At 41.4% G+C, this 112,758-nt stretch carries 131 protein-coding genes, 2 pseudogenes and 1 other annotated feature (2 of these 134 cut by a window edge); of the genes and pseudogenes, 18 read left to right on the top strand and 115 right to left on the bottom strand.

From position 1 onward, the window contains the following. The 21 genes from ACZYRN_RS01880 to ACZYRN_RS01780 all read right to left on the bottom strand — a co-directional run. Nucleotides 1-284 carry the 5' portion of a polyprenyl synthetase family protein gene (locus ACZYRN_RS01880; protein ID WP_488909800.1) on the bottom strand. The gene continues 598 nt to the left of window position 1, outside the view, so only the first 284 of its 882 coding nucleotides appear in the window; the start codon lies at nt 282-284; the stop codon falls past the left edge of the window. Beyond that, the gene (xseB, locus tag ACZYRN_RS01875; RefSeq protein WP_488909799.1) at nt 284-514 is read right to left on the bottom strand and encodes an exodeoxyribonuclease VII small subunit; all 231 of its coding nucleotides are present in this window, start codon (nt 512-514) and stop codon (nt 284-286) included. The genes ACZYRN_RS01880 and xseB overlap by 1 nt, the downstream gene beginning before the upstream one ends. After that, the gene (gene xseA / locus ACZYRN_RS01870; protein ID WP_488909798.1) at nt 501-1,853 is read right to left on the bottom strand and encodes an exodeoxyribonuclease VII large subunit; all 1,353 of its coding nucleotides are present in this window, start codon (nt 1,851-1,853) and stop codon (nt 501-503) included. Before xseA ends, xseB begins: the two co-directional genes overlap by 14 nt. Before the next feature lie 87 nt (nt 1,854-1,940). Beyond that, nucleotides 1,941-2,795, bottom strand: a complete 855-nt coding sequence (gene folD, locus ACZYRN_RS01865; RefSeq protein ID WP_488909797.1) for a bifunctional methylenetetrahydrofolate dehydrogenase/methenyltetrahydrofolate cyclohydrolase FolD — start codon at nt 2,793-2,795, stop codon at nt 1,941-1,943. A gap of 13 nt (nt 2,796-2,808) precedes the next feature. Continuing rightward, nucleotides 2,809-3,201: a transcription antitermination factor NusB gene (gene nusB / locus ACZYRN_RS01860; protein ID WP_488909796.1), complete on the bottom strand. Its 393-nt coding sequence runs from the start codon at nt 3,199-3,201 to the stop codon at nt 2,809-2,811. A gap of 101 nt (nt 3,202-3,302) precedes the next feature. Next, the gene (locus tag ACZYRN_RS01855; RefSeq protein WP_488909795.1) at nt 3,303-3,728 is read right to left on the bottom strand and encodes an Asp23/Gls24 family envelope stress response protein; all 426 of its coding nucleotides are present in this window, start codon (nt 3,726-3,728) and stop codon (nt 3,303-3,305) included. 19 nt (nt 3,729-3,747) lie between these two features. Next, nucleotides 3,748-5,106, bottom strand: coding sequence for an acetyl-CoA carboxylase biotin carboxylase subunit (gene accC, locus ACZYRN_RS01850; RefSeq protein WP_488909794.1), 1,359 nt, complete (start codon nt 5,104-5,106; stop codon nt 3,748-3,750). A gap of 13 nt (nt 5,107-5,119) precedes the next feature. After that, complete coding sequence (gene accB, locus ACZYRN_RS01845) at nt 5,120-5,605, bottom strand: acetyl-CoA carboxylase biotin carboxyl carrier protein (RefSeq protein WP_488909793.1); 486 nt, start codon at nt 5,603-5,605, stop codon at nt 5,120-5,122. Nucleotides 5,606-5,758: 153 nt separating this feature from the next. Next, a complete protein-coding gene (locus ACZYRN_RS01840) occupies nt 5,759-6,280 on the bottom strand; it encodes a SpoIIIAH-like family protein (RefSeq protein WP_488909792.1) in 522 nt (173 codons plus the stop codon). Then, the gene (locus ACZYRN_RS01835; RefSeq protein WP_488909791.1) at nt 6,280-6,825 is read right to left on the bottom strand and encodes a stage III sporulation protein AG; all 546 of its coding nucleotides are present in this window, start codon (nt 6,823-6,825) and stop codon (nt 6,280-6,282) included. The genes ACZYRN_RS01840 and ACZYRN_RS01835 overlap by 1 nt, the downstream gene beginning before the upstream one ends. Then, on the bottom strand, nt 6,818-7,339 hold the full coding sequence (gene spoIIIAF, locus ACZYRN_RS01830) for a stage III sporulation protein AF (RefSeq protein ID WP_488909790.1): 522 nt from the start codon (nt 7,337-7,339) through the stop codon (nt 6,818-6,820). The genes ACZYRN_RS01835 and spoIIIAF overlap by 8 nt, the downstream gene beginning before the upstream one ends. 7 nt (nt 7,340-7,346) lie before the next feature. Then, a complete protein-coding gene (gene spoIIIAE / locus ACZYRN_RS01825; protein WP_488909789.1) occupies nt 7,347-8,408 on the bottom strand; it encodes a stage III sporulation protein AE in 1,062 nt (353 codons plus the stop codon). Nucleotides 8,409-8,438: 30 nt separating this feature from the next. Then, nucleotides 8,439-8,747, bottom strand: coding sequence for a SpoIIIAC/SpoIIIAD family protein (locus ACZYRN_RS01820; protein WP_488909788.1), 309 nt, complete (start codon nt 8,745-8,747; stop codon nt 8,439-8,441). A 100-nt stretch (nt 8,748-8,847) separates the two neighbouring features. Continuing rightward, nucleotides 8,848-9,051, bottom strand: coding sequence for a stage III sporulation protein AC (gene spoIIIAC, locus ACZYRN_RS01815; protein ID WP_018393894.1), 204 nt, complete (start codon nt 9,049-9,051; stop codon nt 8,848-8,850). Nucleotides 9,052-9,066: 15 nt separating this feature from the next. Further along, nucleotides 9,067-9,579 carry a hypothetical protein gene (locus ACZYRN_RS01810; protein WP_488909787.1) on the bottom strand — a complete coding sequence of 171 codons (513 nt, stop codon included), beginning with the start codon at nt 9,577-9,579 and terminating at the stop codon, nt 9,067-9,069. After that, the gene (gene spoIIIAA, locus ACZYRN_RS01805; RefSeq protein ID WP_488909786.1) at nt 9,576-10,487 is read right to left on the bottom strand and encodes a stage III sporulation protein AA; all 912 of its coding nucleotides are present in this window, start codon (nt 10,485-10,487) and stop codon (nt 9,576-9,578) included. Before spoIIIAA ends, ACZYRN_RS01810 begins: the two co-directional genes overlap by 4 nt. Nucleotides 10,488-10,680: 193 nt before the next feature. Then, the gene (locus ACZYRN_RS01800; RefSeq protein ID WP_488910520.1) at nt 10,681-11,781 is read right to left on the bottom strand and encodes an acyl-CoA dehydrogenase family protein; all 1,101 of its coding nucleotides are present in this window, start codon (nt 11,779-11,781) and stop codon (nt 10,681-10,683) included. A gap of 97 nt (nt 11,782-11,878) precedes the next feature. Next, nucleotides 11,879-12,436 carry an elongation factor P gene (gene efp, locus ACZYRN_RS01795; RefSeq protein ID WP_488909785.1) on the bottom strand — a complete coding sequence of 186 codons (558 nt, stop codon included), beginning with the start codon at nt 12,434-12,436 and terminating at the stop codon, nt 11,879-11,881. A gap of 18 nt (nt 12,437-12,454) precedes the next feature. Further along, complete coding sequence (locus tag ACZYRN_RS01790) at nt 12,455-13,516, bottom strand: M24 family metallopeptidase (RefSeq protein WP_488909784.1); 1,062 nt, start codon at nt 13,514-13,516, stop codon at nt 12,455-12,457. Between the two features lie 3 nt (nt 13,517-13,519). Further along, nucleotides 13,520-13,957 carry a type II 3-dehydroquinate dehydratase gene (gene aroQ, locus ACZYRN_RS01785; RefSeq protein ID WP_488909783.1) on the bottom strand — a complete coding sequence of 146 codons (438 nt, stop codon included), beginning with the start codon at nt 13,955-13,957 and terminating at the stop codon, nt 13,520-13,522. A gap of 61 nt (nt 13,958-14,018) precedes the next feature. Next, nucleotides 14,019-14,438 (bottom strand): YqhR family membrane protein, encoded by a 420-nt coding sequence (locus ACZYRN_RS01780; RefSeq protein ID WP_488909782.1) that lies wholly within the window; start codon nt 14,436-14,438, stop codon nt 14,019-14,021. 245 nt (nt 14,439-14,683) lie between these two features. Here ACZYRN_RS01780 and ACZYRN_RS01775 point away from each other — a divergent pair, with 245 nt between their 5' ends. After that, complete coding sequence (locus ACZYRN_RS01775; RefSeq protein WP_488909781.1) at nt 14,684-15,061, top strand: SA1362 family protein; 378 nt, start codon at nt 14,684-14,686, stop codon at nt 15,059-15,061. 94 nt (nt 15,062-15,155) lie between these two features. Here ACZYRN_RS01775 and ACZYRN_RS01770 read toward each other — a convergent pair. The 3 genes and pseudogenes from ACZYRN_RS01770 to ACZYRN_RS01760 form a co-directional block, all read right to left on the bottom strand. Continuing rightward, nucleotides 15,156-16,922, bottom strand: a pseudogene (locus ACZYRN_RS01770) (vitamin B12-dependent ribonucleotide reductase); the annotation flags it as partial. A 316-nt stretch (nt 16,923-17,238) separates the two neighbouring features. Continuing rightward, nucleotides 17,239-18,033, bottom strand: a pseudogene (locus ACZYRN_RS01765) (ribonucleotide reductase N-terminal alpha domain-containing protein); the annotation flags it as partial. Between the two features lie 249 nt (nt 18,034-18,282). Beyond that, nucleotides 18,283-19,119 (bottom strand): lipoate--protein ligase family protein, encoded by an 837-nt coding sequence (locus ACZYRN_RS01760; protein ID WP_488909780.1) that lies wholly within the window; start codon nt 19,117-19,119, stop codon nt 18,283-18,285. Nucleotides 19,120-19,337: 218 nt separating this feature from the next. Between ACZYRN_RS01760 and ACZYRN_RS01755 the strand changes: the two genes are divergently transcribed. After that, nucleotides 19,338-19,658 (top strand): rhodanese-like domain-containing protein, encoded by a 321-nt coding sequence (locus ACZYRN_RS01755; RefSeq protein ID WP_488910519.1) that lies wholly within the window; start codon nt 19,338-19,340, stop codon nt 19,656-19,658. A 34-nt stretch (nt 19,659-19,692) separates the two neighbouring features. On the opposite strand, the gene ACZYRN_RS01750 is transcribed toward ACZYRN_RS01755, so the two are convergent. After that, entirely contained in the window at nt 19,693-20,283 is a 591-nt protein-coding gene (locus tag ACZYRN_RS01750; protein WP_488909779.1) for a DUF4652 domain-containing protein, read from the bottom strand. 166 nt (nt 20,284-20,449) lie between these two features. Here ACZYRN_RS01750 and ACZYRN_RS01745 point away from each other — a divergent pair, with 166 nt between their 5' ends. Together ACZYRN_RS01745 and ACZYRN_RS01740 are read left to right on the top strand one after the other, a co-directional pair. Continuing rightward, nucleotides 20,450-22,036: a DEAD/DEAH box helicase gene (locus ACZYRN_RS01745; RefSeq protein ID WP_488909778.1), complete on the top strand. Its 1,587-nt coding sequence runs from the start codon at nt 20,450-20,452 to the stop codon at nt 22,034-22,036. Between the two features lie 7 nt (nt 22,037-22,043). Then, nucleotides 22,044-22,847, top strand: coding sequence for a YqhG family protein (locus tag ACZYRN_RS01740; RefSeq protein ID WP_488909777.1), 804 nt, complete (start codon nt 22,044-22,046; stop codon nt 22,845-22,847). Here ACZYRN_RS01740 and ACZYRN_RS01735 read toward each other — a convergent pair. The 10 genes from ACZYRN_RS01735 to ACZYRN_RS01690 form a co-directional block, all read right to left on the bottom strand. Then, nucleotides 22,822-23,151 (bottom strand): hypothetical protein, encoded by a 330-nt coding sequence (locus ACZYRN_RS01735; RefSeq protein WP_488909776.1) that lies wholly within the window; start codon nt 23,149-23,151, stop codon nt 22,822-22,824. The genes ACZYRN_RS01740 and ACZYRN_RS01735 overlap by 26 nt on opposite strands. A 28-nt stretch (nt 23,152-23,179) precedes the next feature. After that, nucleotides 23,180-23,656: a competence type IV pilus minor pilin ComGF gene (gene comGF, locus ACZYRN_RS01730; RefSeq protein WP_488909775.1), complete on the bottom strand. Its 477-nt coding sequence runs from the start codon at nt 23,654-23,656 to the stop codon at nt 23,180-23,182. Then, nucleotides 23,595-23,879 (bottom strand): hypothetical protein, encoded by a 285-nt coding sequence (locus ACZYRN_RS01725; protein WP_488909774.1) that lies wholly within the window; start codon nt 23,877-23,879, stop codon nt 23,595-23,597. The genes comGF and ACZYRN_RS01725 overlap by 62 nt, the downstream gene beginning before the upstream one ends. Nucleotides 23,880-23,892: 13 nt before the next feature. Further along, on the bottom strand, nt 23,893-24,336 hold the full coding sequence (gene comGD, locus ACZYRN_RS01720; RefSeq protein ID WP_488909773.1) for a competence type IV pilus minor pilin ComGD: 444 nt from the start codon (nt 24,334-24,336) through the stop codon (nt 23,893-23,895). After that, nucleotides 24,326-24,646, bottom strand: a complete 321-nt coding sequence (gene comGC / locus ACZYRN_RS01715) for a competence type IV pilus major pilin ComGC (protein WP_488909772.1) — start codon at nt 24,644-24,646, stop codon at nt 24,326-24,328. Before comGC ends, comGD begins: the two co-directional genes overlap by 11 nt. Nucleotides 24,647-24,661: 15 nt before the next feature. Beyond that, nucleotides 24,662-25,690 carry a competence type IV pilus assembly protein ComGB gene (gene comGB / locus ACZYRN_RS01710; RefSeq protein WP_488909771.1) on the bottom strand — a complete coding sequence of 343 codons (1,029 nt, stop codon included), beginning with the start codon at nt 25,688-25,690 and terminating at the stop codon, nt 24,662-24,664. Continuing rightward, on the bottom strand, nt 25,662-26,735 hold the full coding sequence (gene comGA / locus ACZYRN_RS01705; protein ID WP_488909770.1) for a competence type IV pilus ATPase ComGA: 1,074 nt from the start codon (nt 26,733-26,735) through the stop codon (nt 25,662-25,664). Before comGA ends, comGB begins: the two co-directional genes overlap by 29 nt. A gap of 150 nt (nt 26,736-26,885) precedes the next feature. Beyond that, nucleotides 26,886-27,110: a DUF2626 domain-containing protein gene (locus ACZYRN_RS01700; protein ID WP_018393919.1), complete on the bottom strand. Its 225-nt coding sequence runs from the start codon at nt 27,108-27,110 to the stop codon at nt 26,886-26,888. 81 nt (nt 27,111-27,191) lie between these two features. Beyond that, nucleotides 27,192-27,884, bottom strand: coding sequence for a helix-turn-helix transcriptional regulator (locus ACZYRN_RS01695; protein WP_488909769.1), 693 nt, complete (start codon nt 27,882-27,884; stop codon nt 27,192-27,194). Between the two features lie 166 nt (nt 27,885-28,050). Beyond that, on the bottom strand, nt 28,051-28,680 hold the full coding sequence (locus ACZYRN_RS01690) for an MBL fold metallo-hydrolase (RefSeq protein WP_488909768.1): 630 nt from the start codon (nt 28,678-28,680) through the stop codon (nt 28,051-28,053). Nucleotides 28,681-28,858: 178 nt separating this feature from the next. On the opposite strand from ACZYRN_RS01690, the gene ACZYRN_RS01685 reads away from it, so the two are divergent. Beyond that, on the top strand, nt 28,859-29,035 hold the full coding sequence (locus ACZYRN_RS01685) for a DUF2759 domain-containing protein (RefSeq protein WP_488909767.1): 177 nt from the start codon (nt 28,859-28,861) through the stop codon (nt 29,033-29,035). Between the two features lie 66 nt (nt 29,036-29,101). On the opposite strand, the gene ACZYRN_RS01680 is transcribed toward ACZYRN_RS01685, so the two are convergent. From ACZYRN_RS01680 to ACZYRN_RS01640, 9 genes are all read right to left on the bottom strand, one after another. Then, nucleotides 29,102-30,976 carry an LTA synthase family protein gene (locus ACZYRN_RS01680; protein WP_488909766.1) on the bottom strand — a complete coding sequence of 625 codons (1,875 nt, stop codon included), beginning with the start codon at nt 30,974-30,976 and terminating at the stop codon, nt 29,102-29,104. A 375-nt stretch (nt 30,977-31,351) separates the two neighbouring features. Then, nucleotides 31,352-32,281 (bottom strand): ROK family glucokinase, encoded by a 930-nt coding sequence (locus tag ACZYRN_RS01675; RefSeq protein WP_488909765.1) that lies wholly within the window; start codon nt 32,279-32,281, stop codon nt 31,352-31,354. Next, nucleotides 32,281-32,493 (bottom strand): YqgQ family protein, encoded by a 213-nt coding sequence (locus tag ACZYRN_RS01670; RefSeq protein WP_488909764.1) that lies wholly within the window; start codon nt 32,491-32,493, stop codon nt 32,281-32,283. The genes ACZYRN_RS01675 and ACZYRN_RS01670 overlap by 1 nt, the downstream gene beginning before the upstream one ends. A gap of 2 nt (nt 32,494-32,495) precedes the next feature. Further along, on the bottom strand, nt 32,496-34,058 hold the full coding sequence (locus ACZYRN_RS01665) for a rhomboid family intramembrane serine protease (RefSeq protein WP_488909763.1): 1,563 nt from the start codon (nt 34,056-34,058) through the stop codon (nt 32,496-32,498). Between the two features lie 51 nt (nt 34,059-34,109). Then, entirely contained in the window at nt 34,110-34,676 is a 567-nt protein-coding gene (locus tag ACZYRN_RS01660; protein ID WP_488909762.1) for a 5-formyltetrahydrofolate cyclo-ligase, read from the bottom strand. Between the two features lie 42 nt (nt 34,677-34,718). Further along, nucleotides 34,719-34,868 carry a 50S ribosomal protein L33 gene (rpmG, locus tag ACZYRN_RS01655; RefSeq protein ID WP_018393928.1) on the bottom strand — a complete coding sequence of 50 codons (150 nt, stop codon included), beginning with the start codon at nt 34,866-34,868 and terminating at the stop codon, nt 34,719-34,721. A gap of 51 nt (nt 34,869-34,919) precedes the next feature. After that, nucleotides 34,920-35,780, bottom strand: a complete 861-nt coding sequence (locus ACZYRN_RS01650; protein WP_488909761.1) for a nucleotidyltransferase family protein — start codon at nt 35,778-35,780, stop codon at nt 34,920-34,922. Continuing rightward, nucleotides 35,777-38,050, bottom strand: coding sequence for a glycosyltransferase family 4 protein (locus ACZYRN_RS01645; protein WP_488909760.1), 2,274 nt, complete (start codon nt 38,048-38,050; stop codon nt 35,777-35,779). The genes ACZYRN_RS01650 and ACZYRN_RS01645 overlap by 4 nt, the downstream gene beginning before the upstream one ends. 17 nt (nt 38,051-38,067) lie before the next feature. After that, a complete protein-coding gene (locus ACZYRN_RS01640) occupies nt 38,068-38,652 on the bottom strand; it encodes a DUF4912 domain-containing protein (protein ID WP_488909759.1) in 585 nt (194 codons plus the stop codon). A gap of 151 nt (nt 38,653-38,803) precedes the next feature. On the opposite strand from ACZYRN_RS01640, the gene ACZYRN_RS01635 reads away from it, so the two are divergent. Then, nucleotides 38,804-39,172 carry a hypothetical protein gene (locus ACZYRN_RS01635; RefSeq protein ID WP_488909758.1) on the top strand — a complete coding sequence of 123 codons (369 nt, stop codon included), beginning with the start codon at nt 38,804-38,806 and terminating at the stop codon, nt 39,170-39,172. Next, nucleotides 39,169-39,627 (top strand): endolytic transglycosylase MltG, encoded by a 459-nt coding sequence (locus ACZYRN_RS01630; RefSeq protein WP_488909757.1) that lies wholly within the window; start codon nt 39,169-39,171, stop codon nt 39,625-39,627. Before ACZYRN_RS01635 ends, ACZYRN_RS01630 begins: the two co-directional genes overlap by 4 nt. A gap of 33 nt (nt 39,628-39,660) precedes the next feature. Here ACZYRN_RS01630 and pstB read toward each other — a convergent pair whose 3' ends face one another. The 6 genes from pstB to ACZYRN_RS01600 all read right to left on the bottom strand — a co-directional run bounded on the left by pstB (nt 39,661) and on the right by ACZYRN_RS01600 (nt 46,685). Then, a complete protein-coding gene (gene pstB / locus ACZYRN_RS01625) occupies nt 39,661-40,431 on the bottom strand; it encodes a phosphate ABC transporter ATP-binding protein PstB (RefSeq protein ID WP_488910518.1) in 771 nt (256 codons plus the stop codon). An 83-nt stretch (nt 40,432-40,514) separates the two neighbouring features. Next, the gene (pstA, locus tag ACZYRN_RS01620; RefSeq protein ID WP_488909756.1) at nt 40,515-41,399 is read right to left on the bottom strand and encodes a phosphate ABC transporter permease PstA; all 885 of its coding nucleotides are present in this window, start codon (nt 41,397-41,399) and stop codon (nt 40,515-40,517) included. Then, nucleotides 41,399-42,394, bottom strand: coding sequence for a phosphate ABC transporter permease subunit PstC (gene pstC, locus ACZYRN_RS01615; protein ID WP_488909755.1), 996 nt, complete (start codon nt 42,392-42,394; stop codon nt 41,399-41,401). Before pstC ends, pstA begins: the two co-directional genes overlap by 1 nt. Before the next feature lie 52 nt (nt 42,395-42,446). Further along, a complete protein-coding gene (locus ACZYRN_RS01610) occupies nt 42,447-43,427 on the bottom strand; it encodes a PstS family phosphate ABC transporter substrate-binding protein (protein WP_488909754.1) in 981 nt (326 codons plus the stop codon). 381 nt (nt 43,428-43,808) lie between these two features. Then, a complete protein-coding gene (locus tag ACZYRN_RS01605) occupies nt 43,809-45,905 on the bottom strand; it encodes a peptidoglycan D,D-transpeptidase FtsI family protein (RefSeq protein WP_488910517.1) in 2,097 nt (698 codons plus the stop codon). A gap of 171 nt (nt 45,906-46,076) precedes the next feature. Continuing rightward, entirely contained in the window at nt 46,077-46,685 is a 609-nt protein-coding gene (locus ACZYRN_RS01600; RefSeq protein WP_063964656.1) for a superoxide dismutase, read from the bottom strand. A gap of 235 nt (nt 46,686-46,920) precedes the next feature. Between ACZYRN_RS01600 and ACZYRN_RS01595 the strand changes: the two genes are divergently transcribed. The 3 genes from ACZYRN_RS01595 to ACZYRN_RS01585 all read left to right on the top strand — a co-directional run bounded on the left by ACZYRN_RS01595 (nt 46,921) and on the right by ACZYRN_RS01585 (nt 49,249). Beyond that, nucleotides 46,921-47,457: a DUF1189 family protein gene (locus tag ACZYRN_RS01595; RefSeq protein ID WP_488909753.1), complete on the top strand. Its 537-nt coding sequence runs from the start codon at nt 46,921-46,923 to the stop codon at nt 47,455-47,457. Nucleotides 47,458-47,552: 95 nt separating this feature from the next. Then, a complete protein-coding gene (gene ispG, locus ACZYRN_RS01590) occupies nt 47,553-48,647 on the top strand; it encodes a flavodoxin-dependent (E)-4-hydroxy-3-methylbut-2-enyl-diphosphate synthase (protein WP_488910516.1) in 1,095 nt (364 codons plus the stop codon). Further along, the gene (locus ACZYRN_RS01585) at nt 48,644-49,249 is read left to right on the top strand and encodes a hypothetical protein (RefSeq protein WP_488909752.1); all 606 of its coding nucleotides are present in this window, start codon (nt 48,644-48,646) and stop codon (nt 49,247-49,249) included. The genes ispG and ACZYRN_RS01585 overlap by 4 nt, the downstream gene beginning before the upstream one ends. 26 nt (nt 49,250-49,275) lie before the next feature. Here ACZYRN_RS01585 and ACZYRN_RS01580 read toward each other — a convergent pair whose 3' ends face one another. The 3 genes from ACZYRN_RS01580 to ACZYRN_RS01570 are packed head-to-tail and all read right to left on the bottom strand — an operon-like array spanning nt 49,276 to nt 51,320. Then, complete coding sequence (locus ACZYRN_RS01580; RefSeq protein WP_488909751.1) at nt 49,276-49,692, bottom strand: Fur family transcriptional regulator; 417 nt, start codon at nt 49,690-49,692, stop codon at nt 49,276-49,278. A gap of 19 nt (nt 49,693-49,711) precedes the next feature. After that, the gene (locus ACZYRN_RS01575; RefSeq protein ID WP_488909750.1) at nt 49,712-50,542 is read right to left on the bottom strand and encodes a metal ABC transporter permease; all 831 of its coding nucleotides are present in this window, start codon (nt 50,540-50,542) and stop codon (nt 49,712-49,714) included. 13 nt (nt 50,543-50,555) lie between these two features. Continuing rightward, a complete protein-coding gene (locus tag ACZYRN_RS01570; protein WP_488909749.1) occupies nt 50,556-51,320 on the bottom strand; it encodes a metal ABC transporter ATP-binding protein in 765 nt (254 codons plus the stop codon). A gap of 80 nt (nt 51,321-51,400) precedes the next feature. On the opposite strand from ACZYRN_RS01570, the gene ACZYRN_RS01565 reads away from it, so the two are divergent. Further along, nucleotides 51,401-51,697 carry a DUF2624 family protein gene (locus ACZYRN_RS01565; RefSeq protein ID WP_488909748.1) on the top strand — a complete coding sequence of 99 codons (297 nt, stop codon included), beginning with the start codon at nt 51,401-51,403 and terminating at the stop codon, nt 51,695-51,697. On the opposite strand, the gene ACZYRN_RS01560 is transcribed toward ACZYRN_RS01565, so the two are convergent. Beyond that, complete coding sequence (locus tag ACZYRN_RS01560; RefSeq protein ID WP_488909747.1) at nt 51,687-52,586, bottom strand: deoxyribonuclease IV; 900 nt, start codon at nt 52,584-52,586, stop codon at nt 51,687-51,689. The two genes, ACZYRN_RS01565 and ACZYRN_RS01560, sit on opposite strands and share 11 nt — an antisense overlap. 15 nt (nt 52,587-52,601) lie before the next feature. Further along, nucleotides 52,602-53,912: a DEAD/DEAH box helicase gene (locus ACZYRN_RS01555; protein WP_488909746.1), complete on the bottom strand. Its 1,311-nt coding sequence runs from the start codon at nt 53,910-53,912 to the stop codon at nt 52,602-52,604. 140 nt (nt 53,913-54,052) lie between these two features. On the opposite strand from ACZYRN_RS01555, the gene vrrA reads away from it, so the two are divergent. Both vrrA and ACZYRN_RS01545 read left to right on the top strand, forming a co-directional pair. Continuing rightward, nucleotides 54,053-54,424, top strand: a complete 372-nt coding sequence (vrrA, locus tag ACZYRN_RS01550; RefSeq protein WP_488909745.1) for a VrrA/YqfQ family protein — start codon at nt 54,053-54,055, stop codon at nt 54,422-54,424. Between the two features lie 64 nt (nt 54,425-54,488). Continuing rightward, nucleotides 54,489-55,445, top strand: coding sequence for a 4-hydroxy-3-methylbut-2-enyl diphosphate reductase (locus ACZYRN_RS01545; RefSeq protein ID WP_488909744.1), 957 nt, complete (start codon nt 54,489-54,491; stop codon nt 55,443-55,445). Between the two features lie 37 nt (nt 55,446-55,482). Here ACZYRN_RS01545 and ACZYRN_RS01540 read toward each other — a convergent pair whose 3' ends face one another. The 35 genes from ACZYRN_RS01540 to gpr all read right to left on the bottom strand — a co-directional run bounded on the left by ACZYRN_RS01540 (nt 55,483) and on the right by gpr (nt 88,893). Further along, nucleotides 55,483-56,601, bottom strand: a complete 1,119-nt coding sequence (locus ACZYRN_RS01540; protein WP_488909743.1) for a Nif3-like dinuclear metal center hexameric protein — start codon at nt 56,599-56,601, stop codon at nt 55,483-55,485. Further along, on the bottom strand, nt 56,579-57,295 hold the full coding sequence (locus ACZYRN_RS01535) for a tRNA (adenine(22)-N(1))-methyltransferase (RefSeq protein WP_488909742.1): 717 nt from the start codon (nt 57,293-57,295) through the stop codon (nt 56,579-56,581). Before ACZYRN_RS01535 ends, ACZYRN_RS01540 begins: the two co-directional genes overlap by 23 nt. A gap of 94 nt (nt 57,296-57,389) precedes the next feature. After that, complete coding sequence (gene cccA, locus ACZYRN_RS01530) at nt 57,390-57,761, bottom strand: cytochrome c550 (protein WP_488909741.1); 372 nt, start codon at nt 57,759-57,761, stop codon at nt 57,390-57,392. A gap of 129 nt (nt 57,762-57,890) precedes the next feature. Then, complete coding sequence (locus tag ACZYRN_RS01525; RefSeq protein WP_488909740.1) at nt 57,891-58,415, bottom strand: hypothetical protein; 525 nt, start codon at nt 58,413-58,415, stop codon at nt 57,891-57,893. A 106-nt stretch (nt 58,416-58,521) separates the two neighbouring features. Continuing rightward, nucleotides 58,522-59,655, bottom strand: a complete 1,134-nt coding sequence (gene rpoD / locus ACZYRN_RS01520; protein ID WP_488909739.1) for an RNA polymerase sigma factor RpoD — start codon at nt 59,653-59,655, stop codon at nt 58,522-58,524. A 35-nt stretch (nt 59,656-59,690) separates the two neighbouring features. After that, nucleotides 59,691-61,511 (bottom strand): DNA primase, encoded by a 1,821-nt coding sequence (gene dnaG, locus ACZYRN_RS01515; protein ID WP_488909738.1) that lies wholly within the window; start codon nt 61,509-61,511, stop codon nt 59,691-59,693. Between the two features lie 243 nt (nt 61,512-61,754). Beyond that, nucleotides 61,755-62,564, bottom strand: a complete 810-nt coding sequence (locus tag ACZYRN_RS01510; protein ID WP_488909737.1) for a pyruvate, water dikinase regulatory protein — start codon at nt 62,562-62,564, stop codon at nt 61,755-61,757. 21 nt (nt 62,565-62,585) lie between these two features. Further along, the gene (ccpN, locus tag ACZYRN_RS01505; protein ID WP_488909736.1) at nt 62,586-63,224 is read right to left on the bottom strand and encodes a transcriptional regulator CcpN; all 639 of its coding nucleotides are present in this window, start codon (nt 63,222-63,224) and stop codon (nt 62,586-62,588) included. A gap of 89 nt (nt 63,225-63,313) precedes the next feature. Then, the gene (gene glyS, locus ACZYRN_RS01500) at nt 63,314-65,386 is read right to left on the bottom strand and encodes a glycine--tRNA ligase subunit beta (RefSeq protein ID WP_488909735.1); all 2,073 of its coding nucleotides are present in this window, start codon (nt 65,384-65,386) and stop codon (nt 63,314-63,316) included. Further along, nucleotides 65,379-66,269, bottom strand: coding sequence for a glycine--tRNA ligase subunit alpha (gene glyQ, locus ACZYRN_RS01495; RefSeq protein WP_488909734.1), 891 nt, complete (start codon nt 66,267-66,269; stop codon nt 65,379-65,381). Before glyQ ends, glyS begins: the two co-directional genes overlap by 8 nt. A 282-nt stretch (nt 66,270-66,551) precedes the next feature. Continuing rightward, entirely contained in the window at nt 66,552-67,331 is a 780-nt protein-coding gene (recO, locus tag ACZYRN_RS01490) for a DNA repair protein RecO (RefSeq protein WP_488909733.1), read from the bottom strand. 27 nt (nt 67,332-67,358) lie between these two features. Further along, nucleotides 67,359-68,267, bottom strand: coding sequence for a GTPase Era (gene era, locus ACZYRN_RS01485; RefSeq protein ID WP_488909732.1), 909 nt, complete (start codon nt 68,265-68,267; stop codon nt 67,359-67,361). Beyond that, nucleotides 68,260-68,658: a cytidine deaminase gene (locus ACZYRN_RS01480; RefSeq protein WP_488909731.1), complete on the bottom strand. Its 399-nt coding sequence runs from the start codon at nt 68,656-68,658 to the stop codon at nt 68,260-68,262. The genes era and ACZYRN_RS01480 overlap by 8 nt, the downstream gene beginning before the upstream one ends. 15 nt (nt 68,659-68,673) lie before the next feature. Then, nucleotides 68,674-69,051: a diacylglycerol kinase family protein gene (locus ACZYRN_RS01475; protein WP_488909730.1), complete on the bottom strand. Its 378-nt coding sequence runs from the start codon at nt 69,049-69,051 to the stop codon at nt 68,674-68,676. Then, on the bottom strand, nt 69,029-69,499 hold the full coding sequence (ybeY, locus tag ACZYRN_RS01470) for an rRNA maturation RNase YbeY (RefSeq protein ID WP_488910515.1): 471 nt from the start codon (nt 69,497-69,499) through the stop codon (nt 69,029-69,031). Before ybeY ends, ACZYRN_RS01475 begins: the two co-directional genes overlap by 23 nt. Further along, nucleotides 69,483-70,472 carry a PhoH family protein gene (locus ACZYRN_RS01465; protein ID WP_488909729.1) on the bottom strand — a complete coding sequence of 330 codons (990 nt, stop codon included), beginning with the start codon at nt 70,470-70,472 and terminating at the stop codon, nt 69,483-69,485. Before ACZYRN_RS01465 ends, ybeY begins: the two co-directional genes overlap by 17 nt. 24 nt (nt 70,473-70,496) lie before the next feature. Next, nucleotides 70,497-71,624, bottom strand: a complete 1,128-nt coding sequence (locus ACZYRN_RS01460) for a sporulation protein YqfD (protein ID WP_488909728.1) — start codon at nt 71,622-71,624, stop codon at nt 70,497-70,499. Then, nucleotides 71,617-71,910 carry a YabP/YqfC family sporulation protein gene (locus tag ACZYRN_RS01455; RefSeq protein WP_488909727.1) on the bottom strand — a complete coding sequence of 98 codons (294 nt, stop codon included), beginning with the start codon at nt 71,908-71,910 and terminating at the stop codon, nt 71,617-71,619. The genes ACZYRN_RS01460 and ACZYRN_RS01455 overlap by 8 nt, the downstream gene beginning before the upstream one ends. A gap of 54 nt (nt 71,911-71,964) precedes the next feature. Continuing rightward, nucleotides 71,965-72,312, bottom strand: coding sequence for a hypothetical protein (locus ACZYRN_RS01450; RefSeq protein ID WP_488909726.1), 348 nt, complete (start codon nt 72,310-72,312; stop codon nt 71,965-71,967). A gap of 14 nt (nt 72,313-72,326) precedes the next feature. After that, nucleotides 72,327-73,322 (bottom strand): flotillin-like protein FloA, encoded by a 996-nt coding sequence (gene floA, locus ACZYRN_RS01445; RefSeq protein WP_488909725.1) that lies wholly within the window; start codon nt 73,320-73,322, stop codon nt 72,327-72,329. 16 nt (nt 73,323-73,338) lie between these two features. Next, entirely contained in the window at nt 73,339-74,019 is a 681-nt protein-coding gene (locus tag ACZYRN_RS01440; protein WP_488909724.1) for an NfeD family protein, read from the bottom strand. A gap of 151 nt (nt 74,020-74,170) precedes the next feature. Further along, nucleotides 74,171-74,617 carry a GatB/YqeY domain-containing protein gene (locus tag ACZYRN_RS01435; protein WP_488909723.1) on the bottom strand — a complete coding sequence of 149 codons (447 nt, stop codon included), beginning with the start codon at nt 74,615-74,617 and terminating at the stop codon, nt 74,171-74,173. A gap of 14 nt (nt 74,618-74,631) precedes the next feature. Then, nucleotides 74,632-74,805, bottom strand: coding sequence for a 30S ribosomal protein S21 (rpsU, locus tag ACZYRN_RS01430; protein WP_018393973.1), 174 nt, complete (start codon nt 74,803-74,805; stop codon nt 74,632-74,634). A 109-nt stretch (nt 74,806-74,914) separates the two neighbouring features. Further along, nucleotides 74,915-75,598, bottom strand: coding sequence for a deoxyribose-phosphate aldolase (gene deoC, locus ACZYRN_RS01425; protein WP_488909722.1), 684 nt, complete (start codon nt 75,596-75,598; stop codon nt 74,915-74,917). Between the two features lie 103 nt (nt 75,599-75,701). Then, nucleotides 75,702-77,033 carry a tRNA (N(6)-L-threonylcarbamoyladenosine(37)-C(2))-methylthiotransferase MtaB gene (mtaB, locus tag ACZYRN_RS01420; protein ID WP_488909721.1) on the bottom strand — a complete coding sequence of 444 codons (1,332 nt, stop codon included), beginning with the start codon at nt 77,031-77,033 and terminating at the stop codon, nt 75,702-75,704. Nucleotides 77,034-77,038: 5 nt separating this feature from the next. After that, complete coding sequence (locus ACZYRN_RS01415) at nt 77,039-77,788, bottom strand: 16S rRNA (uracil(1498)-N(3))-methyltransferase (RefSeq protein ID WP_488909720.1); 750 nt, start codon at nt 77,786-77,788, stop codon at nt 77,039-77,041. Nucleotides 77,789-77,806: 18 nt separating this feature from the next. Next, nucleotides 77,807-78,751, bottom strand: a complete 945-nt coding sequence (gene prmA, locus ACZYRN_RS01410) for a 50S ribosomal protein L11 methyltransferase (RefSeq protein WP_488909719.1) — start codon at nt 78,749-78,751, stop codon at nt 77,807-77,809. A gap of 23 nt (nt 78,752-78,774) precedes the next feature. Then, nucleotides 78,775-79,899 carry a molecular chaperone DnaJ gene (gene dnaJ, locus ACZYRN_RS01405; protein WP_488909718.1) on the bottom strand — a complete coding sequence of 375 codons (1,125 nt, stop codon included), beginning with the start codon at nt 79,897-79,899 and terminating at the stop codon, nt 78,775-78,777. A 129-nt stretch (nt 79,900-80,028) separates the two neighbouring features. Continuing rightward, nucleotides 80,029-81,861 carry a molecular chaperone DnaK gene (dnaK, locus tag ACZYRN_RS01400; RefSeq protein WP_488909717.1) on the bottom strand — a complete coding sequence of 611 codons (1,833 nt, stop codon included), beginning with the start codon at nt 81,859-81,861 and terminating at the stop codon, nt 80,029-80,031. 46 nt (nt 81,862-81,907) lie between these two features. Next, the gene (grpE, locus tag ACZYRN_RS01395; protein WP_488909716.1) at nt 81,908-82,471 is read right to left on the bottom strand and encodes a nucleotide exchange factor GrpE; all 564 of its coding nucleotides are present in this window, start codon (nt 82,469-82,471) and stop codon (nt 81,908-81,910) included. A gap of 32 nt (nt 82,472-82,503) precedes the next feature. Further along, on the bottom strand, nt 82,504-83,538 hold the full coding sequence (gene hrcA / locus ACZYRN_RS01390) for a heat-inducible transcriptional repressor HrcA (protein ID WP_488909715.1): 1,035 nt from the start codon (nt 83,536-83,538) through the stop codon (nt 82,504-82,506). A gap of 90 nt (nt 83,539-83,628) precedes the next feature. Then, nucleotides 83,629-84,765: a radical SAM family heme chaperone HemW gene (hemW, locus tag ACZYRN_RS01385; protein ID WP_488909714.1), complete on the bottom strand. Its 1,137-nt coding sequence runs from the start codon at nt 84,763-84,765 to the stop codon at nt 83,629-83,631. Between the two features lie 60 nt (nt 84,766-84,825). Then, entirely contained in the window at nt 84,826-86,655 is a 1,830-nt protein-coding gene (lepA, locus tag ACZYRN_RS01380; protein ID WP_488909713.1) for a translation elongation factor 4, read from the bottom strand. Nucleotides 86,656-86,747: 92 nt separating this feature from the next. Next, nucleotides 86,748-87,935 (bottom strand): stage II sporulation protein P, encoded by a 1,188-nt coding sequence (gene spoIIP / locus ACZYRN_RS01375; RefSeq protein WP_488909712.1) that lies wholly within the window; start codon nt 87,933-87,935, stop codon nt 86,748-86,750. Further along, nucleotides 87,892-88,893: a GPR endopeptidase gene (gpr, locus tag ACZYRN_RS01370; protein WP_488909711.1), complete on the bottom strand. Its 1,002-nt coding sequence runs from the start codon at nt 88,891-88,893 to the stop codon at nt 87,892-87,894. The genes spoIIP and gpr overlap by 44 nt, the downstream gene beginning before the upstream one ends. 180 nt (nt 88,894-89,073) lie before the next feature. Between gpr and rpsT the strand changes: the two genes are divergently transcribed. Next, nucleotides 89,074-89,328, top strand: a complete 255-nt coding sequence (rpsT, locus tag ACZYRN_RS01365) for a 30S ribosomal protein S20 (RefSeq protein ID WP_488909710.1) — start codon at nt 89,074-89,076, stop codon at nt 89,326-89,328. Nucleotides 89,329-89,356: 28 nt separating this feature from the next. Here rpsT and holA read toward each other — a convergent pair whose 3' ends face one another. Then, nucleotides 89,357-90,376, bottom strand: coding sequence for a DNA polymerase III subunit delta (holA, locus tag ACZYRN_RS01360; protein WP_488909709.1), 1,020 nt, complete (start codon nt 90,374-90,376; stop codon nt 89,357-89,359). Between the two features lie 213 nt (nt 90,377-90,589). Here holA and ACZYRN_RS01355 point away from each other — a divergent pair, with 213 nt between their 5' ends. Next, nucleotides 90,590-90,721 carry a YqzM family protein gene (locus tag ACZYRN_RS01355; protein WP_488909708.1) on the top strand — a complete coding sequence of 44 codons (132 nt, stop codon included), beginning with the start codon at nt 90,590-90,592 and terminating at the stop codon, nt 90,719-90,721. Between the two features lie 39 nt (nt 90,722-90,760). Here the strand turns inward: ACZYRN_RS01355 and ACZYRN_RS01350 are convergent, their stop codons facing one another. The 3 genes from ACZYRN_RS01350 to ACZYRN_RS01340 form a co-directional block, all read right to left on the bottom strand. After that, nucleotides 90,761-93,052 carry a DNA internalization-related competence protein ComEC/Rec2 gene (locus ACZYRN_RS01350; protein ID WP_488909707.1) on the bottom strand — a complete coding sequence of 764 codons (2,292 nt, stop codon included), beginning with the start codon at nt 93,050-93,052 and terminating at the stop codon, nt 90,761-90,763. A gap of 13 nt (nt 93,053-93,065) precedes the next feature. Then, a complete protein-coding gene (locus tag ACZYRN_RS01345; RefSeq protein ID WP_488909706.1) occupies nt 93,066-93,485 on the bottom strand; it encodes a deoxycytidylate deaminase in 420 nt (139 codons plus the stop codon). A gap of 86 nt (nt 93,486-93,571) precedes the next feature. Next, nucleotides 93,572-94,192, bottom strand: a complete 621-nt coding sequence (locus ACZYRN_RS01340; protein WP_488909705.1) for a ComEA family DNA-binding protein — start codon at nt 94,190-94,192, stop codon at nt 93,572-93,574. 79 nt (nt 94,193-94,271) lie between these two features. Here ACZYRN_RS01340 and ACZYRN_RS01335 point away from each other — a divergent pair, with 79 nt between their 5' ends. After that, nucleotides 94,272-95,114 carry a pyrroline-5-carboxylate reductase dimerization domain-containing protein gene (locus ACZYRN_RS01335; protein ID WP_488909704.1) on the top strand — a complete coding sequence of 281 codons (843 nt, stop codon included), beginning with the start codon at nt 94,272-94,274 and terminating at the stop codon, nt 95,112-95,114. Nucleotides 95,115-95,166: 52 nt separating this feature from the next. On the opposite strand, the gene ACZYRN_RS01330 is transcribed toward ACZYRN_RS01335, so the two are convergent. Genes ACZYRN_RS01330 through ACZYRN_RS01295 form a run of 8 tightly spaced genes read right to left on the bottom strand, consistent with a single transcriptional unit; the run spans nt 95,167 to nt 100,133 of the window. Beyond that, entirely contained in the window at nt 95,167-95,898 is a 732-nt protein-coding gene (locus ACZYRN_RS01330; protein WP_488909703.1) for a class I SAM-dependent DNA methyltransferase, read from the bottom strand. Next, nucleotides 95,895-96,230, bottom strand: coding sequence for a ribosome silencing factor (gene rsfS / locus ACZYRN_RS01325; protein WP_488910514.1), 336 nt, complete (start codon nt 96,228-96,230; stop codon nt 95,895-95,897). The genes ACZYRN_RS01330 and rsfS overlap by 4 nt, the downstream gene beginning before the upstream one ends. A gap of 15 nt (nt 96,231-96,245) precedes the next feature. After that, on the bottom strand, nt 96,246-96,815 hold the full coding sequence (yqeK, locus tag ACZYRN_RS01320) for a bis(5'-nucleosyl)-tetraphosphatase (symmetrical) YqeK (protein WP_488909702.1): 570 nt from the start codon (nt 96,813-96,815) through the stop codon (nt 96,246-96,248). Continuing rightward, nucleotides 96,802-97,356 (bottom strand): nicotinate-nucleotide adenylyltransferase, encoded by a 555-nt coding sequence (locus ACZYRN_RS01315; RefSeq protein ID WP_488909701.1) that lies wholly within the window; start codon nt 97,354-97,356, stop codon nt 96,802-96,804. The genes yqeK and ACZYRN_RS01315 overlap by 14 nt, the downstream gene beginning before the upstream one ends. A 14-nt stretch (nt 97,357-97,370) precedes the next feature. After that, nucleotides 97,371-97,664, bottom strand: a complete 294-nt coding sequence (gene yhbY / locus ACZYRN_RS01310; RefSeq protein ID WP_488909700.1) for a ribosome assembly RNA-binding protein YhbY — start codon at nt 97,662-97,664, stop codon at nt 97,371-97,373. A 2-nt stretch (nt 97,665-97,666) separates the two neighbouring features. Continuing rightward, a complete protein-coding gene (gene aroE, locus ACZYRN_RS01305) occupies nt 97,667-98,500 on the bottom strand; it encodes a shikimate dehydrogenase (protein WP_488909699.1) in 834 nt (277 codons plus the stop codon). A 14-nt stretch (nt 98,501-98,514) separates the two neighbouring features. Next, nucleotides 98,515-99,615 carry a ribosome biogenesis GTPase YqeH gene (yqeH, locus tag ACZYRN_RS01300; RefSeq protein WP_488909698.1) on the bottom strand — a complete coding sequence of 367 codons (1,101 nt, stop codon included), beginning with the start codon at nt 99,613-99,615 and terminating at the stop codon, nt 98,515-98,517. After that, nucleotides 99,612-100,133 carry a YqeG family HAD IIIA-type phosphatase gene (locus tag ACZYRN_RS01295; RefSeq protein ID WP_488909697.1) on the bottom strand — a complete coding sequence of 174 codons (522 nt, stop codon included), beginning with the start codon at nt 100,131-100,133 and terminating at the stop codon, nt 99,612-99,614. The genes yqeH and ACZYRN_RS01295 overlap by 4 nt, the downstream gene beginning before the upstream one ends. A gap of 288 nt (nt 100,134-100,421) precedes the next feature. Here ACZYRN_RS01295 and ACZYRN_RS01290 point away from each other — a divergent pair, with 288 nt between their 5' ends. Continuing rightward, nucleotides 100,422-100,565 (top strand): sporulation histidine kinase inhibitor Sda, encoded by a 144-nt coding sequence (locus tag ACZYRN_RS01290; RefSeq protein ID WP_488909696.1) that lies wholly within the window; start codon nt 100,422-100,424, stop codon nt 100,563-100,565. 47 nt (nt 100,566-100,612) lie between these two features. After that, nucleotides 100,613-101,377 (top strand): RNA polymerase sporulation sigma factor SigK, encoded by a 765-nt coding sequence (gene sigK, locus ACZYRN_RS01285; RefSeq protein WP_488909695.1) that lies wholly within the window; start codon nt 100,613-100,615, stop codon nt 101,375-101,377. 138 nt (nt 101,378-101,515) lie between these two features. Here sigK and mtnN read toward each other — a convergent pair whose 3' ends face one another. The 13 genes from mtnN to recD2 form a co-directional block, all read right to left on the bottom strand. After that, entirely contained in the window at nt 101,516-102,217 is a 702-nt protein-coding gene (mtnN, locus tag ACZYRN_RS01280; RefSeq protein WP_488909694.1) for a 5'-methylthioadenosine/S-adenosylhomocysteine nucleosidase, read from the bottom strand. A 60-nt stretch (nt 102,218-102,277) separates the two neighbouring features. Next, nucleotides 102,278-102,907: a YrrS family protein gene (locus ACZYRN_RS01275; protein WP_488909693.1), complete on the bottom strand. Its 630-nt coding sequence runs from the start codon at nt 102,905-102,907 to the stop codon at nt 102,278-102,280. A gap of 107 nt (nt 102,908-103,014) precedes the next feature. Further along, nucleotides 103,015-103,491, bottom strand: coding sequence for a transcription elongation factor GreA (gene greA / locus ACZYRN_RS01270; RefSeq protein WP_488909692.1), 477 nt, complete (start codon nt 103,489-103,491; stop codon nt 103,015-103,017). 185 nt (nt 103,492-103,676) lie between these two features. Next, nucleotides 103,677-104,948 (bottom strand): peptidase U32 family protein, encoded by a 1,272-nt coding sequence (locus ACZYRN_RS01265; RefSeq protein WP_488909691.1) that lies wholly within the window; start codon nt 104,946-104,948, stop codon nt 103,677-103,679. Between the two features lie 12 nt (nt 104,949-104,960). After that, entirely contained in the window at nt 104,961-105,890 is a 930-nt protein-coding gene (locus tag ACZYRN_RS01260) for a peptidase U32 family protein (RefSeq protein ID WP_488909690.1), read from the bottom strand. Continuing rightward, entirely contained in the window at nt 105,887-106,534 is a 648-nt protein-coding gene (locus ACZYRN_RS01255) for an O-methyltransferase (RefSeq protein ID WP_488909689.1), read from the bottom strand. Before ACZYRN_RS01255 ends, ACZYRN_RS01260 begins: the two co-directional genes overlap by 4 nt. Before the next feature lie 110 nt (nt 106,535-106,644). Next, nucleotides 106,645-107,748, bottom strand: a complete 1,104-nt coding sequence (mltG, locus tag ACZYRN_RS01250; protein ID WP_488909688.1) for an endolytic transglycosylase MltG — start codon at nt 107,746-107,748, stop codon at nt 106,645-106,647. A 102-nt stretch (nt 107,749-107,850) separates the two neighbouring features. Further along, entirely contained in the window at nt 107,851-108,138 is a 288-nt protein-coding gene (locus tag ACZYRN_RS01245) for a DUF1292 domain-containing protein (protein ID WP_488909687.1), read from the bottom strand. A gap of 14 nt (nt 108,139-108,152) precedes the next feature. Next, complete coding sequence (ruvX, locus tag ACZYRN_RS01240) at nt 108,153-108,569, bottom strand: Holliday junction resolvase RuvX (RefSeq protein WP_488909686.1); 417 nt, start codon at nt 108,567-108,569, stop codon at nt 108,153-108,155. After that, nucleotides 108,566-108,841, bottom strand: a complete 276-nt coding sequence (locus tag ACZYRN_RS01235) for an IreB family regulatory phosphoprotein (RefSeq protein ID WP_488909685.1) — start codon at nt 108,839-108,841, stop codon at nt 108,566-108,568. Before ACZYRN_RS01235 ends, ruvX begins: the two co-directional genes overlap by 4 nt. Before the next feature lie 81 nt (nt 108,842-108,922). After that, nucleotides 108,923-111,553: an alanine--tRNA ligase gene (gene alaS, locus ACZYRN_RS01230; RefSeq protein WP_488909684.1), complete on the bottom strand. Its 2,631-nt coding sequence runs from the start codon at nt 111,551-111,553 to the stop codon at nt 108,923-108,925. 88 nt (nt 111,554-111,641) lie between these two features. Next, nucleotides 111,642-111,854 (bottom strand) — a binding site (T-box leader). A gap of 54 nt (nt 111,855-111,908) precedes the next feature. Beyond that, nucleotides 111,909-112,073: a hypothetical protein gene (locus ACZYRN_RS01225; RefSeq protein ID WP_488909683.1), complete on the bottom strand. Its 165-nt coding sequence runs from the start codon at nt 112,071-112,073 to the stop codon at nt 111,909-111,911. Between the two features lie 51 nt (nt 112,074-112,124). After that, nucleotides 112,125-112,758, bottom strand: the 3' portion of a protein-coding gene (gene recD2, locus ACZYRN_RS01220; protein ID WP_488909682.1) for an SF1B family DNA helicase RecD2. Its footprint extends 1,748 nt past the window's final position; 634 of the gene's 2,382 nt are visible here — the last part of the coding sequence; its start codon lies beyond the right edge, outside the window; the stop codon is at nt 112,125-112,127.

Below are 112,758 nucleotides of genomic sequence, written 5' to 3'. Positions count from 1 at the left end.
CGGAGTGCATCATCATCCATGGCGGGCAAATCGTCGTGAATGAGCGAATACGTATGGATCATTTCAAGTGCGCATGCTGCATCTAGTCCTTTTTCAACTTTTTGACCATACGTTTCCAGTACCGCAAATAAAAGCATCGGCCGAATTCGCTTTCCGCCTGCTTTCAATGAATACATCATTGATTTTTTTATTACTTCAGGTGCCTGCAGCATTTCCACACGTTCAAATAAATACGGTTCAAATACGAGGCACTTTTCCTCTATATACCTTTTAATGTTTATCATTAATCTTCACCATCCAATTGAAACGGCTCTTCCCCTTCTTTTGTCACAATCTTCGCTAGATCCGATTCGGCTTTTTTTAATTTATTATGACAAAGTACGGATAATTCCATACCACGCTTATATTCTTCGAGTGCTTCCTCAAGGGGTACGTCGCCTTCTTCCAGGCGCGCTGTAATTTTTTCTAACTGTTCCATTGCTTGCTCGAAGCTTAATTCTTCAGATTTCATCATCTTTCCCTCCGATTGATTGAACATCTGTGTATAGCGTGCCATCCGCCAGTCTAATACGGATTTGGTCACCCACTTTCACACCTTGTACAGATTTTACTAATGTCTCATTATGGTATGTTAAACTGTATCCTCTTTCCATCACTTTGAGTGGACTCAATGCCTGAAGAAGTGAAACAGCTCTTTCAAAACGAGCTTTTTTGTCTCCAACTACTGATTCCGTTACATAGCGGATACGCTGATTGATTTTATTTAATTCGATCTCTTCCTTTTGAAGACGCTGCTCGAGGTTCCTATGCTGCAGCCGAACTGCCGCATGATTAGCTGCTGCTTTTTTTTGTTCAAAAATGGATTGTGTGCTGCGGATCAATCGCTCTTTTAATCTGTCTGCCCGTTCAGACTGCTGTCTGTACAATGCATGCGGATTACGCATTATATAGGCATTCATTACTGCTTGATGACGATTCCGTGACGCGCGAACCATCTCAGCTGTTGCCCGGGTAAGACGGTTTTGCTTGGATAAAAGACGTTCGACTACTTCTTCCACGTGCGGAACGGCCATTTCAGCAGCTGCAGTTGGTGTTGGAGCCCGTAAGTCCGCTGCAAAATCAGCAATCGTAAAATCGGTTTCATGCCCAACGGCTGAAATCACTGGTATACGTGATGCACAAATTGCCCGGGCAACCTGCTCTTCATTAAATGCCCATAATTCTTCGATGGATCCGCCGCCCCGCCCCGCAATAATGACATCTGCCCGTTTGTCCGAATTAGCACGCTCAATCTGCGATACAATCGAAGCGGACGCTTTTTCTCCCTGGACGAGTGCAGGATAAATCAAAATTTCAACAGCCGGATATCGTCGATTCATCGTTATCATAATGTCACGAACAGCAGCGCCAGTTGGCGAGGTGATAACGGCTATACATGTTGGATATATAGGGATCGGCCGTTTTCGATCCGCACGAAATAATCCTTCTTGCTCTAATTTCTTTTTCAACTGTTCATAGGCAACATATAGATCACCGACACCATCTGGCTGCATCTTTTTGACATACATTTGATATTGTCCACTTGATTCATAAACAGTGATATCACCTGTCAATACGACTTGCATGCCGTTTTCCGGGCGAAATTTCAGTGTCCGATTAGCGGCAAGAAACATAACGGCTAAAATGCGTGCACTTTCGTCTTTCAGTGTAAAATACATATGTCCGCTTGAATGATGCTTAAAATTGGAGATCTCCCCTTTTACTGCTACGTCTTTCAAGTACGGATCCGCATCAAATTTCCGCTTTATATATTTGGTTAATGACTTTACAGTCAAACATTGATTGGCTTCCATTTCTGTTCACCTTTTTCTTCAAATAAAAAACTGTCTTTCCGATTATAGCATGATCGGAAAGACAGTTTCATGAATCGGCTGTTCGCTTTATTTTTCAGCTTTTGCTTTAGCAGATTTCACTGTATTGAACAAAAGCATGGTGATGGTCATAGGGCCAACACCGCCTGGTACTGGGGTAATCGCGCCTGCTACTTCTTTCACGTCGTTAAAGTCAACGTCTCCGCACAATCGGCCGGCATCATTGCGATTAATTCCAACATCAATTACAACAGCACCCGGTTTAATATGATCTGCTGTAACATAATTGGCAATACCGACTGCCGCAATCACAACATCTGCCTGACGTGTAATCGCTGGAAGATCTTTTGTGCGAGAATGACAAATCGTCACAGTTGCGTTGTGCATCAGTGAGAGAAGCGCTGCCGGTTTACCGACGATATTGCTTCGTCCAATCACCACTACATGTTTTCCTTCAAGTGAAATATTTTCTTTTTCCAGCATTTTGATAATGCCATACGGAGTACAGGAATAAAATGAATCTTTCCCAATTACCATTTTACCAACATTCACCGGATGGAATCCATCCACATCTTTTTCCGGTGCAATCGCATCGATTATTTTATCTTCCGAAATATGTTTTGGAAGCGGCAACTGTACAAGAATGCCATCAATACGGTCATCATTGTTCAGCTCTTCCACTTTTTGAAGCAATTTTTCTTCCGAATAGTCAGCCGGATAACGGTGAACTTCTGAATAAATGCCGATCTCTTTGCTGCTTTTTTCTTTGCTGTTGACATACGTATGGGATGCCTGGTCATCACCTACAATAATAACAGCTAACCCTGGCGTAATGCCCGACTGTTTCAGCGCCTCGATTTCTTCTTTTAATTCGGCACGAATATCCTTTGCGATTGCTTTTCCATCAATAATTGATGCTGTCATAAAAATCCCTCACTTATTCCATCGATTTATTTATTTTCGATAATACACCGTTAATAAATTTGCCGGCACGTTCATCGCTAAAATGTTTCGCCAATTCGACCGCTTCGTTGATCGCGACTTTTGCCGGTACATCTTCCGATTGTTTCATTTCGTATACAGCAAGACGCAGAATATTCCGGTCGACTTTTGCTAGGCGGTCAAATGACCATTTTTCAAGATTTTCTTTTATGATGTTGTCAATGTCTTCAAGGTTGCGTTCCACGCCTTGAACAACATCGTACAAATAACTGCTTTCGCTGTCATCTCCATTCAACACATTTTCGATCGCCTCTGATGCTTCCGCCCCGCTTAAATCCATTTGATAAAGGGCTTGGATACCCTTTTCACGCGCTGTCCGTCTATTCATTCATAATTTGCTCCTTTTAATTTAATGCCTTTATGATCATAGCATAAAATAAGTCTTGCGAAAACATGCGAAAAACGCTTCGGACATGCCGAAGCGTCATTTTATACTTCTTCTTCGTACTCCTGTTCCTGCTCGGACTGTTTCGATTCAAACTGAATACCGACAATATGAATGTTCACTTCATCTGCCTCAAGTGCTGTCATGTTTAAGAGCGTCTGCCTAATGCCTTCTTGTATAAGCTGAGCCACACGGGGGATCGAGACACCAAATTTCATGACGCAGTACACGTCCACTTTAATACCGTCTTCGGTTAAATCCACTCGAACTCCTTTGCCATGATTCTTTTTCCCAAGTCGTTCAACCACACCTGATGCAAAGCTGCCGCGCATTTTTTCAACGCCCTCCACCTCAGATGCGGCAATACCAGCAATCACTTCGATGACTTCTGGTGCGATTTCAATACGGCCGTGGCCGTTTTCACCGTTGCTCATTTCTAATACTTGATTATTTGGTTGTTGTTCTGCCATTAATGATGCACCTCCGAAATTAAGATTGGGATTTCATCACGTCATACGTTTCCAGAAACTTCGTATTGAATTCGCCGCCGATAAACACGTCATGTTCAAGCAGTTTTTGATGAAATGGAATAGTCGTATATACACCATCTACGACAAATTCAGATAATGCGCGCTTCATACGTGCAATAGCTTCTTCGCGCGTTTTTCCGTGCACAATAACCTTTGCGACCATCGAATCATAGTACGGTGGAATGATATAGCCTGGATAGACAGCTGAATCGATACGAACACCGTACCCACCTGGCGGCAAATACCCCTCTACCCGTCCTGGTGACGGCATAAAATTTTTCTCCGGATTTTCTGCGTTAATCCGGCATTCAATCGCCCAGCCATCAAACGTTACTTCCTCTTGCGTTAAAGAAAGTTCTTTACCGGATGCCACGTAAATTTGTTCTTTAATTAAATCCACACCTGTAACCATTTCTGTCACAGGATGTTCCACTTGAATACGAGTGTTCATTTCCATAAAATAAAATGTGCTTTGATTCACATCATAAATAAATTCTACCGTGCCTGCCCCTGTGTAATCAACTGCTTTAGCCGCTTTCACAGCCGCTTCCCCCATAGACGCCCTTGTTTTTTCATCAAGTGCCGGTGAAGGTGTTTCTTCCAATAGCTTTTGCATGCGGCGCTGAATCGTACAGTCACGTTCTCCAAGATGAATTACATTTCCATGTGTATCAGCAAGCACTTGAATTTCAACATGCCGGAAATCCTCAATAAACTTTTCTAAATACACACCCGGATTCCCAAAAGCAGTTGCCGCTTCCTGCTGTGTCATATTTATGCCTTTTTCAAGTTCGCCGGGATCACGGGCAACACGAATTCCTTTCCCGCCGCCCCCGGCAGTTGCTTTAATGATAACTGGGTAACCTAGTTGTTTAGCAATTTCCAAACCTTCTTCTATATCTTGAATGATACCATCTGAGCCTGGAACAATCGGGACACCCGCTTTTTCCATCGTATCACGGGCAACGTCTTTCGTCCCCATTTGTGTGATCGCTTCCGGCGTTGGACCAATAAAAATGATGTTGCATTCACGGCACAGCTCCGCAAAATCAGCATTTTCAGCAAGAAATCCATAGCCTGGATGAATCGCATCTGCTTCTGTTAATTTTGCCACACTGACGATATTCGTAAAATTTAAATAACTGTCTTTAGATGCTGTTGGTCCAATACAGTATGCTTCATCTGCTATTTGCACATGCAAAGCATCACGGTCCGCTTCAGAAAATACAGCAACTGTTTCAATATTAAGCTCCTTGCAAGCCCGAATAACACGTACTGCAATTTCGCCGCGATTAGCGATTAATACTTTTTTTATCATTGCGCCCTCCCCCTTATTCTGGTTTCACTAAAAAGAGCGGCTGTCCATACTCTACAAGTTGCCCGTCTTTTACAAGAATTTCAACAATTTCGCCTTCTACTTCTGCTTCAATTTCATTGAACAGTTTCATAGCTTCAACGATACAAACCACTGATTCAGCATTAATTTTATCACCTAATTTTACGTACACATCCGCATCCGGTGATGACGATTGATAAAAAGTCCCCACCATCGGTGATGTAATTTTATGTAAAACTGATTCGTTAATAGCTGGCTTTGGTGCTTCCGGTGCCGGCGCTTCTTGTACAATAGGTGCAGATTTTGGTGCTTCCTGAACTGGCGCATTTTGTACAATCGGTGCTTCCGGTGCTGCTGCGTATGTAGTCGTGCCTGTTGATTTCTTCATTTTCAGCTTGCTTCCTGCTGATTCAAAAACAAATTCCTCGATACCTGATTGATCCACAAGTTTGATCAACTCTCTAATTTCTTGTACTTTCATTTCCTCAACACCCCTTCAATATATATAATGTCCAGAGTATCTTCATTCACAAATGAGGAAACTCCTTTTCTCATTCTATCTTTTTTTCGTCATTTAGCAAATATAGAATAAGAATGAAAAAGGGCTCACCTATGCAAAGGCGAGCATTTATTACTACTTAAACGGCTGAAATTCAACTGAAACCGGCATTTTTTCGCCCATTTCTTCTTTCGCTAGCCGAATAATCTCATTTGCTGCTTCCGCTGAATGACTGTCTGATTTTACTGTAATTCTTACTTCGCCATCGCTTGTCCGAACGAGCGCATCATCATACCCTTTTGATTTAATAAGCGTCTCTACCATTTGTTCTTTCGACGTAAGTGCATCAAGTTCCTTCATCTCATCATACGCTTCATTTTTCGCTTCAACTGAAACGTCTGCAGATGCCACCTTGGCAGTCAGCTCCTCTTTTAAACGACTTCGCTCGTCATCTGTTTCAAGTCTAATCAATTCAAAAACCTCATCACCGGCTGTTTCTTCTACCGTCACATCCACATCTTTCGCAGCAGACTCCGGTACTGATTCTTCAAGTGTGGATGCAGGCATTAACTTATCCGGGCCAGTCACATAATACACGCCTAATACCGCCGTTAAACTCACCATTGTAAATAACCATACTGTTTGTTTTTTCGGCATTATTCCGTCTCCTCCGTTTTCCCGGGTATGACAGCTACGCGGTGTACCGGTACGCCTAGCATCCGCGTTACTGCTTCCATAATTCGTTTTTTCACATGCACATTTTCAGCACCATCCGCGACGACAAGCACCCCTTGAATATCTGGCTTACGAACTTCTAAAACAACCGGACTTTCTACATCTCCCTTGCGTACAACCGCCATCTCTTCCTCTTTTGTTTCATCATTGCTCCCTGTTGAAGATGATGTATTTTTCTCCAATACCTTCCGCTCAGATGACGCAAGATTGACAATGACAGACACGTCTCCCGTCCCCGCAATTTGAGTTAGCGCGCTTGTTAATTCCCTTTCATATTCACTTTTTACATTTTCTTCAACTGCTGCTGTCCTGTCTTTTGGCTCTTCACTTTTAGCCGCATCTTCTTTTTGCAAATCAGGAAGAGCCATTAAAGCAATTCCACCACCCAACACAATAGCGATCCATTTTAATGGCTTGTCCGCTTTGCCTTTTTTCAAAAAAGAAAACAGCCGGTTCCACTCAATCACCTCCTGAACCTCCCTTTTGAATCACCATATTCATTCGGACGGCATCTATATTCCATTTTTCAGACAACAAGTCAATTATTTTTTCTTCTGGACAGCTCTCTTCTGTTCCTTTTACCGTTAAAAGGACACGTTTGAGTTCATTTTGCTCTATATCCGCTTCTACATTTCTTATATCACAGGAAGAGAATGATTGAAGCGCTGATTCCGCCTCTACAAATAACTGCTGTTCCATATACGGATTAGCTGTCAGTGATTCCATTTCAGTCAATTGTTTAAGATGGTCATCTGTCTCTTGCTGAAATACAGTTGTCTTCCGTTCATTTTCTAGCCAAAAAGAAAATTCAACACCAGTCAACAGCGCAAAAATCGGTGTGATGATAGCCGTTAAGACAACAAGGCCTGCCACAAGACGCACGTATTTCTGCATAGGTGATTCTGGAATAATCATGTCTATAATCGCAGCACATAAGAGTATAGCCAGCACACCTGTCAGCCAGTCAAAAATAGATTGCATACGTTCCTCACCTCATCATGTACGCCGCATTGCCAGCCGCAACGACTGCAGCCATCATTAAAAAGTACATAAATGATACGAGAGCAAGCGCTGCGAGAACAAATGACATCGTTTTTCCGATGATGTCGAGACATGAGGCAGCGGCGGAGTCCCCGAGCGGCTGCAGAACAGCAGCTGCTACTTTATACAAAAATACAAGAACCATAATTTTCAAGACAGGAAATATAGCTGTTAATAAAAGAAGTGCAATACCCGCTGCACCTGCTGTATTATTAATCATTAAAGCCGCTCCTGAAGCCGTATCAGCCGCATCTGCCATCATCCGGCCAACTACTGGGACGAACGTTCCGCTTAAAAATTTAGCCGTTTTTACGGTTAATCCGTCCGCTGTTGCTGCACTCATTCCTCGCATTGTCATAACGGTGAGAAACGAAGCCATAAATGCACTGAGTAAAGACATACTGACTATGCGGAGCAATGATGCAATCCGATCTGCTTTATAATGGTCCGATAATAAACCGACTAAGCTGAATAAAACAGAGAAAACGAGACAAGGTAACACAATTTGATCAATTAAAACGCCTGAAATATTCATCATAAACAAAAGCAACGGCGGAAACAGAGCTGCTGATACAACAGCACCGGATAATGCGAGCAATGCTAAAAGCACTGGCATAAAAACGGTCATAAACACCGTCATACTCTCCACTGCATCAGATGCTGATTCAATCGCTAATCGGAAGGTGTTCATCGCAAGGATAAAAATCGGAATTAAAATGGCTGCTTCCGCTGTTTTACTCACAGTTTGCTGACCAAACGCATATCCCATTGTCTTCAACACGGATGCTAAAATAGCCAACAAAAAAATAATTGACAGCAATTTCACATTCTCTGTGATCTCAAACAAGATATAAGACTGAAATATATCCATCCAATTCTCTAGTGAAAAAAAAGATGTGATATCCAAGTTATCCGTGTCTATGTCCATTTGACTAGGCATATATGGACCGTAGAGGTGCTTGATTTCACTCCAACGATCTTCGATTGCCGATAAATCAACGTTTTTCATAATTGGATCGATGACTTGTCCTATTTTTTCTCACCGCCCTGGCAGCATCGACATGACCGTTTCAATTAGCAACGCTAAAATTGGCAGCACAAGTGTCATAATAATGATTTTCCCGGCCAGTTCCATTTTTGCTGCCAGTGCGTTTTGACCGGCGTCTTTTGCGATATTCGCAATAAATTCTGAAATATAAGCAACACCAACTGCCTTTAACACTGTTTCAACATATATTCTTTCTGCACCAGCGTATGCGGCTAATTTCCTAACCGATGCAATGAGGATGGCTATTTCTCCCGCCAGCCCATATAACAGAAGCCCACAGACGAAAAAAACGAACAGCAACGAGTAACCTGCACTATATTCACGCAGCAAAACAGCCAAAAAGACAGCAACGAGTACAATGGCGGCAATGTAGGTGATATCAATTGTTCAAACGCTCCTGTCACTGAAATAAGAAAACAGATTTTATTTTGTCAAACAGTTGTCCGACGATTGTTGCAGCCATAAATAAAATATACAAAAATCCAAACAATGTTACCCACTGAGCGTATTCTTTTTTGCCCAGCTGCTCTAAAATAGTATGCAAAAAAGCAGCAATGATGCCAATGCCGGCTATTTTAAAAAGAAGATCCACATCCACATTCATGTCCTTTTCCCCGCCTTACATAAGCAAAATGGCTGTTAACAGGCCAGATAGAACACTGATGGCACGAACCATGCCAGCAAAACGTTGTTCCTCTGCCACTGCTTCTTCTCTTCTCTTTTCTAACTGCTTGAGTACATGTTTAATTCTCCGCTCTTCTGCTTCCTGTGTACACGAACCGAGCATATTACCTGCCTGTTCAATCAGACGGATATCTGATCGATTCAGGGCAAAGAAGTCAGCATGTCGTTGCAATGTATATGTCCATACATGAGTAGCGCTCGCCTCTGTTGACGACAGCTGCTCTGCAAAATCATGAAAAAACAGGGCAACTGGTTTTTCAATTGTCTCTGCAATAAAGCGAGTCGTCGCTTCAATCGAATCAGCTCCGTAAAGTATAGCCGACTGCATTGTTAACAGCGCAGATTCAAATTGACGAATATGCAAAACCCGGTTTGTATAGGCTTTTGATTTACGCTGGCCGATGAGAAATGAAGCGAAAATAATAAAGAAAGCGCCAGCCCATTTCATTGAAGCGCCATGGCTGTTTTCAACACTCTGCCCTGCTGATCTCGAATGATGCACTCATGATTTTGATTCATTTCAATGTAACGTTTAAACAGGCCACTTTCTGCTACCATCTGAATGATCGGTCTGCGAATCACCTCTTCATATGAATGTGCATGAACCGTTGCAATGACAACAATCCCCGCATTTAATGCTTCTGACATAGCATAGGCATCCTCAGTACGGCCAATTTCATCCACAATAATAACATCTGGGCTCATCGACCGGATCATCATCATCATTCCTTCTGATTTCGGGCACGCATCGAGCACGTCAGCCCGCTTTCCAACGTCCAATTGTGGGACGCCATTTAAACATCCAGCAATTTCGGAACGCTCGTCCACAATAGATGTTTTACAAGATAGAATGCCCCGCTCTGTCAATCCTGTAGCGGCAGTCCTTGCAAGATCGCGTAGCAACGTCGTTTTTCCAGAGCGGGGCGGGCCTATGAGAAGTGTACTCTGCCAGCCATTTTCATATATAAAAGGCAGCAAGTGGTGCGAGCATCCTTTCTTTTCTTTTGCAATACGAATGTTAAAAAAAGACAAATTAGTCATAGATGATACGGATCCTTTTTTTATTACAGCCTGTCCCGCCAACCCGATTCGATGCCCACCTGCAATGGTAATATAGCCCTTTTTCAGCTGCTCTTCCAGCATGTAGAACGAATGCTTCGTTAATTTATGCACAAATGCCTGCCGTTCTTTTTCCGTAAACAGAATCGGAAGTACATACTGCTTGTCCCCTGAAAGTTCAATCGGTTGGCCCGTTCTAAGCCTAATTTCTTCTATATGAGGATCTTTTTTCAAAATAGTCGTCACTGAACGGGCAACCATTTCTGGCAAATAGGGCAAAATGGCTTCATACGTCAAGACAACCAGCGCCTCCTTTCGTTCTTTTCACACTGTATGAGTGAAAATCCCAAAATATGAATTTGTCATGAGAAACAAAGACTATATTCACGTCTCCTGTAATGCCTCCGATACTAGTATCTGATGCACTTATTCTATCCAAGGAAATTAAAAAGCCCGTCATTGTAAATGACGGGTCGTCCTGTTTTAGAAGTTAATTGCGGGCCATCGCATTTTGAGCAAGTGTTCTGTATGTGATATCGTCCATCGGTGGATTATGCAGCCCTGCGCGAACATTTTGCCAATAGCGGTGGAGCGGATTTTTTTCAGACAAGCTTCGAGCGCCGACAAGACGCATCGCCATATCGGTCACATTAATGGCTGTGTTAGTAACAAATGTTTTCGCTGCAGCCATTTGCGGCTTGATCGGTTCACCAGGTTCGGAGTCATACAATTCAGCTGTCCGATATAAAAATTGTTGTGCTGCCATTAATTTCATTTCCATTTCACCAATCAACTGTTCTGTGACCGGTAATTTTCCGATTGGCTGATCAAGCGAGGCCGGGGTGTAGTTTGCTGCAAACTCGATCGCATAATCACGGGCCGCACCTGCAATGCCGATATAGCATGCCGGTATATGTAAAAGCGAACCGTTCCGCCGCAGCTTTTTCGATCCATCCAGTTTCTCAACGATATAATCCGATGGAATACGAACATTTTCAATGACTAAATCATGGCTTGCCGTTCCGCGCATCGCGACACTGTCCCACGTTTCTCTAATGGAGATCCCTTTTGCATCAGCAGGTACCAGAAATACGGCCGATTCTTCGGTACCTTGAATGGATGCTGATACAAAAAAATAATCAAGCACCGGTGCAGCCGATGTAAATGTTTTTTCCCCTTGTATCACATATTCATCGCCTTCTAACACTGCAATCGTTTTAAACACTGCTCCCCGAAGTGGACTGCCCGCATTTCGTTCACTTGCTGCCGCATTAATGAGTTTTCCTTTTTGCACTTCTTCTCTCAAGAAATCTGCAATGCTCGGATTCCAATGTTCATGTTCTGAAAATTCCATCAATATACCGGTATGCCAGCCAATTGACAGAGCTGTTGCCCCGCATCCTTTTGCAATTAGTTCCTGGCATTGAACAAAATCAAGCAGCGACATCCCCCCATTTTCCGGAAGCATTGCTTTCGTATAGCCGATCTTCTTTAAATCCTCTATATTATCAAATGGAAATGAGTTTAACTGATCAAGAGCCGGTTCTCTCGTTTGAAATATCGGAATGAGCGCTTGTAATTCCTCTTTCATGTTCAATTGATCACTACCTTCTTTCTATTCGTTTTTTTTATCGTACAAAGAACAGCAAATAAAAAGGAGCGCACCGGTTAGGTACACTCCTTTTGGATTACGCACGTGATACGTATGATCCGTCTGTTGTGTTAACGATCAGCACGTCGCCTTCGTTAATGAAGAACGGGACGTTGACAGATAAACCGGTTTCAACGATCGCCGGTTTTGTACCGCCTGACGTTGTATCGCCTTTAATACCAGGCTCGGTTGCCGTTACTTTCAATTCCACTGTATTCGGAAGTTCAACACCTAGTGTCTCTGTTCCATACATTATAATCGATACGTCCATGTTTTCTTTCAAAAACTTCAATTCATATTCAATTTGTCCTTCTGGAAGTTCTATTTGGTCGTATGATTCGTTATCCATGAATACATGTTGATCGCCATTCGCATATAAATATTGCATACGGCGGTTGTCAATTTGCGCTTTCTCTACTTTTTCACCTGCGCGAAAGGTCTTTTCTTGTATCGCACCTGTACGAAGGTTACGAAGCTTCGAGCGTACAAAGGCTGCGCCTTTACCTGGTTTCACATGTTGGAAATCAACTACTCGCCAAATGCTGCCGTCTGTTTCAATTGTTAATCCTGTCCGAAAGTCATTTACTGAAATCATGTGTGTTCCTCCTGGAATTTACAAAATAATTAGCTCTTTTGGAGAGTGTGTGAGCAGTTCATTTCCACTGTCCGTCAATAAAATATCATCTTCAATTCGAACGCCGCCGATTTCCGGCAAATAGATGCCCGGTTCCACTGTTACAACCATACCTGCTGTGAGCGGTTTATCGTTGCGAACAGAGAGCGTTGGACTTTCATGTATTTCCAGTCCAAGACCGTGTCCAGTTGAATGGCCGAACGCATCTCCGTATCCTTTTGATGTAATGATGTCACGCGTTATAGCGTCCGCATCAGCCCCAGTCATCCCCGGTCGAATTTGGTCAACTGCTGCCATCTGTGCGTCAAGAACGATTTCATAGATTTCTTTCAGCTGCGCAGACGGTTCACCAACGGCGACTGTGCGCGTAATATCAGATGCGTATCCTTTGTAGAATGCACCAAAATCAAGCGTAACGAAATCGCCGGATTCAATTATTTTATCGCTTGCCACCCCATGCGGCAAAGCAGAGCGCACGCCGGAAGCAACGATAATGTCAAAAGATGAAGAAGTTGCACCGCATTTTCTCATGAAAAATTCAAGTTCATTTGACACATCAATTTCTCGTGCCCCTGGCTTTAAATAACCGAGAATGTGTTTAAACGCTGCATCCGCGATGTCACACGCTTTCTTTAATATCTTAATCTCTGATTCCGTCTTAATCAAGCGCAATTTTTCAACGAGTCCAGCTACTGGTTTAAGTGTCCCTTTAAATTGCTTCTTTAACTGTTCATATTCTTGATGTGAAATATATTCTGTTTCAAATCCGAGCGTTGATATTCCAAGCTTTTCTGCCTGTTCCATCGCTTCATGTAAAATAGGTTTTGAATGCTGGACAACCGTAAATCCTTTTGCCTGTTTTGCTGCTTGCTCCATATAGCGGAAATCTGTTAAAAACACCGCATCATGTTGTGTGACAATGGCAGCACCTGCCGTTCCAGTGAATCCAGTCACATAACGGCGATTATACGGACTCATAATAAACAGTCCATCTATACCATTTTCTTTCAATTGTACACGTAGTTTTTCAAGTAGCAACATGTATTAGACCTCCCGATTCATTAAATAGTCGAGCGCCATTTCATAGCCATACAGGCCAAATCCACAAAGCTGACCAGCTGCATGAGGAGCTATAACTGAATGATGCCGAAATGCTTCGCGTGCATGAATATTTGAAATATGTACTTCTACGACCGGCACTTTAATGCTTGCAACAGCATCACCAATGGCGTAGCTGTAATGCGTAAATGCACCCGGATTAAAAATAATGCCGTCCATTCCCTCGTCTTCTGCCAGATGGAGACGATTCACTAGTTCGCCTTCAAAATTGGAATAGAATGTAACTACCTCTATGTCCGCATTTTTCCCGCGCGCAATCACGCGCTTTTCCAATTCCTCTAGCGTAGTATAGCCGTAAATATGCGGCTCTCGCTTACCTAGTCTGTTTAAATTGGCACCATTCATCAATAGAACTTTTTTCATTCTCCCCGTCCCCCGCCTATTCTTTTCACAAAACAGTTTATCATAGTTAGCGCATACATGACTACCTGCGCCGTTCATAAATCCATGAAGCAGATACACTAATAAATACACAATAACATAAAAGCAGGCAGAATACGGTAATCAAATTAAGTGTACTTCGGGAGATAAAAGCTAAAAGCAATAAAAAAAGGACAATTCCCATAATAAAACCTGCAAGTAAGGGCGTTCTTTTCCTAAGTAGTGCATAGTATAATAATGAAAGGACAATAGAAATGATAATGATGATCAAAGCAGCTACAATGTATTGAATAGCCTTTGATTGCTGTAGAAATAAAACGGGCGAAATAGGATTTACTTTTGAAAAATGAAATGTATAAGCCAGCCAGCTAAATATAAACAATAGACTTCCTGATGCAATACCTGTATGAATAATTTTCCTGTTGAAATAGTCTGATTGTTTTCGTGTTTTTTGGTTTGTCATTCTTTCTCCTCCGTCTAATACGTCTTGCTTTTATTTTGGCCGTTTTATCGCTAAAATATAAATAATACCTTCATCTCGTTTTAGATGAATGGGAAAAGACCTAATTGAGTGATCAAGCAAAAGTCACCAATGCGATGCGTTTTTCGAAAAATTAATTTCCCTCGACGAAAACGCCAAAAAAGGATTAAAATTAGACGAATTTGTCTAATATATAAGTAACACTATTTTTTTGGGAGGTGGCTTTAATGAGTATTCGTAATTCCGTAACGTCTATTATTGTCGCACTTGCTGCCATTGGTCTTGTGTCTATGATGATCACCTCTCCCGGGCAACTCGTGCGGCAGCTTATTTTCGCAGCCGTATCTGTCGCCATTGTGATTTTCCTGTTCCGTTTATTTATGGGCAAACGGATGGGCGGCAATACTGAAAATCGTGCCTATTCAAAAGCAGTAAAGCAGTCCAAAAAAAAGCATCATAATCCTAAAACAAAATATGTGCCAACCCGCGCTTCTTCTCTTTCAACTAAGATGAATAAAAAACCGATCCGACGTAAAAGTTCCTCACATTTAACCGTGATTGAAGGGAATAAGGGGAAACGCAGAAAACGTGCTTCTTCCGAATAATCCCGCCACACATGCTGGCGGTTTTTTTATTTTCTGTTGCTTTACTAAGAAAAAGAGCCGTTCCGGATTGCTCCGGAACGGCTCTTTTTCTTAATTATAGTCCACATTTCAACTGGGCGCCGCAGTTTGTGCACGTGTTGCAACCACCCAATTCTTCTACTGTGCCTTTGCGGCAAACCGGGCATGTATTGCCGACTTCGCTGCCAATTGTAACATTTGTTGAACGCAAATCTTGAATCGTATCAACAAGAACAACATGGTTTTCAAATTCTTTCGGTTCTATCTTTTCTTCTTCATCCCAGCTATTTTCTTCCGCTTTTAACGTCAGAACTTGAGCATCACGGCTGCCATCGACGTATACTGTCCCGCCTTTTGCGCCGCCTTTGTACAAACGCTCATAAACCCCTTCCACTTGTTCAACTGTATAGCCTCGTGGTGCGTTTACTGTTTTTGAGATCGAACTATCAATCCAACGCTGGATCACACATTGAACATCTGCATGCGCTTCTGGTGCAAGACCCATTGCTGTTACAAAGTAAGCTGGCAGCTGATCTGGATCTGCTTCAGGATTACGTGCAAGATAATCCGTTACGATATCTGCTTTCACCTCGATAAATTTACCAAGACGTCCACTTCTATAATAGGTAAAAGAAAAATATGGTTCTAATCCTGTTGACACTCCAACCATTGTCCCTGTGCTTCCGGTTGGCGCAACAGTTAATAAATGAGAGTTGCGAATACCATTTTTAACGATGGCTTCACGAACATGCTCAGGCATTTTTTTCATGTAGCCTGTGTTAATAAATGCATCGCGCAGACGGTTCGTTTCATCCAGCGTTTCTCCCTCAAGGAATGGGAAGCTGCCTTTTTCTTTTGCAAGCTCGACAGACGTCTCATACGCCGTCACAGCGATTGCTTCAAATACTTCACCAACAAGGACGTTGCCTTCTGGTGAACCGTACTCTTTTTCACAGTATATAAGCAAGTCTGCTAGACCCATAACGCCAAGTCCAACACGTCGTTCGCCAAGCGCCTGCTTCTGGTTCTCTTCAAGGAAGTATGGCGTCGCATCGATGACGTTATCCTGCATGCGGACACCCGTACGAACTGTTTCTTTCAACTTATCAAAATTCACTGTTTTTGTCTCTTTATTTGCCATTTCGGCTAAATTAACCGCTGCAAGATTGCAGACAGAAAATGGTGCCAGTGGCTGTTCTCCACACGGGTTTGTTGCAACTACCTGCTGTCCATATGCTTTTGCATTTGTCATTTCGTTTGCATTGTCGATAAAGAAAATGCCCGGCTCTGCGGAGTATGTCGCGCAGACGTTGATCAAGTTCCATAATTCGCGCGCTTTAATTTTCCGGTATAAACGAATTTCATGGCCTTCTTTTTCCCACTCGCGAACGTCACCGACTTTATGCCAGTTTTCGTTATAGTATGCCATTTCTTCTTTACTGTACTTTTCCACAGCTGGGAAACGGAGATCGTATTCCTCATCGTTTTCGACGGCTTCCATTAATTCTTTCGTTAAGCAGATCGAAATATTTGCACCAGTTAAAAATTCAGCATTGTGCACACTGTACGTGCCGCCTGTGCGAAGTTTTTCTTCTGCTTCTTTAAATATTTCAGGGCTGAATCCGCCGTACCCCGGAATATTTTTATAATTCACAACGCCTTGATACATTTGCTCTTCGCGTTCAGTGAGCGGCTTAAAGTTCAGCTTGTCGTTCGCTGCTTTTTTAATTTGTTCATCTTCGGTATTTTCAATCAAATAACGCAAAATTCGCGGATTTTGCATTTTCGAAATAATAAATTCAACAATATCAGGATGCCAGTCCGCCAACATAATCATTTGAGCCAATTTGTTGCGTTGATTCGTTAGATCAACTCTCTAAGTCGCCCTAGAGTTCAGACCATATCTTACACTCTATGAGTGTCCTCGCACTTCGGAATCACTTGATTCCTACTCTACTCGCTTCCACTTATTCAGTGTGCTTTCGATGGTCGTTGAACCTTCTCCCTTTAAGGATCTTGGCTGCTGATTGTCTTTATCCACTTGTTATTTTCAAGCATTCACGTTTACCGTTTCCAGTTGCGTTGTAGCTAACAAGTCATGCAAAGAGTTTCCAGCAATTCACGAGGTTTATTTAAAGACGAGGCACTTAAATTAATTTACCACGTCTCGAGCCGCCCTGCTCAACAAGGTGTGTCAATTTCGCAATGTCATCAAGCCATGAAACAGAACCGGATGATTTGCCGTTTACACCTTTGGCTAGTGTGTTGCGCGGACGAAGTGTGGAACCGTTCGTGCCAACACCGCCGCCGCGGCTCATGATTTCCATCACTTGTTTTCTGTGCTCTGAAATGCCTTCGCGTGAGTCAGCAACAAAAGGCATCACGTAGCAGTTGAAATACGTTACGTCCGTATCTGCTCCTGCTCCATATAGTACACGTCCTGCCGGAATAAAGTTTAAGTTCACAAGTTCATGATAAAATTTTTCAAACCATTCTTTTCGTTTTTCTTCTGTTTTTTCAACGGAAGAAAGACCGGCTGCATTACGTTTCGCAATTTGCTCGTAATACACTTCAAGCGGTTTTTCAATGACGTCAAATCCGCGATGTACGATACCTTCTGCCGCTTCATTTGGGTCGTCAATCGCGCTTCTGTATTCTTCATCAATTAAGACAGATACTTTTTTTGTTTCACGGTCGATCGCTGTAACAAAACCTGTTCCGCGCGCTGGAAACTTTGGATCTTCTTTAATCGTTAACACGACGAAATCGCCTTCGGAGAGAGTGACCTTTTCCGTATCCTTAAATGAATAACGGTCGATCATGACAAGACGAGAAACACCTTTGTGTGTAATCTTCATATCCGGTGTGACAGGGTGTACCTGTGGAAAAATGCTGATGTCCTTGTTTAATCTGTCGACGTTTAGCGACATGTGCGTTGTGGACGTAGCAGGCATGCAAACAACTCCTTTATTATTCTGTTTCATTAAATCATATAACCATGTTTTAGTAGAAAAAACGAAAACAAACACAATATATTGTGTTTGTTTCTTTATTCATATTCTACATATTGAGTGAGAATCTTTTTTTTGTCAAGCTGTCTTTTGGCCAAAAAAAGTCTAAATAAGCTCAATCCCTGTAAAATAAGCGCATAAAAATATTTTCCGAAGATACAAAACGCCGTCAAGTCAACAACTCGAGTATTTTTATCTCCGGAAATTCCATTCGCGATTTTCATAACGTTCTCTTTGAATCGTTTCAATTTGATAAACTTGCTCATTTGTCAATGCAAGCGGCTCTAGTTTAATATTAAGTCCTTTTTCAAATCCCTGTTTAAATGCTATACGTGCTTCATCTAACGTCACATGGTTTGAGCAAAGCGCATTAATCGCAACAGCTTTATCTTTAAAAGCATGTTTCATCCGTTCTTTCACCCGGTCACTTGAATAATGAAATAGGCTAAATAGCTTCTCTTCATCAATCTCAAGCAATATGGACCCATGCTGCAAAATCACACCTTTTTGCCTCGTCTGTGCACTGCCGGCCACTTTTCTACCTTCCACAACAAGCTCATACCAGCTTGGCGCATCAAAGCAAACGCTGGAGCGTGGATTTTTCAAACTTGCTTTCTCTTCTTCTGTTCTTGGCACAGCGAATTCAGCATCTAGGCCAAGCACCCGAAACCCTTGCAGGACACCCTCTGAAATTACTCTGTATGCTTCTGTAACACCCATCGGCATTTTAGGATGCTCTTCACTAACAATGACGCTATAAGTTAGTTCATGCTCATGCAATACGCCTCTGCCACCGGTTGGACGGCGTACAAAGCCAATACCTTGCTTCTTGAGCTCGTCAAAGTTCACTTCTTTTTCCGCTTTTTGAAAGTAACCGATCGACAGCGCTGCCGGCTCCCATCCGTAAAATCGAACAACAGGCGGAATCTCGCCTTTACTGTGCCAATCTAGCAGTGCTTCATCTACCGCCATGTTATATGCAGCGCTATGATTGCCGGTGTCAAGAAATGCCCATCTTTCTTTCTTCATAATTAACGCCTTCTTTTCATTGTTCATTCCCTTGTATAGTCTATCAAATCAATTGTAAAAATCAAAGCCGTGAACACCGCTTTTTTAAAAGCGAATTTTCTTTTCATCTGATAAGCATATAGATATAATGAAAGGAGCAGTTTATTTGAAAGGGGAACACAACGTTGCTTTATTCTATTGCCGCAGTGCTCGGAGCGATTATTTTGTATGCTCTCTTTATGTATTTCTCCCAAAAACGTGCGGTGAAGCCGCTCAGTCAAGAAGATTTTGTGCTAGGATACCGGAAAGCGCAGCTCATTGATGTGCGTGAACCGAATGAATATAATGGCGGACACATTCTCGGTGCACGTAATATTCCCGTTACACAAATGAAGCAGCGTATGAAAGAAATTCGCCCCGACAAACCTGTTTATTTGTATTGCCAAAGTGGGCTTCGAAGCGGACGTGCTGCACAGATGCTGTATCGAAAAGGATACCGTGATATTTATCATCTGCAGGGCGGATTTAAAAAATGGACAGGCAAAATTAGAACGAAATAAAAAAGGAGCAGAAATTGCTCCTTTTTTATTTTTATTAAGGAAGCGGAATCTTTTTTGTGCTTCCGTTCATAAAATTGTCATCTTTATAAGTGTGAAGCGTATACGTTCCTTCTTCCACATTCACTAAGACGACTTCTTCTTTCGGGTCATCTGGTATGACAACCTCTTTTGTATCCCCTGTGGCCACATTCAGCTCATATAAACTACCGCCTTTAGTCACTGTACCCTGTGAAAAGCCGACAATAACGTATGCATGAGTATTATCTTTCCATTCCACATATTTAACGGTCTCTTGCTTTTCATTTGCCGGCCATGAAAATAGCGTCATTGTTTCTCCCTCTTTCACAACAAGTACGCCTTCCCCTTCTTCTGTACCATCCGGGCCTCTACCTTCAATAGCGGCTTCTTTCTCACCATCCGCCGTTTTTTTCCATTCCGTTCCAAATTCAAGTTCAGATGAAGCTGTTTTTTCCATTATAAACAGCCGATTTGATTCTTCTGAAACAGACTTTTTATCTTCTGCTATCGATTTTTCTTCGACCGGCTTAGGATCCTCCGCCTGACAACGGGCCAATAACATAAAACCTAACGATATAACAAAAAATAAAAGGATCCCTCTTTTCATACAAAAATCTCCTTCTTCCTTATTTTTATGTATAAGTAACACACTTTTGTTTCAATATGTATTCATACTATTTTATACATTCGGACATACTGATCTTATGTTTCTCGTTTATCGTAACATCATTTATAACGATCAGCAACTAGATTAAAAAGGAGGTATTTTCACGTTGAAACCGCCCATATTAATTGATGATTCATGGGAACAGCAGCTGCCTGCCTGGCTTCAATCGGCTCCCGCCGTCAGTAATTGGCCGCTTTTTACATTAGCTGCCGAAACAAAAAAACTCGTGATTCCAACTGACTTTCACGGAATGCTGACACCAGATTTTCTCCCTTCCATTGACTTCATGCCACATCAAATAGAAGCTGCACGAGTGGTCATGGAAGAAATGAATGGAACCGCTATTTTAGCAGATGAAGTAGGACTTGGAAAAACGATTGAAGCCGGTCTTATTTTAAAAGAATACATGTTAAGGGGTCTCGTATCGCGCACCCTTATTTTAACACCGGCCTCTCTTGTCAATCAGTGGGCAAAGGAACTGCGTGATAAGTTTAAAATTTATGCACTTGTACAAAAAAAGAAACCCGACTGGTCGTGGAATGGTGTTCAAATTGCCTCTATTGATTCGGCTAAACAGCCAAAATATGCAGATGCCTTTGCCAGTACGATGTTTGATATGGTGATTATTGACGAAGCACACCGTCTAAAAAATCCCGCTACATTAAATTATCAATTCGTCCGCCGTTTGACGAAAACTTACTGTCTGCTTTTAACGGCGACACCTGTACAAAATAATGTTGATGAACTCTTTCATCTCGTTTCATTATTAAAACCCGGTCATTTCGGAAATAGTGAATCTTTCAATAATCGATTTAAAGACGGAAAACGAGCGATTCACGATGAGGATGCCTTTAAAGAACTGTTGAAAAAAGTCATGATTCGAAACAGGCGAGAGGAGACAGACCAACAGCCCGTTAAGCGGCATGTCGAAACGATTCGTATCACCCCAACAAAAGAAGAAAAAGCATTTTATGATTCACTTACTCATTTAAAAGAAAATGTTCCAAATGCGATGACGCTGCTCACATTGCAACGGGAAGCATGCAGCAGCAAATATGCCGCGCTCAGCACGATTCAAAAACTAACTGGAGAAAACTGTGAAAAAGTTGCCCTTTTAGCTGAAAAAATCAATTTGAATTCGAAAGCAGAAAAAACATTGGCTATTGTGAGAGAGCATTCCGAAAAAACAATCGTCTTTACACAGTACCGGGCAACGCAACGCTATCTCGAACACTATTTTAGGGAAAATGGATTATTAGCTGTTTCTTTTCAAGGCAACTTTAAAAAAGGGAAAAAAGACTGGATGGTTGAACTGTTTAAGGGGCCTGCTCAAGTTTTCATCGCAACAGAGTCAGGCAGTGAAGGACTTAATTTACAATTTTGCCGGCGGCTTATTAACTTTGATCTTCCGTGGAATCCGATGAAGTTGGAACAGCGAATCGGACGTATTCATCGGCTCGGACAAGTTCAAGATGTACACATTTATCATCTCGCCTATAAGCAAACCGTCGAAGATCGGATGCTTACACTTTTGCATGAAAAAATTCATTTATTCCAGTCAGCGATTGGCAAGCTGGATGGTATTTTGGAACAAAATTGGGTGGAAGAGCATTTACATGATGCCTTTCATCATTCAAAAAGCATTCGTGAATGGGAAATTAAAGTTCATAATCTTACTGCTGCATTGGAGTGACTTATACATGATGACTTTTCTCAAACAATTTTTCACAGCCTGCGAGTGTCCTATTACCCATCAAGACGATCAGTCCATTACGGTAGAGTTAACCGAACAGATGGACAGAGCAATTATGAATCGTCCTTTTTACTGGCACTATAAAGATCAGTTAAATGAAAAAGGAGTACCTTTGACTGTTTCTTTTTATGTAAATGACACCGGTCAGCCGCTGCGTACCTACGAAGAATACATTAGCTTTGGTTCACCTAGGTTTCATCAATTGCTTCATTATGCCGGACAACAGTCACAATTTATCCGTCTATACGAAGAGTGTTCATCCGAACAGCCTCTTCAACTAGAACCATGGCTGTTCGTCCATTTTTTAATTTCGTATGAAGCGAATGGAAAAAAGGAAAGAATGGAGTCAATTGCTCTCCACTTAATTAGCGGAACAGTTCAGCGAAACTTTTTAAATAAAATAAGTGATGTTCCTTTTGCCCAAACGATCCCTTCCTTCCATTACGTGTTATCGCCCTTTATTACGCCCACAAGCGGACTAAAGCGACTTCAGCAAATGATAATGAACGAACTCCATCAGGAAAATCACATATGGGCAAAAGAAGCAAAAAATAAACAGGTAAAGGAACTTTCATTACTTCGTTCTTTTTATGAAAATAATCCAGATGACAGCGAGGATTACACGCGTGAGAAAGAAGCGATTATCCGCCGTTTCGAACCCGTTATTCGGCTATCTGTCTGGAACGGCGGGCTTCTCTATTTATCAGCTGACCGCTATCACTCATTTACTGATGCTCAATCCGCTTTATAAATTGATGGTTCTCTTTATTATAAAGAAAGGTAGCATAAAACTGCCGTTCTCCTCTTGTTGTCGCAATATGTACGCTTTGTTCTATTTCTGATTGCTCTAATAGCTGTACATTTGTTGTTCCTTTATTTGTTTTCATTGTAAAAGCAGCAGTGTCCGAGTTTTTTAAGAAGGCTCTAACCGCCATCAGTTCAACTAGCCGCATTTCATAGTATTCTGTCAACTGATCAGCTGTTTTCATTTTTGTCACTGCTGCATCTGTTGCTGTTACAGCAGCAGCACTCATCAAAAAAAGCAGTACTAACACGTGGGGATAAATCATCCCCGACTCGTTTTTACGAAGACACTTGATTAAATGGATAAAGCGATGTTCCTTCTTCTTCTCCATTTTGAAAAGTAACATGTATATACAATTTCCCTCCTTCGAGTGCAAATGCCGCTTTTTTCACATTTTGCAGCATCACTTCATGCCCCTGCCCGTTTATTTGTCTCCGCAGTTTATCCTCATACTGGCTGATCGATGTAATCGATCCTTCCACTCCATAATTAAGTTTCCCGCCCACTACATGCCAGTTACTAGATTTATGCAGCTCATTGCGCAGCTGTACAATAAAAATTTCCCATTCCGTATTTTTTTCAGATTTGCTTGTTTCCACTATACGATACACTGCATCATATATTAATGGAAACGATGCAGCGCATGTCATGAACACAGTCAGTGCAATAAGAGCTTCAGCAAGTGTGTATCCTCTATTGTTCTGATACACAAACCGTTTTATCAGCAGTTGATACACACGCCCGATTTTTTTCATTCTCCATTTCCCAATAGATACGACCTGTAAAATTAGGCGTGTCCATTTCATATGTGAAGGAAGGAGATTCATACAACCTCGATTCTGCTTCTTCATATAATTTTCTCATTCCTTCCTGACGCTCCCATCTACTTGACGTTTCCGCTTCAATTCTCATGCAAAATGGCAAAATAACAGAAGCTGCAACAAATAATGCAGTTAGCGCTAGAAGACTTTCAGCCATTGTAAAGCCGTCTTCACTCTTCCAGAAAATAAAAACGTCCCCTTCCAATTAAAAAAATAAGTTTCGTTCGCTTCTCTTCTGACTTAAAATAAACAGTGCCAAACCGGTTCGTCATCCCCGTTTTTTGAAACATAATATCCATCATACTTCCCTTTACAGGAATGAAGTGCGCGGGAATCTCCCTCTCGACTAAAATCTGCCGGGGCTGTTCATACGTGAAAACACTATATTTATGCTGATTTGACTCATAAAAATGAACCATAACATTCACGTTATTCAAAATTGCATATGACTGCGCTTCAAATAAATCACGCTCTAGCTGGTTAAAAAACTGCTGTTCGTTCACTTCATTTGTTACATTCAAAACAGGAATGAGCACTGCCCCAAAGCAAGCCATAAACACCGTTAATACAAGCATCGTTTCCAACAGCGTAAAGCCGCCTTCTTTATGTTTCACTTACCAAAACTTTGCCTTCCGCATCAATGGTAATATCTCCGCCACCAGGGCATTTCGTTTCATTTTCCCTCAAATATCCATCCGTTACCATCGTTTCAATAGAATCGGGAAATTTCTCATTGTCAATCCGGTATGCCTGCACCTGGCCTTGTACCATATGCGCAAAAGCGTCGCATCCTTTTGCATTGATATTTTGGCTTTGTTTTGCTACGTTCGGAATCGCGATAAACAACAAAACCGTAATAACAAGTAAAACAATCATCATCTCAATTAGGGTAAAGCCCTTTTCATTCTGCAGCCACTTTTTCATCTTCTATTCCTCCTTTTATACTGAGCCCATCATTTCAAACATCGGCAGCATGACAGATAAGTAGACGATCATGACTACTGCTCCTATAAATAAAAAAACAGCTGGCTGGATAAAGCCCGTCAATTTTTTTATTTTTTCTTCAACCAGTTCATCACAAAACTCGGCATACATAAGCAACTCTTCACCAAGGCGTCCATTAGTTCCACCATAACCAGTTAAAGCCGATAACTTTTCATCAAACCACGCAACTTGTTTAATCGCTTCTTGAAGTGATTCACCATTCATTAAGCGTTTATCAATTATTTCCGAAACTGCCGTGAGCATCGGATATATGTTCTGTTGCTCAAATACATGGAGCATTTCATTAACAGCAAATCCGCTATTTAACAACTGAGCGGACTCACGGGCAAAGAGACGTGTAAAATAGAGTTGAAAAAATGTACGGACGTACGGAATGCGGATAAGCATATCTGCTTTCTTTTTTGGTGAGAGTAGACGATAACGTGCATAAAGAAAGAATAATAGGCCCATCATACATGGTAGTAACATGAGCACGATCGGAGGCACCCATTCCAGAAAAAACAGCAGTACTAAAGTTATGCCTCTAGGCTGGTACCCCATCGATGCATGCAGATCATGAAATTGTGGCAAAACAAATGTATTCAGAACTACCAGAAGCATCACTAATAAAAAGAATAGAAAAATAGGGTACTGAAGCAATTTCATTAATTTGTCTTTTGACTGTTCAGATTTTTTCCATTGTGTTCCTGCATGAATGAGTGTATCCTGTACATTCCCGTGTTTTTCGGCAAAATACACTTGAAGACAAATAAGCGATGGCACATGAAGAATAGGCAGAAGTTCGTGCAGAGGTGTTCCGGCTTGCAGCATTTGCCGGATGTGTTTCATTTGTTTCCCGTTGATTCCCGGTACGTTTAACATTAAAAAATCCATTGACTCTCTGATCGTAAATCCTTTTGTAAGCATTTCACCAAGTCTAAAAATAAACTCAGCACTATTTTTCGCTGCCGTCCGCTTCTTCAAAAACCCAGCGAGTCCACTCCTCCTTGGAGAGATATCCATAGGCAATCCCCTTTCCAATTTCATCCTTCAACCGCTTATATGTTATACGACAGTCTTCCGTCCTCACCCCCTTTAAAACAGAGGCAAGCACGCGTCCAGATAAAAGCTCACATACGATAGCTTGACGTGTACCATGAGCACAATCAGGCGTACATTGATCGCTGCATTTAGAACATCGGATACGCACAAGTCTTTGTGCAGTAATCCCCACGATTGTTTGGCTGATTTCATGATCTGTAACACCAAATTCGAGGAGACGGCCAATGACGCCTGCTGTATCACGGGCATGAATGGTTGACATGACCAAATGTCCAGTAAGGGCACTTCTAACGGCAACTCGAGCCGTTTCTTCATCACGTATTTCTCCAACCATAATCACATCGGGATCATGTCGTAAAATTGCTTTTAACCCAGTAGCATATGTAATGCCTGCTTTTTCATTTACTTGTATTTGTAATAAGGAATCATGTTGTTTTTCGACAGGATCTTCGAGGGTAATAACATGTTTATTTAGCGTTGCAGCACAGTGCTGAATCATGGAGTAAAGTGTGGTCGATTTACCGCTTCCCGTTGGACCACTGAGCAAAACGAGGCCAGTTGAATGGTTTAATAATGATGTTAATTTTTTTGCTGTTTCAGGAAAAAGAGTTAGGTTAGAAAGAGATGGTACGTGTTCTTGCGGCAGGAGCCGAATAACAAGACTTTCTTTTTGAGGAATGGCTGGTAATGTTGAAATGCGGAGAGAAGTCAAAATGCCGTTAATGATCTGTTTAAATGCCCCGCTCTGCGGCTTTCGCTTTTCACCGATATCCATCGATGCAGCGAACTTTAAATAAGATATCATTCGTTCCCCTTCATGAGTGGAAAATGAATCGATATCAGTCAGTGTACCGCCTGCTCGAATTTTCATTACGTAGCCATTTGTTTTTGGTGTTAAATGGATATCTGTTGCCTGCATCTGAGCCGCAGTCATAAGGACATGTTTAATTTTTTGTTCAACGTGCAAACTATCACCTGCTTTCTTTTTTTCACCATACTACATTTCTCAGACAACTTCATCGTTTATTTTGAATTTTACAAAATCTTAACAAAAAAGCCTTTAAAGCAAATTGCTTTAAAGACTTATAGCGGAATTTATTTTCACCGCTTTTTTTGATTACATCATGAACGTTGACCAGTATGTAAAGCCTGCAAAAGAAACGGTCAAATATGCGAAAAAAACGTAAATATACATGCGTTCAGTGAGACGTAAATAACCTAATAATAAGAAAAAGCCAGTTTGACCGAGGAAAAGCAATGCAGTTTTATCCATGTGTCCGAGATAAAACATCAATGAGAAGATCCCGGTCCAGAATGCCATCATGCGAAACATGCGATCCATTAAGTATCCCTCCTTTATCGTACACTCCATCAATATCATATTATAAAGGAACAGTGACAGCTTTGTAAATGTTTCTTTCAGTCAGTTTGTGACGATTGCGTGATACGTACAATTTTGACAACCTTCTAGCATGGTGGTTTTTTGACGCAATTGCACATCATTAAATAGTGCTTCTAGTGTGCCTTTTAAGAAAGCAGTATGAATTTTGCATGTAATATCAGCCTCATCATGAAGCATTTCTTTAAATGGACAGTTGTATATAATAAATTGAACATACAATCCGTCTTCTCTATGCTCCACTTCCGGCACATAACCAATCCGAGCAGCCAGTGACTGGAGGAGTGAAATTTTCTGATTTTCTGTTAAAGAAGATGATGATTTCCCAATCCTAGACTCAACTGCATAACGGCCTGCTTTAATGGCTGCTGCTGTAGCTATTTTCAATCCACCCTCACCAAACATACGCACTGTTTCTGCTAAAATACCGGTAAGTAGTTGATAATCTCGATGCGGAAATGATAGCTGTATCGCTTTTTCTGCTGGTCTATACATTTTACCTGGCCGGCCGCCTTTTCCAGTTTTATTTAAATGAGAACAGATCAATTGAACATTTTCTAATTTCGTCAAATGAAGGCGTGCAACATTTGGGTGAATGCCAAATTCATTCGCTACATCCTGTACAGTAACTTCATTCTGTCCTTTTAATAGATATTCATAAATTGAATATCTAGTTGCATCAGCCAGTGTACCTGTCACTTTTAAGATTGTATTCAATATACCACCCCGCTGTTGTTTTTATTTATTATAAACAACAATCTGATGGTGGAAAATGATAAAAGTCATACTTTCCACGTGTGACGAAAAAAAGACAGGATCGTGAATATTGAAATAATATATAACGACCGTTAATCATGAGTATTCCGATATTTTTTTATTTTGCTTAAAAACCATTTAAAAATGGATTACTGTCCATTTCACTAGCAAGAGACGTAGCTGGTCCATGTCCAGGCAGCACAATCGTTTCTTCTGGTAAGACCAACAGCTTATTATGGATACTGTCAAGCAGATCCTGGTGGTTGCCTCCGGGAAGATCCGTCCGTCCAATGCTACCCATAAATAATGTGTCTCCGGCAAATAATGAGCCGCCTTCTTCAAAATAATAAGAGATACTGCCAGGGGAATGACCCGGTGTATGAAACAGTTTAAAGTGAAATGGACCGATTATAAGTTCTTCTTCCTTTTGTAAGATAAAGTCTGCTGGTGATGCTGTAATCGCTCCCATTCCAAATCGACTTGAACCATTTAATTCCGGATTTTCGAGCCACTGTTCTTCTGCTTTATGAATGTAAACAGGACTGCTAAACGTTTGTCTAATATGGTCAACGGCTCCGATATGATCAAAATGGGCATGTGTGAGCAGTACAGCAAGCGGCTTTAAACTATTTTCATTCAACCACTCAGCTAATGTTTCTCCCTCGGAACCTGGATCAAAAATAATGCATTCTGTTTTATGAGAAAGTACATAGCAATTCGTTGCAAGCGGACCAAGTGGTAATTGTGTCCAATCCATATGTTCTTCACCTCTCCTTTTTCGTACTATTATATCGTAACAGGAAATCTTGTCTGATAAAAGAACAATGCGTTTTCTCTCTCGACAAAAGGAGTAAAACACTATACAATAATGTTGTGTATCCTGCCATTACATAGTTTTTTCTTTTATTGATTTAATATGAAAGGGGTTTGGTGAAATGAACGGTTTAACGATTATTTTCGCTCTAGTGGCGATTCTTGCTGTATTCGGCACAATCAGCGCCTTGAAAAACAAAAACCCGCTTGGTATTTTCTTTGGCCTCGGCACTGCCGGCGTTATCGGCTGGTTTACAATCATGACAATTATTAACCACGGCTATCCAGCAGCACACTAAAAACAGGCATCCGTTTGTAACGGGTGCTTTTTTCATATAAAAAAACTGCCCCGAAAGGCAGTTTTTTTATTGTTCTTTTTTTGCAGAATCCGGGTCATAGAAACGAAGCAGGTCTCCGTAAACAATACGGTCGGAGTAGTTTAATTCTGCTGCTGCTTTTTCGATATAAGGTTCACAGTAACTACTATCCGTCGGTTGTTCAGTTGTTTTATCCCAGCACTTGCTGTCTGCATAAACATAATCTTCGGTCACAAAACGGCCATCACGGAATGCTGCAAAGCTTTCGTGATCATCCGAATTCAAATCCTGGCCGAATTGAATATCCCCTTTTGTATCAATTCCAAATAAATGCATCAATGTTGGACGAACATCAATCTGTCCACCGACCGTTGAAATTTCCCGTCCATCGACACCTGGAATGTGAATCATAAATGGCACTTTTTGAAGCTGCGCCGATACAAATGGTGTTACTTCTTTACCGAGGTATTGGGACATTGCTTCATTATGATTCTCCGAAATACCATAATGATCCCCATACAGCACAATAACGGAGTTTTCATACAGTCCAGATGCCTTCAATTCTTCAACAAAACGTTTTAATGCTTCATCTGTGTAGCGGACCGTTACAAAATAACGATTCAGTGTACCGCTGTTTGAATTATATTCATCAATCATTTTGTCTTCTTCATCATAATAGAATGGGTGATGATTCGTTAATGTAAGCATTTTAGAATAAAACGGCTTCGGCATCTCTTTCATTAAACCGACAGACTGTTCAAAGAACGGCATGTCTTTCATTCCCCAGTTGACACTGTTATCTTCTGTTATCTCATAATCTTCCTCATCGTAGAAACGCTCATATCCGATTGAATCATACATAATATCACGGTTCCAGAAACTTTTATTATTCGCGTGCATTGCATTCGTATAATAGCCGTTCTCCGCTAGTTTTTCAGCCATTGAATTGAATTCATTACCTGAATGAGTAAAGAACACAGCTCCACGGCTAAGCGGATAAAGTGAGTTTTCTGTTACAAATTCAGCATCGGATGTCTTTCCCTGTCCCGTTTGATGATAAAAGTTTGTATAGTTTAAGCTTTCTTTCGCAAATCCATTTAAAAATGGTGTAATCTCCTGATCATTCACTTTATTATTCAATACAAATGACTGTGTCGATTCTACTGATACCATAATTAAATTTTTGCCTTTTGCCACACCGAATAAATCATCATTCGGTGCCGCATATTTAGCATCTGCAAAGTTGTCTACTTCCGTCATTTCACTGCCATCAGCAAGTGCACGCTGTGCAGATGATTTTGACTGTAAAAAGACGTCGTAAATATGATAGTTAAATGTACCAATATTTTTGACAAGCATCTCGCGATCGAATGTTCTTGTCAATAATTGCGGACGTTCAATTTCAGCAAGACCCAGGTTTAAAAACATAATCGCAGCTGCCGATAAAAAATACGCACGACGATTCATTTTTGACATCGGTCGGAATTTCACAAACGATGGCTTAAATTTCAACAGAAGGAATAAAATAATGACATCTACAAAATATAAGATGTCAGTCAGACTAAATTCTTCTGTTACACTGTTGCCAAGATCAGCAAAGTTACTTGTCTGGAATAGCAACGGCATTGTAATAAAATCATTAAAAAAGCGGTAAAACACAACGTTTGCATATAGCAAAAAGCTTAATAAAAAACTCATTGTGAGCAAATAATAATTTCGTGTTTTATCCTTTTTAAACAAAAAGCCGATTCCCATTACCAGCATAATAAAACTAATTGGATTAATCAGTAAAATAATCTCTTGCAATGCATTTTCAATATCAATATTAAAGCTTGTTTTATAGACGATGTATGTCTTCATCCATAAGAACAAAATGGCCACAGCAATAAGCGATATGTTGCTGCTGCGAATTGTTCTTTTCATGTATCCAGCCTCCTCGTTACATCTGTAACATCGTTCTGGGGTTGAAATAAACTCTCAACCTTTGTAAATTGTCTTCCACAACCTTTGTAAATTGTCTTCCACAATCTTAATACTTTTTTTACAAAAAATCAAACAGAACCATACAAAAAGTCTTTATAATATTTCCATGACGATTTTACATACTATTGATACGTACCAATTGTTAAAAAGTTTCATAAAAAAGCCTGTCCTATTGGCAATCACTCTAAAAGAAAAAAAGGTGAGGAGCTACGATAGGTAGCGCCTCATCCTTTTATTTTACTTCTATATACTATATTGTATGCTAAAAAATAATAGTAATCTTTTTTGAGGGATCCCAACTGCGGACTAGCTTTGTTAAGAAATTGTCTTTACTTTGGCAAGATAGGCCGCGCCGATTACACCCGCATCGTTGCCAAGTATTGCTTTTTCAATAGAAAGCACATCCATCGCTCTCGGAAAGGTAAACTGGCGTACATATTGTTCAAGTGGCAAAAGAAGCGCATCGCCTGCCTCTGATACGCCACCGCCCACAACAATTTTTGCTGGATTAATCGTATTAACTATATTGCCTACAGCAAGCCCAAGATAAAACGCACACCGGTCAATAACCCGTTTCGCTGCTTCATCACCTTTTGATGCCTGAACAAATACTGTTCGGGCATCAGGTGCTTCTTTTCCTTCTTTCTTATAAAGATTAATAATGCCTGTTGCAGACGCTACCGTTTCTAGACAGCCTCGCTTCCCACAGTTGCACAAAATTCCATTTTCCGGAACTACCGTAATGTGGCCTATTTCGCCAGCTGATCCGCTTACACCGGTAATAATCATTCCTTTTGATACGACTCCGCCACCAACACCCGTTCCAAGTGTTATACAGACAATATCTCCTGTCCCGTTTCCAGCGCCCTTCCACATTTCACCAAGTGCTGCACAGTTCGCGTCATTTTCGATAAAAACTGGCCGTTCAAGCGCTTCTTCGAGTAATTTCTTTAATGGATAGTTATTTGTCCAGCCAAGGTTTACGGCCCCGGAAATCGTTCCTTCTATTGGATCGGCGGGACCCGGTGCGCCAACACCCACTGCAATCACATCACTAGTTGTCAAGCCCTCCCGTTTCAGTTCAGCTAAATAAGAACAAGCGATGTGTGTCACAATATTTTTACCGCCATCTGCTCGATCTGTCGGGATCGCCCACTTGCGAATAATATCGCCTTCTATTGTTAAAAAAGCCATTTTAATCGTTGTGCCGCCAATATCAATTGCCGCAAGTCTTTTTTCTCCCATCATCTATTCTCCTGTTCTTTTTCTTTTTCAAGTGCAATGTTTTGGCGCAAAAGCAAAAGCGCCATCTGATATTCTTGCGTTTCAACGAGCTGCGATTGATACAGCTCCTTCAACTCAACTTCCATTAACTGCAAGTCCGCCACTCGGTTACCAATATAAACAAATACACCGTACCGTTTCAATAACTGCTGCACGTCATAAATTGTTCTCAATTTTATTCACCTGACCCATTATTCAAGTTTTTTTCCAACTCCTGATAGTTCGTCTCTTCCGGAGCATAGACAAGTGCTTTTTCTACAGATTGCTTTGCTTTTTCCAATTGCCCATTTTCCACGTAAATGAGTGCCAGATTAAAATACGCCTCATGAAAATTAGCCCGTTCGCGGATAGCCTGTTTCAAATTCTGCTCGGCTTCTACAAGACGCCCATCTCCCATCTCAATGAACGCGAGATAAAAATACGTTTCTGCCGAAGCTTCACCACCGTCTTCTAAAAATGCCTTCAGTATTTGCTCTGCTTCTGCATCATTCCCGGCATTGATTTCTTCTTGAACGCGCAAATTAACGGAATTTGCATCAAGTGCTGCATAACCGCTTTGAAAACCAAGCATGAGCCCCGTTACCACTGCTGCCATGGTCGCAAGGGTAAAAGCGAGTTGCTGTAGAACTCGGCGTTTTTTTGGAAAATGAACAATACCTGTCGCGAGGAAGCCACCAATCAATCCGCCGATATGCCCTGCATTGTCAATTCCCGAAACCGAAAACCCAAAGGCAAGGTTAATCACAATTACAAAAAGCACATTCATGCCCATTGTCCGAAAAAACAGTTTCGGCTTTGTAGCGCCAAAATAGAGCAGTGCCCCGAACAAACCAAAAATTGCGCCACTCGCACCGGCTGCCAAGTTAGGTGTTAATAAAAAACTGAGCAGACTGCCGGTAAATCCGGAAAACAAATAAATCCATATAAAACGAAGACGGCCATAAATTTGTTCGACTGCTATACCTAAATAATAAAGAGCAAGCGAATTCATAATGAGATGAAGAAGACCGATATGTAAGAACATCGGTGTAATGAACCGCCACCACTCTCCTTCTAAAATAAGTGGGTTGAATTTCGCACCAAAGTTAAGCAATACGGTTGTATTTGTGCTCCCCCCAGCAAGTGTCATCATAATAAAAAGAATAATGTTAACGGCGGTAAAAACATACGTAAAAAATGGTTTTCCATAATGAAAAAAGCGTTCTTCTTCCTCTTTTCGCTTTACTTCATGGGATAAAACCGACCTCTCATACGCAGCTGCTTCCTCTTCTGCTCCATCAAAATCGCGCCGTTCTGGAACAGGCGATAAAACTGATCCTAATTGACGTAGCGGCTGATTGAGATCTTTTTGTGTAAAAAGTAATGTGTCTACCTTCGTTTTCCCGCCTTTTGTTGACAGAACAGGTTGTAAATAGCTTTCATATTCATCGACTGGAGGGTATTGAGAAACCACAATATTCAATAAAGACAGTTTTCTCATACCTATTTTTTTACGAATTTGTTCACCATTCCAGACAATTCGTTTTACATCCCGGCCGAGATCTGCCGCCCACCCGAGATTTTGATTTTTTAGCCTTATAAGCATTGCATCTTTATTTGAACGGTTTTCCAGCCACATTTCCTGTTTGTCCTGACTTAAGCGGGCAATGGTATACTCTTGCTCGATAACGAAAAAAAACGCCAGCCGCCAAAAGATCACATCTGTTTGTACATTCATCTCATCACTACTTTCGTACATCTTGTTGTTCTCACTATAGCGGAACACATTCAGCTGGTAAAGCAAGAAGAGCTACTTCATACAATTTATGAGACATTCGTCTGTTACAATTTTCTGAACAGGTAAATCATGTACTTCTACCGGGATGTTATCACTTAACTGAAATGAAAATGCCAGTGATACGGTATGGCCTGTAAAGCCTCGTAAGTAACGATCATAATATCCGCCGCCAAATCCAATTCTATATCCATTCTTATTAAATAATAGTCCCGGAACAATCATGAAATCAATACATTCACAACCTATAGCGCTTTTTTGATCAATGATTGGTTCATATATGCCTGCATATACTTTCTCCAGTTTTTGAAAATCAGAAAGAAGGTAAAATTGCATCTCTTTCGTTACCGGTACACACTTTGGCACACACACCTTTTTCCCATTTATCCACGCATGACGAATAATGGACCACGTATCAACTTCGAACGGTGCAGATACCGTTAATCCAACTACGTTAGATTCCTGCCATTCAGGAAGCGCATACAATTGTTTTGTAATAAGATGACATCGCTGTTCATATTCTGTTTTTTCAAGTGCTCGTAACTTCTTTTTTATATGCAATCTCAATTGTGTTTTATTCATGATTCCCTCCAAAAGAAAAACAGCAGGAAAATTCCCTGCTGTTTACTTCGTTTCACGATGCACTGTCATTTTTTTCAATCGCGGGCTGTATTTTTTCAACTCGAGACGATCCGGGTTGTTACGTTTGTTTTTTGTTGTGATGTAGTTGCGATCACCGCTCTCAGTGCAAGCCAATGTAATATTTACACGCATAGTTTATTTCCCTCCAAACTTGTCTCGCTTATTATGTTCATTGCGACTTTACTATAATAGCACTTTTTCATCAGAAACACCAGCCTGTTTTTTCAAGCTTGGTGAATGTGATTCAACAAGTGCAGCAACCTGTACTTTTTCTTGGGGAAATGGCGTGGAGATGCTGTTAGACCACGGATAACATTGCTTCGGCATGCTAATTCCTGTAATCCCTCTCTTAAGCCTTTTTTCGGCCAGTGAATATTGACGAAGTGTACCAATGTCCTGCCAGTACGCATTCGTTTCATATACATAAATAGGCTCTTCATTAGCAATTAGTGCCGGGAATACGTCTTTTGCAAAATCAACTTCCCCACTGAATGCATAATCTGAAAAAAGAGAAGGCTCAATTAAGTAAATGCCTGTGCTTACCTGATTCGTCAAGAGACGTGGATCATCTGGTTTCTCCAGAATAGAGATAAGACGGCCTTCTTGGTCCGCTAGGCACACACCAAATTGTTCAGGCCGCTCTGATGGGGTTATGACTATCGTGACACGCGCTTTGTGTTCTTTATGAAAAGCATATGCATCGCGAAGAGGTACATTTGTCAGTGCATCCCCGCTCAGTACAGCCACAGTTTCTTTAAATAAATGACTCGTTGCAAAAAGACTCCCTGCCGTTCCAAGCGGCGCTGTTTCCTCAATATACTGAACGTCCATTCCAAATTCTTCTCCATTGCCCGCGTACTGTTTAATAATCTCTTTTTTATAACAGACAGTCATAAATACACGGCGAATTTCATTCATCTTAAATACGTTCAAATTGTAATCTAAAAGCGGCCTATTCAATAGCGGCACCATCGGCTTTGGTATATAATCTGTAATCGGCCGAAGACGTTTTCCTCTTCCTCCTGCAAGCAATACTCCTATCATGTGCGAACACCTTCCATTTTCTTGATAAAAACGGTTTGATCGTACACCTTTTCTGTCTGCTCACTGATGTGTTTCCAGCTATACATTGCTTTTGCCATTTCATGTCCATTCGCACCAAGTTCTTTTGCAAGATCCGGACGTTCCAAAATTGTTGTGATTTTTTCTGATAAATCACCTGCATTTCCCGGCTCAAATAAAAGACCAGTTTGCTCATGTAAAACAAAGGACTTAAGCCCGCCTGTCGCTGAAGCAATAACCGGCTTTTGAAATGCCATTGCTTCAAGCGCCACTATGCCGAATGGTTCATAAAGACTTGGAAAAACAGCTGCTTCACACGTCTGAAATAATGCCTTTCTTTCATCGTCGCTTACATAGCCAACAAAATGAATGATGCCTTCGAAACCGCGCTTCCTTACTTCCGTTCGCCATTCTTCTAACAGCGGACCCTTACCCGCAATAATAAACTGAATATTCTTTTTTTTCAAGTTTTTTAAATCTAAATCAAAAAATGTTTGAAATCCTTTTTCAAAAACCATACGGCCAAGCGAAAAGATAAACGGTCCTATTTTGCTAAATCGCCCTTCCACCTTTGTTTTTTCTTCAAATTCAACACCATTTGGAATCACATGAATGTCTTTTCGTTTCGCTTCATAATGCACACGCAGTTCCTCTTTCATAGGCTGGCTGCATACGATTATCGTGTTAGATACCGAAATAAGCTCTTTTTCTTTCAGAGCAATAGCAGATTGCAATTCATTATGAATTCCATTATTGCGGCCATGCTCTGTTGCATGAATAGTGGATACTAGCGGAAGCCAATGATTATCTGCGAGAAGAATAGCTGCGTCACCAGTTAGCCAGTCATGCGTGTGAATTATTGAAATATCATGATCCCGAATTAGCGCCTCACCTTTTTGAAACAAGCACATATTCAAATCCGCCACACGACGCATAAAGTCGGGTTCTCCTTCGTGGAGAGGACCGGTACGATATATGTGAACACCGTTTACACATTCATATTCTGGAGAACCTTGATAAGAAGACGTAAGAACGATGACTTCTCGGCCTGATTGAATGAGCGCTTCTGCAAGTCCATGCACATGTCTTGCCATTCCGCCTATAATATTTGGCGGATATTCCCACGTTAGCATCAAAATAGCCCCATCCATTTCATCCATTTCTTCACTTAAGATTGTTGGAATAAGTTCAACACCATAATGAAGCCTCATTCTTTGATGGGCATAATCAAAGTCCGGGAAATCTTTACTCGCTCCGTCTAGTAAATAGCGAAGAGAATCTTTTGCACTTTCTAGTTCGTCATCCAAATTTTTTAAACAAGCATATAAACAAAAAGCCCATTCTAAATCAAGAACACCGCCTGCCTCACACATTTGAGTGGCTGCCTTTTCATCCCACTCACTTTTCAGTTGAAATACCGCTTCACAGCGATTCAACTCGTCTAATGTCATTAACGGCTTCCCTTCATTCATACGTTCATATACGAGCGGAATATGAATGATCCGCTCATGAAATTGTTTAGCAGATTTTGGCACAGCTAATGAATCAATCTTTTCAAAAAAAGTGCGGGCGTTTTCATCCGTCAATCGAATGACCGGTGGAATCAATAAATTATGTTCCTGACTCATTTGTCCATACTCATATGGCAAAATCGATAAACCATGCGGCGAAATCCAATGATACTCTTCACGCTCATGTGCCGGAAACGCTTCCCCATGAATCATGACAAATTGACAGCCTTCACGATGGAGGAGTTCATCGATTCCCGGCATATAGGCTCCCCGCGGAAGCCAAATAGACGGAGGAACTGTTCCAAAAAGCTCCTGCCAAATTTTCACTGTCCGTTTAATATCTTCACCAGCCGCTTCTTTCATTGGATAGGATGTAAGTGGAAATTGGCTGAGCGCCGTCGGCATGAGCAACAATTTATTTTCATTGATTAACATTCGGCACGCTTCGATAAATGAATTGTCATGCTCGCGTAATATAGCTGTGGCTTCGTGGTTCGGCTGTTGCTGTACAAATGCTTGAACAGCCATCTTCCCTCTTACACCATTCAGCCAGCCTAGCGTAAATAAATTGATAGTAGCAGCGATAGGCCGATCGCCTGTTGATTTTTGGGCAGCTGCAAGTATATAACCATACACATCCATAATTTTCATTATTTCTTTACTACTCATACTTGAACCGGCAAGAATAAGAGGACGAAAAGGACTGTCTGCCAGTGCCATAATAGAAAATGGATATTTCATTTCACCTATACCTCCATTCATTTTTTGTTCATAAACCATGTCGAGCAGTCAGGATGCTCAATCCAAGCAGGAACACGGAATGGATTTTTGTGAAACTGTTCTGCATCGTACATCTTATAAATGTAATCTTCGCTGCTTTGATAAGGTGTATGAACGGGATGAGATCGCAAGATCGGAAAGAATAAGTACGATTCTGTTAAAAAACCGAGTTCACAAATATACGAGCGATTCCTTCTTAATCCTTTTATCATCCAAAATTGATCGCTTATACTTACTTTTATACATGTAACAGAGTGCGCATTCATACCATTAAAATAAATATCGGTAATATCAAAGATCCGTAAATCCATTATCGCTGGATTAAGCGGTTTGCTCCAGCGTGAAGCTGCTTCTAAAATAGATGGATGAAGGCGCCACCTACAATATAAACGGTCTGCTGATAAAAAAACCGCACTTAAATTATTTTGCCAGTATAATCCGTCTTGCTTCATCATATACTTTCGCCATCTGTATTTAACTTTTTCAACGGATATATCAAGCTTGTCCGCGATTTGATCCCAAGTAAAATGCTGGTTTTTTAGTCGGACAATGTCTTCGTTCAATATGTATCACCTCGGTCTGGCAGTTTTTCCTTAAATTGTTTATAAAGGTATCGTACCACGTTCCAAACGGTGCGGCAATCTGCATCGTTCTCATCTTTTATCTACTAATATGTGGTATAATAGGCTGACTAGCATCAAGGAGGATACAATTATGAACGGCTTGATCATTGGGCTCGCAGCAGCAGGCACTTTCTTTGTTCTATTGTCTTTTATCCCAAAAGATAGGCAGAAGCAGATCGAAAAAGATCTGGAAGAATTATCATTGCAAATGCTGCAGGAACATTATCAAATAAATAAAAAAATAAAGCTGATTGAAGAAGAATTATTAATCGGTGAAGATCCTTCCCCTTCTGCAAAAAAAACAGCGCCGATTAATCAAATTATTCAAAATCAAGTAGTAGCCCTCTATAACCAAGGTGTTCCCCTTTCGCAAATTGCCGGACAATCCTCTTTGTCCGTCGAACAGGTTGAGGGAATATTGGCTAATCTGCAGCTTCATCGGAAGGAAGCAGACATATGAAAAAGCAAACTTTGCGTTCATTTGGATTTGGTTTGCTAGCTGCAGCGGCTGCCCTATTTCTTTTCGACTACACAACAAAAGATCAGTTATTATCAAACGAAGAAATGATCCAATTGTTAGAAAAGGATCATTATACAGTACTGACGACTGATGAATTATATGAAAAAAGGGCAAAAACCGTACCTGTAGAAACAACCTCATCTGCTGAAAAGAAACAGATCATGAAAAAGGAATCTGCCGCTTCCGAAAGCAAAGAGATCACAGTTACCATCGAAGCAGGCATGTCTTCAGACGATGTCATCAACGCCTTAAAGAAGGCCAATGTTATTACTGATGAAAATTCATTTAATACATATTTAACAGAGAATGGGTATACTTCAAAGCTTCAAGTTGGCGCATTCACCTTTTCTGCCGATATGTCAAATGAAGAAATCGCTTCTATACTAGTAAAATAAAAAGCCGGCGCAATGGCAGCGCCGGCTTTCTCATTACCCGAATCGACCTGAAATATAATCGTCGGTACGACTATCTGCAGGGCTATTAAAGATCTTATCTGTCACATCATACTCTACAATTTCTCCGTTTAAGAAGAAGGCTGTTTTATCAGAAATACGTGCGGCCTGCTGCATGTTATGTGTCACAATGATGATCGAGTACTGTTGTTTTAATTCCTGAATCAACTCTTCAATTTTAAGTGTTGAGACGGGATCGAGAGCAGATGTCGGCTCATCCATCAAAATAACATCCGGCTCAAGCGCCAGGCAGCGAGCGATACAAAGACGCTGCTGCTGACCTCCTGAAAGTCCGTATGCTGGTTCGTGAATTCGATCTTTTACTTCTTCCCAGAGAGCAGCACCGCGCAAACTTTTTTCAACTGTTTCGTTAATGATTTGTTTGTTCTTAATTCCATGAATTTTCAAGCCAAATGCAATGTTTTCATAAATTGATTTTGGAAATGGATTCGGCTTTTGAAAGACCATTCCAACACGTGTGCGCAATTCTTCAACGAGAAAGTCTTTATTGAAAATATCGCGTTCACGGTATTCAATGATGCCGTTTGTTTTAACACCTGGTACAAGATCAATCATGCGGTTCAGCGTTTTAATATACGTTGACTTCCCGCAGCCTGATGGACCAATAATAGCTGTTACTTCTTTTTCATTAATTTTAAGGTTAATGTCTTTCAATGCATGATGATCGCCATACCATAAATTTAATTTTTTTGTATTATATACAATCACATCTTCAGTTTGTGCCATTTGATTATTTTTTTTTGATTTGACTGCTGTTAACGCCATGTAAAGTTCCCTCCAAATATAAAATCATTTTTCCTCAAAACAAATTATCTACTCTGGTAACGATTACGAATCCAGACTGCAATCGAGTTCATTGCAATAAGCACGACAAGAAGTACAATAATACCTGCCGCTGCCAAATTATGGAACTCCACCTGTGGTCGACTTGTCCAGTTGTATATTTGCATTGGTAAAGCAGTAAAGGAGTCAAATACACCTGACGGCAAAAACGCAACAAATGTTGGAATTCCCACAACGATTAACGGTGCTGTTTCACCAATTGCACGTGAGAAAGCGAGAATACTGCCTGTCGCGATTCCTGGAATCGCATACGGAATAACAACACGGGAGATTGTCTGCCATTTCGTTGCGCCGAGTCCATAAGAAGCTTCTTTTAACTCCTTTGGAACTGCACGGACTGCTTCTTGTGATGCTACAATAATTACAGGCAATACAAGAAGGGCCATTGTAAATCCCGCAGCAAGAATACTGTTGCCAAAGCCGAATAAGCGGACAAAAATCGTTAAACCGAGTAAACCGAATACGACTGAAGGTACTCCTGCAAGATTGGATATATTCATTTGAATCCAGCGTGTAAGAGCATTTTTCTTTGCGTATTCTTCCAGATAAATCGCTGAGCCTATACCAAAAATAGCAGCTGTTGGTACAACGACAGCCATCATCCAAATCGTACCGATAACTGCCGCTTTAATTCCAGCTTGTTCTGGACGGCGCGATGCAAAGTTTTGAAGAAAATCCCATGATAAATATGGAGCTCCTTGTGAAATGATGCGATAAAGCAATACAATAAGTATAATTGATGTAAAAAGTGTGGCTGTAAAGAAAAGCCCTTTAACAATCTTATTTTTAGTGAGCCGGCCATCAATACGATTGACCATTTCTTCGGATTTGATTCGTTCTACGTTCTCCATCAGTATTCCTCCCTAAAGCGCTTCGAGATAAACTGAGCCAGTACATTCATCGCCAGTGTAAAGACAAACAACGTGAAGCCAACTGCATAAATGCTGTAATAAATCGTTGTGCCGAAACCAGCATCACCTGTCGTTACCTGTACGATGTAAGATGTCATCGTTTGAAGTGACGATGTCAAGTCAAGTGCTGCAGATGGTGTAGAACCAGCTGCAATAGACACGATCATCGTTTCACCAATAGCACGGGATATACCGAGAACGATTGAAGCAAGAATTCCTGATAAAGCGGCTGGAAAAATAACTTTTGATGCTGTTTCCCATTTTGTAGAACCGATTGCCAGTGCACCGTGGCGCACTGGCTCTGGCACTGATGATAATGCATCTTCTGATAAAGAAACAATAGTTGGAATAATCATAATTCCAACTACAATCCCAGGACTGACCGCATTAAATAATTCGATCGCTGGAAACAAGTCCCGTAATAACGGTGTAACAAACGTAAGGGCAAAAAATCCGTATACAATCGTTGGTACACCTGCAAGTACTTCAAGAATCGGCTTCATAATTTTGCGTGTGCGGGTACCTGCATACTCACTTAAATAAAGAGCAACCGCAAGTCCGATTGGCACGGCAAACAGTGAAGCAATTATTGTAATTTTTAACGTACCAAGAACGAGTGGCCATATACCATAAACGGCATCTGTTTCAGAAAATGGGTACCATTCTGTTGCTGTAAAAAATTCGACAATAGGTACATCCCCAAAAAAGGTAAATGTTTCAAATATTAAGGTCAACACAATACCGATTGTTGTTAAAACCGATACGGCCGCCATGAAAAAAAGTATGATCGGTATTATTTTTTCTCTTCTGTTCAAAAAGCCGCCATTATATTTTTTTTCAAGCAACTCTTGAACCGGACTGAGTTCTTTTTCTTTTGTTTTCAACCCGATTTCTCCTTTCAACCCGAGTACACCAATGAAGGGTGTTACTCTCATTGGTGTACGTCATGTGCTTTATCCGCTTTTTAGTTTATCCAGCTACTTCTTATTATTTTAATCCTTCAAGTGTAGACAATTGCTCATCGTACTTTTCTTGCGGCAACGATACATAACCTACATCTTCAGCAAGAGTTGATGCATTTTCAAGTGTAAATTGTACATATGCTGCTGTGGCTGCGTCATCTTTAATCGTTGCATTGCTTACGTATGTGAATAGCGGGCGAGAAAGTGGTGCATATTCTCCGCTTTCGATTGTTTCAGCATTCGGTTCAACTGCAGTTCCTTCTTCATTCACAATTGGAACTACTTTTAGGCTGTCTTTGTTTTCAAGGTAGTATGCGTAGCCAAAGTAACCAATTGAATTCTTGTCACCTGTTACACCTTGAACAAGTACGTTATCATCTTCAGAAAGGGTAGCTGCTTTGTCAATTTGTCCGCCATCTAAAATGACTTCATCAAAGTAATCAAATGTACCTGAGTCAGTTCCAGGTGAATAGAATTTAATTTCTTCTTCAGGCCATCCCTCACGCACATCAGACCATTTTTTTGCCGTACCATTATCAAGCCATAATTTTTTCAATTCATCTACAGTTAACTGATCAACCCAGTCATTGTCTTTGTTTACTACAACTGATAAACCATCTTTAGCAAGTTCAAATTCTGTATATTCAACTCCTGCTTTTTTAAGTGCAGCAGCTTCTTCTTCTTTAATTGGACGAGATGCGTTACTCATTGCTGTTTCACCAGCGATGAATTTTTCAAAGCCGCCGCCTGTTCCTGATAATCCAACTGTTACTTTTACATCAGGTTGTTCAAGCATAAATTCTTCGGCAACAGCTTCCATAATCGGATAGACAGTTGATGAACCATCGATAGAAATTTCACCTTGAAGCTGCGCATCACCTGCGTCAGTTTGTTCTGTCTTTTCTCCATCTTCTGTTCCTGTGTCTGCTGCGTCGTTGCCACAGGCGCCAAGTACAAGTGCTGATCCAAGCAATGCTGATAAAGTAAGAACTTTTACTGGTTTCATTTTTCCATTTCCCCCTGCAAGTTTGTTTTTTTTTATTATTTGCTACACTCAATACAATAACGGAGTAGTATTAATAAGGTTTTAACGAAATGTTAATGTTTTGTAAAGGAAACAAACAAAAATAAATGATTGCCTTTACTTTGATACATAAAGAAAGTCTCTATACATAAATTATTTTTGCTCCTGCAGCTTTTATCAACCAGAATAAGCATTTTTTGTTAGGACGGTATAAATGACCCTTGAAAATCCAATAATACATGAATGTCGATAAATTTTTTTTCTGATTTCTTACAGAAAATTTAACGTATACTTATGCTTCTTCTATATATTCAAAAAAAAAGAGCGGCTGTACCATCTAATTAGATGGTACAGCCGCTCTTTTTAGTTACTCGTTTGTTTTGTAAGGATATCCTGATCAATAACGGCTTCTGCCGGTTTTGCTTTGGTTTTTTGTTTTTTCAGTTCAAAATATGCGTCCATTGCCTGGCGGCCGATTATATTGTTTATTGAAATAGAGTTTCCACTGCTTTCATACGCCCATGGCACGACTACGGATATGGCAACTTCCGGATTATCAGATGGCGCGTAGCCAACGAGTGTGACGTTCCAAGTCATCGGTCGGATGCCTTTGCTCTTGTCCCACGGCCCATCGTATACACCTTCAGCTGTTCCTGTTTTAGCTGCCATGCTATATGGTGCACTAGCAAAAAATCTAGACGCTGTCCCCTCAGATGCCTGCGCAACAAGACGGAAGCCTTCTTGCACCCGTTCAATCCAGCCGGGTTCTAAATCCAAGGTATTTAATACTTTCGGCTGAATTTCTTCTGCTACTGGTCCAATTGTATTCGAATCTGAAATGGGTTGACGAATTTCTTTTACAATGTGCGGCTTCATTCGGTAGCCTCCATTGGCAATTGTTGAGACGTACTGAGCCAGCTGAAGCGGCGTATACGTATCAAATTGCCCAATGGAAAAATCAAGCAATTTACCGGGCTCATTCGGATCAACATATCCTTCATAGCCCTTCTGTTCACCCGGTAAATCAATTCCCGTTTTAACACCAAGGCCAAATTGATTGAAATAGTTGCGCATCGTGCTGAATGCCTCTAAATCTAAATGCAATCCGCCATTTCGAATATAGCTCGCACCGCCAATTTTCATTGCCGTTTTAAACATATAGACGTTTGAAGAACGCATTAACGCGTACGTATCGTTGACGCCTATTGCACCGCCCCGGTTAAACCAAGAGCTTTTCGGGTTCGTTCCCGCAAATTTAAGCGGTTCATCGATAATGGTTTCACCTGGTTCATTGACACCTGCCATATACCCCGTTAAAACCGTTGCCCCTTTAACAGCTGATCCCATTGCATAAGAAGTCGTCATATTGCCTGCCGCAAAATCAAATATTTCTGCTTTTCCATTATTCACTTCATATTTTTTACCAGACATCGCTAAAATTTCACCGGTATTCGGATCCATCATTGTTACGAATGCACGATCCAGAAGAGGATGTCCTCCAGAACGTTTCGCCGCACCAAGCTCGTCTTCCACAATTTTGTCGACAGCAAACTGCAAATCCATATCGATTGTTAAAATGAGGTCCTTACCGCGCTGCCCTTCTGTAATGATTTCTGAATCCAGCACATTACCGGACTTATCAGTAATATTTTTCATTTTTGTTTTCTGTCCGCGCAGTACATCCTCATATTGGTACTCAAGGTAGCTTTTTCCAACCCGATCATTCCGGCTGTAATTGCGTGATAAATAATAATCAACCATTTCTTTTGGAAGGCCTTCTTTAGAAGAGGAAATATTACCGAGCACGGTTTTTAATGTACCGTCATACGTATAGGCTCGCTCCCAGTCAGTTGTTGTATTTACACCCGGTAGTGAGGATAAATTTTCACTGACAACGGCATATTCAACATCTGTGACATTCACATTTTTTACAATTTGCGGTGTTAATGCATAACCCGATGTAAATTCCCGATAGATAGCCAGCACTTCAAGCTCGTCAGCCGTCAGTTCCTTTAAATCTTCTTCTGTAATACGCTCTAACTGCAAGTTATAAATTTCATCTTCCGTTATTTCATCGTTTTCATAGGCCGTCCACTCTTTATCTGTTACTTTTGCTTTTGCTTTTGCTTCATTTTTACCAATCCAGAAGTCTTTTTTATCGCGCTCTGTCACTTGATCGATTTCTTTTTCAATCAGCTGCGCCAGCTTTTCCGCTGTCTTCATCATTTCGTCTGCATCAGGATTTTTCGCTCGTGTATATGTAATGGCATTTTGCGGTACATTATCAACCACAATCTGTCCATCACGGTCAAAAATTTTTCCGCGCGGTACACTCGTATTTACAGTAACATCTTCTGTCCGTTCAATCTTTCGCTGATAGTCCTCTCCCTGTACAATCTGCACGATGCCAAGCCTGAAAATGAGTGCAGAGAATAGTAGAAAAACAACAAAAAACAACATATTCACCCGAAATGGAACGTGTGTTTTTTTCTTTTTATTTGTTTTTTTCAACCGTCTATTCCTTTCTATACTTCTTTTTCACCTATACCTCATTGTAACGAACCGGCATAGTTTTTTCCACAAAAAAACCGGTCCACATACGGGGACCGGTTTAGAAGATACTTTTATAAATTAAAGAGCTGATTCGTAACGTTTTGATACTTCATCCCAGTTTACAACATTCCAAAATGCAGAAATGTAATCTGGACGACGATTTTGATAGTTCAAATAGTATGCATGCTCCCAAACGTCAAGACCAAGGATTGGCGTTTTGCCTTCCATAATCGGTGAATCCTGGTTTGGCGTGCTAGAAAGTTCTAACTCACCATTTGCAACTGAAAGCCACGCCCAGCCAGAACCGAAACGAGTAGCGCCCGCTTTTGCAAACTCTTCTTTAAAAGCATCAAAGCTTCCAAATTTTGTATCGATTGCATCACCTAATTTTCCAGATGGTGCGCCGCCGCCATTTGGAGAAAGAAGCTGCCAGAAAAGAGAATGGTTTGCATGTCCGCCACCATTGTTACGGACAGCTGTACGTGCAGATTCAGGAACTGCATCAAGATTTGCGATGACTTCTTCTACTGATTTAGAAAGAAGTTCTTCGTTGCCTTCAAGTGCATTGTTTAAATTGGTTACATACGTGTTGTGATGTTTTGTGTGATGAATGTTCATTGTTTCTTTGTCGATATGAGGCTCAAGTGCATCATATGCGTAAGGTAATTGTGGTAGTTCAAATGCCATTTTAAAATTCCTCCTGAAAAATAAAATTGATTTATCTGACTCGTCTATAAGATTATCAAAATTGCGAACATGACGCAATAAATATGCCTGTAAAAAAGAAAGCTGATTATTGAAAAACTTCTACCGTGCCGTTTATTATTTCAAGTCTGCCTCATTCATGTATTCTTCTTGAATTGAATAGACCGTGTGTCTACAATTGTATAGAGCTTTATTTTAAAGAAAGGAACAAGATTATATGTCTATTTTTAAGCAATTTATAAAAAGTCTTTATTCATCAAAACATATTGCCGCATTCCGTATGCAAGGGATCGGCAAAACAATTAACTACCTTTTTTTTCTTGCGCTTATCATGTGCATCCCCATGATTGTCTACACAGTTCTGTATGTCCTAGGAGGCAATGAATCAGCAAGATCTGTGATCGAAACAAAATTGCCAATCTTGACCATGGAAAACAATTTGTTAGCCGCAAATTCATTTATTTTGCTGCCTGTCCTGTTCTTTGTGTATTATTTGTTCGTTTCCTTTGTATTATTTATCAAAGTGTCTGTTTTTGCCGGCGCCGGCTTATGGCTGGCACATATATTGAAAAAACGTGCTGAATACCGGCACTTATTTCGAATGGCAGCCTATGCCGTTACGCTGCCTACATTACTTATTACAATTGCAGAACTAATAGGTCTTACACTGCCTTCTGATTATCTATTTGACTGGCTCGTAACAAGTATAATGTTAATGATGGCAATCCGTTATTTACCGGGTGCGCCTAAGTAAACGCAATTGTTGTCTGAACATGCCCCCTCTGATAGAATAAGAAAAGAAACGATATCAAGATTAACTTTTAAAGGAGCGAATCACCATTGAGTGAAATCACCCATCGTACGAAAACCCGTGCTGTCAAAGTTGGTAATTTAACAATTGGTGGCAGCGATGAAGTCATCATTCAAAGTATGACTACGACAAAAACACACGATGTAGAAGCAACTGTAGCAGAAATTAACCGCCTTGAAGAAGCCGGCTGTCAGATTGTCCGTGTCGCATGTCCCGATGAGCGTGCAGCAGATGCGCTGGCTGAAATTAAAAGTCGGATTAATATCCCTCTCGTTGCTGATATTCATTTTGACTATAAACTGGCGTTAAAAGCTATTGAAGCTGGCGTGGATAAAATCCGGATTAACCCAGGTAACATTGGCCGCCGTGAAAAAGTAGAGGCCGTTGTAAATGCAGCAAAAGCAAAAGGTGTGCCAATTCGGATTGGTGTGAACGCTGGGAGTTTAGAGCGTAAAATCATTGAAAAATATGGTTATCCGACAGCCGATGGTATGGTTGAAAGCGCGCTTCACCATATTAAAATCTTAGAAGACCTTGATTTCTATGATATTATCGTCTCGATGAAGGCATCTGACGTCAACTTAGCAATTGAAGCCTATGATAAAGCGGCAAAAGCATTTGATTATCCGCTTCATCTCGGTATTACTGAGTCCGGTACATTATTTGCTGGAACGGTAAAAAGCGCTGCTGGACTTGGCGCTATTTTAAGCAAAGGTATTGGCAACACACTTCGTATTTCATTAAGCGCCGATCCCGTGGAAGAAGTAAAAGTAGCCCGTGAACTATTAAAGTCGTTTGGTCTTGCAGCAAATGCTGCTACGCTTATTTCTTGCCCAACATGCGGCCGCATTGAAATCGATTTAATTGCGATTGCGAATGAAGTGGAAGAGTACATCTCAACGATTAAAGCGCCGATTAAAGTCGCTGTACTTGGATGTGCCGTAAACGGTCCTGGTGAAGCACGTGAAGCCGACATCGGCATTGCCGGCGCTCGTGGCGAAGGTCTCCTATTTCGTCACGGAAAAACGGTTCGCAAAGTACCCGAAGAAACAATGGTCGAGGAGTTAAAAAAAGAAATTGACTTGATTGCGGAAGAACATTATCGCAAGCAGGCGCTTACTGCTCCGCAATGAAGCAAGTAAAAGAAAAGCGCTTTGGCATTGATATTGATGGAACGGTAACGTGTCCGGCCAGCCTCGTCCCCTTTATTAATGATGCTTTTTCGTTAAATATAACTTTACAGGATATTAAAAAGTATGATCTGTCAGAAGCATTAGACATTCCGCTCGATCAAATGCGTGCCTGGTTTGATAAAACTGAACCAGTGATTTATGCGTCTTCTCCGCTTGCAGACGGCGCCGAACACATTTTATCAAAATGGAAGCAGCACTTTCAATTATTGTTTATCAGCGCCCGCCGCAAGCATTTAATTGAGATTACTGAAACGTGGTTCAAAGAACAAAAGATCATTTATGATCACCTTGAACTTATTGGTTCTCATGATAAAGTAGAAGCTGCTAAACGGAATAAAGTCGATATCTTTTTTGAGGATAAACATGACAACGCTGTGATGATTGCAAAAGAGCTGCATATTCCTGTCGTACTGTTTAACACACCGTACAACCAGGACGCTGTTCCTCATAACGTTATTCGGGTCGATAACTGGTATGAAGCAGATGCCTGGGTTCATCAGTGGATTCAAACAAATGAAATTAGCCCGATTACCCGCGTATAAAAAAAGTGTGATCAAGATTTTCTTGATCACACTTTTTTTATACATTCTTTACATTGCCCGTACACTTCAAATTTATGACCGGTAATTTCACAGCCAGACAACTCTTCAATATTATTCATCGGACACATATGAATTTCTTTCGTTTTCCCGCATGCGAGGCAAATAAAGTGATGATGATGGTGATTATGGGAACAGGCAAATCGAAAATGACGTTCACCTGATAATTCCGTTTCTTCTAGAATATCCATTTCAGCAAAGAGCGCTAAATTTCGGTAAATCGTATCAAAACTTAGTCCCGGATAATCTTCTTTCATTTCTTCAAGCACATCTTTTGCCGTTAAATACTTATCGTGACGGGCAAAAAGCGCAAGCATTTCTTCCCGCTTTCCTGTTTGTTTATAGCCTTTTTCTTTTAACAACCCCATCGCTTTTATTAAATTCATGGTGCGAAGCCCCTCCATTTTAATTCCTGTCTTTTTTCCATAGAATAACGGCAAACAAAAGAACAATCGATGTCACCACAATTGTTCCGCCCGGCGCCAGATTTAGATAAAATGCACTGACAAGCCCACTCAATACCGCTGTTTCACCAAATAGAATAGATAGCCAGATCGTCTGTTTAAAACCTTTCGCAATACGCATCGCTGCGGCCACTGGAAGCGTCATAAGCGCAGAAACAAGCAGTACACCAACAATACGCATAGAGACTGAAATGACGAGCGCCGTTAAAATAATAAACGCCAGGTGAACCGCTTTCGCTGGAATACCGGATGCCTTTGCATATTCTTCGTCAAATGATAAGACAAACAGCTCTTTATACAAAAAAAACACTGTAACAAGAACAATGATACCTATTGCAATGACTGCATAAAAGTCACCGCGGCTAACTGCACTGACGCTGCCAAATAAATAACTGAACAAGTCCGTGTTAAATCCTTCAGCAAGCGAAATAAAAATAACACCGATGCCGATGCCACCGGACATCATAATCGGAATGGCTAGTTCTTGATAATGTTTATAAACACTCCGCAGCCGCTCAATTAAAAGTGAGCCGCCGACTGAAAACAGCATGCCAAAGTAAAGTGGATTAACCGTTGCAAAGCTTGGAACAGCCTGTCCTAAATACAATCCTGCTGCAATGCCTGAAAGTGTAACGTGGCTCAGTGCATCAGCAATGAGTGACAGTCGTCGAACGACGATGAATGCGCCGAGAAGCGGTGCAATAATACCAATAATTGCGCCTGAGAAAAACGCATTTTGTAAAAATTCATATTTTAGTATAGCTTCAATCATAGTGATATTCCCTTCAATGGTCGTGATGATGATCTAGCAACCGAATTCCATGTCCATATAAATGAGACAGTTCCTGTTCATCTAATTGAATAAATTGTTTCATACTGCCATGAAAATGCAAGTATTTATTTAAGCAGGCGACATGCGTCACCTTATCTGTAATCGTACCAATATCGTGTGTTACAAGTAGTAACGTCATGCCAAGTTCTTTATTTAAATGTGTAAGCATATGATAAAACGACTCGACATTTTGTCTGTCTACACCGACTGTCGGCTCATCTAAAATTAAAATAGACGGATTGGAGACGATAGCCCGTGCAATAAAGACACGCTGCTGCTGTCCTCCCGATAAATCACCGATATTACGTTTAAAAAATGACTCCATACCGACAGCTTTAACCGCTTTTTCAACCGCTTCTTTTTCCTTTTGACCCGGGCGGCGAAACAGGCCCATTTTTTTTGCGAGTCCGCCCATAACCACTTCATGAACTGTCGCCGGAAATCCCGTATTAAATGAGTTTGCTTTTTGTGAAACGAAACCGATTTGGTCCCAATCTTTAAATTTGTGCTGCGGGGTGCCAAACAAAACGACATCCCCTTCTTTTGGCTTTAACAGCCCAAGAATGATTTTGAGTAACGTAGACTTGCCTGACCCATTTGGACCAACGAGACCGACGAACGCTCCCTGCGGCACAGATAAGTTAATGTGCTCGAGAACATTTTCACGGTCATATTTGAAATTCACATCGTGAATATCGATAACGGTCTTCTGTTCCATAGTAATAATGACTCCCTTGCCAGTAAGAATGATTACGATTTAGATTTATTTTAGTATACAGCATGAATGCTGTTTAGTAAATGAAGCCGTTTCAGGAAAGGAGAATGATGATGCAGCCTCTTCATGATCTAATAAACAAACGGGTACAAAACATTACAAAAAAAGAATTACTCGAACAAGCAGCAAAGTTTAATGTGTCTGTAACAGAGAAGCAAGCTCATGACTTTATTCACTGGCTATCAACTCATAAAGTGGATTTATTTTCTGAACAAAAACGGACAGAGCTTTTTCAGACAGCTGAACGCATTCTCGGCAAGCGAGAAGCGGTGGCGCTGGAAGAAATGCTCCGTCCTTATAAACATTTTCTTAAACTGTAATACTTGCCTGTACTTTCCCCCGCACACCTTCATCAAATGCTTTCGCTTTCAGCATGGCGATTTCGTGAAGGTATGGCGGTTTTTTTGTATTTTTATCTTCCCCAATATAAGGTGTTTCCAATATTTTCGGCACCTCTCCAAGTTGCGGGTGATGCACAATATAATTGAGTGCATCAAAACCGATATGACCGAAGCCAATATTTTCATGACGGTCTTTTCCTGCCCCACACTCGTTTTTGCTGTCATTAATATGAAGCACTTTTAATCGATCAATGCCTACAATCCGATCAAATTGTTCAAGAACACCGTCAAAGTCTTCTTTTATATTATATCCTGCATCATGTGTATGGCACGTATCAAAACAAACAGACAATTTATCGTTTTGCTGCACCATATTCATAATCATGGCGATTTCTTCAAAACGGCGGCCGCATTCTGTTCCTTTGCCTGCCATCGTTTCAAGTGCAATCTGAATGGTTTGATCGCTTGCCAGCACTTCATTTAAACCTTCTGCGATTTTTTTTAAACCGGCTTCTGTCCCTGCCCCGACGTGCGCACCCGGGTGAAGAACAATTTGACTGGCACCAATCGCGGTCGAACGTTCAATTTCCATTCTTAGAAAATCAACACCTAACTGAAACGTTTCCGGCTTAATTGTATTACCTAGGTTAATAATGTATGGCGCATGAACAACGATTTCATCGATACCATTGTGCTCCATATGAAGACGGCCAGCTTCAATATTTAGGTCTTCAATACTTTTACGGCGCGTGTTCTGCGGCGCGCCCGTGTATACCATAAATGTATTTGCTCCGTATGAAACGGCTTCTTCACTTGCACCGAGCAGCATTTTTTTGCCGCTCATCGAAACATGTGATCCAATTTTCACGTTCAAAACTCCCTGTTACTTTTTTCTCGCGTCAATACGACGCTGGCGCTTTTGCTGTTTCGCCACTTCAAATTTTCTTTTTTTCTTATAGCCTGGTTTTACTTTTTGAGGACGACTTGTAATAGCGCGCACTTTCGGATCAATCGTGTCGTCTTTTTTCTCACGCTTTTTCCGTCGGTTGCGGTCAGCCGTTTCGATAATCTCCTTATTTCGCACATCTCCATGGCGGAAAGTGATATCTCTTTTTTCAAGTCGAGTTATTGAATCTTCATCAGATGGTGCATACACCGTGGCACAAATACCAGATGCGCCAGCACGTGCTGTCCGTCCAGCACGATGAATGTAAAAATCGAGATCCGATGGCAGCTCATAGTTGATGACATGACTGACACCTTCAATATCGATGCCTCGTGCAGCAAGGTCTGTTGCGACAATGTATCGGTATTCTAAATCGTGTATTTGCTTCATCATTTTTTTGCGTTCACGCGGAGGCAAATCACCGTGTATACGACCGGTCTTTAATCCTTTTTCTATAAGCTTATTTGCTACTTCGTCTGCTTTTTGTTTCGTATTCGTAAACACAACCGCAAGATAGGGGTTAAACGCTACTAACAAATCATAAACGACATCCACTTTGTCACGGCTTTTAACTGGAATTAATAGATGATCAAGATTTGCAGCAGAGAGGCGCTTCGGTTCAATGTGTACATATTCTGGATTTTCCATATATTTCTTTAAAAATGGTTTTAGTTTCTCCGGGATTGTCGCTGAGAAAACAAACATGCCAAGTTGGTCCGGCATACTTGATGCAATTCGATCAACGTCGTTAATGAAACCCATATCCAGCATCAAATCCGCTTCATCTACAACAAACATGTCCGCTTTATGAACAGAAATGGCATTGTCCCCAATTAAATCTGCAATACGGCTCGGCGTTCCGACCATAATGTGCGGAGGTATTTTTAAACGCTCAACATCGCGTTTTTTATCCGTGCCGCCGACAAAATGGCGTACCATGATGTCTTCATCTGACTCTTTTGCGATTTTTTGAAATGCTTGATAAATTTGTGTGGCAAGTTCACGTGTAGGTGCTGTAATCACAGCCTGTACTTCTTTTTTATTTACATCAATTCGGTTTAATATAGGGATTACGTATGAATGAGTTTTCCCTGTTCCAGTCTGCGATTGTCCAATTGCACTTTCCCCTTTTAAAATAAGCGGAATTATATTGCGTTGAATGGGAGTCGGCTCTGTAAAACGCAGGGCTTCAATTCCTTTATAAATAAACGGTTTTAATCCGTATTGTTCAAATGTTTGATTTGCCAATGGGCTTCTCCACCCTTTCATAATCGATAGTTTATGCACGTTATGATGATATACTAAATAAGACTATAAAGCAAAGGAAGCTTTACTCACCTACCCTTCATTTATTGAATACGATAGAGAAAAAGGAAAGGGTGACAGTTTTGCTGTACCGACATGCTCCAAACCTAGGCCGTCGTTTTTATTACCCGCCGCCTCCTGCTTCACATATCCCACCGTCTATCCCGTCGTCTATCCCGACATCGGTGACATCGATGTTGAAGTCAGGCAACTGGATGGAACAAGCTCGTCAAGTGATGGCAGCGGCCGAACAAATGAGACCGCTTATTGAACAATACGGCCCGCTCGTGAAAAATTTGCCATCCATGTGGAAACTTTATCGTGCCATGAATTCGACACCAGAGAATTCGACACCAGATCGTGATGAACAGAGCCAAGAGCCTTCAAAACCAGTAAAAAAAGAACCGCTTAAAACATCTGAGTCAACACCATGGTTTCCAGGAAGAATTAGCTGATTACTTTGTTTTCATGCCTTCCTCCTTTATAATAGAAAAGAGAAGATTGAGGAGGGCCTATTACATGAAAATTATTAAAATTTCACCACGCGGTTATTGTTACGGTGTCGTTGATGCGATGGTTATTGCCCGCAACGCCGCTCTTGATAAAACACTACCGCGACCCATTTATATTCTTGGTATGATCGTCCACAACAAACATGTCACTGATGCATTTGAAGCAGAAGGCATCATTACACTAGATGGAAAAAACAGAAAAGAAATCATTGAACAGGTTACAGAAGGAACCATTATTTATACCGCACATGGTGTATCACCAGAAGTGCGCCAAATCGCCCGTCAAAAAAACTTAACGACAATTGATGCAACATGCCCGGATGTCACAGTTACCCATGATTTAATCCGTACAAAAAAAGCAGAAGGCTATCACGTTATTTATATCGGGAAAAAAGGGCATCCTGAACCCGAAGGTGCTGTCGGTGTGGCACCAGAAATTGTTCATCTTGTAGAAAATAAAGCAGATGTCGATGCTCTTGCGATTGACTGTGATAAAATTATCGTCACGAATCAGACAACGATGAGCCAATGGGATGTAATGGATATTATGGACGCAATACAGGCCAAATATCCGCATGCCGACATGCATAAAGAAATTTGCTTAGCTACACAAGTAAGACAGGAAGCGGTAGCGGAACAGGCTGGTGAAGCGGATGTACTAATCGTCGTGGGTGACCCAAAAAGCAACAATTCAAATCGTCTCGCACAAGTGTCGATTGAAATTGCCGGCACAACTGCCTATCGTATATCCGATGTATCTGAAATTGAAATTGACTGGTTGAAAGACGCCGAAACCGTCGCGGTGACAGCAGGTGCTTCTACACCGACACCTATCGTTAAAGAAGTGATTCAATTTTTGGAAGCATTTGATCCAAAAGACGAATCAACGTGGGCACGCGAACAAAAAGTACCACTAAATAAAATTTTACCAAAAGTCAAAAAATCCACTTTAACATCCCGTTAAAAAAAGCAGATCCGGCAGTTATTCGGATCTGCTTTTTTTATACAAATTGAAACGGATCTGTCGGTGTTAGTGACGAAATAAACGTTACATCATACTTTTGTTGGGCCGCTTTTTCTTTTAATACAGCAGCCGTTCCATTTTTCATGATTTTCTCTACATTATGCCCAGGGTCTACAATCGCCAATCCTTCTGCATCGGCATCATGCGCTGTATGGTAATAGAAGTCTCCTGTTACATATACATCCGCTCCACGCCTTTTTGCATCTTGCCAATATTTATTCCCGTCACCACCAAGGACTGCCACCTTTTTAACAGAACGAGTCAAATCACCAACAACACGTACACCGCCAGATTCCAATTTCTCTTTTGTATGGCGGGCAAATTGTTCAAGCGTCATCGCTTCAGGCAAATAGCCTATGCGGCCGAGGCCGAGCACTGCACCTTTATTATGGAGCGGATATATATCATATGCTACCTCTTCATACGGATGTGCTTTAAACATAGCTGCCAACACTTTTTTCTCAATTTGAACTGAATAAATCGTTTCAATCCGCTCCTCTGGAACTAGCTCTAAACGGCCTAACTCACCAATAAACGGTGTTGCCCCTGCTTCAGTTTGAAAACGCCCGGTACCACTTTGCGAAAAAGAGCAGTGACTATAGTTACCGATAAATCCAGCTCCAGATGCACCGAGCGCCTTACGCATTGCTTCAGCATGATCAGCCGGGACAAAAACAACGAGCTTACGCAGTTCTTCTGTATGTGTCGGCACTAAGATATCTGTTTTTTCTAAACCAAGTGCACTTGCCAGCATGTCGTTCACGCCGCCCGCTGCGACATCAAGATTCGTGTGGGCAGCATAGACAGCTATATCATGTTTAATAAGCTTTTCAAGTACCCGTCCTGCCGGCTGTTCCGTCACGACTTTGCTAAGCGGCCGGTAAATGATTGGGTGATGGGCAATAATTAAGTCGATCTGTTCTTCAATCGCTTCATCAACGACACTTTCAAGAACATCAAGCGCAATCATGACTCGTTTACATGATTTATTAAGGCGGCCGACTTGCAAACCGACTTTGTCGCCATCCATTGCATACGATTTCGGTGAAAACTGTTCAAATAGCTGAATAACTTCATGGCCGTTCGGTGTTTTCATTGTTTATCACATCCTGTATCCATTGTCGTTTTTGAATCATTTCCTTTTTCTTGCGGTCAATGCCCTCACTATCTTTTGCATCCGACAACTGAACCAATACTTGTTCAATCTGATGGAGTTCACGCTGCCACTTCAGCCGGAACGCTTCGTTCTGACTATTCATTAAATGCGGTCCGAAGTATCGTTCTTTTTCTGTCAGCTTTTTCCCTGGGCCTATAACGCTGCTAATCACTTCGTACACCTGGCCATCTTCTTCTAGAATGGCTTCACCTTCAATAACCCAGCCGTTTGAATCAAGCCATGTTCGGACTGAATGAGCGGCGATATTCGGCTGAAGCACAAGCTTTTTAACACCCCGCAGTTTGTCAGCACCTTCCTTTAAAATAGAGGCAATGAGCGGCCCGCCCATTCCAGCAATTGTAATACACTCCACCTCACCAGCTTCTAACACAGCAAGGCCGCTTCCTTTTCTAATGTCAATATGCGCTGAAAGGTCTTCAGAAGCTACCTGACGCTTTGCAGACTGAAAGGGGCCATCTACTACCTCCCCAGCTATTGCACGCGTAACAATGCCTTTTTTTACAGCATAGCACGGCAAGTACGCATGATCGGATCCAATATCAGCAAATGTCTTTGCTGGATAGATAAAGGATGCTACTGTTTCTAATCTTTTTGATAATTGATTGCTGTTCATTAGTATCACCGCTCTTTTTATTCATTCCCATTTATAGTACCATATTCACCATAAAAAGAGGTCTTCGCGTAATGCAAAGACCTCTTTTTCATTATTATTTAATTTCAGCTAACCACGCAGCCATTGCTTCCGCATTTTCAGCTGGAACAAGTCCCGGTGGCATTGAGCCTTTACCGTTTACAACGATATCCTGAATTTCTTCTGGAGAAAGTTTTTCGCCAACTCCTACAAGAGAAGGACCTGCGCCACCTTCATAGCTGCTGCCGTGACAGCCGATACATGAAGCTTGATAATGACCTTCCGGATCGAATTCTCCACCTTCAGCTACGTCTCCGCCTTCTTCAGCATGTTTTTCTTCTTCTGCCACTTCTTTCGCGTTGTCAATCCCGTCAAGTGACAAGAAGAACATCAAACCGAGGCCGAATACCATAATTAGCCAAAATGGAATAATCGGATTACGTTTCATTTGTTTCCCCTCCCTCTATGTATGCATCAAATTTAAAAAGTACAAACACATTCTATTTTACTTGAAAAATTGATTGGCGAAAAGGCTTATACCAAAGATTTTTTCTCACCGTTGCAAATTAGACACATTTCATCCCTTAAACATGAAATAAAGAATCACAATAGTACCAAGCAACGCTGAAACGGTAAAATATATAAGCCGCAGCTTCATTCCGGTATATAGCCAAAGAAGACAATTTAAAAATAAGATTCCATATAGTGTAAGCTGATTTCCATCAAAGTAATAAATATTCAGTTTTAGTGACAGAAGCAAAAGCATGACAGCCGCTCCTAGAAAAAATATTGGAACCAATATTTTTTCGCGAGAAAAGTAAATAGCCAGTAGTAACAGAAATCCGACAAAACTTGTCAAAACTACTGTTTGCAAAATAAATGAAAATTCCGTAAAATAAAGGACAAATATAGAAATCGGCAAAAGCATAAGCGCCAGCACAGCAGATAGCAAATGAACACGCTGACTTCTTTTCCGCCGGCCTGATTCTGTATACTCTTCACCCTGTGTGTACAATGCCAGCAAATAATCACAATAATGCGGTGGCAACATATTGTTTTCTTTCCAAATTAAAATTTCGTTAATAATAATTTCTTTTTTCATTTTGAGACACACCTCAACCTAAATAATATTCGTGACATATAGAGGAATGTCCTTCTTTTTTCTAAGTATATATAAAATAAGCCGGGTGTGGGCCCCGGCTGCTCAGTTATTCAAGAAAATCTTTTAGTCGTTTACTGCGGCTTGGATGACGCAGTTTACGAAGTGCTTTTGCTTCAATCTGGCGAATTCGCTCGCGCGTAACGCCAAATACTTTGCCTACTTCTTCAAGTGTACGTGTACGTCCATCATCAAGACCAAAACGAAGACGAAGGACATTTTCTTCACGATCTGTCAATGTGTCTAAAACGTCTTCAAGCTGCTCTTTTAATAATTCGTATGCTGCATGCTCAGAAGGTGACGTTGCTTCCTGATCTTCAATAAAATCGCCTAAATGCGAATCATCTTCTTCACCAATTGGTGTTTCAAGAGATACCGGTTCCTGAGCAATTTTTAAAATTTCCCGGACTTTTTCTGGCGTAAGATCCATTTCTTCCGCAATTTCTTCCGCAATTTCTTCCGGTATCGGTTCACGACCGAGATCTTGTAATAGCTGTCGCTGAACACGAATTAATTTGTTAATCGTTTCTACCATGTGAACAGGGATACGGATCGTACGTGCCTGATCAGCAATCGCACGTGTAATGGCTTGACGAATCCACCATGTTGCATACGTACTGAATTTAAACCCTTTGCGATAGTCAAATTTTTCAACGGCTTTAATTAGCCCCATGTTGCCTTCCTGGATCAAATCAAGGAACAGCATACCGCGGCCGACATAGCGTTTAGCAATACTGACAACAAGACGCAGATTTGCTTCTGCAAGACGGCGCTTTGCTTCTTCATCGCCTTCTTCAATACGGTGAGCAAGCTCAATTTCTTCTTGAGCAGATAACAAGTCGACACGGCCAATTTCTTTTAAATACATGCGAACTGGATCATTAATTTTCACACCTGGCGGGACACTTAAATCATTTAAATCGAATTCTTCACTTTCTTTTTCGAGCTCTTGAACATTCGGATCGCTTTCGCTGTTGTCTTCCTCAACTAGTTCAATTCCTTGCTCTGTAAGCGACTCGTAAAATTCATCAATTTGGCCGGAATCCACTTCAAATGAAGCAAGTTTATCCGCCACATAATTATATGTTAATTCACCGCGTTTTTTACCAGTTTCAATAATGAGTTCTTTTGCTTTATCAAGTGTTACTTCAGCTTCTTTGGAACGTGTTGACTTTTCAGCCATGAGTCCCCCTCCTTCCAACATCCTGGGCGTCACATTTAACGGGACAGCAATTTTTCAAGTGCTATAATGTCGTTCAAAATATGTGCAGCACCTACATAATCGTGTCTTTTTTCAGCTTCATCCCGCTCTCTTTTCTTCTCTTCAATTTCAAAGCGGCGGCGCTGTTTGTTGATTTCTTTCACATAGTCCATTAGTTCTTCTTCGCTCGGCTCACTATTTACTGTCATCAAGCTGATGTCAACGGCCAGCCGGCGTAGTTGATCATCAGGCAGCACCGTCAAAAAAGAAGCCGTGTCTGGTGCATTTGCTTGTTCATAATACCCTAAAAGGTATGTAAAAAGCGCCTGGTGCTCATCTATTGTAAATGGTTCTCCCTGAAGGAACGTCTGAACACGATCAGTAACGTCCGAACTTTGCAGCATATGGGCTAACAGCCGGCGTTCTGCTGTTTCATAACGCGGGTATTGCTTCGTTGGCCTTGCTTTCTGAACAAGCATATTTCTTTTCGTGTTGTCATCTTGACGTATCGGCCGTTCTGCTCTTTTTTTCAGAAAAAGTGTTTTTTCCTGCTCCTGCAGTGCTTGTAGGGAAAGTGAAAATTCATCTGCAAGCCGGCGTAAATAATGATCCCGCTCTACTGCTTTTTTCAAACTTGCGATTTCCACAAGCACTTCTTCGATGTACCGAAACTTTTGTGATTCATCCCGCAAATTTTTCCCACGTTTCAAGTATTCCATTTTAAACGCCATTAATGTAAGCGATGCATCATTTACATAAGCTGTAAATGCCTCCGGGCCATTTTGCTTTATATATTCATCAGGATCAAGACCTTCCGGAAGTAACGTTACATTAACAGTTATCCCATTCTTTTCTAGCATTTGTGCAGCTTTATAAGCCGCATTTACTCCGGCCTTATCACCGTCATAGCAAATAATAGCTTTATCTGATGTTCGTTTTAACATTCGGATATGTTCTTCTGTAAGCGACGTACCCATGACAGCAACAGATTGATCAAATCCGGCCCGCACTGCAGCAATTACATCTGCAAATCCTTCAAATAGTATAAACTGTTTTTGACGTTTAATTGCTGTTTTTGCCGCATAAAAGTGATACAGAAGACGGCTTTTATGAAAAATCGCGGTTTCTGGCGAATTTAAATACTTTGGCTGCGCGTTCCCTAAGCTGCGGCCGGAAAAGCCGACTACATTTCCTTTTTCATCCTGGATCGGAAACATAATCCGTCCGCGAAATCGATCATAATAATGACCTGTTTCTTCATTTTCCAGCAAAAGTCCGGCCTGTTCCATACGCGCTGGATCAAAGCCACGTTTTTGTAATATGTTCAGGCAAAACTCACGTTGGGGCAACGACCATCCAATTTGAAAGCGGTCAATGTCTTCATCTGTAAACCCGCGCTCATGCAAATAATGAAGCGCTTCTCCACCTTCGTTTGTATTCAACAAAAGATGTCGATAAAACTTTGCCATAAGGGCATGCGCTTCAAGAAAGTCTTCATACTCATTTGACTTAAACGATTCACCACTTTTTTCTGACGCCGGAATGTCAAGCACCACACCCGCACGTTCTGCAAGTCTAGCTGCGGCTTCCTGAAAAGGAATTTTATCCATTTCCATTAAAAAAGTAAATATGTTCCCGCCTGCACCACACCCAAAGCAATGATAAATTTGTTTTTCAGGAGAGACAGAAAAAGAAGGCGAATTTTCTCCGTGAAATGGACAAAGGCCAAAAAAATTACGCCCCTGTTTTTTTAGTTGTACATAATCGCCAATTATGTCAGCAATGTCAACTCCCTGTTTAATCTCTTGGATCGCTTCCTCAGAAATTCTTCCTGCCATGCGTTATCACCAGCTGTAAAATCGTATTTTGTATTTATTCTACACGCTTGTTTAGAATCCTTCTTTCAAACGAAAGTTCGTTTAAAAAACACATTTCGCACAAAAATCATGCATATCGAAATGGAGTTTACATAGTTAGTTTATTCTTTTAAAGGGGTGTCTAAACCTGTTTCAATCATATTTTTATCACAATTCTTTATTATAGATCATTTTCCCCAAAATGAAAAGTACATAATCAAGTGATTATGTACTTTTTCGACTGCGGTACATGCTCATGATAATATTAGCCGTTTCTTCCACCGCTTTGTTTGTTACATCAATGACCTCACAGCCTATCTGAGCTGCAATATGTTCAAAATAAGTCAATTCTTTTTTAATTCGCTCAATATCAGCATAACTCGCATTGTCATCAAGGCCTAATGATATAAGTCGTTCCTTACGTATTTGATTTAATTTTTCCGGACTGATTTTTAAACCGATGCATTTTTCTTTTGGAATAGAGAACAACTCTTCTGGCGGATCGACTTCCGGTACAATCGGCACATTAGCCACTTTTACTCGCTTGTGCGCAAGAAATTGTGACAATGGTGTTTTCGATGTACGCGATACACCGATTAAAATGATGTCAGCTTTCAATAAACCGCGCGGGTCGCGTCCATCATCATATTTAACGGCAAATTCAATCGCATCCACTTTTTTGAAATATTCTTCATCCAGGCGGCGGACAAGACCTGGTTCAAATAAAGGTTCCATCGCACACATCGATTCTAGCTGATCCATAAGTGGACCAATCAAATCAAATATTTTAATATTTTCTTCTGCCGCTGCCTCCACCATATATTGACGAATTTTCGGTTTGACTAATGTATATACAATGATGCCTTGATCTTCCTTTGCCAAGCTGACAACTTCATCAATATGAGAGAGATCTTCTACGTACGGAAATCGTTTCATGACCGCAGGACCGCTAAACTGACTCAGTGCTGCTTTAGTGACTAGTTCGGCTGTTTCCCCCACCGAATCAGATACAATATAAATAATAGGGTCGTTCACGTCATTTTTGCCGCCTTCCTGTTAATCTTCATCATTTGTCAATGAGACAAATGCCCGTGTAATCATTGTTTTTGTAATACGCCCGGTCACTTCATAACCTTTTTCTATTTTTTTGACAACTGGCATACTATCGATCTGCTTTTCAAGCAAGTTTTTCGCTACATCTAAGATCAGATCGTCTTTTTTACATACCGTAATATTTGGCATACGTGTCATAATAATATTTACTGGAAGCGAGTTTAGATCCTGCTGGCCAATGCTTGCACGCAGCAAATCTTTCCTCGATAACACCCCAGACAAACATCCTGACTCGTCAACGACAAACAGTGTGCCTACATCCTCAAGAAAAATCGTTACAATTGCGTCGTAAACCGTAGACTGCTCTTTCACAATAACTGGAACTGCCTGAAAATCACGTACCGACAGTTTCTTTAATTTTTCTGTTAAAAGCTGCGTACTAGACTTTCCTGTATAAAAATATCCAACACGCGGACGTGCATCCAGAAACCCGGACATCGTTAAAATAGCCAGGTCTGGGCGAAGGGTTGCACGTGTTAAACTCAGTTGTTCTGCAATATGTTCACCGGTAATCGGACCGTTACCTTTGACAATTTCCAATATTTTTTGCTGCCGCTTATTTAACTCGATTTTCCTCACCACCCATCAATATAAATCTGAATGTGCTATACCATTTATTCATCATTATATACTATTTGAACAAAATACACATCGGGTAGTAAAGAGTTATCTTATTTTGTCATGATGGCCGGAACGTCTGCAAATTCAAGAATAAATACCGCCAGATCAGACATCATTGCAAGACGGTTTTGCTTTACTTGCCGATCTTCTGCCATGACCATTGTATGATCAAAATATTGTTCAATCAATCCTTTTAGTCCAGCAAGTAATTCATAACGCGCATTCATAGATTCCACTTTTCCCCATGCATTTTTCAAATCTAAATACGCGCTGTACAGCTGCTTCTCTTCTTCATTTTCAAACAAAGACGGATCAACACTCTGATCATTTTCCGCTTTCTTCGCAATGTTCACAACTCGGCTGAGCGCTTCCATCGTTTCTTTAAAGTCCCCATCCTCTCTATGGCTCATTAATACAGATGCGGCTTCTTCCATTTCTTTTAGCGTACCGCTGTTCTTTGCCAGAACTGACTCAATGATGTCGTACCGAATTTCTTTCTCCTGTAAAATATGTTTTACACGAAGCATGAAAAATGCAACGATTTCTTCTTTCAATGTAGCAGCATCTTTCTCACCAATATCATCACGCAGCACTTCTTTCACTGCAGCCGCTATCACCTCTGCAAGCGGCACATTCCATTCATGCTCCATCATTGTCTGCACAATGCCAGTTGCCTGACGGCGAAGCGCATATGGATCCTGTGAGCCCGTTGGAATAATGCCGACAGCAAAACATGCTGTAATCGTGTCTAGTTTATCTGCGAGACTAACAAGTGCGCCTATTTCAGTAGCTGGAACCGTATCTTCTGCAAACCGCGGTTTGTAATGTTCATTCACCGCAATGGCTACAGCCTCTTTTTCCCCTTTTTGACGAGCATACTTTTCGCCCATTACCCCTTGCAGTTCTGGGAATTCGTAAACCATTTGCGTCACAAGATCGAATTTACATATTTGCGCAGCACGATCTGTTAACGTTTTTACTTCTTCTGATGCGTTTGTTACATTAGCAAGTGCCGATGAAATACGACGAATGCGAGCGACTTTTTCAGAAAGAGTACCGATTTTTTCGTGATACACAATTTTTTCAAGCTTTTTCACAAGATCATCAATGTTGGCTTTTTGATCTTCTTTATAAAAGAAATCCGCATCCGCTAAACGGGCACGCAATACCTTTTCATTTCCACGGGCCACTTTACCAATAGCATGATCATTTCCATTACGCACTGTAACAAAATAAGGGAGCAATTCGCCGTCTGCCTTTTTCACCGGAAAGTAACGCTGATGTTCTTTCATTGATGTGATAAGCACCTCTTCAGGCAAATCAAGAAATTCTTCGCTAAATGAACCTGATAAAGCTGTCGGATATTCAACAAGATTGTTTACTTCTTCTAAAAGGGCCTCATCAATTGGAATAATCCAGTTATTTTGTTTTTCAAGTTCTTTCAAGCCTTTGACAATCATATTTTGACGCTTAGCTGGATCAGCAATAACAAATTGCTGCTTTAATGTCTCCTCGTACGACGATGCGTCTATAATCGTTGCCTTCGTTCCAAGAAAGCGGTGCCCCATCGTTTCGTTTCCACTCTGCACACCGGCCATCTCAAGCGGAATAACTGACGAACCGAATAGTGCTACCACCCATTTAATTGGACGCACGTAACGAATATCACTGCTTCCCCAGCGCATATTTTTGCCGAACGTTAAGCTCAGTGCAATATCTTTTAACGACGGAAGCAGATCAGCTGTCAAACGACCTTTTACAAATTTATTTATATACGCATATTCAACGCCATTTACTTCTTTAAAGAAAATATCATCTACCGACACCCCTTGGCCTTTTGCAAAACCGGCAGCCGCTTTTGACCATTCACCATTTTCTAATTGGGCAATTTTTCTTGCCGGTCCTTTCGCTTCTTCATTCGTATCAGATTGCGCGTTCACTGTGTCTTTTACAATGACGGCAAGGCGGCGCGGTGTAGAATACAGTAGTATGTCACCATGTTCAATCTTTTGTTCATTTAAAAATTTACGTACTTTATCACCAAGCTGATTCATTGACTGTGTCACAAAACGAGCTGGCATTTCTTCCAATCCAATTTCAAGTAAAATATCTTGTTTACTCATGATCAGCCATTCCTTTCTGTTTCAATATCGGGAATCCCAATTTTTCCCGCTCATCATAAAATGTTTTCGCGACTTGACGAGCAAGGTTACGCATTCGGCCAATGTAAGCAGTACGCTCTGTGACAGAAATAGCACCGCGCGCATCGAGCAAATTAAAGACGTGCGAGCTTTTTAAAACATAATCATATGCAGGGTGAACAAGTCCTTCATCCATTTGGCGCTTTGCTTCTTTTTCGTATACGCCAAATAAGTTAAATAGCATCTCCACATCAGACGTTTCAAATGTATATTTAGAATGCTCAAATTCCGGCTGATAAAAAATATCATGAACGGTAAATCCATTTGTCCATTCTAGTTCAAATACGTTTTCTTTTTCTTGAATATAAGAAGCAAGACGTTCAATCCCGTATGTAATTTCAACGGACACCGGTTTGCATTCAAGACCGCCTACTTGCTGAAAATAAGTAAACTGTGTAATTTCCATTCCATCCAGCCATACTTCCCATCCGAGTCCCGCACACCCTAATGATGGGTTTTCCCAGTTGTCTTCAACGAATCGGATATCATGTTCAAGCGGATCAATTCCGAGCGCTTTTAACGAATCAAGATACAATTCTTGAATGTTATCTGGCGATGGTTTCATGATCACCTGAAATTGGTGATGCTGATAAAGACGATTTGGGTTTTCACCGTAACGCCCATCTGCTGGACGACGGCTCGGCTCCACGTAGGCTACATTCCAAGGCTCCGGTCCAATTGCCCGCAAAAACGTATACGGACTCATCGTTCCCGCTCCTTTTTCTACATCATACGCTTGCATTAAAATACAGCCTTGATCAGACCAATGCTTTTGCAGCGTTAAAATCATATCTTGAATATTCATATTTACTTCCTCCTTTTTTCTGCATCAAAAAACCCGTCCCTATGTACAATAGTCTCTTGTACATAGGGACGGGTTTATATCCCCGCGGTTCCACCCTACTTGCCTCTAAATTGGCCGCTTTTTTTAAGTTAATCTGCTCCGGAGTGCCTTTTCTGCATTGTTCTTTTACCCGGCTCACACTATCCCTGGGCTCGCTTTAAAAAGAGTGCATCGCATACTTTTTTCCATCGTCGCAACTATGTTTTCTTGTCTATTAAAACGTAATGCATAATGGCTGTTTTGTCAATCTCCATTCGTTTCTTCTTTTCCTTGAATTTTTTGATCAAAACGCTCCATCTGCTCTAGAAAACGGCGTGACTTCAAATACAAGCCAGCATATTCATCGTAATACATCGAAATCACAGCTCTTAATTCTTTTTTTGTTGATTCTTTCACATCAATATTACCAAGTCGTTCAAGATCAAAAAAGTAAAATAAACGCAACAGACGAATGGACGCCGGAGACAGCGGTAAATAGTGCGGATCCTGTTTCGTGCATCGGTGGCAAATCAGGCCATTTTCGCGGATTGAGAAACCGAACTTGCCTTCCGCTTCTCCGCAAACAACGCAAAAAGATAGCTCTGGCTTCAATCCAACTTGCGAGAGCATTTTCATTTCGAAAATATTCGTTACAATTGCCCCGTCAACACCTTCATTTATGTACTCAAGGCTTTTTTGCAACAAATTAAACAAAGACAGATTTACTTCACCGTCTTCTGTCGTTCGATCCGTCATTTCAACGATATATGCGGCGTACGCTGTTTTCATTAAATCTTCACGTATGTAACGCATGGATGACAGAGCTTCTCCTTGCTGCATTGTCCCAAGGCCGCGGCTTCCCTGTATAAGAAAAGCACCATGTGTAAAAGGCTGCGTCACACCGGATAATCGGCTATTTGGCTTTTTAGCCCCTCTTGCCACCGCTGCTTTTTTTCCTTTTTCACGTGTAAACATCGTGACGATTTTATTCGTTTCACCGTAATCATTCGTTCTCAGCACGATGCCCTCTAATTTCTCAAGCATAGCTTAAAACCCCTCATGCAGAGCAAATTAATATTCGTCTTCTTTAAAGCCCAACTCACGTAAATTAGACGCTTTATTCCGCCAGTCTTTCTGTACTTTGACCCAAAGTTCAAGAAAGACGTTTGATCCGAGTAAATTTTCAATATCATGACGTGATCGTTTGCCGACTTCTTTCAGCAATGCGCCTCCGCGTCCGATCACAATGCCTTTTTGGGAATCACGCTCCACAATAATCGTCGCCATTACATCAATCATATCTTTTCCATCACGCTTCGCAATTTTATCTATAACAACCGCTATCGAGTGCGGCACTTCTTCACGTGTTAAATGAAGCACTTTTTCACGGATTAGTTCTGATACAATAAAACGTTCCGGGTGATCCGTAACCTGGTCGGCCGGATAATATTGTGGCCCTTCTGGAAGACGCTTTTCTATTTGCTCAAGCAATCGATCAACATTATTGCCTTCTAGCGCTGAAATTGGCACTACTTCTGCAAATTCCAGTAAATCTTTATATTGATCAATTAAGAGCATGAGCTGATCTGGATGAATACGGTCAATTTTATTAATAACAAGAAAGATTGGTGTTTTTATCTCTTTCAATTTTTCAATGATAAATTCATCACCACGTCCAAATCCCTCTTCTGCATTAATCATAAATAAAATGAGATCCACTTCTTTTAATGTGTTTGTCGCTGTTTTCATCATAAAATCGCCAAGCTTATGCTTTGGTTTATGAATGCCCGGTGTGTCGATAAAGATCATTTGTGAATCATCTGTTGTGTAAACACCTTGTATTTTATTACGTGTTGTTTGGGGCTTATCGCTCATGATAGCAATTTTTTGACCAATAACGCGGTTTAAAAATGTTGATTTACCGACATTCGGCCGGCCAATAATAGAAATAAACCCTGATTTGTACGCTATATTACCCATTTAAATCCTCCGGTGAAAAAGCACCCGGCAGAAGTTCCGCTACGGTGAGCGTCTGCACGTTGCCTTCTAAATTAGTTAAAATGACTTTCATATCAGGTGGGCAAAGCTCTGTAAGTACTTGACGGCACGCACCACACGGCGGCACCGGGCGTTTCGTATCAGCTGTAACCACAATCGCCACATAGTCTGTAACACCTTCTGACCATGCTTTAAAAATCGCTGTACGCTCCGCACAGTTGACAACGCTATAGGCTGCATTTTCAATATTGCAACCGCCGAATACACGGCCGTCTTTAGACAGCAAGGCTGCACCTACTTTAAACTTCGAATATGGAGCATAGGCAAGTTCACGCGCTTTTTTCGCTTCTTCAATCAATACGTGCTGATCCATATTAACACACCTCTTTTATAATTTTGGAATAAAGATGATCAGCCCGATAATAATCGCTGTAAAAGCATACAGCAGTACAGCACCGGCAGCAAGATCCTTTGCCATGCCAGCAAGCGGTTTATACTCTTTCGTCACAAGGTCGACGACTTTTTCAATCGCCGTATTGATGATTTCAAGTACCATCATTCCTGCGATCACGCCAATAATAACACACCATTCTAAACGTGTAAGCGAAAAAATAAAACCGGCTGCCGATACAATAGCACCGGCAGCAAAATGAATACGCATATTCGGCTCTAGAAAAGCCAGTTTCAGTCCGTTGCCGGCAAACCGGAATGAAGACATGAGCCGGCCAGCGCTGAAGGTTCGTCTATCTTTCAAGTCCAAACGCATCAAGAATCTCTTTTTGCCGGCCAAACATTTCTTTTTCATCTTCTTCTGTCATATGGTCATACCCAAGTAAATGGAGAAATCCATGAACCGTTAAAAAGCCAAGTTCTCGCTCAAACGAATGACCATACTCTTCCGCCTGCTCTTTTGCCCGTTCAACCGAGATAATAATATCACCAAGGATACGTGGCATATGGCCACCGGTAACTGCTACTTCATTTTCACCCATTTCTTCGAGTGCGAAAGACAAGACATCCGTCGCCACATCTTTATTCCGATACTCACGGTTGATTTCTTGAATGCGGTTATTCGTCACAAATGTCACCGACACCTCACTGCCCTGCGGAAGGTTTTCTTGCTTCGCGGAAAACTGGAGTAGTTCTTCTGACAGTTTGCTCGTTTCTTCGTTGAGACTATTCGTTTCGTCTAAAAAATCAACGTCGAGCACCATTTTTTTCATCCCCTTTTTCCGCTTTTTCATACGCATTAATAACTTTTGCGACGAGTGGATGACGGACAACATCGCTTTGATTAAGATAAATAAATGAAACGCCGTTCGTGTTTTCTAAAATACGTTCCGCTGCAACGAGCCCTGATACCGCGCCTTTAGGCAAATCAACTTGCGTACGATCACCATTAATGACCATCTTCGAACCAAATCCAAGACGTGTCAAAAACATTTTCATTTGAGCATTCGTCGTGTTTTGCGCTTCATCTAAAATAACGAATGCATCATCAAGCGTACGACCTCTCATATAGGCAAGAGGCGCAATTTCAATCGTCCCTCGTTCAATCATCCGGTCTGTATGTTCCGTGCCAAGAACGTCATGCAGTGCATCATAGAGAGGCCTCAAATAGGGATCAACCTTTTCTTTTAAATCACCCGGTAAAAAACCAAGGCTTTCGCCTGCTTCAACCGCTGGTCGTGTTAAAATAATTCGCTTGACTCGACTATTTTTGAGTGCACGGACGGCCATAACGACCGCCAAGTACGTTTTTCCGGTACCTGCAGGCCCAATGCCAAATACAAGATCTGTATGGCGGATCGCTTCAATATAATCACGCTGACCAAGCGTTTTAATACGAATTGATTTGCCTTTTGCATTTTTAGTGATTTCTTCTTCATACAGCTCATTCAAATATTCAATCGTGCCATTTTTAGCCATTTGTACAGCATTGATGACATCGCGTTCGCTAATATTAATTTGCTTGCGAATGACAGCAAGCAGTTGTTCGACCACGATACGGGCCTTTTCCACGTTATTTGCTGGTCCTGTTATATGAACCGCTTCACCTCGTGTGACAATGGAGACATGAAACTCTTCTTCCATAATCGTTAAATTACGGTCCGATATCCCGAATAATAATACCGCTTCGTTTTGGTCGCCTAAAGCGACGGCTGCTGACTTCAATTCATCCTGCATTCCTCAGTCTCCTTCGTTGACAGGTTAGTTAGTGGCAATATTTTCAAGTACTTGGAAGTGGATAATCATCTTTACTTTACCATTCCCAACCCGCTTCTGTAAAACGTTTTCGCCTTGAATGTGCGCCTTTTCGGGAAGCCTGGCCATTAACTGTGTCCTTGCTGTTTGAATCGCTCGTCTTTCCATTTCATCTGCTGTCTCCACCATGTTTACTTTCTTCAATTCATAATCAGTAACTGTGCGAAAAGAAAATGGCAGTGTATACGAGAAAAAATGAAATTGATATACATATTCTTCCGACTGAAAGGGTTCCCGCAATGATGGCCTTGTCCAAAGCGTATACTCTTTATCATGTAACGATGCATACAAAGTTAGTCTTTTTTTAGCACTTCTCGTCTGTAATGAATCATTTACCATCGTCACCGTTGCTTTATACCATGTTTCCGCTATGACTGTACCGCTTGCCGGATTTTTTTCCGTACCTGTCACAAGTCGGTCTCCTTTTTCAACAAACTCATTCCGACGTACTTTTGTAACGCCATGTTCTACAAACAAATCATGGATGACACCGGCTTTTGACGCTCTTAAATGGCGGCGGCTAGAGACGGTTTCCTTTTCTTTTTTGCTGGCTGACACATCTACTTTGTATATAACACCACTCTTTTTTAATGAAAACCTCGTAACACTTGGTACATTTAACAAGACACGTTGCTTAAGTTCCTCTTCATTAATCTGATCAAAACGGATTGCTCCCTCACGAATCCCTTCCTGTTTTAAAATTGTCCGAACTGATTTTTCCGTCTGCGTATCTGCTCCTGTGACTTCAATACGGATAATCATTGCTGAAAGCATAATGATAATGAAAAAGAAACAGATGCTTGTTAAAAAGAAAGGATAATTTTGAATCACACGCTGCATGATAAAAGGCAAACCTGTTCCTTTTTCCAGATGAATGGTCCCGTTGAATTGACGCGCTTCTTTTCTCAGCAGTCCAAGTTCTCGAACCCGCATTTGAAAGCGAATGACATTCTTTTTTTCATATTTAATGTGCACAAGTACAGCACCGCGCTCATGCAGCCTGCCCGGTAATAACGAAGCATCCGGGCCGGAGACGATAACAGTTACTCCACCGGATAAAAAAAGATTAGCCAAAACGATGACCCTTTTTCATTTCTAGCTGTATTTTTGTCATCTTTCCTTCAACGCGGATTTCTTCCGGCATTAATTCTTTTACTTCAAGTGATTCCCCTTTTATGTGCAGAATGGATCCAGGCAAATGTATACAAACATCCTGTTCTGTAAATTGTTCAAGCCTTTCGGGATATTGAATGGCAATTTGATCACTTCCAATAATTGTGATACGCGGTACTCCCCCGGCTGCATCAGCAGGCAGCCCTGCCAATTTACTAATAAATGCAGCCCCTTCTCTTTTTTTCATAAAAACAAACGCCCCTTTCTTTTTCATATGTTTATGAATAGAAAGGGGCATTCATCACTTTTTACGTTTTGATTTTGGCGGGCCGAGCACTTCAGACAAAATAATGCCTTTTAAAAAGTCCTGTTCTGACCATTTTTCGACACCTGTCATAGGTTGTGACACCGGTTTCTTCGGTCGCAACTGCTTTGTTTCTCTTTTTTGAACAGGTCTTTGATCTGGATCTGGTGACAAACTAGCGTTTTGCACAGGAGCTTGCATTACTTTGTGCTTTGTTTGTTTCGCCGCTCTTTTTACCTGTTGTTCTTGTTTTTTACGGGCTGTTTTTTGTTCGTCTTTGTTTTTATCTTTATTGAAAAACATCGAGATCAAGCCGGCAATGATGACAAAGATGAGTCCTTCCATTGCAATGACCTCCTTTATTTACCCTCGTTGTCCTTTTTCTTTCCTGTCATATCACCAATCGCCCCGCGCATATCAGTATCCGCTGTGAGGTTCTGGATATTCAAGTAATCCATAACACCGATATTGCCCGAACGAAGCGCATCTCCCATTGCACGCGGAACATCTGCTTCTGCTTCCACAACTTTCGCACGCATTTCCTGTACTCTTGCAATCATTTCCTGTTCGTTCGCAACAGCCATCGCACGACGTTCTTCTGCTTTTGCTTGAGCAATATTTTTATCCGCTTCTGCCTGCTCTGTCTGTAGTTCGGCGCCAATATTTTTACCGATATCAACATCCGCAATATCGATTGAAAGAATTTCAAATGCTGTTCCTGAGTCTAATCCCTTGTTCAAAACAGTTTGTGAAATCATATCAGGATTTTCCAGTACTTTTTTATGGTGATCACTTGAACCAATTGTAGAGATAATTCCTTCGCCGACACGGGCAACAATTGTTTCTTCACCAGCACCACCCACGAGGCGGTCAATGTTCGCACGGACTGTAATACGTGCTTTCGCTTTTACTTCAATTCCGTTCATCGCCACACCAGCAATAAATGGTGTTTCGATTACTTTCGGGTTAACACTCATTTGAACAGCTTCAAGTACGTCACGTCCTGCAAGGTCAATTGCGGCTGCCCGCTCAAACGTTAAATCAATATTGGCACGGTGCGCAGCAATAAGTGCATTGACAACACGATCAACGTTACCACCCGCTAAATAATGACTTTCAAGCTGGTTGATCGATACATTTAGTCCTGCCTTCGACGCTTTAATGAGCGGATTCACGACACGGCTTGGAATAACCCGGCGTAAACGCATCCCGACAAGTGTAAAAATACTAATTTTCACACCAGCAGCAAGTGCAGATACCCAAAGCATAACGGGAACAAATGTAAGTAAAATACTGAGTAAAATAATCGCTACTGCAATTGCAACAAGAAGCATAATTGTACTGCTTACTACCATAATAAAACTCCTCCTTTTATTCGATTTCTCTTACAACAATTCGTGCACCTTCTGTTTTCACAATGGCCACTTCTTTACCAGCCATAATAAAAACGCCTTCTGCTACGGCGTCAATCCGCTCGCCGTCAACGACGACTGTACCAGATGGACGAAGCGGTGTTTTTGTCATACCTATTTTTCCAATTAAATCCGTACGATTTTCATTCGATACGTAGCCGTGCTCTGTATCGGTTGAATCGTTTAAAATGAATTTTTTAAAAAATTTCATTTCTTTTCCCAACACCTTTATCATTAATATCAATGCTGCTGTCGCAATAGAAAACGCAATTATTAACGAGATCGCCATCCAAAGCAAGCTTGCTCCTGCAAATAGAACACCCGCAGAAAATAGGCTTAACCCTATTAATCCAACGATTCCACCCGGCAAAATGACTTCTGCTAAAATAAACAGAATGCCAAAGACGATAAGCAGCACCGTCAAAATACCAGCCTCTCCTGATATAACATGACCTGCTGTAAATATTAGCAAGGCCAACGTGCCCACTGCACCTGGAATCCCAAAACCGGGTGTAAATAATTCCATAATAAATCCAGTCAGTATTATTGATAATAGGACGACAACAACAATCGGATTTGTCGCAAATTGAACGAATGGTCCCCCGCCATCATATGCTGTAAGCAGCATAACCGCAGCCAATATGACACTCCATCGTACATATCGAATGTATCTCACCCCCTCTCTACCGGGTCTTTTTCATTTATACGAGTTTCATATGTAAAAGGTTTCATAAAAAAGTACTTTTGAATAAAAAAGAACTGCCGTCCTAATTGGACGGCAGTTCTTTTTGTTACGACAGCTTTTGCTGAACGAGACGGTTCACTAGTGATCCATCTGCTTTGCCTTTTACCTTTGGCATAAGAGTGGCCATTACTTTCCCCATATCTGCTTTTGCCGAAGCGCCTGTTTCAGCGATTGCCTCATCGACAATGGCTGAAACTTCTTCTTCTGAAAGCTGCTCAGGCATATATTCGTTCACGTAAGTTAGTTCAGTCTGAATTTTGGCCACAAGATCCTCGCGGCCGGCTTTTTCAAACTCGTGGAGGGAGTCTTTGCGCTGTTTCACTTCGCGAGAAAGGACTGTCAGTTCTTCCTCTTCCGTCAGGTCGCGGCCGCCTGCCTTAATGCCTTCATTTTGCAATGCAGCTTTAAGCATGCGGATGACTGTCAGTTTTTCTTTCTCTTTGCTCTTCATCGCTTGCTTCATCTCGTCATTAAGACGTCCGAGAAGACTCATACTAAAACCTCCTCTTAGAACTTACGTTTACGAGCTGCTTCTGATTTCTTTTTGCGTTTCACACTTGGTTTTTCATAAAATTCGCGTTTTCTGTATTCCTGCAGGGTGCCTGTTTTAGAAACAGTTTTTTTGAAACGGCGCAGAGCATCCTCAAGCGATTCGTTTTTGCGAACAACAGTTTTTGACATTTCTTTTTCCCTCCCTCCGAACACATTACGATGGAAATTCCATGTACTGAACTATTATAATACAACGTTTTGACACGGTCAAGAAACTTTCTTTACAAAAGTTGCACAATTAATAGGCACTGTCGCCTTCTATACCCGTTACAATACCGATACTTGAGCTTGCACCGATCCGTGTTGCGCCTGCTTTAATCATTGTCATGGCATCTTGCTGTGAACGGACACCGCCTGATGCTTTTACGCCTATTTTAGATCCAACTGTTTTGCGCATTAATATGACATCATCTTCTGTTGCACCGCCAGTAGAAAAACCCGTTGATGTTTTCACATAATCGGCACCTGCCGACGCAGCAAGTTCACATGCTTTCTTCTTCTCTTTATCGGTAAGCAAACTCGTTTCAATAATGACTTTAACAAGCGCTTTTCCTTGTGCGGATGCAACAACCGCGCGAATATCTTTTTCCACTGCATCATAATCTCCATCTTTTAAAGCGCCTACGTTAATAACCATATCGACCTCTGTCGCACCTTGATCAATCGCTATTTTAGTTTCGAATGCTTTTACTTCTGTCATTGTTGCTCCGAGTGGAAACCCAATGACTGTACATATTTTTATTTCTGAGCCCTGTAAAAGTTCTGCTGATTGCTTAACACGCGAAGGATTAACACAAACAGACGCAAATCCATGATGTTTTGCTTCTTCACAAAGCTTCTCAATTTCTTCTTTTTTAGCATCTGCTTTCAATAACGTATGATCAATGGTTTTGGCTATGTTTCCAAATGTATCTGTCATCATAGGTAAACCCTCCTCTCATTGGTTGTCCATACTTTCATATCATAACACCGATGCTCTTAGGGTTCGAGAATTTTGACGAAAAAAGCTGGCAATCTGCCAGCTTTTACGCGTGTATTGTATCAAGCACCCGAACGAACTGTCCTTCGTTATACGGATAGCCTGCTTTCGTTATTTTCACTTTGACAATTTTACCGACCATTTCTTCTGTCGCTGGGAAAACAACTTTCATGTAGTTATCCGTATATCCGCTGTAAAGTCCTTCTCCACCTTCTTTAAAAGGTTCTTCTGGAATCACTTCAAGTACTTCATTCTCAAATTCTGCCGCATATTCTTTTGCCAGCTGATCAGATAAAGCGATTAATTTATGCACACGCTCGTTTTTGATTTCTTCATTAACTTGATCTTCCATACGTGCTGCCGGTGTACCCGTACGTTTTGAATAGGGAAATACGTGCAGCTCAGAGAAACGGTGTTCTTTAATGAAATTATACGTTTCCATAAATTCTTCTTCCGTTTCACCTGGAAAACCAACAATAACATCCGATGTAACAGCAAGACCAGGAAGTGCTTTTTTTAACCGATTTAAACGATCTGCAAAAAAGTCCATCGTATATTTGCGCCGCATTCTCTTTAATACCGTGTCCGAACCAGACTGAATTGGTATGTGTAAATGACGGACCACAATATTTGATTGATTAATGACTTCGATTACTTCATCTGTTAATTGACTGGCTTCGATAGATGAAATTCGAATTCGTTTCAATCCTGCTACTTTCGTTTCAAGGTCTCGTAAAAGCATAGCTAGATTATAATCTTTAAAATCAGATCCATATCCGCCTGTATGAATACCTGTTAATACAATCTCTTGATAGCCTGACTGAACGAGCTGGTTTGCCTGCCGAATAACTTCTTCTGGATCACGTGACCGCATTAGGCCACGTGCCCATGGGATGATACAAAATGTACAAAAGTTATTACAGCCTTCCTGAATTTTGAGAGAAGCGCGTGTTCTGTCAGTAAATGCCGGCACATCAAGTTCTTCATATATACGATTTTTCATAATATTGCCTACTGCATTAATCGGCTGCCGTTCTTGTTTAAATTGTTCAATATAATCGAGCATCTTTATCCGGTCCTGGGTACCTACAACGACGTCAACACCTGGAATAGCCATAATTTCAGCCGGTGATGTTTGCGCATAACAACCGGTTACACAAATAACCGCATCTGGATTTTTCCGCACGGCACGGCGAATTACCTGCCGACTTTTTTTATCCCCTGTATTTGTCACAGTACACGTATTAATTACATATACATCTGATGTTTTTTCAAAATCAGTCCGCTGATAGCCCTTTTGTTCAAATAGCTGCCAGATCGCTTCTGTTTCATAATGGTTTACTTTACAGCCTAACGTATGAAATGCCACTGTTGGCATTGTAATCACCTCTTTAATTCTAAATAAAATGAAGCAGAGGACAAGACGTATAATGGCGCTGTTTCAGCACGTAAAATTCTCGGTCCGAGTGCGCATGCAGTAAATCCGCCTTTAGTTAATTGTTCTGCCTCTTTCTCAGTAAATCCACCTTCAGGTCCAGTTACAATCAACAATCGTTTTCCTTTTGTCAACCCTTCAACTGCTTCATAAAAAGCAGACATTTTTCCAGCTTTCGCTGTTTCTTCATATGCAAATAACAGCATATCATAGTCTTTCCCACTTTCAATAACCTTTGCAAGTGAAGTAGGTTCAGACACGAATGGAATACGGCTTCTGTGGGACTGTTCTGCTGCTTCCTTAGCAATTTTTTGCCACCGCTCTGTTTTTTTTGCTCCTTTTTTTCGATCCCACTTGACGACAGAACGGCTTGCCTCAAACGGAACAAACCCGGCAGCGCCGAGTTCTGTTCCTTTCTGTATAATATATTCGAATTTATCACCTTTCACAAGACCGGTCGAAATCACGATATCTGCGGGCAATTCGACGGAACGTTCCACCCATTCTGTCACTTCGGCGGCTACTTCTGATTCCTTAATCTCGGTAATGATGGAAATAGACGTCCTTCCGTCTGGATGCACTGTATAAATACGGCTGCCCGCTTCCATCCTCATAACTCGGCTAATGTGATGAAAATCGTCACCAGTAAGGGTGATTTTATTATTATGGGGCATTCTATCTAAAAAATATCGCTGCATCGACTGCACCTCATTTTTTCATTCTACTTTTTTTGCTGCGATACATACCCAGTCTTCCATAACGACTGTTTCTTCAATAATCAATCCTGCACCTTTCATTGCCTGTTTCACATCTTCTTTTTTCTGTCCGATAATACCGGATGCAATAAATGTACCGCCCGGGCGCATAATGGATTCCACGTCATTCACAAATGAAATAATTACTTCTGCCAAAATATTCGCTACGACCACATCAGCTTTATCATCTAGGCCATCAATTAAATTATTTTTCGAAACAGAAATAATATTTTCAGCTTTATTCAACGCTACATTTTGACGTGCAGATGATACGGCTACTTCGTCCAAGTCAAGTGCTGTAACGTGTTTTGCACCAAGCAATGCTGCACCAATGGCAAGGACACCTGAACCAGTGCCGACATCCACAACATGATCTTCTTGCTTTACAAACCGCTCCAGTGCCTGCAAACACATGACAGTTGTCGGGTGAGTGCCTGTTCCAAATGCCATGCCAGGATCGAGTTCAATAATTAATTCATCTGTTGAAAATGGCTCGTACTCTTCCCATGTTGGCACAATTGTAAATCTTTCTGATATTTTGACAGGATTGTAATACTGCTTCCACGCTGTGGCCCAGTCTTCTTCATGCACTTCACTGACCGACACACGTAAATTGCCGGTATCTATTTGATATGCAGTAAGATTTTTTACCGCTTCTGTAATATCATCCACGGTTTCCGACAAAAAGCTGTTTACTGGTAAATATGCTTTAACGGCAACGCCTTCATCAGGGTAATCATCCGGATTTAGTTCGTACAATTCACCGAATAAACCGCCTTCCCGTTTTTTGTCAAGCTCTGCACGGTCTTCAATCACAACACCGCTCGCTCCTGCTTCGTGTAAAATATTCGAAATCGGCTCTACTGCATCATTGACTGTTTCAATGCAAATTTCTGACCACTTCATTCGTGCCAGCTCCTATCATGCAATTAGTCACGCTTTAATGCGCGCTTCACTTTATCGAAAAAACCATCCTCTTCGCTTAGCTGTTCTCCGCTTACTTCCGCAAACTCACGAAGAAGGTGTTTTTGTTTTTCGCTTAATTTAGTCGGTGTAATCACTTTTACATGAACATGCTGATCGCCTATACCATACCCGCGTACATTAGCTACGCCTTTGCCGCGCAAACGGAATGTCGTGCCGCTTTGTGTACCTGCCGGTATTTTCAATTTCACCTTGCCTTGAATGGTTGGTACTTCGATTTCATCACCAAGAGAGGCTTGAACGAATGTTACAGGCATTTCGCAATAAATATCGTCGCCATCCCGTTCAAATAGTTCATGCTGCATAACACGGAAAACGATATATAAATCGCCAGCCGGTCCGCCATTAATACCGGCTTCTCCTTGTCCGGAAAGACGAATTTGCTGTCCTTCATCAATACCCGCTGGTACTTTTACGTTTATTTTTTTATTTTTCGTTACACGGCCATTCCCTGCACATGTTGTACATTTTTCTTTAATCATTTTACCGGTCCCGCTACAATGAGGACATGTCCGCCGGTTAACCACACGGCCAAATGGAGTACTTTGTTCCACATTCACCTGTCCAGCACCAGCACAGTGTGAACATGTTTCCGGTGATGTACCCGGTTTTGCTCCGCTTCCATTACATGTTTTACATTCTTCTTCTCTTGGAATCGTAATATCCTTTTCCACTCCAAAAACCGCTTCTTCAAACGTTATCGTCATCGTATATTGGAGGTCATCACCTTGCCTTGGCGCATTCGGGTCGCGTCTACGTCCACCGCCGCCGCCAAAGAATGTGCTGAAGATATCATCAAATCCGCCGCCAAAACCGCTAAATCCGCCACCGCCACCAAAACCGCCTTGATTTGTTCCAGCGTGACCGAATTGATCATACTGTGCTTTTTTTGAGTCATCACTTAGCACTTCATACGCTTCGGTAATCTCTTTAAATTTTTCATCTGAATCCGGTTCTTTATTAATATCCGGATGGAATTTTTTCGATAGTTTTCGGTACGCTTTTTTAATTTCGTCTTTTGATGCACTCTTTTCAATACCGAGCACCTCATAATAATCCCTCTTGCTCATCGTTTCTCACTCCCGTTTCATTCACATAACCGCTATTTTAACATATATCGCTGCAAATATGACAGATTGTTTCACAAAAAAAGCCAAAGTCGGAAAACCGCTGACTTTGACTTTTCTTGTAGCACATACTTAGTTTTTATCTTTTGAATCGTCGACTTCTTCAAATTCAGCGTCTACAACGCCATCACCTTTTGACGTTTCTTCAGCACCTTGCTGTGCTTCAGCTTGCTTCGCTGCTTCTTCATAAAGCTTCACGGAAAACTGTTGTACAATTTCATTCAAAGCATCACGTTTTGTACGAACATCTTCAATATCATTTTTCTCAAGAGCTTCTTTTAATGCATCCTTCGCTTCATTTGCTTTTTGAAGTTCTTCTTCACCTATTTTATCTCCAAGCTCTTTCACCATATTTTCTGTTGTGAAAATAAGCTGATCAGCTTCATTTTTCAATTCAGCTTCTTCTTTAAGCTTTTTATCTGTATCTGCGTTTTCTTCTGCTTCTTTAACCATGCGTTCGATTTCGTCATCAGAAAGACCTGAAGAAGACTGGATCGTAATGTTTTGTTCTTTTTGCGTACCAAGATCTTTCGCTTTTACGTTCACAATACCATTTTTATCAATATCAAAAGTAACTTCAATTTGCGGAATGCCGCGTGGTGCTGGCGGGATGTCTGTTAATTGGAAACGACCTAGCGTTTTATTGTCTGCAGACATTGGACGTTCACCTTGAAGTACATGAATATCAACAGCTGGCTGATTGTCTGCAGCAGTTGAGAACACTTGTGACTTGGAAGTAGGGATTGTCGTATTGCGGTCGATCAATTTCGTGAACACGCCGCCCATCGTTTCAATACCGAGTGAAAGTGGCGTTACGTCAAGAAGAACAACGTCTTTTACATCACCCGTTAATACTCCGCCTTGGATAGCTGCACCCATTGCAACAACTTCATCAGGGTTAACCCCTTTATGCGGCTCTTTGCCTGTTTGTTTACGAATGGCTTCTTGCACAGCTGGAATACGGGTTGAACCACCGACAAGAATGATTTTATCAAGGTCAGATGCTGATTTGCCTGCGTCTTGAAGAGCTTGACGGACAGGGCCCATTGTACGTTCAACTAAGTTCGATGAAAGCTCATCAAATTTCGCACGTGATAATGTTGTTTCTAAATGAAGGGGGCCAGCTTCACCCGCCGTAATAAATGGCAGTGAAATTTGTGTTGATGTAACACCAGACAAATCTTTTTTCGCTTTTTCCGCTGCATCTTTCAAACGTTGCATCGCCATTTTATCTTTTGATAAATCAATTCCATTTTCTTTTTTAAATTCTTGTATGAGGTAATTGATAACGACTTCATCAAAATCATCTCCGCCTAGACGATTGTCACCGGCTGTTGAAAGAACTTCAAATACCCCATCGCCAAGTTCTAGAATCGAAACATCAAATGTGCCGCCGCCAAGGTCATAGACTAGAATCGTTTGATCTTCATCTGTTTTATCCATTCCGTATGCAAGTGCTGCCGCAGTTGGTTCGTTAATAATACGTTCAACTTCAAGACCCGCGATTTTACCAGCATCTTTGGTTGCTTGACGCTCTGCATCATTGAAGTAAGCAGGGACTGTAATGACTGCTTTACTTACTGTTTCGCCAAGATAATCTTCTGCATAAGCTTTCAAATGTTGTAAAATCATCGCTGAAATTTCTTGCGGTGAGTATTCTTTTCCTTCAATTGTTTCTTTATGACTTGTACCCATATGACGTTTAATCGACATAATTGTATTCGGGTTTGTAATGGCTTGGCGCTTCGCTACTTCTCCAACTTGACGCTCATTGTTTTTAAATGAAACAACAGACGGTGTTGTGCGATTCCCTTCTGGATTTGGAATAACTTTTGCTTCTCCGCCTTCTAGTACAGCTACACAAGAGTTTGTTGTACCAAGGTCAATTCCGATAATTTTACTCATTTTCAAATTCCCTCCTGAAATCATTTACATATAAATAATTAAATAATTATTGATTTACTTTTACCATTGAAGGCCGAATAACCCGGTCTTTCAATTTATATCCTTTTTGAAGCTCGGCCAAAATCGAATTTGGCTCCGCATTTTCATCGCTTTCGGTCATTACAGCTTGATGGACAGTCGGATCGAACGGAAGACCGACGGATTCAATCTGCTCCAAACCTTCACTTTCAAGAGCGGTTACAAGGGTTTTGTACACCATTTCAATGCCTTGTAATACAGATTTCGTTTCTTCTTGCTCCGGTGTCACTTGTAACGCGCGCTCGAAATTATCAAGCACCGGTAAAAGTTCCGTCACAAGACGCTGTGCCCGATATTTCTCCTGTGCTTCGCGATCAAGGGTAGCACGACGTCTGAAATTTTCAAAATCAGCACGAAGACGCAAATAGCGGTCTTCTGTCTCTTCAAGCTGTTTTTGGAGCATTTCTTCTTTGCTTTCTTCTGCTTCTTCTATTATTTCTTCGTTTGCTGTTTCTTCTACTTGTTCTTCTATAGAAGATTCCGTTTGTTGAATCGGATCTTCTACTGTCAATGGCTTTTGTTCTTCTGCCACTGATTCCACCTCCAAGCTAAAAATTCATTATACTATGTGCTCGTATTATACAGACGTGTTAACACATTTGTCATGTCATGGCTTAAAAAATCAACGAGTGTGATTACACGTGAATACTCCATTCGTTTCGGACCAAGAATGGCAATCGTTCCGACTGGCTCATCACCGATAGAATAGGATGCAGTAATTAAACTGCAGTCTTCCATCGCCTGTTCTGCATTTTCCGTACCGATTTTTACACGGATGCCTGCTTTTGTTGGACGGACAAGTTCGTAAATATCGCTTTCTTTTTCCATCATATCCAAGACGAGCCGAACCTTTTCAATATCCCGGAATTCCGGCTGGTTTAAAATATTTGTCTTGCCGCCAATGAAAAGTTTTCCAGTAGACGGGCCGACCGCTGCCTCCGCAAACATTTTTAACATTGTTTCATAATTTTGAAGATGTCTCTTCATCAATTCAGCGGTTTCTTTATATACCTTACCGTGAAGTTCCGATAACGGCACACCAGCTAGACGGTCATTTAAAATATTCACCATTTTTTCAATATCGGCTGCTTCAATTCTTTCCGGCAGCGAAAAAAGCCGGTTTTCAACGTGGCCTGTGTCGGTCACGATGATAGCGACAGCTGTTTCTCGATCAATTGGAATTATTTGAAACTGCTTCACTTTATGATCATTAAACTTTGGACCGAGTACGATCGATGTGTAGCTTGTCAACTCCGATAAAATGATTGCGACATTTTGCACTGCTTTTTCAAATCCATTTTGCCGATCTGCGAAAATAGAATGAATAGCGGTTTGTTCACTGTGCGCAAGTGCTCCCGGGGCAAGCAAATGATCAACGTAATAACGGTATCCTTTTTCTGATGGGACACGTCCCGATGACGTATGTGTTTTTTCCAAAAACCCCATCTCTTCAAGATCTGCCATCTCATTCCGAATTGTAGCCGGACTGTACGATACGTCCTCTTTTTTTGCAAGATTGTGCGATCCGACCGGCTGGGCGGAACGAATAAAATCATCAATAATAATTTGTAAGATGAAAAGTTGGCGATCTGTCAGCATACTTCATCACCTCTGTTAGCACTCTTTATATGGGAGTGCTAAATCTATATTTAAATTATCAAAATTAAGATAGTCTGTCAATGAGTACGCTCATATTTCCGGTTCAATTAAAAAAGATTGAAATACTTCATTGCCTAGAAATTTCCCCTCATGTGTCAGACGAATTGATTCATCGGTTACTTCCAGCAAATTTCGTTTTGTCATATTGCTGATGGCTCCTTCAAAAAGGGACAATGGATTTTCATTATATTTTTTCTCAAAGCCTGTGATCGAGACGCCCGCCATTTTACGGAGACCAAGGAACATTTCTTCTTCCATCTGTTCTCTTTTTGTCGTATGCTGGCTGCTCATACGCGGCATCTCCCCTCTTTCAAGCGGCTCCATATATTTTTTCAGCGGACCGTAGTTTGCGTATCGAACGCCTTTCACATACCCGTGTGCCCCAGCACCAAACCCGTAATATTCTTCATTATTCCAGTACGTTAAATTGTGTATACTCTCAAATCCCGATCGGGCAAAATTGCTGATTTCGTATTGATGAAGCCCGGATGCTGCCATTAGCTCCATCACAGCTTTATACATGTCTGCTTCTGTTTCTTCTTTTGGCAGCGGCAAACTTCCTTTACTCATTAAATTGTAGAAGACCGTTTTCGGTTCAATGATCAATGAATAAACAGAATAATGAGGCAGGCCGAGTTCGAGTGCTTGGCGCGTCGTGTCAAGCACATCTTCCAAAGTCTGATCCGGTAAGCCATAAATTAAATCAATGCTTACATTATCAAATCCGGCTTTTTCCGCATTACGCACCGTCTGCAACACTTCTTTTTTTGTATGCGTCCGTCCGATTCGTTTTAAATGAGCATCATTGAATGACTGTACGCCAATGCTGAGCCGATTTACGCCGTTCATTTTTAAAATGTTCATTTTGGCTGGTGTTAAATCACCTGGATTCGCTTCAAATGTATATTCTCCCCCTGACGTGAGCGGCAGATTTTGTGCGATCGATTTCACAAAATACTGAAGCTGTGTTTCATCGAGCGATGTAGGTGTCCCGCCTCCGACGAAAATCGACTTATAGCCAGATTTATTTTCCGCCATGCTCATTTCTTTATCGAGACTCTGCAAATATTGTTCCACCGGCTGGTTTTTCATAAACACTTTATTAAAATCACAGTAATGACATATGTGATGGCAAAATGGAATGTGGATGTAGGCTGCGTTTATCATGCAGTTCACGCCTTTCTGTACATAAAGGAAAGGTGCCCGAAATACGGACACCTTGTCTTTTTATTTCGTTTGATCATCCATTTTGAGAACGGCCATAAATGCCTCTTGAGGCACTTCAACCGATCCTACTTGCTTCATGCGCTTTTTCCCTTCTTTTTGCTTTTCAAGAAGCTTCCTTTTCCGAGAAATGTCACCGCCGTAACATTTAGCAAGGACGTTTTTACGCATCGCTTTAATCGTTGAACGAGCAACAATTTTATTTCCAATAGCTGCTTGAATAGGCACTTCAAATTGCTGACGCGGAATAAGTTCTTTTAATTTTTCAACGATGATTTTTCCTCGTTCATAGGCAAAATCACGGTGCACAATAAAACTGAGTGCATCGACTGTTTCCGTGTTGAGCAAAATATCCATTTTTACAAGTTTCGACTCCTTGTAGCCGATTAACTCATAATCAAACGATGCATACCCTTTCGTACCTGATTTCAACTGATCAAAGAAATCATAAACAATTTCAGAAAGCGGCATTTCATAAACAACGCTGACACGATTCGTATCAAGGTACTGCATATCGATAAAAATACCGCGTTTTCCTTGCGCTAGTTCCATTACAGTCCCAACAAAGTCATTAGGTACGATGATGGATGATTTAACATACGGTTCTTCCACGTGAGCGATTTTTTGCGGATCCGGCATGTCAGAAGGATTATCAATACGAAGTTCTTCTCCATCTGTCATCGTCACCTGATAAATTACGCTCGGCGCTGTTGTTATCAAATCAATTTTAAATTCACGTTCAATCCGTTCTTGAATAATTTCCATGTGAAGCAAACCGAGAAATCCACAGCGGAAGCCAAATCCAAGCGCCTGCGATGTTTCCGGTTCATACTGAAGGGCTGAATCATTTAATTCAAGCTTTTCCAATGCGTCACGTAAATCATTGTATTTAGAAGCATCAATCGGGTAAAGGCCACAGTATACCATTGGATTTAATTTTCGGTAGCCCGCCAGTGCTTTAGTTGCTCCATTTTTTGCTGATGTAATTGTATCACCGACCTGCGTATCACCGACATTTTTTATCGCCGCTGCTAAATATCCAACGTCTCCGACTGTCAGTTCATCACGAGGCGTTGTTTTCGGTGTGAACACACCAATTTCTGTGACGTCAAACTCTTTGCCAGTCGCCATCATTTTAATTTTATCGCCGACTTTAATTGTTCCATCGACCACGCGAATATAAGCAATAACACCCCGATATGGATCGTACAGTGAGTCAAAAATCAGCGCTGTAAGCGGCGCTTCCGGATCACCCGTTGGTGCCGGTACTTTTTCAACAACCTGCTCTAAAATCTCTTCAATCCCAATACCTGCTTTTGCAGATGCAAGCACAGCATCTGATGCATCTAGCCCAATTACGTCTTCCACTTCTTGTCGCACACGCTCAGGCTCTGCTGCCGGCAAATCAATTTTATTAATGACCGTCATAATTTCCAGGTTATTGTCAAGTGCAAGATACACATTCGCAAGTGTTTGCGCTTCAATGCCCTGTGCAGCATCAACAACAAGAATTGCCCCTTCACATGCTGCAAGGCTGCGCGATACTTCATATGTGAAGTCGACGTGTCCTGGCGTATCAATAAGATGAAAAATGTACTCAATTCCGTCTTTTGCTGTATAAGTAAGCTCGACAGCATTTAATTTAATTGTAATGCCACGTTCCCGTTCAAGATCCATTGAGTCCAGGAGCTGGCTTTTCATTTCACGCGCAGTGAGCGCATTTGTTTTTTCTAAAATACGGTCTGCGAGCGTCGATTTTCCATGATCAATATGGGCAATAATCGAGAAATTGCGGATACGCTCCTGCCGTTCTAATCTTCCGTTATCATTCATTGTTATAGTTTCACTCCTGTTATCGGCACATGTATACTATTGTGATTATATCAGCGCACTATACAATTGACAACGGACATTGAACGTGACATTTATTCATTTTGTTCCGTTTTTACAAATCGAGATAAAATATCTGCAAATGCTGCTGCACTTCGTTCCAATTCTTCCCTTGTGTTTTCTACCCCACCCATTTCAATTAATAACGCTCTTTCGGATAAGTCTTGGTTAAATTTACCATTCGTTTGACTTCCTGATTTCACAATAACACCTCGTGACAGTCCGGGATAATACTGTTCAAATAATTCATGAAGTGCTCCTGCAAAACGGGCATTTTCTTCGTAACCCTGGTGCTCACCACCAACGACAAACACCGTTTTCGCCATGCTTTTTCCATTGATTACAGCTGTTGTTACATCTTTTAACTGCGAATCCCTATGAATATCAATTAAATACTCCAGTGAAGGCCGCTGCTGCTGGGCAGAGGCGACAACTGCTCGCGATTCTTCGTATGAGGCACTATATTTTTTCCCTTTTTTATTGAGCAGTTCGCCTACATCTGTTTTGTTAACCGACACACCAATTTCTTTTTCTGCTAATTTTTTCGCAATCATGTCACCTACTTCAACAATGTGTACTGGAGCTTGTCCATTTCCAGGCGTAAATGCTTCACTTGTATGCGTAAAATAAAGAAGTACTTTTTTTTCATATAAAGCTGGCATTTGTTCTGGTTCATCATTCACTGGTGGCTGTGAAATCGATTTCGGATCCGGCTCCGCCGATTCTATCGGCATATTCGTGTAATTCGTTCCCTCACCCGCAATTAAAATACGGCCATCATAAATTGAGAATCCAGGCAGTTCTTTTCCGAGAAACGTCCGTGGATCACGTAAGCTAATGCTCGATGCTGCATGAAAAGCCGCATCCACCCATTGAAACGTACCCACTTGTTCCTTCTTTGAGGCTTTAAATGATTTGTTTTCAAATGTAAGCAGCCGGTAAAATGATGAGACTGGCAGTTCTGCCGCTGCCCTGCTCATCGACTCAGAAGAAAAATGATACGAAAAAGGCATTACAGTAAACAAACCCGCTGTCCAAAAAGGCATGACGATAAGCGCCGCACATACTGGGGCGATCCAGATCGCTGCGTTTGATTTTTTTTGCAGAAGGATACGTGCCAACCCCTTTTCACGTCTTGTCCTATATACATATGCACAAAAGAAAAAAGCAGACCGAATTTCAGCCTGCAAAAAAAGAACGCGTTTCTTCTGGTGGTCTGTCATGAAGCGCTTCGTTCAATGCGCTTGCAATAACGGCCGCTGCTCCTTGAATAAACAGATCCGCTTCCTTGGGGGTGACGATCATGTTTAACCCTGCCGGTGTGAGAACATCACTGATTAGCTGCCGCTTTTCTTCCTCACTAAGCAACCCTATATTTCCTAAAAAGGCCTGTTTCCAATTTTCACCATCTTGTCCACTTTTCTCTTCAAGATGCTTCATCACAAGTTCAACTGCATCTCGTGTAACTGTCGCAGCGTCAATAACAGTTGGAATTCCAATCGCGATAACAGGAATACCAGCTGTTTGGCGGCTAATTTCTTTTCGTCTATTGCCAATGCCGGCGCCTGGCTGAATACCTGAATCTGTCATTTGAATAGTTGCATTTAACCGTTCAATTGAACGAGATGCCAGCGCATCGACGACAATTAAAAAGTCTGGTTTCTCACGCTCTATTAATCCTAGTAAAATGTCACCTGTTTCGATGCCTGTCATGCCCATTACACCTGGTGAAATCGCGCTGACCGGACGATATCCTTCCTGCACATGTTCTGGGTGCAGTTTAAATAAATGATTTGTCACAATAAGCCGATCGGTAACGCATGGTCCAAGTGAATCCGGCGTGACTTGATCATTTCCAAGACCGGCAATTAAACATGAGGCATCTCTGCTCAACCCCGCTGATTCAATAAACACTCTGATTTCCTCAGCCAACACACGGCTAATAGAGGCATGACGGGAGGAATCAGTGCCCCGTAAGTCCTCAGATTCGACCGTTATATAAAGCCCCGGCCGCTTCCCAGTAATTCTTTCCCCTTCTTCCGTAATTGTTACCGTTGTCACAAGCGTATTTTCTCGCTGTTCTTCTTTGGACATAATTCCATCTAATTTACTGCCATGCTTTTCCTCAGCTATAAGTGCTGATTCCAGCGCCAGATCCGTTCTTATTGACCATTCTTCCATACTGCACACCTCTCTTTTTTTAATCAGTATGGCCCTCTATATAATAGTTTATTCCTTTACACATGATTCCTATTGCAATTCTCTCTTTCATTTGTTAAAATATTTCTTGTTGTTTACTTCAATAAATCAATGATAATCGGGTACGAATAAAACTTCGATCCACTTTAGGAGGTGACAGGAATGCCAAATATTAAATCTGCCATCAAACGGACAAAAACGGCGCAAACTCGTACAGCTCGCAACGCACATGCTAAATCTACAATGCGCAGTGCAGTGAAAAAGTTCGAAACAGCCGTTGCTAATAACGAGGAAAACGTAAAAGAATTGCTTGTAGAAGCAGTTAGCAAAGTTGATAAAGCTGCAGCAAAAGGTCTTATCCACAAAAATGCTGCGAACCGCCAAAAAAGCCGCCTTATGAAGAAATTGGCTAACTAATAAAAAGTGTCCGTCATGGACACTTTTTTTATTTTACCCTCATCATTGTCTGCAGCCGGAATAAAAACATCTCTATAATCATCTTCTTCTCCATTCCGCTGCTTTTCATATTATAATCACTTTCAGCAAGCAGCTGCATAATCGATGCCAGCTGTGTTTCAGAAAAAGAACGGCTTTGTCCAGAGGCAATTTTTACTCGAAATGGATGCACTTTCAATTGTCCGGCAATTTGTTGCTGCCCGTACCCTCTTTTCGATAACTCTTTTACTTGATAAATGAGCCTAAACTGACCGGCAATCACCGCTAAAATTTTCAACGGTTCTTCATTTAGACGAATTAAATCATAATAAATACGAATTGCTTCCTGCAGTTTGCCCGATACAATCTGATCCACAAGGCGAAAAATATCACTCTCAAGTGATCGTGCTGTTAACTTTGTAACTATTTCTTCCGTAATTTCGCCTCCATCACCTGCATACAGTGCTAATTTTGAAATCTCTGTTGCCAGTACAGACAAATGAAATCCTGCAATGTTTAATAGTTGATGGATAGCTGCTTCCTGTATAATAGCTCCTTCTTCCGCGGCCTTGCTTTGAATCCAGCCCGACAATTCCCGTTCTGCCGGTCGCTTTGCTTCTACTATACCTGCTTGTTTTTTGATTAATTTCGTTATTTTTTTTCGTTCATCCAGTTTTTCAAAACGAGCTTGAAAGACGAGGATCGTAAATGGAGACGGATCATTTAAATACTGCTCCAGTTTTTTTAAATCATGTTCGATTTTTGATTTTTCAGCGGTAAAAAAAAGTGGATTTTGAACAAACACCATTTTTCGTTCTCCTAAAAATGGCAATGTTTCTGCTTCTTCAATCGCCAAATCAATAGGAACTTCTGTCATATCAAATGAAATAACGTTCAAATCGGTATCATCGCCGTCCAATGCATTTTTGATTAGCAGCTTCCGTGCTTCTTCAATAAAATATTGTTCTGGTCCATATAATAAATACAATGAACGAAACCGCCTGCTTTTCAATTCCTTTAATACATCCATTCACTCTTCTCCATTCGTATACTCTCATTAATAAGCATATCCCTGCTAAGTCTCCTCTTCCCTTATCTTCTTTATTTTAGAAAAACAAAAGCTATTCCGCAAGGTGCATAACAAATGTGTACATTTTTTGTCCGACCTTAATGAAATACGTAAGAGAGTATGGATTTTTCATCGTTGTTTGTCTATACTTATATTGAAATAGGAGGGGTAATTGTGAACGAATTCGAAAAAAATGTACAATCTACACGCAACGACGCAGTTGACTCCGGAGTAGGCTTTGTTGTCTCATTCGTGTTCTTCTCTGCAATGTTTGTGCTTGCCACTGTTATTCAGCTTATTGGCTGATTATGACACAGAAAATCCGCCTACATTCAGGCGGGTTTTTTATTTTGGTGCAAGCACACTTGATATCGTTCCCTGATCTCCTTTAAAAACATATGAAATGCTGCCATGCAGATCCGTTCTAAACACCTTTACACCGGTATTTAACAAGGTTTCAAGCACTTCTGTATGTGGATGGCCATATCGGTTATTTACTCCTGCAGAAATAACGGCATATTCCGGCCGGATTGCTTCCACAAAACGGGCAGACGTCGAGGTTCGGCTACCGTGATGACCGACTTTCAACCAATCGATATCAACATGATATTCTTTCAAAAATTCATTTTCCCCTGCCGCTTCATAATCACCGGTAAACAGCCACTTTTTCCCGCCGATTTCCGCGTATAATACAAGTGAATCGTTATTCCCTTCATATTCTCTGTCATCAGGCGATAAAAACTGAAAGACCGCATCTCCTTTCGTCCACTTTTCTCCTTCCAGCCCTTCACGCACGTTCATCTTTCCAGTCGAAGCCATCATTAAAATAGGCTTCATGACATCCACACCGCCTGAACCAGGTGAAATTATGATCTCATCTGCTGGTATCGATGACAGCACTTCAGCTGCTGCACCGGCATGATCGAAATCTGCATGCGTTAAAATAAGTTTGTCCAGTCGGGTTACCCCTTTTCGTTTTAAAAAAGGCACAACGGTATCTTTTCCAACAGAAAACCCATGCGTTCGCTCTGTCCACTGTTCTTTTTCAAAAGGCAAACGCCCGCCCGTATCAATTAAATAGGTTCCTTTTCCATATGGCAGCTTAATAAAGATACTGTCTCCTTGTCCGACATCAATAAAAGTTACTTCTCCTTCAGAAGAAAACCGGCTCATTCCGGTCATCATACTAAGCAGCAAGCTACAAATCAACAAGCTGTACCGGACCGTATTCACTTTTTCCCACAATAAAAATGATGCAATAACCACGCTAGCAGCAAGCACGGTCCATTGTACATCCGGCTGCCCCGTGACAAGAACCGCAAACGGAAGATCCGCCATTTCCGCAGCCAAGCCATCCATCATTTTCAGCAACACATTTAAAGGATCCGTTATCATCCGTACAGATATTAGAAAAGAAAGAGCAAATGCTGCAAAAAGTGCCGGCAACATCACGGCCGAATAAAACGGTACAAATAATAAGTTGGCCGCCGGTGCAATAATCGAAAGCTCAGAAAAGTGGTAAATTAAAAAAGGCAGGGCAGCCATTTGTGACAAAACCGAGACAGCCACTGACAATTCAACTGCATTCCGGCACCGTTTTAAAATGGCGCCTGTGCATAAAACGAGTGCCCATGTAACCGCATAGGATAGTTGAAATCCCGCTTGAAATACTTGATAAGGATCCAGCGCTATCATAGCGATAAACACCGCTCCAAGCGCTGATGCCGGCTTCAGACGTACATGTGAAGATGCCGCAGCTAAAATAGCTCCCGTCATAAAGCAGGCGCGAACAACAGGCGGCGAGGCTCCGGTTAAAAGCGCATAAAGCGGCAATGCCATTAAAATGATCATCCTCGCCCGCTCACGTGTAATACCCATGCGGATAAGTCCGTAAAATAGCATTCCTGACAGCAACGTAACATGCAAGCCCGAAATCGATAAAATATGAACGATGCCCAGCCGTTCGTAATCTTCATTCACATCTTTACTACTCGACAACCGATCGCCAAATAAAAGCGCAGCAGCTGTCGCATTAAGCGGTTCTGGAAACTGTTGATGAACTCGTTCAAGTGCGGCAGCGCGCCACTTGGCAGGCGCATAACGGATGGAATTATTCATGATGCATTGATCTGTGGAGATTGAATCAGGAGTTAAAATAAAATAGATATGGTTAGTGGATAAATAGGCCCGGTAATTAAACTCTCCGGCATTCCTTGCCTCGTTTGGCTTTTTAGCTTCTGCCTTCATACGGCACGTCAAACCCGGAGACAGGACCGCCGCCATGTGCTGTTGATCTTCTTCCGATTCTATTCGATAGGAAAGATGGAAAGGCTCACCGGTCCGAACATCTTTCACGCCAGCATGCAACCGGTCACCGTCAATTCGGACATTGTCCGTAAAAACAACAGTCCATTCTACTTCTTCACCGGTAAATTGTGAGAGATGACGTGCCTCATGAAGCAGCGTAGTTCCGTAAAATAAGAGCAGCCCGGCTGCCATAAATAGACGATCTCGATGATCTGCTCTTATCCAAAGTGCAACAGACAATATAAAGAAAAAAAGAAGGATAAAAACCGGTGCATGAAGCGCATATAAAACTGAAAAAAGCGCTGCAACGCCGATTCGAAGACATGTCATTCACACCATCCTTTTAATTTATTGAAGGTACATGTAAGACGTCAATATCTCTCAAAAAGTAGCTGTTCCATTTATTTGGATACGCATTTCGGTACACAATTCGCTCAATTCCAGCTTGAGCAAGTGTTTTTGCACAATTTTCACAAGGTTCATGAGTAACATAAGCCGAAGCCCCTTTTAACTTGTCACGCTCCGCATGCAGTACTGCATTTAATTCAGCGTGCAGGCAACGGATACAACGTCCTTGCTCAGACAATAAGCATCCTGCTTCATCACAATGTTCATGCCCGTGAATCGAGCCGTTATATCCGGTTGACACGATATGTTTATCATTAACAATCACACATCCAACATTTAACCGGTTGCATGTAGAGCGTGTAGCCACAGCCTCTGCGATAGTCAAAAAATATTCATCCCAGCTTTTCCTTTCCATAAAAACCCTCTTTTCTGTCTTTCCCGATCTTCGCCGGTTTCTGCTTTTAGTTTAGCGACAAATCGCAAGTTCCGTCAAATTCATATTTATTGCACCGTAATGAGGGGTTCTAGCTTTTCAAACGTTTTATCTCCAATTCCCGACACATTTTTCAATTCTTCCGCGGCCGCAAACGGACCTTCTGTTTCCCTGAAATCAATGATCGCCTGTGCCTTTGCTTCGCCAACACCAGGAAGTTCCTGTAACCCGGATAAATCCGCCGTGTTAATATTAATAAGGGCCCCTTCTGCTGCCCTGCTTCCTGCCGGGGCAGATGAAACGATGACTGGCGGCACATCTTCCCCTTTTATCGGCACATAAATGATCATCTCGTCCTGCACTTTTTGTGCTAAATTTACTGCTGCAGCATCCGCTGTTTCCGTCAACCCACCTGCTTTATTAATCGCGTCATTCACCCTTTGATCACTCGTCATCATATAAATGCCAGGCATTGTGACTGCTCCCTTTACATCAATCGCTACTTCAACCGGCATCGCTTCTTCAGTTGGTATTTCTTCTGACACCACTTTTACAGGTGCTTCTTCAACTAGCGCAGGTTCAGGAGGGACCGTTTCTTCTTCCGTTAAACTATACAGCCAAAACATAAGAACAGCTAGACCTCCCGCTGCTGGAATTTTGTACTTGTGAATAAGTTGTTTCATATCCATGTTCGATCCTCCACTTCAACTGGAATAAATCATTTTTTTATACGTATAGTTAAAAGATGAACAGGAGGGAGAATACGCTATGAACATCGGGATTGTCGGGACAGGGAGCATCGGTACAGTACTGGCTGAATCATTCATTACATCCGATACCATTTCACCTGAATTTCTTTACGTGTACAATCGTTCAATTGAAAAAGCACACCGTCTACAACAGGCTTTTCCAGGTATTCATGTTTGCCAAAATGTAAAACAAGTAGCGGAACAGGCAAAACTACTATTCATTTCTGTTCGCCAGCCGGATTTAAAACCTCTTCTTGAATCCATTGCTCCGTATGTCACAGCAGATCACTGCCTCATCTCTACTGCAAGTGCAGTCTCAACAGCACAAATGGAGTCCGTTCTTCCATGCTCTTGTGCACGGGTCATTCCTGCCGTCACAAACACCGTTTCCGCCGGTGGCATCCTTTATTCATTCGGGGACTCATGCGGAATAGACTGGAAGAAAAAAGTCATCCATTTATTAGATCAGATAGCTGGTGCTTCATTTGAAACGAACGATGAGATGATTCGGGCAGCATCTGATTTAACGGGTTGCGGACCTGCTTTTTTTTCCAAAATGGCAAGTATGTACGCAAGTGAAGCGATGAAATACGGGCTTACAGATGAAGAGGCAGAAAAAATGTCGGTGCATATGATGATCGGTCTTGGAGAGTTGTTAAAAAAGAAAAATTGGTCATTGGAGATGCTGACAGAGCGGACTGCTGCTAAAGGCGGTGTAACTGGGCGCGGAATTGTGGTCATCGAGGAATTTGCTGGCGACCTGTTTTCATCGCTATGCAAAATGACGCAGCAAAAAGCCGCTGAAGACAGAAAAGAGGCATCTGCCGCTTTTGGCATTAATACATCAATTCGACAAGATTAACTCAGTTCCTTCCTCTTTACAAAGTCTTTACAAAGCAAAAAAGAACAGCTGTTTAGCTGCTCTTTTTTGCTTTGAAAAAAATTCGTTCTGATTCATTTGTTGGCGCATCATTTGTAAAATCGGCGCTAACGGCTTCGATTATAAAACCCGCTTCAATCAACCACTCTTTATACAAGTCAGGCGGAAATGTGCGCTGATAATGAAGCTCATCAAATCGTTCATATAAGCCATTTTCTATTCGGACAAAAAAGGTTAATTCATGCTCAACACTATTTTCTTTTTCTCCCGGAAAAGAATTCCATATAAACGAAATATCTTCCCTCGCGTCCGCAAATGTCTGTGATTGAAACACATGATTGATTTTGTGTGTGGAATGCACATCAAATAAAAACAGGCCGCCCTTTTCAAGGTGATTATACACAGATTGAAACGTTTTTTTTACATCATCTTCTGATTCTAAATAATTAAGCGAGTCACAAAAAATAACCGCCGTTTGGAATAAGCCAACGCCTTCAAGTTCTCTCATGTCTTGTTGATAAAGAGGAATAGACAGCTGTTTTCCATCTGCTTTTTCACGGGCAATCGCTAACATCTCATCTGATAAATCAATACCCGTTACATTAAAACCTGCTTGCACAAAACGAACCGCCAATTCCCCTGTCCCGCAGCCAATATCGATCACGCGTCCGGGCTGTGCTTCTAAACATAGCATTGCTGTCCATTCATCGTACGGCGCGTCCTGCATAAGCGAATCATAAACAGACGCAAACCGATTGTAACTCATGACGTTAAAACATCGACGTGCGGTGCATCGCCCCATAGACGTTCCAAATTGTAATACACGCGCTCATCCCGGTGGAAAACATGTACGACGACGTCGCCAATATCAATTAATACCCAGCGGGCTTCGTCAAACCCTTCCATACGTTTAACGTCCACACCAAATTCTTCAGCTTTATCTTTTACTTCACGGGCAATGGCTTGCACTTGCTTGTCAGAATTACCGTGGCAAATAACAAAGTAATCGGCAACTGGTGAAATTCCTGCCATATTCAATGCGGTAATATTTTCCGCCCGCTTATCATCTGCCGCTTTTGTCACTGCATGTAAAATCATTTGTTGTTCTGTCAATTAAACATCGTCTCCATTCTGAATAAAGTCATTGTACGTATCTAATGTCATAGGGAATACCGGTTGTTGTTTGCTTATTAAAAAAAGAATTGAATTTTTAACAGCGGCAAAAACCGCTTTATCTAAATGAAGAGCAGCCAAAGCACGAACATCATCTACTCCTGGAAAGCGGCGGCCCGGTTCAATGTAATCAGCTAGATAAACGATTTTTTCCAACTTTGTCATACCCGGTCGCCCAGTCGTATGCCAGCGAATCGCTGATAGAACCTCTTCATCCATGATCCCTGCTTCTTTTTGAACAAGTAATGCTCCAACTGGTGCATGCCACAATTCATGATGAAAGTGCAACAGCCGTGCATCTATCTTCTCCTCAAGCAATAATTGCTTCATTTCTTCTTTTGGACGGAATTTCGCGTAATCATGAAAAATAGCCGCTATTTCTGCTTTTTTTACGTCTGCTCCATACGTTTGAGCTAGCTGGACCGCCGTTTCCATTACACCGATTGTGTGTTCGTATCTTTTGTCTGTCAACTTTGCTTTGACAAGTTCAAGTGCTTCACTCTGCTCCATAAAGACCATTCTCCTCTATATAGCGGATAACATCATCTGGCAATAAATACAAAAGCGAGTCTCCTTTTGCCGCTCTTTCACGCAGAACAGTGGACGACAAATGAATTTCAGGCGTTTCAACGAGCGTAACCTGGTAAGGGGTCTCTGTTGAATAACCTGGACGCTTCACCCCGACAAAGTTGATCATTTGGGCTAATTCATCAATTTCTTGCCAATTCGGTAAATACTCGATCATGTCTGCACCAATAATAAAATAAAATAATGCATCCGGTTCCTTCCTCATTAATTCCCTCATCGTATCAATTGTATACGAGACACCGGCACGGTTTATCTCAGCTGTTTCTACACGAAAAAGCTCATTTCCTTTTATCGCAAGTTCTGTCATCCGCAGCCGTGCTTCATCGCTTACATGACCGTCTAACTTTTTATGCGGAGGTACCGAATTTGGCATAAACCGCACTTCATCAAGATCCAGCGTATGCAGCACCTCGTTGGCCATCACTAAATGTCCAATATGAGGGGGATTAAATGTTCCACCCATTATCCCGACTTTTCTCATCGCGGCAAGACAATTTTTTTGTTTTCTTTTGATTCTTTATAAAGAACAACCGTATGGCCGATCAATTGAACAAGTTCGGCTTTTGCTCCTTTTGCCAATGCTTTTGCCACGTCATTTTTATCATCTTCATTATTTTGCAAAATACTAATTTTAATAAGTTCGCGTACTTCAAGTGCTTCTGCAATTTGCGCGGTCATGTTATTGTTCACGCCGCCTTTTCCTACTTGAAAAATAGGTGTAATGTGATGTGCTTCTGCACGCAAAAATCGTTTTTGTTTTCCTGTTAACATGTTTACCCTCCAAGCCTTTCTTGCACTATTTTCATCATCCGTTTCGGGTCTGGAAATGTATCTGTCCATTTTTCAAACGCAAGCGCTCCTTGGTATGCAAACATTTTCATACCATTTTGTACACGCGCACCATGCTCTCTGGCCTCTTTCATAATCAACGTTTCAGCAGGATTATAAATAATGTCTGATAGAAAAGCATCTGAGCAAATGTTTGTTAATTGAATCGGTGACGCGTCTACTTTTGGAGACATGCCTATAGATGTTGTTTGAATAATAATATTATAATCAGCAAGGTGCTTTTCTGCTTCTGCTATTGTCAAAGCAGCGGTTTCAATTGCATATGGACAGCGTTCTTTTAACTGCAGCGCGTTGTCAATCGTACGATTTGCAATATCAACTTGTTTAGCACCCTGTTGTCCAAGGGTGTAATAAATAGCGCGTGCCGCACCTCCTGCACCAATAATTAAGATACGTTTATCCAAAACAGACTGGCCATACTCTTCATGCAAACCGCGAATAAATCCTTCACCGTCTGTATTATAGCCAATAAAGCGTCCTTCTTTATTTACAACCGTATTAACAGCACCAATCGCGGCAGCGAGCGGATCCACTTCATCTAAAAGGGGTATAATCGCTGTTTTATGCGGCACGGTTATGTTAAATCCGGCAACACCGAGTGCTTTCATGCCTGTGATGGCTGCCGGCAAGTTTTCTCCCGTAACGTGGAATGGCTGATAATGTGCATCGATTCCAAGCAATGCAAAGGCATCATTTTGCATTAATGGGGACATTGAATGCCCGATTGGATCCCCGATTATTCCATATAATTTTTTCATTTGACTTTCCACCTTTAAATTAACGACTTGCGAAGTGTAACTGCCGCTCCTTTTGGCACGTATGCAGCCACTTTTGATCCTGCTTCATTCACTGTAATCCAACCGAGGCCCGAGAACACAATATCGGTTTTCGCTTCTTTAATTGTCCATTCTTGCCGCATAAATTCAAGTGCTTCTCCACCTTTTCCAGCCGGTGTTAACAATTCTCCTGCATGGTTCTCATACAATTCATCCGCTTTGTCTATTTTTGTACGGTGTATGTCAATGTCATTAGACAAATAGCAAATAAAGGAACGTCTTCCGCCACTGATATAGTCAAATCGGGCAAGGCCGCCAAAAAAAAGCGTCTGTCCTTCATTTAATTGAAAGGCTTTCGGCTTAATTTCTTTTTTCGGCAAAAGCACTTTCAGTTCTTCTTTGTCAATGAAATGGGCCATTTGATGATGGTTAATGATGCCAGGCGTATCAACAAGTACGTGGCCATCTGAAAGCGGAATTTCAATCATATCAAGTGTCGTACCCGGAAAATGAGATGTGGTAATAAGATCGCCTTCACCGGTGATCTCTTTAATAATGCGATTAATAAACGTTGATTTTCCCACATTTGTACAACCGACAACGTATACATCCTTTCCGTTCCGGTAATGTTCAATGGCGTCTGCTGCATCACGAACTGCTTTTCCTTGCGATGCACTGATTAACAATACATCGATCGGTTTTAAACCAAGTTGACTCGCTTCGTGGCGCATCCAATGAATCAGTTTTTCCCGCTTCACAGATTTCGGTAGTAGATCAGATTTATTTCCGATTAAAAGCACGGGATTTTTCCCAGCAAAACGATGCAGCCCCGGCAGCCAGCTTCCGTTAAAGTCAAAAATGTCAACAATTTTCACAATTAGTGATTCTGTTTCGCCAACCGTATTTAAAATTTTTAAAAAGTCATCGTCTGTAAGTGCTACATCTTGCACTTCATTGTAATGTTTCAGTCTGAAGCAGCGTTTGCAGACAATCATTTCTTTTTCAAGTGCTGATGCGGGTGCATAGCCAAGACCATCCGAATTTGTCGTTTGAATGGTAACGCCGCATCCTTCACACGTTATTTGTTTATTATTCACTGTCTTTCCTCCCATTGAATCATTCCTTTACGGCGGAAAAAGTTCATTAACTGACGTTCAATTTTTCGATTAATTCTTGTCCAAAAACCGTCTGTTGCCGCGATAGGAATAACCAAAATTGTGTGAATTCCACTCCGATTGCCACCGAATACGTCGGTTAACAGCTGATCTCCTATTACAACTGTTTCACTTTTTTGTACATTCAATAACTTAATCGCTTTTCTAAATGCACGCCCCATCGGTTTTCTCGCTTCAAAAATATACGGTAAATCCAAGGGCGTTGAAAACGAGCTAACTCGGTTTTGATTATTATTAGAAACGATGAGAACTTTAATGCCTGCATCGCGCATTTTATTAAACCAGTCTAATAATTCCGGTGTTGCATCTGGACGATCCCATGCTACGAGCGTATTATCTAAATCCGTAATAATTGCTTTAATCCCTTTTTGCGCCAGACGTTCCGGTTCTATTTCCAAAATGCTTTTTACTTGCTCATTTGGCAAAAATAATTTCAGCACAATTTACACCTCTAATTTCAGTCTTACCATCTTATCATAGCTGATTTTTTCATATGTGACAAAACAATAATAAGTCCAAAAACATTTCGACAATTTTCCCGCTTCTAACATGTGGATAACTTTATGCACAAATCCACAGCTTATATATCAAGACTTCTGCCACTTATTACACATCTTCCTCTTACTTATCCACTTCCCCTGTGGAAAAAAGAACGATTGTTCTATAATTATTTTTTTGGTACACTAGAGCAAAGCTTCACTACTACTTTTTTTTGGAGATGAGTATCTATGCGAACACTGTCCGATCGTTTACTTCTTTTTTCCTATGAAAAAGCGACAAAGCTTAAATTAAATGACGAATTCATTGTCCTAATCGAACAAGAATTGAAACGCCGTCTACTCCATCAACAAGAAAACCCCTCTAAAAAGTAATATAAACAGATCTCCCGCATACGATAATCGATAAAGGGGGGATCATCATGATTGAACTGGCTGCCGCTCTCTCTTTTTTACTGAAAGAAGCGGTTTTTTTCGTTTCTTATGTGAAACATAATGCCTTTCCACACCCACTCTCTGCTGAAGACGAAAAGAAATATCTAGCACTCCATGAGCAGGGAGATCGCCATGCTCGCACAAAACTGATTGAGCATAACTTGAGACTCGTCGCCCACATTGTCAAAAAATTCGAAAAGACAAACGAAGACACAGAAGATTTGATCTCCATCGGTACGATCGGGTTAATTAAAGGCATCGAAAGCTACTCTGGCAAAAAAGGAACGAAACTGGCGACCTATGCAGCACGATGTATTGAAAATGAAATTCTCATGTATTTTCGCACATTGAAGAAAACAAAAAAAGACGTCTCTTTATACGACCCCGTTGGACGTGATAAAGAGGGAAACGAAATTAGCTTGCTTGATCTATTAAAAACAGAAGATGAAGATATCGCTGCACGTCTGTCAATGGAAATGGATATTGAACAGATGAAAAGCTGCCTTTCTGTCTTAGACGCGCGGGAAATTGCTGTCATTGCTGCCCGGTACGGCATTGGCAACGGACGTGATAAAACACAGCGGGAAATTGCTGCCGAAATGAATATTTCACGCAGCTATGTGTCAAGAATCGAAAAGCGGGCCCTAGCTAAAATGATGCAGGAATTCAAGAAACTTTCAACAAAACAAAAAAGAGGCCCAAAAGAAACTCTTTTGGAGCACCCTTCCACTCGTCTGCCTTCAGTCGATTGATACAGAAATCATAACGCCTGTTACAGTCGCCAGCAATAACCCTAAAATCATCATAACCATTCTGCAACACTCCTTTTCAAGTCCACTTCTATCGTTTCTATTACTTTATCATAAAATGACGGCTTTGTTATCGTTTTCTTACTCTTTTCCAAGTTCTTCTGCCATTTTCATGACGAGATTTGCCGAATGAAGACCTGCTTTTGGCAAGAACTGCTCAAATGAAATATCGGACTCTTTTCCCGCAATATCAGAAAGTGCACGAATAATGACAAATGGAACATTAAATTGATGAGCCACTTGTGCGATCGCTGCTGCTTCCATTTCAACTGCCTGCAAATCCCTAAATTTTTCTGCAATAGCCTGTACACGTACCGGATCATTCATAAATGAATCTCCTGTCGCAATTAATCCTTTTACTGTTTTCACTTTTTGATCGACTTCTGCGCATGCAGCAGCGATTTCAACGAGACGCGCATCTGCTATAAACGCCGCCGGCAGCTGCGGTACTTGGCCATATTCATATCCAAATGCTGTCACATCTACATCATGATGACGCACTTCAGAAGAAATAACGATATCGCCAACCTGTAGTTCCGGAGAAAGCCCACCTGCAGATCCCGTATTTATGATGACATCCGGTTGGAATTCATGAATAAGTACAGAAGTCGTCATGGCGGCATTTACTTTCCCAATTCCCGAACGAAGCAAGATGACATCAACACCACGTAATGTACCGGTTGTGTACTCGCTTCCAGCAATTGTCTTTACCTCTTTATTTTCCATCGCTTCACGTAAAATCAATACTTCCTCTTCCATAGCACCAATAATGGCAATTTTCATTATAAACCGCTCCTTCTTCTCTTTCCCACCAAAAAACCCGCCGTCAAAGCGGGCTCTTGATTAACGTGCTTTATCGTTTTGTTCTAGCTTCAGTACTTTAACCGGTTTCCATCCTTGTCCCTCTATCCATTCAATGTAAACTCGGTACGCATCATTTTTATCTGCTTTAGGCGAAACCGTACCGATCGCTCCTTTAGGGCCATTTCCACTTATGTACCATACCGTCATGTCATCAGAACCGATACCTGTTGCATAGGAAAGTGCCTTTACTTTTTCCTGCCAGTCTGTTGAGCTTGTTTCAAATGAAGATGTATGAGTGCCTGATTGAGATGTGCCAACACCTTTCCAATTTGGATCCACAATCTCCTGTTCTACATTCGGCTCCGAACCTTCTGTTACCATCACTTTCTCAGTCGGTTCTTCTTTCACAGGCTCTTCTTTCACAGGTTCTTTTGTTTCAGCTACTTCTGGTTCCTCTTCTTTCTGTTCATTCTGATCTGTTACAGTAGCTGTCTGCTCTTTTGTCATTTTTTCTTCTTCCGGAGCAGCCGGTTCTTCATTATTTCCCCCGGCAAAAATCGTAAATCCGACAATAATGATAAGTAGTGCGACAACTGCAATAGCTGTATTTAAAATGCGGTTCGTTTTTCTCCTCTTTGTTTTGCGTTCTGCACGCGACGTTTGTTCCATTTTTTCTCCTCCTCGTTACGCCTCCATTTTAACACGTCTTCTTTACATGATAAATGAATTTACGCAAAAAAAAACGCAAAAGGCTCAAGCCTTAAGCGCTTTTTCATTTAACCGATGGAAACAATTTTTACATTCATTTCCCCGGCCGGCGTTTGAACGATCACTTTATCGCCGACACGTTTGCCAATCAAACTTTTTGCAATTGGTGAATCATTTGAAATTTTCCCTTCAAATGGATCCGCTTCTGCACTGCCGACAATTGTGTAACTTTCTTCTTCACCATCTGGCAACTCAATAAATGTAACGGTCTTGCCAAGTGAAACCTCATCGGAATTCACCGAATTTTCTTCAATAATTTTCGCGTTACGGATCATCGTTTCAATCGTACCAATCCGTCCTTCCACAAACGCCTGCTCTTCTTTCGCCGAATCATACTCGGAGTTTTCAGACAGGTCGCCGAAGCTGCGGGCAATTTTAATACGCTCGACCACTTCTTTACGCTTTACTGATTTCAAATGCTCTAATTCTTGTTCTAATTTTTCTTTACCTTCCAGTGTCATCATGTATACTTTTTCGTTCGACAACTTTTTCCACTCCTTTAATGTTCAAAAAAGGCATTGAAATATGAGCGCGCACCCTCTTAAAGAGGGCGCGCGTTTTCCAAATTATATGCCTGTTTCATAAAAACATACTATAAAATATCTTTTTGTTCAAGATTTGTTTACGTTTACGAACAACTTAATGTCCATTAAGCCGCGCAAAAGTTACATTACAGCCCTTTCCGCATCATATCATCTTTTGATACAGGACGATCCACTTTAAATTGAACAATTTGAAGCGGATGACGAGCAGCTTCTAGCTCATTGCCATCTTCATCGACGACAGTTCCAACAACTTGAGTAAATGTGTCCATGTCCGGACCGAAAAATTCAACTGTATCACCCGGACGAAAAAAGTTACGTTGCTGCAATGTGACAATTTGTGTGTCTTCGTCATAATCTACGACAAGGCCGGTAAAGTCATGAGAGGCTTTTTTGCCATGCACACCAAATAACTGCTCATCCGCACCCGGTATACCTTCAAAGAATGCTGGTGCTGCTGGACGATTTGCACATTTCTCAAGTTCTTCTAACCATTCAGGCTGAATAGCGAAGTTTTCTGGATCAGCGCAATAAGCATCAATAACTTTTCTGTATACACCGACCACTGTTGCGATGTAATGAATCGATTTCATTCTTCCTTCAATTTTCAAGCTGTCAATGCCAAGCTCAACAAGCCCTGGAATCGACTGAAGCAACCGCAAATCTTTCGGACTCATCGCAAAGGGTGAATCACTGTCCGTCGTCAGTGCCGTTTCTTCGCCATCTTTCATCTCAACAAGATTGTAATCCCAGCGGCATGACTGACAGCAGCCACCGCGGTTTGAATCGCGCGCTGTCATATGATTGCTTAGCACACAACGTCCCGAATACGCGATACACATAGCACCATGAACAAACGTTTCGATTTCAATATCGACTTTTTCTTTCATAAGACGCATTTCTTCTCCTGTCGTCTCACGAGCTAAAACAACCCGGTCCAGCCCTTCCTCTTTCCAATATTGAACGGCTCTCCAGTTAGACAATGACTGCTGTGTGCTTAAATGTACTTCCACATTTGGTGCAACTCGGCGGCACGTTTCAATAATAAGCGGATCCGCAACGATAATGCCCGCTATACCTACTTCTCCAAGACCACGCAAATACTCTTCAAGACCATCAATATTTTCATTGTGTGCAAAAATATTCGTTGTCACGTACACTTTGGCCCCATACCGTTGTGCAAATGCAACGCCTTCTTTCATATCATCAAATGTAAAATTACCAGCGTTGGAACGGAGGCTGTATTCCTGACCACCAATATATACCGCATCAGCTCCATAGCGGACAGCAATTTTTAATTTTTCAAGTGTTCCAGCCGGTGCAAGCAGTTCCGGTTTTTTTACAATGACTCGCTTGCCGTCGACAATCGTTGAAATACGGTCGTTTTTTATAGCATCCATCATTGTTTCCTCCTAATAAACCGTTTCTTTAAAGAAAAAGCCTGAATCCAGCGGTCGATGGTCTTGCTGAAGAGCTTCTGCTGCTTCAAGCAATTCTTCTTTTTCATCTTCATATTGATCCGGGTTTTCAACACATAAATCAATTGCTTTTCGATACAACTTTGTCACCGCAACACGATAATCTTCTGTTTGAAGAACGCCGTCAATTTTAAATGAATCGATGCCTGCTTCAATCATCTCCTGCAGCTCATCAATAATGCACATATCATTTGGACTCATAATATGCGTGCCATTTTCATCTTCATAAATCGGGTATCTATTGCCTCTTTCTTCATCATGCAGAAGCATATTTTGCGTCCCTTGCCGCTTTTGAATCTCCATCTTTTTTCCCATGTATTCAAAGTAATGACCAAGAAGTGGCCGTTTTGACTGGAACATACATGTCATGCCATGCACCTGCACTTCAATCGCCACTTCAGCATTTTCTTTCGTTTCAATAATCGCATCCATGCTAAGTTCCCGTGAAAGCACGGCACGGACAGAACCGCGTTTCCCCCAGTAGTTTGCAGTATACCAGTTTGTCGCAATCGTCTCTGGACTCCAATGAAGAGGGAAACCCGGGGCAGATGAGCGAACGGCCATTAAGACCGCCGGATCGCCAAATACGATAGCATCAGCTCCTGATTTTTTTATGAATTGTACGTATTCATCCAGTTCTTCAGCAATTTTATTGTGAAAAATGGCATTCACGGCAACATATGCTTTTTTCCCATATGCATGTGCCAATGTAACGGCTTCTTGTATTTGTGCGCGGCTGAATTCGCCAGCAAGACGAAGACCATATCGCTGCTCACCTACTACAAAAGCATCAGCACCGGCTTCAATTTGTCTTTTTATCTCACCAACGCTGCCTGGGGTCACTAGTAATTCCGGTTTTGTCACTTTTCCTCACTCCGTTTTATGCTAACAGCAATTCCATCACCCGACGGTAAAATCATTGTCTCAAAATCAGGATTTGTCATCAGCCATTCATTATAATCTGTAATTTTTTGTACCATTTTCTCTATTCGTTTTGAAGGTGTTTCTACTCCTGCAGCGTATCCTTTGAATAATACGTTATCAGAATAAATGACGCCATTCGGTGCAAGCATCGGTGCGTATAAATCAAAAAAACGTCGGTATTGCCCCTTGGCTGCATCAATAAAAATGGCATCAAACGGTCCATACTTTTCCGCTTCTTCTGCCAGTTCAAGCGCATCACCAAACAATATATGTACGCGCCCCATGTCATTTGAACGACCTATATTTTGAAGTGCCTGTTCATGCCGCTCGCTGTCCCGCTCCATCGTTGTAACATGAAGACCAGGTACAGCCTCTGCCATCCGAAGCGCTGAGTAGCCTATCGCTGTTCCAATTTCGAGCAAACGCGCCGGTTTTTGAAGCTTTAACATCGTAATTAACGTTTCCATGCCCACTGGCTCCATAATAGGCACACGGTGTTTTAGTGCGTACTGCTCCATTTCCGCAAACAATTCCTCGCGTTCCGGAAGCAGCGATTCAATGTAGCGGTGTATATCGTCTTCCATGAAATTATGACCTCTTTTCTAAGAAAAAGAGAAAGCTGTATTAGCTTTCCCAAGTCTTCTGTGCCGGAATTATTCTATCATAGAAAAGAGAGAAAATCCATGTGCGTTTCTTATTGATCATTTGTAATATATTTTTGTTTAAGTGCATTATGTTCATCCAATGTTTTTGAATAATATACATCCCCTGCAGGTGAAGCAAGGAAGTATAAATAATCTGTCTGTACCGGTTCTAGAACTGCTTCCATCGAGTCCCTTCCGCTGTTGCCGATCGGTCCTGGTGTCAGCCCTTTTACTTGGTATGTGTTATAAGGTGAATTAACTTCAAGATCTTTATATAAAACACGATCCTGATGTGTACCTTTTGCGTATAAAATGGTTGGGTCTGTTTGCAAAGGCATATCTATTTTCATTCGATTAAAAAAGACACTGGCGATTTTTTTACGGTCTGTTTTGCCGGTTGCTTCTTCTTCAACGAGTGAAGCAATTGTTAAAAATTCATGAATGGTCATGCCGGATGCTTTAATTTGATTTGTATAGCTTTTAACAACTTCATCTGTCTTTGCGATCATTTCTTCCGCGAGTTCTTCAACAGATTGAGCGCCAGGCGTCACTTCATAGGTTGCCGGGTATAAATATCCTTCAAGCGGATAACGAATATTTTCATTGAGCACTGCTTTTGTAACAACGGCTGGATACGTTTCGATCATTTTTTGGACAAATGCATCGTTATTAAGCGACTTGAGTACATCTTCCGGATCATGATCTGTTGCAGAAGCTATGAGCTCAGCTATTTGTGTCAATTGATAGCCTTCTGGAATCGAAATCTTTCCATCTGCTAAACCTGTCACCTTTCCTTCTTTTAACGCTGCGATAATTTCTTCAGGCGTCATTGAAGGAGATAGTGTATATTCACCTGCCTGAAAATCGCCTTCCCCTCTATATTTTACATAATATTTAAAGAGAGTCGCGTTTTTAACAATGCCGCCTTCTTCAAGTCTCTGTGAAATAGAAGATAAACTTGATCCTAGCGGAATGGACACTGCTACTTCTTCCTCACTTGTTTCATCGGCCGGATTAACGGCACTTTGCCATACATAATACGCACCCGCAGCTCCTCCTATCATGATAAACAGGAGGAAAATAAGCACAAATAATACAGCTCGTTTCAGCCGCTTTTTTTTTCGACCGGCCGGCGGATATAGCTCATTCGACATAAAGATCCCCTTTCGACAATATCTTGCATTTTTTCTTATTATACAAGAACATTATCAAAAGAAAAAGAACAGGTGCTTATTAGCTGCCTGTTCTTTTAAAAATTATTCTTGCTCTTCATCATCGAGGAATGTGTTAAGCATTTCTTCAATCATATCCCACTCTTCATCCGATTCGATCGGTTCAAGCTCTCCGTCTTCCCCATCTTCTTTTGGAATGAACGATGATGCATGAATTTCGATTTCTTCGTTATCATCTTCCTCTGCGCCTATAGGGAAATAAAGGACATATGATTTTTTAAATTCATCTGAATCAAATGTAAAAAGCACTTCACAAAGCTGCTCGTTGCCGTTTTCGTCAATTACTGTAATTTGTTTTTCGCCATGTTCCATAATTGGTCACCTCATTATTTTTGACTGTCGAGATATCCTTGCAGAATCATCATCGCTGCCATTTTATCGATCACTTTTTTACGTTTTTTCCGGCTGACATCTGCCTCTAATAATACACGTTCCGCTGCCATTGTCGTTAATCGCTCATCCCAGAGAATGGCAGGAAATCCGAATTTCTCCTCCAGCATCGCCGCAAAGCGCTGTGCTGCTTCTCCACGTGGACCAATTGTATTATTCATGTTCTTTGGAAAGCCAACGACAAATTTGCTCACGTCATGCTCGCGTACAAGTTCGCCGATCCGTTCCATGCCAAATTCACCGGCTTCTTCGTTAATCTTTATTGTTTCAATGCCCTGGGCTGTCCAGCCAAAGGCATCACTAATCGCGATGCCTACTGTTTTTGTGCCGGAATCAAGACCCATCGTTCTCATGATGTCGTATCCTCCTGCTGTTCTTTCAAGTACGTTTTGACAAGTTCTTCAATGATTTCATCCCGTTCTAGACGCCGAATTAAGTTACGTGCATCATTATGCCGCGGAATATAAGCCGGATCACCCGAAAGCAAATATCCGACAATTTGATTGATCGGATTGTAGCCTTTTTCTTCAAGTGCACTATGCACTTTAAACAATACTTCTTTTACATTCTCGTCATACGGTTCTTCAGGAAAGTTAAACCGCATTGTCTTGTCAAAAGAACTCACTGTCAGCACCTCACTTCATGCGGGGGCAAATTTAGCCCGCTCTTGTACGTTATGTTCATTGTACAACAATTAACGATATATTCAAATGGATTTCACCCATTCCTCGGCACATTTTAATGCTTCTTCCATTTTTGACGGATCTTTCCCGCCAGCCTGTGCCATATCTGCGCGTCCGCCACCGCCACCGCCGAGACGTCCTGCTACTTCTTTTACAAGTTTACCCGCATGGTATCCTTTTTCTGTTAAATCACCTGTCACAGCAGTGACCACATTTACTTTGCCCTCTGCTGCAGCAACAAGCACGATGATTCCAGGTGTCACTTTTTGTTTCAATTCATCTGCCATTGTACGCAGTGTATTCATATCTGAAGCCTGTACGCTTACGGCAAGAAGCTGGACACCATTAATCATTTGAATTTGGTCTGTTAAACTCCCTGCTTCTATGTTAGACAATTTCTTTGAAAGTGATTCATTTTCACGTTGTAATTCTTTTAACTCTGTCTGAATACTCTCCACTTTCACTAAAATATCTTTCGGATTTGATTTTAGTTTCGTTGCGGTTTCTTTCAACAGTTGTGCCTGATTGTTCAAATAAAGGAAGGCGCCTTTACCTGTAACGGCTTCAATACGGCGTGTACCCGCACCAATACCACTTTCAGACAGGATTTTAAAGAGACCGATCTCTGCTGTATTGATCACATGACACCCGCCACATAACTCTAAGCTATAATCTCCTATCGATACAACACGGACGATATCTCCATATTTTTCACCGAACAATGCCATTGCACCCATCGCTTTCGCTTCTGCAATTGGTTTAAAGGCTATTTCCACTGCCATCCCTTGCCAAATTTTTTCGTTGACGATTGTTTCGACCTGCGCAAGTTCTTCTGCTGTTACTTGTCCAAAATGCGAAAAGTCAAAACGAAGACGGTCTGGATCAACGAGTGAACCTGCTTGATTTACATGTGTGCCTAGCACATCTTTTAGCGCTTGATGCATCAAATGTGTCGCTGTATGGTTTTTAATAATTTTTCCTCGTGACAGTACATCCACTTTCACTTTAACACTGCTGTCTGCTATTAATGTACCGGTTTCTACAACTGCGTGATGCACATTTTGACCATTCGGTGCTTTTTGCACATCTTTCACCGCAACGCGCACTGCATCAGATTCTAGTACGCCTTTATCAGCAATCTGTCCGCCGCTTTCAGCATAAAATGGTGTTTCTTTCAAAATAAATTGAATTTCATCGCCTTCATGGGCCTCATCAACTATCACTCCGTCTTTTATAATGACCGCGACTTTCGTGTCAACAGTGAGACAATCGTATGTGAATGTGCTTTCCGTCTTAATCGTTGATAGTATACCGCCTTGAACTTGCATCGAATCCGTATCTTGACGAGCTGCACGGGCGCGTTCACGCTGCTGCTTCATTTCTTGCTCAAATCCTGCGTGATCAGCTTTCATTCCTTCTTCTTCTGCATATTCTTCTGTCAGCTCAACGGGGAAACCGTACGTATCGTATAAGCGGAAAATATCTGCACCGGCAATAGTATCAGAGCCGGCTGCTCTCGCTTTTTCAATAACAGAAGACAAAATCGCCAGCCCTTCATTTAATGTTTCATGGAATCTTACTTCTTCATTTTTAATCACTTTTTGAATAAAGGCTGATTTTTCCATCACCTCTGGATAAAAATCGTTCATTACACTACCAACAACCGGCACAAGCTCATACATGAACGGGCGATTAATGCCAATTTGTTTTGCATAACGCACTGCACGGCGTAGTAAGCGGCGAAGGACATAGCCACGCCCTTCATTTGACGGAAGCGCGCCATCGCCAATAGCAAAGGCAACCGTACGAATATGGTCCGCAATCACTTTAAACGCAGTGTCTTTTTCTGCATTCACTCTGTATTTTTCGCCAGAAATCCGCTCTGTTTCACGGATAATCGGCATAAATAAATCCGTATCAAAGTTTGTTGGTACATTTTGAACGACCGATGCCATCCGCTCAAGGCCCATTCCTGTATCAATGTTCTTCTTCGGAAGCGGCGTATATGTGCCGTCTGGATTATGGTTAAACTCGGAAAAGACGAGATTCCATACTTCAAGATAACGATCATTTTCCCCTCCCGGGTACAATTCAGGATCATTTTCATCAGCGCCATATTCTTCGCCCCGATCGTAGAAAATTTCTGTATTCGGGCCGCTTGGACCTTCTCCTATATCCCAGAAATTCCCTTCAAGACGAATGATTCGATCATCTGGCACACCAATTTCATTTTTCCAGATCAAATACGCTTCTTCATCTTCTGGGTGAATCGTCACAGATAATTTATCTGCTTCAAAGCCGATCCACTTTTCGTCTGTTAAGAACTCCCATGCCCAGTGTATCGCTTCTTTTTTGAAATATTCTCCGATTGAAAAGTTCCCCAGCATTTCAAAAAATGTATGATGACGTGCTGTTTTACCAACGTTTTCAATATCATTCGTACGAATCGATTTTTGTGCATTTGTAATGCGTGGATTGTCTGGAATAATGCGTCCATCAAAATATTTCTTCAATGTGGCTACACCGCTGTTAATCCAGAGGAGGCTCGCATCGTCAATCGGAACAAGCGGTGCGCTCGGTTCCACACGATGGCCTTTCTCCTGAAAAAATTCTAAATATAGGCGGCGAATATCAGCGCCGGTTAATGTTTTCATTAAAAATTCCTCCTCAAAATATGTATCATTTAATTTGTGATAAATCGGAGAAAAGAACGAAAAGACAACAAAAAAAGCCCTATCCCCTAACAGGGACGAAGGCCTCTTCGCGGTACCACCCTGATTGCGAATCAACTTTATGATGACTCGCCTCTCAAACACCTTAACGCGGCATACGGCAATATTTCCTGCACTCGGGACCTAGCTTTCCATCATTCTTCATTCAGAATTCCTTCCAGCCTAGGGAACTCTTCTCTAATCGAATGGGCTATGATGTACTTTTGTCCTTCTCCGATTTGTCAAAATAGATTGATAATCGAATTATAAAAAGGATTAGGCCGTTTGTCAATGAAACTCACGACCATTCATCAATTGGACTAAGCGAGCCGTCTTCTTCCACTTGATGAATCACGAGACCGCCTTCTAGTTCAGACATTTCTACACAACAGTCGTGGCAATAAAACTGGCCAGCCCCAATTCTTCCAACTTCTCGGCTGCCGCAGTTCGGACAATATGTCATACTGTTCACTCCTACTTCTTTTAAAAGCAGTATTGTCCATACGGCGCGCTTTTATGCTTCAACCTGTAAAAAATCGTATGGTGTGACACGATCCATTCCGATCATTGGATCCACATTCATCCATGTCTCTTCCGTTAACTTCCCGGCAGCGGGCGGCAAAGAGGACGTTTCCTCTTCTGTAAGCCGCTCTGCCAGCGCCGTTTTTCGAATAAGGTCATCGTTTCTGGCTATCCCTATGTTAAAAGCCTCTTCTTCACCACACAAAATAAGAAATTGTTTGCTTCGCGTAATTGCGGTATAAAGCAAATTGCGCCGCAGCATCCGGTAATAACTTTTAACAACTGGTAAAATGACGATTGGAAACTCGCTTCCTTGCGATTTATGGATCGAGCAGCAAAATGCGTGTGTTATTTGATTTAAGTCATTGCGTGTATATGTTACTTCATTTCCTTCATATGAGACGATGATCATATCTTCTTTTTCCGTATTTTCTTTTGCGAAAAAGATGGCAACAATTTCGCCGATGTCACCATTAAAAACATTTTGTTCCGGCTGATTGATAAGCTGCAGCACTTTATCGCCAATTCGATATTTAATGGAACCGTATGGCAGTTCTTTTCGCCGGCCATCTGTGTTTGGATTGAGTACATTTTGCAGCACTTCATTCAATTTATCAATGCCTGCA

Source organism: Domibacillus sp. F004, assembly GCF_057814295.1.
Note: the sequence above shows the minus strand (reverse complement) of the source record. Positions and strands in the feature narration are given on the sequence as shown.

Excerpts from the sequence above, each read along its gene's own strand:
- xseB (WP_488909799.1), bottom strand. The coding sequence starts at position 514 with ATGATGAAATCTGAAGAATTAAGCTTCGAGCAAGCAATGGAACAGTTA.
- xseA (WP_488909798.1), bottom strand. The coding sequence starts at position 1,853 with ATGGAAGCCAATCAATGTTTGACTGTAAAGTCATTAACCAAATATATA.
- folD (WP_488909797.1), bottom strand. The coding sequence starts at position 2,795 with ATGACAGCATCAATTATTGATGGAAAAGCAATCGCAAAGGATATTCGT.
- nusB (WP_488909796.1), bottom strand. The coding sequence starts at position 3,201 with ATGAATAGACGGACAGCGCGTGAAAAGGGTATCCAAGCCCTTTATCAA.
- ACZYRN_RS01855 (WP_488909795.1), bottom strand. The coding sequence starts at position 3,728 with ATGGCAGAACAACAACCAAATAATCAAGTATTAGAAATGAGCAACGGT.
- accC (WP_488909794.1), bottom strand. The coding sequence starts at position 5,106 with ATGATAAAAAAAGTATTAATCGCTAATCGCGGCGAAATTGCAGTACGT.
- accB (WP_488909793.1), bottom strand. The coding sequence starts at position 5,605 with ATGAAAGTACAAGAAATTAGAGAGTTGATCAAACTTGTGGATCAATCA.
- ACZYRN_RS01840 (WP_488909792.1), bottom strand. The coding sequence starts at position 6,280 with ATGCCGAAAAAACAAACAGTATGGTTATTTACAATGGTGAGTTTAACG.
- spoIIIAF (WP_488909790.1), bottom strand. The coding sequence starts at position 7,339 with ATGCAATCTATTTTTGACTGGCTGACAGGTGTGCTGGCTATACTCTTA.
- spoIIIAE (WP_488909789.1), bottom strand. The coding sequence starts at position 8,408 with ATGAAAAACGTTGATTTATCGGCAATCGAAGATCGTTGGAGTGAAATC.
- spoIIIAC (WP_018393894.1), bottom strand. The coding sequence starts at position 9,051 with ATGAATGTGGATGTGGATCTTCTTTTTAAAATAGCCGGCATTGGCATC.
- ACZYRN_RS01810 (WP_488909787.1), bottom strand. The coding sequence starts at position 9,579 with ATGAAATGGGCTGGCGCTTTCTTTATTATTTTCGCTTCATTTCTCATC.
- ACZYRN_RS01800 (WP_488910520.1), bottom strand. The coding sequence starts at position 11,781 with ATGAAAGAGGAATTACAAGCGCTCATTCCGATATTTCAAACGAGAGAA.
- efp (WP_488909785.1), bottom strand. The coding sequence starts at position 12,436 with ATGATTTCAGTAAATGACTTTCGGACAGGATTAACAATTGAAACAGAC.
- ACZYRN_RS01790 (WP_488909784.1), bottom strand. The coding sequence starts at position 13,516 with ATGTTGCTACTTGAAAAACTACGTGTACAATTGAAAGAAAATGGTATA.
- aroQ (WP_488909783.1), bottom strand. The coding sequence starts at position 13,957 with ATGAAAAAAGTTCTATTGATGAATGGTGCCAATTTAAACAGACTAGGT.
- ACZYRN_RS01780 (WP_488909782.1), bottom strand. The coding sequence starts at position 14,438 with ATGACAAACCAAAAAACACGAAAACAATCAGACTATTTCAACAGGAAA.
- ACZYRN_RS01775 (WP_488909781.1), top strand. The coding sequence starts at position 14,684 with ATGAGTATTCGTAATTCCGTAACGTCTATTATTGTCGCACTTGCTGCC.
- ACZYRN_RS01760 (WP_488909780.1), bottom strand. The coding sequence starts at position 19,119 with ATGAAGAAAGAAAGATGGGCATTTCTTGACACCGGCAATCATAGCGCT.
- ACZYRN_RS01755 (WP_488910519.1), top strand. The coding sequence starts at position 19,338 with ATGTATTTCTCCCAAAAACGTGCGGTGAAGCCGCTCAGTCAAGAAGAT.
- ACZYRN_RS01750 (WP_488909779.1), bottom strand. The coding sequence starts at position 20,283 with ATGAAAAGAGGGATCCTTTTATTTTTTGTTATATCGTTAGGTTTTATG.
- ACZYRN_RS01740 (WP_488909777.1), top strand. The coding sequence starts at position 22,044 with ATGATGACTTTTCTCAAACAATTTTTCACAGCCTGCGAGTGTCCTATT.
- comGF (WP_488909775.1), bottom strand. The coding sequence starts at position 23,656 with ATGAAAAAAATCGGGCGTGTGTATCAACTGCTGATAAAACGGTTTGTG.
- ACZYRN_RS01725 (WP_488909774.1), bottom strand. The coding sequence starts at position 23,879 with ATGGCTGAAAGTCTTCTAGCGCTAACTGCATTATTTGTTGCAGCTTCT.
- comGC (WP_488909772.1), bottom strand. The coding sequence starts at position 24,646 with ATGAAAAAGTGGCTGCAGAATGAAAAGGGCTTTACCCTAATTGAGATG.
- ACZYRN_RS01700 (WP_018393919.1), bottom strand. The coding sequence starts at position 27,110 with ATGGATCGCATGTTTCGCATGATGGCATTCTGGACCGGGATCTTCTCA.
- ACZYRN_RS01690 (WP_488909768.1), bottom strand. The coding sequence starts at position 28,680 with ATGGATTGGACACAATTACCACTTGGTCCGCTTGCAACGAATTGCTAT.
- ACZYRN_RS01685 (WP_488909767.1), top strand. The coding sequence starts at position 28,859 with ATGAACGGTTTAACGATTATTTTCGCTCTAGTGGCGATTCTTGCTGTA.
- ACZYRN_RS01680 (WP_488909766.1), bottom strand. The coding sequence starts at position 30,976 with ATGAAAAGAACAATTCGCAGCAGCAACATATCGCTTATTGCTGTGGCC.
- ACZYRN_RS01675 (WP_488909765.1), bottom strand. The coding sequence starts at position 32,281 with ATGGGAGAAAAAAGACTTGCGGCAATTGATATTGGCGGCACAACGATT.
- ACZYRN_RS01665 (WP_488909763.1), bottom strand. The coding sequence starts at position 34,058 with ATGTACGAAAGTAGTGATGAGATGAATGTACAAACAGATGTGATCTTT.
- ACZYRN_RS01660 (WP_488909762.1), bottom strand. The coding sequence starts at position 34,676 with ATGAATAAAACACAATTGAGATTGCATATAAAAAAGAAGTTACGAGCA.
- rpmG (WP_018393928.1), bottom strand. The coding sequence starts at position 34,868 with ATGCGTGTAAATATTACATTGGCTTGCACTGAGAGCGGTGATCGCAAC.
- ACZYRN_RS01650 (WP_488909761.1), bottom strand. The coding sequence starts at position 35,780 with ATGATAGGAGTATTGCTTGCAGGAGGAAGAGGAAAACGTCTTCGGCCG.
- ACZYRN_RS01645 (WP_488909760.1), bottom strand. The coding sequence starts at position 38,050 with ATGAAATATCCATTTTCTATTATGGCACTGGCAGACAGTCCTTTTCGT.
- ACZYRN_RS01635 (WP_488909758.1), top strand. The coding sequence starts at position 38,804 with ATGAACGGCTTGATCATTGGGCTCGCAGCAGCAGGCACTTTCTTTGTT.
- ACZYRN_RS01630 (WP_488909757.1), top strand. The coding sequence starts at position 39,169 with ATGAAAAAGCAAACTTTGCGTTCATTTGGATTTGGTTTGCTAGCTGCA.
- pstB (WP_488910518.1), bottom strand. The coding sequence starts at position 40,431 with ATGGCACAAACTGAAGATGTGATTGTATATAATACAAAAAAATTAAAT.
- pstA (WP_488909756.1), bottom strand. The coding sequence starts at position 41,399 with ATGGAGAACGTAGAACGAATCAAATCCGAAGAAATGGTCAATCGTATT.
- pstC (WP_488909755.1), bottom strand. The coding sequence starts at position 42,394 with ATGAGAGTAACACCCTTCATTGGTGTACTCGGGTTGAAAGGAGAAATC.
- ACZYRN_RS01610 (WP_488909754.1), bottom strand. The coding sequence starts at position 43,427 with ATGAAACCAGTAAAAGTTCTTACTTTATCAGCATTGCTTGGATCAGCA.
- ACZYRN_RS01605 (WP_488910517.1), bottom strand. The coding sequence starts at position 45,905 with ATGTTGTTTTTTGTTGTTTTTCTACTATTCTCTGCACTCATTTTCAGG.
- ACZYRN_RS01600 (WP_063964656.1), bottom strand. The coding sequence starts at position 46,685 with ATGGCATTTGAACTACCACAATTACCTTACGCATATGATGCACTTGAG.
- ACZYRN_RS01595 (WP_488909753.1), top strand. The coding sequence starts at position 46,921 with ATGTCTATTTTTAAGCAATTTATAAAAAGTCTTTATTCATCAAAACAT.
- ACZYRN_RS01585 (WP_488909752.1), top strand. The coding sequence starts at position 48,644 with ATGAAGCAAGTAAAAGAAAAGCGCTTTGGCATTGATATTGATGGAACG.
- ACZYRN_RS01580 (WP_488909751.1), bottom strand. The coding sequence starts at position 49,692 with ATGAATTTAATAAAAGCGATGGGGTTGTTAAAAGAAAAAGGCTATAAA.
- ACZYRN_RS01575 (WP_488909750.1), bottom strand. The coding sequence starts at position 50,542 with ATGATTGAAGCTATACTAAAATATGAATTTTTACAAAATGCGTTTTTC.
- ACZYRN_RS01570 (WP_488909749.1), bottom strand. The coding sequence starts at position 51,320 with ATGGAACAGAAGACCGTTATCGATATTCACGATGTGAATTTCAAATAT.
- ACZYRN_RS01565 (WP_488909748.1), top strand. The coding sequence starts at position 51,401 with ATGAAGCCGTTTCAGGAAAGGAGAATGATGATGCAGCCTCTTCATGAT.
- ACZYRN_RS01545 (WP_488909744.1), top strand. The coding sequence starts at position 54,489 with ATGAAAATTATTAAAATTTCACCACGCGGTTATTGTTACGGTGTCGTT.
- ACZYRN_RS01540 (WP_488909743.1), bottom strand. The coding sequence starts at position 56,601 with ATGAAAACACCGAACGGCCATGAAGTTATTCAGCTATTTGAACAGTTT.
- ACZYRN_RS01535 (WP_488909742.1), bottom strand. The coding sequence starts at position 57,295 with ATGAACAGCAATCAATTATCAAAAAGATTAGAAACAGTAGCATCCTTT.
- cccA (WP_488909741.1), bottom strand. The coding sequence starts at position 57,761 with ATGAAACGTAATCCGATTATTCCATTTTGGCTAATTATGGTATTCGGC.
- ACZYRN_RS01525 (WP_488909740.1), bottom strand. The coding sequence starts at position 58,415 with ATGAAAAAAGAAATTATTATTAACGAAATTTTAATTTGGAAAGAAAAC.
- rpoD (WP_488909739.1), bottom strand. The coding sequence starts at position 59,655 with ATGGCTGAAAAGTCAACACGTTCCAAAGAAGCTGAAGTAACACTTGAT.
- dnaG (WP_488909738.1), bottom strand. The coding sequence starts at position 61,511 with ATGGCAGGAAGAATTTCTGAGGAAGCGATCCAAGAGATTAAACAGGGA.
- glyS (WP_488909735.1), bottom strand. The coding sequence starts at position 65,386 with ATGAGTAAACAAGATATTTTACTTGAAATTGGATTGGAAGAAATGCCA.
- glyQ (WP_488909734.1), bottom strand. The coding sequence starts at position 66,269 with ATGAATATTCAAGATATGATTTTAACGCTGCAAAAGCATTGGTCTGAT.
- recO (WP_488909733.1), bottom strand. The coding sequence starts at position 67,331 with ATGCTTGAGAAATTAGAGGGCATCGTGCTGAGAACGAATGATTACGGT.
- era (WP_488909732.1), bottom strand. The coding sequence starts at position 68,267 with ATGGGTAATATAGCGTACAAATCAGGGTTTATTTCTATTATTGGCCGG.
- ACZYRN_RS01480 (WP_488909731.1), bottom strand. The coding sequence starts at position 68,658 with ATGGATCAGCACGTATTGATTGAAGAAGCGAAAAAAGCGCGTGAACTT.
- ACZYRN_RS01475 (WP_488909730.1), bottom strand. The coding sequence starts at position 69,051 with ATGCGTTTGGACTTGAAAGATAGACGAACCTTCAGCGCTGGCCGGCTC.
- ybeY (WP_488910515.1), bottom strand. The coding sequence starts at position 69,499 with ATGGTGCTCGACGTTGATTTTTTAGACGAAACGAATAGTCTCAACGAA.
- ACZYRN_RS01465 (WP_488909729.1), bottom strand. The coding sequence starts at position 70,472 with ATGCAGGATGAATTGAAGTCAGCAGCCGTCGCTTTAGGCGACCAAAAC.
- ACZYRN_RS01455 (WP_488909727.1), bottom strand. The coding sequence starts at position 71,910 with ATGAAAAAAAGAGAAGGGGCTGCATTTATTAGTAAATTGGCAGGGCTG.
- ACZYRN_RS01450 (WP_488909726.1), bottom strand. The coding sequence starts at position 72,312 with ATGGAAGGACTCATCTTTGTCATCATTGCCGGCTTGATCTCGATGTTT.
- floA (WP_488909725.1), bottom strand. The coding sequence starts at position 73,322 with ATGGTAGTAAGCAGTACAATTATGCTTCTTGTTGCAATTGCAGTAGCG.
- ACZYRN_RS01435 (WP_488909723.1), bottom strand. The coding sequence starts at position 74,617 with ATGAGTCTTCTCGGACGTCTTAATGACGAGATGAAGCAAGCGATGAAG.
- rpsU (WP_018393973.1), bottom strand. The coding sequence starts at position 74,805 with ATGTCAAAAACTGTTGTTCGCAAAAACGAATCGCTTGAGGATGCTCTG.
- deoC (WP_488909722.1), bottom strand. The coding sequence starts at position 75,598 with ATGATGACAGATACATTTGGAAACATAGCCAAAACCATTGATCATACG.
- mtaB (WP_488909721.1), bottom strand. The coding sequence starts at position 77,033 with ATGCCAACAGTGGCATTTCATACGTTAGGCTGTAAAGTAAACCATTAT.
- ACZYRN_RS01415 (WP_488909720.1), bottom strand. The coding sequence starts at position 77,788 with ATGCAGCGATATTTTTTAGATAGAATGCCCCATAATAATAAAATCACC.
- prmA (WP_488909719.1), bottom strand. The coding sequence starts at position 78,751 with ATGAAGTGGTCAGAAATTTGCATTGAAACAGTCAATGATGCAGTAGAG.
- dnaJ (WP_488909718.1), bottom strand. The coding sequence starts at position 79,899 with ATGAGCAAGAGGGATTATTATGAGGTGCTCGGTATTGAAAAGAGTGCA.
- dnaK (WP_488909717.1), bottom strand. The coding sequence starts at position 81,861 with ATGAGTAAAATTATCGGAATTGACCTTGGTACAACAAACTCTTGTGTA.
- hrcA (WP_488909715.1), bottom strand. The coding sequence starts at position 83,538 with ATGCTGACAGATCGCCAACTTTTCATCTTACAAATTATTATTGATGAT.
- hemW (WP_488909714.1), bottom strand. The coding sequence starts at position 84,765 with ATGATAAACGCAGCCTACATCCACATTCCATTTTGCCATCACATATGT.
- lepA (WP_488909713.1), bottom strand. The coding sequence starts at position 86,655 with ATGAATGATAACGGAAGATTAGAACGGCAGGAGCGTATCCGCAATTTC.
- spoIIP (WP_488909712.1), bottom strand. The coding sequence starts at position 87,935 with ATGACAGACCACCAGAAGAAACGCGTTCTTTTTTTGCAGGCTGAAATT.
- gpr (WP_488909711.1), bottom strand. The coding sequence starts at position 88,893 with ATGGAAGAATGGTCAATAAGAACGGATCTGGCGCTGGAATCAGCACTT.
- rpsT (WP_488909710.1), top strand. The coding sequence starts at position 89,074 with ATGCCAAATATTAAATCTGCCATCAAACGGACAAAAACGGCGCAAACT.
- holA (WP_488909709.1), bottom strand. The coding sequence starts at position 90,376 with ATGGATGTATTAAAGGAATTGAAAAGCAGGCGGTTTCGTTCATTGTAT.
- ACZYRN_RS01350 (WP_488909707.1), bottom strand. The coding sequence starts at position 93,052 with ATGACATGTCTTCGAATCGGCGTTGCAGCGCTTTTTTCAGTTTTATAT.
- ACZYRN_RS01345 (WP_488909706.1), bottom strand. The coding sequence starts at position 93,485 with ATGGAAAGGAAAAGCTGGGATGAATATTTTTTGACTATCGCAGAGGCT.
- ACZYRN_RS01340 (WP_488909705.1), bottom strand. The coding sequence starts at position 94,192 with ATGGATATGAAACAACTTATTCACAAGTACAAAATTCCAGCAGCGGGA.
- ACZYRN_RS01335 (WP_488909704.1), top strand. The coding sequence starts at position 94,272 with ATGAACATCGGGATTGTCGGGACAGGGAGCATCGGTACAGTACTGGCT.
- ACZYRN_RS01330 (WP_488909703.1), bottom strand. The coding sequence starts at position 95,898 with ATGAGTTACAATCGGTTTGCGTCTGTTTATGATTCGCTTATGCAGGAC.
- rsfS (WP_488910514.1), bottom strand. The coding sequence starts at position 96,230 with ATGATTTTACATGCAGTGACAAAAGCGGCAGATGATAAGCGGGCGGAA.
- yqeK (WP_488909702.1), bottom strand. The coding sequence starts at position 96,815 with ATGGAGCAGAGTGAAGCACTTGAACTTGTCAAAGCAAAGTTGACAGAC.
- ACZYRN_RS01315 (WP_488909701.1), bottom strand. The coding sequence starts at position 97,356 with ATGGGTGGAACATTTAATCCCCCTCATATTGGACATTTAGTGATGGCC.
- yhbY (WP_488909700.1), bottom strand. The coding sequence starts at position 97,664 with ATGTTAACAGGAAAACAAAAACGATTTTTGCGTGCAGAAGCACATCAC.
- aroE (WP_488909699.1), bottom strand. The coding sequence starts at position 98,500 with ATGAAAAAATTATATGGAATAATCGGGGATCCAATCGGGCATTCAATG.
- ACZYRN_RS01290 (WP_488909696.1), top strand. The coding sequence starts at position 100,422 with ATGCGAACACTGTCCGATCGTTTACTTCTTTTTTCCTATGAAAAAGCG.
- sigK (WP_488909695.1), top strand. The coding sequence starts at position 100,613 with ATGATTGAACTGGCTGCCGCTCTCTCTTTTTTACTGAAAGAAGCGGTT.
- mtnN (WP_488909694.1), bottom strand. The coding sequence starts at position 102,217 with ATGAAAATTGCCATTATTGGTGCTATGGAAGAGGAAGTATTGATTTTA.
- ACZYRN_RS01275 (WP_488909693.1), bottom strand. The coding sequence starts at position 102,907 with ATGGAACAAACGTCGCGTGCAGAACGCAAAACAAAGAGGAGAAAAACG.
- ACZYRN_RS01265 (WP_488909691.1), bottom strand. The coding sequence starts at position 104,948 with ATGGATGCTATAAAAAACGACCGTATTTCAACGATTGTCGACGGCAAG.
- ACZYRN_RS01255 (WP_488909689.1), bottom strand. The coding sequence starts at position 106,534 with ATGGAAGACGATATACACCGCTACATTGAATCGCTGCTTCCGGAACGC.
- mltG (WP_488909688.1), bottom strand. The coding sequence starts at position 107,748 with ATGTCGAATGAGCTATATCCGCCGGCCGGTCGAAAAAAAAAGCGGCTG.
- ACZYRN_RS01245 (WP_488909687.1), bottom strand. The coding sequence starts at position 108,138 with ATGGAACATGGCGAAAAACAAATTACAGTAATTGACGAAAACGGCAAC.
- ruvX (WP_488909686.1), bottom strand. The coding sequence starts at position 108,569 with ATGAGAACGATGGGTCTTGATTCCGGCACAAAAACAGTAGGCATCGCG.
- alaS (WP_488909684.1), bottom strand. The coding sequence starts at position 111,553 with ATGAAAACATTAACCGGCGCTGATATTCGCCGCCTATATTTAGAATTT.
- ACZYRN_RS01225 (WP_488909683.1), bottom strand. The coding sequence starts at position 112,073 with ATGACATATTGTCCGAACTGCGGCAGCCGAGAAGTTGGAAGAATTGGG.